This window comes from Agromyces tardus (assembly GCF_003710805.1).
Lineage (GTDB): Bacteria > Actinomycetota > Actinomycetes > Actinomycetales > Microbacteriaceae > Agromyces > Agromyces tardus.
Genome location: NZ_RHHB01000003.1, coordinates 1 through 112,564 on the forward strand (window position 1 = coordinate 1; position 112,564 = coordinate 112,564).

The 112,564-nt window shown below is 73.0% G+C and carries 103 protein-coding genes (1 of these 103 cut by a window edge); 49 read left to right on the forward strand and 54 right to left on the reverse strand.

Going from position 1 to position 112,564, the window contains the following annotated elements:
* Positions 1-139 precede the first annotated feature (139 nt).
* Positions 140-1,309: an FAD-dependent oxidoreductase gene (locus EDM22_RS03085; protein WP_122935601.1), complete on the forward strand. Its 1,170-nt coding sequence runs from the start codon at positions 140-142 to the stop codon at positions 1,307-1,309.
* Between the two features lie 64 nt (positions 1,310-1,373).
* On the opposite strand, the gene EDM22_RS03090 is transcribed toward EDM22_RS03085, so the two are convergent.
* The 6 genes from EDM22_RS03090 to EDM22_RS03115 form a co-directional block, all read right to left on the reverse strand.
* Positions 1,374-3,482: an APC family permease gene (locus tag EDM22_RS03090; RefSeq protein ID WP_245989150.1), complete on the reverse strand. Its 2,109-nt coding sequence runs from the start codon at positions 3,480-3,482 to the stop codon at positions 1,374-1,376.
* Positions 3,483-3,563: 81 nt separating this feature from the next.
* Entirely contained in the window at positions 3,564-3,932 is a 369-nt protein-coding gene (crcB, locus tag EDM22_RS03095) for a fluoride efflux transporter CrcB (RefSeq protein WP_122935602.1), read from the reverse strand.
* Positions 3,929-4,348 carry a fluoride efflux transporter FluC gene (locus EDM22_RS03100; RefSeq protein WP_122935603.1) on the reverse strand — a complete coding sequence of 140 codons (420 nt, stop codon included), beginning with the start codon at positions 4,346-4,348 and terminating at the stop codon, positions 3,929-3,931. The genes crcB and EDM22_RS03100 overlap by 4 nt, the downstream gene beginning before the upstream one ends.
* Positions 4,349-4,370: 22 nt before the next feature.
* Complete coding sequence (locus EDM22_RS03105; protein ID WP_122935604.1) at positions 4,371-4,877, reverse strand: GNAT family N-acetyltransferase; 507 nt, start codon at positions 4,875-4,877, stop codon at positions 4,371-4,373.
* 81 nt (positions 4,878-4,958) lie between these two features.
* A complete protein-coding gene (locus EDM22_RS03110; protein WP_122935605.1) occupies positions 4,959-5,570 on the reverse strand; it encodes a PadR family transcriptional regulator in 612 nt (203 codons plus the stop codon).
* Entirely contained in the window at positions 5,567-6,505 is a 939-nt protein-coding gene (locus EDM22_RS03115) for a DUF4097 family beta strand repeat-containing protein (protein WP_122935606.1), read from the reverse strand. Before EDM22_RS03115 ends, EDM22_RS03110 begins: the two co-directional genes overlap by 4 nt.
* A 321-nt stretch (positions 6,506-6,826) precedes the next feature.
* On the opposite strand from EDM22_RS03115, the gene EDM22_RS03120 reads away from it, so the two are divergent.
* Positions 6,827-7,585 (forward strand): MerR family transcriptional regulator, encoded by a 759-nt coding sequence (locus tag EDM22_RS03120; protein WP_122935607.1) that lies wholly within the window; start codon positions 6,827-6,829, stop codon positions 7,583-7,585.
* Between the two features lie 51 nt (positions 7,586-7,636).
* Here EDM22_RS03120 and EDM22_RS03125 read toward each other — a convergent pair whose 3' ends face one another.
* Together EDM22_RS03125 and yczE are read right to left on the reverse strand one after the other, a co-directional pair.
* Positions 7,637-7,894: a hypothetical protein gene (locus EDM22_RS03125; protein WP_122935608.1), complete on the reverse strand. Its 258-nt coding sequence runs from the start codon at positions 7,892-7,894 to the stop codon at positions 7,637-7,639.
* 150 nt (positions 7,895-8,044) lie between these two features.
* Entirely contained in the window at positions 8,045-8,749 is a 705-nt protein-coding gene (gene yczE / locus EDM22_RS03130; protein ID WP_122935609.1) for a membrane protein YczE, read from the reverse strand.
* A gap of 65 nt (positions 8,750-8,814) precedes the next feature.
* Here yczE and yczR point away from each other — a divergent pair, with 65 nt between their 5' ends.
* Positions 8,815-10,260, forward strand: coding sequence for a MocR-like transcription factor YczR (gene yczR / locus EDM22_RS03135; RefSeq protein ID WP_122935610.1), 1,446 nt, complete (start codon positions 8,815-8,817; stop codon positions 10,258-10,260).
* Between the two features lie 109 nt (positions 10,261-10,369).
* On the opposite strand, the gene EDM22_RS03140 is transcribed toward yczR, so the two are convergent.
* Positions 10,370-11,893, reverse strand: coding sequence for an MFS transporter (locus EDM22_RS03140; RefSeq protein WP_122935611.1), 1,524 nt, complete (start codon positions 11,891-11,893; stop codon positions 10,370-10,372).
* A 101-nt stretch (positions 11,894-11,994) separates the two neighbouring features.
* On the opposite strand from EDM22_RS03140, the gene EDM22_RS03145 reads away from it, so the two are divergent.
* Positions 11,995-12,681 carry a TetR/AcrR family transcriptional regulator gene (locus tag EDM22_RS03145; protein WP_122935612.1) on the forward strand — a complete coding sequence of 229 codons (687 nt, stop codon included), beginning with the start codon at positions 11,995-11,997 and terminating at the stop codon, positions 12,679-12,681.
* A gap of 61 nt (positions 12,682-12,742) precedes the next feature.
* On the opposite strand, the gene EDM22_RS03150 is transcribed toward EDM22_RS03145, so the two are convergent.
* Complete coding sequence (locus tag EDM22_RS03150) at positions 12,743-13,768, reverse strand: hypothetical protein (RefSeq protein ID WP_122935613.1); 1,026 nt, start codon at positions 13,766-13,768, stop codon at positions 12,743-12,745.
* A 90-nt stretch (positions 13,769-13,858) separates the two neighbouring features.
* Positions 13,859-14,893, reverse strand: a complete 1,035-nt coding sequence (locus EDM22_RS03155) for a hypothetical protein (protein ID WP_170963990.1) — start codon at positions 14,891-14,893, stop codon at positions 13,859-13,861.
* Between the two features lie 126 nt (positions 14,894-15,019).
* Between EDM22_RS03155 and EDM22_RS03160 the strand changes: the two genes are divergently transcribed.
* Positions 15,020-18,322 (forward strand): efflux RND transporter permease subunit, encoded by a 3,303-nt coding sequence (locus tag EDM22_RS03160; protein ID WP_122935615.1) that lies wholly within the window; start codon positions 15,020-15,022, stop codon positions 18,320-18,322.
* Between the two features lie 27 nt (positions 18,323-18,349).
* Here the strand turns inward: EDM22_RS03160 and EDM22_RS03165 are convergent, their stop codons facing one another.
* Positions 18,350-19,303, reverse strand: a complete 954-nt coding sequence (locus tag EDM22_RS03165; protein WP_122935616.1) for a TolB family protein — start codon at positions 19,301-19,303, stop codon at positions 18,350-18,352.
* Between the two features lie 228 nt (positions 19,304-19,531).
* Here EDM22_RS03165 and EDM22_RS03170 point away from each other — a divergent pair, with 228 nt between their 5' ends.
* Together EDM22_RS03170 and EDM22_RS03175 are read left to right on the forward strand one after the other, a co-directional pair.
* Entirely contained in the window at positions 19,532-20,305 is a 774-nt protein-coding gene (locus EDM22_RS03170; protein WP_122935617.1) for a GntR family transcriptional regulator, read from the forward strand.
* Positions 20,302-20,823, forward strand: coding sequence for an HAD family hydrolase (locus EDM22_RS03175; protein ID WP_122935618.1), 522 nt, complete (start codon positions 20,302-20,304; stop codon positions 20,821-20,823). Before EDM22_RS03170 ends, EDM22_RS03175 begins: the two co-directional genes overlap by 4 nt.
* Before the next feature lie 84 nt (positions 20,824-20,907).
* Here the strand turns inward: EDM22_RS03175 and EDM22_RS03180 are convergent, their stop codons facing one another.
* Complete coding sequence (locus EDM22_RS03180) at positions 20,908-23,211, reverse strand: copper-translocating P-type ATPase (RefSeq protein WP_122935770.1); 2,304 nt, start codon at positions 23,209-23,211, stop codon at positions 20,908-20,910.
* 168 nt (positions 23,212-23,379) lie between these two features.
* Between EDM22_RS03180 and EDM22_RS03185 the strand changes: the two genes are divergently transcribed.
* Entirely contained in the window at positions 23,380-26,232 is a 2,853-nt protein-coding gene (locus EDM22_RS03185; protein WP_122935619.1) for a cation-translocating P-type ATPase, read from the forward strand.
* Positions 26,233-26,250: 18 nt separating this feature from the next.
* Here the strand turns inward: EDM22_RS03185 and EDM22_RS03190 are convergent, their stop codons facing one another.
* Positions 26,251-26,982, reverse strand: coding sequence for a dienelactone hydrolase family protein (locus EDM22_RS03190; RefSeq protein ID WP_122935620.1), 732 nt, complete (start codon positions 26,980-26,982; stop codon positions 26,251-26,253).
* A gap of 73 nt (positions 26,983-27,055) precedes the next feature.
* On the opposite strand from EDM22_RS03190, the gene EDM22_RS03195 reads away from it, so the two are divergent.
* From EDM22_RS03195 to EDM22_RS03210, 4 genes are all read left to right on the forward strand, one after another.
* Positions 27,056-28,042 (forward strand): NAD-dependent epimerase/dehydratase family protein, encoded by a 987-nt coding sequence (locus tag EDM22_RS03195; protein WP_122935621.1) that lies wholly within the window; start codon positions 27,056-27,058, stop codon positions 28,040-28,042.
* Positions 28,043-28,144: 102 nt separating this feature from the next.
* Positions 28,145-28,429: an SHOCT domain-containing protein gene (locus EDM22_RS03200; RefSeq protein WP_122935622.1), complete on the forward strand. Its 285-nt coding sequence runs from the start codon at positions 28,145-28,147 to the stop codon at positions 28,427-28,429.
* 122 nt (positions 28,430-28,551) lie between these two features.
* Positions 28,552-29,547 (forward strand): arginase family protein, encoded by a 996-nt coding sequence (locus tag EDM22_RS03205; protein ID WP_122935623.1) that lies wholly within the window; start codon positions 28,552-28,554, stop codon positions 29,545-29,547.
* Between the two features lie 33 nt (positions 29,548-29,580).
* Positions 29,581-30,066 (forward strand): SixA phosphatase family protein, encoded by a 486-nt coding sequence (locus tag EDM22_RS03210; protein ID WP_122935624.1) that lies wholly within the window; start codon positions 29,581-29,583, stop codon positions 30,064-30,066.
* A gap of 156 nt (positions 30,067-30,222) precedes the next feature.
* Here EDM22_RS03210 and EDM22_RS03215 read toward each other — a convergent pair whose 3' ends face one another.
* The 4 genes from EDM22_RS03215 to EDM22_RS03230 all read right to left on the reverse strand — a co-directional run bounded on the left by EDM22_RS03215 (position 30,223) and on the right by EDM22_RS03230 (position 33,061).
* Positions 30,223-30,960, reverse strand: coding sequence for an ABC transporter ATP-binding protein (locus tag EDM22_RS03215; protein WP_122935625.1), 738 nt, complete (start codon positions 30,958-30,960; stop codon positions 30,223-30,225).
* Positions 30,957-31,730, reverse strand: a complete 774-nt coding sequence (locus EDM22_RS03220) for an ABC transporter permease (protein ID WP_245989152.1) — start codon at positions 31,728-31,730, stop codon at positions 30,957-30,959. The genes EDM22_RS03215 and EDM22_RS03220 overlap by 4 nt, the downstream gene beginning before the upstream one ends.
* A gap of 114 nt (positions 31,731-31,844) precedes the next feature.
* Positions 31,845-32,642, reverse strand: coding sequence for a molybdate ABC transporter substrate-binding protein (gene modA / locus EDM22_RS03225; RefSeq protein ID WP_342768489.1), 798 nt, complete (start codon positions 32,640-32,642; stop codon positions 31,845-31,847).
* 5 nt (positions 32,643-32,647) lie between these two features.
* Complete coding sequence (locus EDM22_RS03230) at positions 32,648-33,061, reverse strand: TOBE domain-containing protein (RefSeq protein ID WP_122935628.1); 414 nt, start codon at positions 33,059-33,061, stop codon at positions 32,648-32,650.
* A gap of 92 nt (positions 33,062-33,153) precedes the next feature.
* On the opposite strand from EDM22_RS03230, the gene EDM22_RS03235 reads away from it, so the two are divergent.
* Positions 33,154-33,519 (forward strand): ArsR/SmtB family transcription factor, encoded by a 366-nt coding sequence (locus tag EDM22_RS03235; protein ID WP_122935629.1) that lies wholly within the window; start codon positions 33,154-33,156, stop codon positions 33,517-33,519.
* Complete coding sequence (locus EDM22_RS03240) at positions 33,516-34,553, forward strand: cation diffusion facilitator family transporter (RefSeq protein WP_122935630.1); 1,038 nt, start codon at positions 33,516-33,518, stop codon at positions 34,551-34,553. The genes EDM22_RS03235 and EDM22_RS03240 overlap by 4 nt, the downstream gene beginning before the upstream one ends.
* Before the next feature lie 33 nt (positions 34,554-34,586).
* On the opposite strand, the gene EDM22_RS03245 is transcribed toward EDM22_RS03240, so the two are convergent.
* The gene (locus tag EDM22_RS03245; RefSeq protein ID WP_138708011.1) at positions 34,587-35,186 is read right to left on the reverse strand and encodes a DUF4232 domain-containing protein; all 600 of its coding nucleotides are present in this window, start codon (positions 35,184-35,186) and stop codon (positions 34,587-34,589) included.
* A 118-nt stretch (positions 35,187-35,304) separates the two neighbouring features.
* On the opposite strand from EDM22_RS03245, the gene EDM22_RS03250 reads away from it, so the two are divergent.
* From EDM22_RS03250 to EDM22_RS03270, 5 genes are read left to right on the forward strand one after another with little or no spacing between them, the layout of a single operon-like run.
* Positions 35,305-35,970, forward strand: coding sequence for an SRPBCC family protein (locus tag EDM22_RS03250; protein WP_122935771.1), 666 nt, complete (start codon positions 35,305-35,307; stop codon positions 35,968-35,970).
* Between the two features lie 51 nt (positions 35,971-36,021).
* Positions 36,022-37,116, forward strand: a complete 1,095-nt coding sequence (locus EDM22_RS03255; RefSeq protein ID WP_122935632.1) for a ThiF family adenylyltransferase — start codon at positions 36,022-36,024, stop codon at positions 37,114-37,116.
* Positions 37,116-38,312, forward strand: coding sequence for a molybdopterin molybdotransferase MoeA (locus EDM22_RS03260; protein WP_122935633.1), 1,197 nt, complete (start codon positions 37,116-37,118; stop codon positions 38,310-38,312). Before EDM22_RS03255 ends, EDM22_RS03260 begins: the two co-directional genes overlap by 1 nt.
* Positions 38,309-39,430, forward strand: coding sequence for a bifunctional molybdenum cofactor biosynthesis protein MoaC/MoaB (moaCB, locus tag EDM22_RS03265; protein WP_122935634.1), 1,122 nt, complete (start codon positions 38,309-38,311; stop codon positions 39,428-39,430). The genes EDM22_RS03260 and moaCB overlap by 4 nt, the downstream gene beginning before the upstream one ends.
* Positions 39,423-39,887, forward strand: a complete 465-nt coding sequence (locus EDM22_RS03270; RefSeq protein WP_122935635.1) for a molybdenum cofactor biosynthesis protein MoaE — start codon at positions 39,423-39,425, stop codon at positions 39,885-39,887. Before moaCB ends, EDM22_RS03270 begins: the two co-directional genes overlap by 8 nt.
* Positions 39,888-39,923: 36 nt before the next feature.
* Here the strand turns inward: EDM22_RS03270 and EDM22_RS03275 are convergent, their stop codons facing one another.
* Genes EDM22_RS03275 through EDM22_RS03290 form a run of 4 tightly spaced genes read right to left on the reverse strand, consistent with a single transcriptional unit; the run spans position 39,924 to position 43,439 of the window.
* Positions 39,924-40,217: a MoaD/ThiS family protein gene (locus tag EDM22_RS03275; protein ID WP_245989154.1), complete on the reverse strand. Its 294-nt coding sequence runs from the start codon at positions 40,215-40,217 to the stop codon at positions 39,924-39,926.
* Positions 40,210-41,277, reverse strand: coding sequence for a GTP 3',8-cyclase MoaA (gene moaA / locus EDM22_RS03280; RefSeq protein WP_122935637.1), 1,068 nt, complete (start codon positions 41,275-41,277; stop codon positions 40,210-40,212). Before moaA ends, EDM22_RS03275 begins: the two co-directional genes overlap by 8 nt.
* A gap of 9 nt (positions 41,278-41,286) precedes the next feature.
* On the reverse strand, positions 41,287-42,189 hold the full coding sequence (locus EDM22_RS19955; RefSeq protein ID WP_245989156.1) for an NTP transferase domain-containing protein: 903 nt from the start codon (positions 42,187-42,189) through the stop codon (positions 41,287-41,289).
* Entirely contained in the window at positions 42,186-43,439 is a 1,254-nt protein-coding gene (locus EDM22_RS03290; RefSeq protein WP_122935639.1) for a molybdopterin molybdotransferase MoeA, read from the reverse strand. The genes EDM22_RS19955 and EDM22_RS03290 overlap by 4 nt, the downstream gene beginning before the upstream one ends.
* A gap of 76 nt (positions 43,440-43,515) precedes the next feature.
* On the opposite strand from EDM22_RS03290, the gene EDM22_RS03295 reads away from it, so the two are divergent.
* From EDM22_RS03295 to EDM22_RS03310, 4 genes are read left to right on the forward strand one after another with little or no spacing between them, the layout of a single operon-like run.
* On the forward strand, positions 43,516-44,106 hold the full coding sequence (locus EDM22_RS03295) for a sulfite oxidase-like oxidoreductase (protein ID WP_122935640.1): 591 nt from the start codon (positions 43,516-43,518) through the stop codon (positions 44,104-44,106).
* Positions 44,103-44,915, forward strand: coding sequence for a ferredoxin reductase (locus EDM22_RS03300; protein ID WP_342768491.1), 813 nt, complete (start codon positions 44,103-44,105; stop codon positions 44,913-44,915). Before EDM22_RS03295 ends, EDM22_RS03300 begins: the two co-directional genes overlap by 4 nt.
* Positions 44,915-45,178, forward strand: coding sequence for a DUF6510 family protein (locus tag EDM22_RS03305; RefSeq protein ID WP_122935641.1), 264 nt, complete (start codon positions 44,915-44,917; stop codon positions 45,176-45,178). The genes EDM22_RS03300 and EDM22_RS03305 overlap by 1 nt, the downstream gene beginning before the upstream one ends.
* Positions 45,179-45,228: 50 nt before the next feature.
* Positions 45,229-45,525 (forward strand): DUF503 domain-containing protein, encoded by a 297-nt coding sequence (locus EDM22_RS03310; RefSeq protein WP_122935642.1) that lies wholly within the window; start codon positions 45,229-45,231, stop codon positions 45,523-45,525.
* Between the two features lie 57 nt (positions 45,526-45,582).
* On the opposite strand, the gene hutI is transcribed toward EDM22_RS03310, so the two are convergent.
* From hutI to hutH, 4 genes are all read right to left on the reverse strand, one after another.
* Complete coding sequence (hutI, locus tag EDM22_RS03315; protein ID WP_122935643.1) at positions 45,583-46,887, reverse strand: imidazolonepropionase; 1,305 nt, start codon at positions 46,885-46,887, stop codon at positions 45,583-45,585.
* A gap of 3 nt (positions 46,888-46,890) precedes the next feature.
* Positions 46,891-48,591, reverse strand: coding sequence for a urocanate hydratase (gene hutU, locus EDM22_RS03320; RefSeq protein WP_122935644.1), 1,701 nt, complete (start codon positions 48,589-48,591; stop codon positions 46,891-46,893).
* A gap of 135 nt (positions 48,592-48,726) precedes the next feature.
* Entirely contained in the window at positions 48,727-50,163 is a 1,437-nt protein-coding gene (locus EDM22_RS03325; RefSeq protein WP_138708012.1) for a M23 family metallopeptidase, read from the reverse strand.
* A gap of 229 nt (positions 50,164-50,392) precedes the next feature.
* Positions 50,393-51,976: a histidine ammonia-lyase gene (gene hutH / locus EDM22_RS03330; protein ID WP_122935646.1), complete on the reverse strand. Its 1,584-nt coding sequence runs from the start codon at positions 51,974-51,976 to the stop codon at positions 50,393-50,395.
* 119 nt (positions 51,977-52,095) lie between these two features.
* Between hutH and EDM22_RS03335 the strand changes: the two genes are divergently transcribed.
* Positions 52,096-52,872: an IclR family transcriptional regulator gene (locus tag EDM22_RS03335; RefSeq protein ID WP_122935647.1), complete on the forward strand. Its 777-nt coding sequence runs from the start codon at positions 52,096-52,098 to the stop codon at positions 52,870-52,872.
* Positions 52,873-52,897: 25 nt separating this feature from the next.
* On the opposite strand, the gene EDM22_RS03340 is transcribed toward EDM22_RS03335, so the two are convergent.
* The 4 genes from EDM22_RS03340 to EDM22_RS03355 form a co-directional block, all read right to left on the reverse strand.
* Positions 52,898-53,482, reverse strand: a complete 585-nt coding sequence (locus EDM22_RS03340; protein WP_122935648.1) for an antibiotic biosynthesis monooxygenase — start codon at positions 53,480-53,482, stop codon at positions 52,898-52,900.
* Positions 53,483-53,544: 62 nt separating this feature from the next.
* Positions 53,545-54,555 (reverse strand): alpha/beta hydrolase, encoded by a 1,011-nt coding sequence (locus tag EDM22_RS03345; protein ID WP_122935649.1) that lies wholly within the window; start codon positions 54,553-54,555, stop codon positions 53,545-53,547.
* 82 nt (positions 54,556-54,637) lie between these two features.
* Positions 54,638-55,777 carry a hypothetical protein gene (locus tag EDM22_RS03350; RefSeq protein WP_122935650.1) on the reverse strand — a complete coding sequence of 380 codons (1,140 nt, stop codon included), beginning with the start codon at positions 55,775-55,777 and terminating at the stop codon, positions 54,638-54,640.
* A gap of 135 nt (positions 55,778-55,912) precedes the next feature.
* On the reverse strand, positions 55,913-56,452 hold the full coding sequence (locus EDM22_RS03355; RefSeq protein WP_170963991.1) for a GNAT family N-acetyltransferase: 540 nt from the start codon (positions 56,450-56,452) through the stop codon (positions 55,913-55,915).
* A gap of 291 nt (positions 56,453-56,743) precedes the next feature.
* Here EDM22_RS03355 and EDM22_RS03360 point away from each other — a divergent pair, with 291 nt between their 5' ends.
* The 6 genes from EDM22_RS03360 (at position 56,744) to paaZ (ending at position 65,191) form a co-directional block, all read left to right on the forward strand.
* Positions 56,744-59,059 carry a DEAD/DEAH box helicase gene (locus tag EDM22_RS03360; protein ID WP_122935652.1) on the forward strand — a complete coding sequence of 772 codons (2,316 nt, stop codon included), beginning with the start codon at positions 56,744-56,746 and terminating at the stop codon, positions 59,057-59,059.
* Positions 59,060-59,248: 189 nt separating this feature from the next.
* Positions 59,249-59,995 carry a hypothetical protein gene (locus EDM22_RS03365; protein WP_138708013.1) on the forward strand — a complete coding sequence of 249 codons (747 nt, stop codon included), beginning with the start codon at positions 59,249-59,251 and terminating at the stop codon, positions 59,993-59,995.
* 180 nt (positions 59,996-60,175) lie between these two features.
* On the forward strand, positions 60,176-61,378 hold the full coding sequence (locus EDM22_RS03370) for an acetyl-CoA C-acyltransferase (protein WP_122935654.1): 1,203 nt from the start codon (positions 60,176-60,178) through the stop codon (positions 61,376-61,378).
* Positions 61,375-62,154 (forward strand): enoyl-CoA hydratase/isomerase family protein, encoded by a 780-nt coding sequence (locus EDM22_RS03375; protein ID WP_122935655.1) that lies wholly within the window; start codon positions 61,375-61,377, stop codon positions 62,152-62,154. The genes EDM22_RS03370 and EDM22_RS03375 overlap by 4 nt, the downstream gene beginning before the upstream one ends.
* Before the next feature lie 68 nt (positions 62,155-62,222).
* On the forward strand, positions 62,223-63,059 hold the full coding sequence (locus EDM22_RS03380) for a 3-hydroxyacyl-CoA dehydrogenase family protein (RefSeq protein ID WP_281274052.1): 837 nt from the start codon (positions 62,223-62,225) through the stop codon (positions 63,057-63,059).
* 20 nt (positions 63,060-63,079) lie between these two features.
* Positions 63,080-65,191: a phenylacetic acid degradation bifunctional protein PaaZ gene (paaZ, locus tag EDM22_RS03385; protein WP_170964008.1), complete on the forward strand. Its 2,112-nt coding sequence runs from the start codon at positions 63,080-63,082 to the stop codon at positions 65,189-65,191.
* Between the two features lie 161 nt (positions 65,192-65,352).
* Here the strand turns inward: paaZ and EDM22_RS03390 are convergent, their stop codons facing one another.
* Positions 65,353-67,512, reverse strand: a complete 2,160-nt coding sequence (locus EDM22_RS03390; RefSeq protein ID WP_122935657.1) for a RecQ family ATP-dependent DNA helicase — start codon at positions 67,510-67,512, stop codon at positions 65,353-65,355.
* 89 nt (positions 67,513-67,601) lie between these two features.
* Positions 67,602-68,375: an SGNH/GDSL hydrolase family protein gene (locus EDM22_RS03395; RefSeq protein WP_122935658.1), complete on the reverse strand. Its 774-nt coding sequence runs from the start codon at positions 68,373-68,375 to the stop codon at positions 67,602-67,604.
* Between the two features lie 373 nt (positions 68,376-68,748).
* Here EDM22_RS03395 and EDM22_RS03400 point away from each other — a divergent pair, with 373 nt between their 5' ends.
* Positions 68,749-68,997: a hypothetical protein gene (locus EDM22_RS03400; RefSeq protein WP_122935659.1), complete on the forward strand. Its 249-nt coding sequence runs from the start codon at positions 68,749-68,751 to the stop codon at positions 68,995-68,997.
* A 97-nt stretch (positions 68,998-69,094) separates the two neighbouring features.
* Positions 69,095-69,475 (forward strand): hypothetical protein, encoded by a 381-nt coding sequence (locus EDM22_RS03405; RefSeq protein ID WP_122935660.1) that lies wholly within the window; start codon positions 69,095-69,097, stop codon positions 69,473-69,475.
* 119 nt (positions 69,476-69,594) lie between these two features.
* Here EDM22_RS03405 and EDM22_RS03410 read toward each other — a convergent pair whose 3' ends face one another.
* The 3 genes from EDM22_RS03410 to paaI all read right to left on the reverse strand — a co-directional run bounded on the left by EDM22_RS03410 (position 69,595) and on the right by paaI (position 72,164).
* Positions 69,595-70,224, reverse strand: a complete 630-nt coding sequence (locus EDM22_RS03410; protein WP_122935661.1) for a TetR/AcrR family transcriptional regulator — start codon at positions 70,222-70,224, stop codon at positions 69,595-69,597.
* Positions 70,225-70,367: 143 nt separating this feature from the next.
* Positions 70,368-71,627: a phenylacetate--CoA ligase PaaK gene (gene paaK / locus EDM22_RS03415; RefSeq protein WP_122935774.1), complete on the reverse strand. Its 1,260-nt coding sequence runs from the start codon at positions 71,625-71,627 to the stop codon at positions 70,368-70,370.
* Positions 71,628-71,756: 129 nt separating this feature from the next.
* Entirely contained in the window at positions 71,757-72,164 is a 408-nt protein-coding gene (gene paaI, locus EDM22_RS03420; protein ID WP_122935662.1) for a hydroxyphenylacetyl-CoA thioesterase PaaI, read from the reverse strand.
* 160 nt (positions 72,165-72,324) lie between these two features.
* Here paaI and paaA point away from each other — a divergent pair, with 160 nt between their 5' ends.
* The 6 genes from paaA (at position 72,325) to EDM22_RS03450 (ending at position 77,400) form a co-directional block, all read left to right on the forward strand.
* Complete coding sequence (gene paaA, locus EDM22_RS03425) at positions 72,325-73,308, forward strand: 1,2-phenylacetyl-CoA epoxidase subunit PaaA (protein WP_122935663.1); 984 nt, start codon at positions 72,325-72,327, stop codon at positions 73,306-73,308.
* Between the two features lie 46 nt (positions 73,309-73,354).
* A complete protein-coding gene (paaB, locus tag EDM22_RS03430; RefSeq protein WP_122935664.1) occupies positions 73,355-73,660 on the forward strand; it encodes a 1,2-phenylacetyl-CoA epoxidase subunit PaaB in 306 nt (101 codons plus the stop codon).
* On the forward strand, positions 73,657-74,616 hold the full coding sequence (paaC, locus tag EDM22_RS03435; protein ID WP_376917727.1) for a 1,2-phenylacetyl-CoA epoxidase subunit PaaC: 960 nt from the start codon (positions 73,657-73,659) through the stop codon (positions 74,614-74,616). Before paaB ends, paaC begins: the two co-directional genes overlap by 4 nt.
* Positions 74,613-75,143 carry a 1,2-phenylacetyl-CoA epoxidase subunit PaaD gene (gene paaD, locus EDM22_RS03440; protein WP_122935775.1) on the forward strand — a complete coding sequence of 177 codons (531 nt, stop codon included), beginning with the start codon at positions 74,613-74,615 and terminating at the stop codon, positions 75,141-75,143. The genes paaC and paaD overlap by 4 nt, the downstream gene beginning before the upstream one ends.
* A gap of 260 nt (positions 75,144-75,403) precedes the next feature.
* The gene (paaE, locus tag EDM22_RS03445; protein WP_245989169.1) at positions 75,404-76,513 is read left to right on the forward strand and encodes a 1,2-phenylacetyl-CoA epoxidase subunit PaaE; all 1,110 of its coding nucleotides are present in this window, start codon (positions 75,404-75,406) and stop codon (positions 76,511-76,513) included.
* A gap of 95 nt (positions 76,514-76,608) precedes the next feature.
* Positions 76,609-77,400, forward strand: a complete 792-nt coding sequence (locus tag EDM22_RS03450; protein ID WP_122935667.1) for an enoyl-CoA hydratase/isomerase family protein — start codon at positions 76,609-76,611, stop codon at positions 77,398-77,400.
* Between the two features lie 25 nt (positions 77,401-77,425).
* On the opposite strand, the gene EDM22_RS03455 is transcribed toward EDM22_RS03450, so the two are convergent.
* From EDM22_RS03455 to EDM22_RS03495, 10 genes are all read right to left on the reverse strand, one after another.
* On the reverse strand, positions 77,426-78,988 hold the full coding sequence (locus tag EDM22_RS03455; RefSeq protein WP_122935668.1) for a peptide ligase PGM1-related protein: 1,563 nt from the start codon (positions 78,986-78,988) through the stop codon (positions 77,426-77,428).
* Positions 78,985-80,127 (reverse strand): adenylate/guanylate cyclase domain-containing protein, encoded by a 1,143-nt coding sequence (locus EDM22_RS03460; RefSeq protein WP_245989158.1) that lies wholly within the window; start codon positions 80,125-80,127, stop codon positions 78,985-78,987. Before EDM22_RS03460 ends, EDM22_RS03455 begins: the two co-directional genes overlap by 4 nt.
* A gap of 4 nt (positions 80,128-80,131) precedes the next feature.
* Positions 80,132-80,521 (reverse strand): response regulator, encoded by a 390-nt coding sequence (locus EDM22_RS03465; protein ID WP_122935670.1) that lies wholly within the window; start codon positions 80,519-80,521, stop codon positions 80,132-80,134.
* Entirely contained in the window at positions 80,521-82,773 is a 2,253-nt protein-coding gene (locus EDM22_RS03470; protein ID WP_170963992.1) for a hybrid sensor histidine kinase/response regulator, read from the reverse strand. Before EDM22_RS03470 ends, EDM22_RS03465 begins: the two co-directional genes overlap by 1 nt.
* Positions 82,774-82,938: 165 nt before the next feature.
* Positions 82,939-83,301 (reverse strand): monovalent cation/H(+) antiporter subunit G, encoded by a 363-nt coding sequence (gene mnhG, locus EDM22_RS03475; RefSeq protein ID WP_245989159.1) that lies wholly within the window; start codon positions 83,299-83,301, stop codon positions 82,939-82,941.
* A complete protein-coding gene (locus tag EDM22_RS03480; RefSeq protein WP_122935672.1) occupies positions 83,298-83,570 on the reverse strand; it encodes an MrpF/PhaF family protein in 273 nt (90 codons plus the stop codon). The genes mnhG and EDM22_RS03480 overlap by 4 nt, the downstream gene beginning before the upstream one ends.
* Positions 83,567-84,436 carry a Na+/H+ antiporter subunit E gene (locus EDM22_RS03485; protein WP_122935673.1) on the reverse strand — a complete coding sequence of 290 codons (870 nt, stop codon included), beginning with the start codon at positions 84,434-84,436 and terminating at the stop codon, positions 83,567-83,569. Before EDM22_RS03485 ends, EDM22_RS03480 begins: the two co-directional genes overlap by 4 nt.
* The gene (locus EDM22_RS03490) at positions 84,433-86,049 is read right to left on the reverse strand and encodes a Na+/H+ antiporter subunit D (RefSeq protein ID WP_170963988.1); all 1,617 of its coding nucleotides are present in this window, start codon (positions 86,047-86,049) and stop codon (positions 84,433-84,435) included. The genes EDM22_RS03485 and EDM22_RS03490 overlap by 4 nt, the downstream gene beginning before the upstream one ends.
* Entirely contained in the window at positions 86,046-86,510 is a 465-nt protein-coding gene (locus EDM22_RS19420) for an NADH-quinone oxidoreductase subunit K (RefSeq protein WP_170963989.1), read from the reverse strand. The genes EDM22_RS03490 and EDM22_RS19420 overlap by 4 nt, the downstream gene beginning before the upstream one ends.
* Positions 86,507-89,596, reverse strand: a complete 3,090-nt coding sequence (locus EDM22_RS03495; protein WP_122935675.1) for a Na+/H+ antiporter subunit A — start codon at positions 89,594-89,596, stop codon at positions 86,507-86,509. The genes EDM22_RS19420 and EDM22_RS03495 overlap by 4 nt, the downstream gene beginning before the upstream one ends.
* Positions 89,597-89,753: 157 nt before the next feature.
* On the opposite strand from EDM22_RS03495, the gene EDM22_RS03500 reads away from it, so the two are divergent.
* Positions 89,754-90,647 (forward strand): sulfurtransferase, encoded by an 894-nt coding sequence (locus EDM22_RS03500; protein ID WP_122935676.1) that lies wholly within the window; start codon positions 89,754-89,756, stop codon positions 90,645-90,647.
* Between the two features lie 51 nt (positions 90,648-90,698).
* Here EDM22_RS03500 and EDM22_RS03505 read toward each other — a convergent pair whose 3' ends face one another.
* Positions 90,699-91,559: a class I SAM-dependent methyltransferase gene (locus tag EDM22_RS03505; RefSeq protein WP_170963993.1), complete on the reverse strand. Its 861-nt coding sequence runs from the start codon at positions 91,557-91,559 to the stop codon at positions 90,699-90,701.
* 112 nt (positions 91,560-91,671) lie between these two features.
* Between EDM22_RS03505 and EDM22_RS03510 the strand changes: the two genes are divergently transcribed.
* Positions 91,672-92,631, forward strand: a complete 960-nt coding sequence (locus EDM22_RS03510; RefSeq protein ID WP_122935677.1) for an FKBP-type peptidyl-prolyl cis-trans isomerase — start codon at positions 91,672-91,674, stop codon at positions 92,629-92,631.
* Positions 92,632-92,727: 96 nt separating this feature from the next.
* Here EDM22_RS03510 and EDM22_RS03515 read toward each other — a convergent pair whose 3' ends face one another.
* Entirely contained in the window at positions 92,728-94,041 is a 1,314-nt protein-coding gene (locus EDM22_RS03515; protein WP_122935678.1) for a glycosyltransferase, read from the reverse strand.
* 243 nt (positions 94,042-94,284) lie between these two features.
* Here EDM22_RS03515 and EDM22_RS03520 point away from each other — a divergent pair, with 243 nt between their 5' ends.
* Positions 94,285-94,701, forward strand: coding sequence for a transferase (locus tag EDM22_RS03520; protein WP_122935679.1), 417 nt, complete (start codon positions 94,285-94,287; stop codon positions 94,699-94,701).
* 82 nt (positions 94,702-94,783) lie between these two features.
* Entirely contained in the window at positions 94,784-96,514 is a 1,731-nt protein-coding gene (locus EDM22_RS03525; protein ID WP_212591879.1) for an alpha-glucosidase, read from the forward strand.
* A 171-nt stretch (positions 96,515-96,685) separates the two neighbouring features.
* Here EDM22_RS03525 and EDM22_RS03530 read toward each other — a convergent pair whose 3' ends face one another.
* Positions 96,686-97,735 carry an LLM class flavin-dependent oxidoreductase gene (locus tag EDM22_RS03530; RefSeq protein ID WP_122935681.1) on the reverse strand — a complete coding sequence of 350 codons (1,050 nt, stop codon included), beginning with the start codon at positions 97,733-97,735 and terminating at the stop codon, positions 96,686-96,688.
* Between the two features lie 261 nt (positions 97,736-97,996).
* Between EDM22_RS03530 and EDM22_RS03535 the strand changes: the two genes are divergently transcribed.
* Together EDM22_RS03535 and EDM22_RS03540 are read left to right on the forward strand one after the other, a co-directional pair.
* A complete protein-coding gene (locus tag EDM22_RS03535; RefSeq protein WP_245989160.1) occupies positions 97,997-99,433 on the forward strand; it encodes an FAD-binding oxidoreductase in 1,437 nt (478 codons plus the stop codon).
* Between the two features lie 186 nt (positions 99,434-99,619).
* On the forward strand, positions 99,620-100,804 hold the full coding sequence (locus EDM22_RS03540) for a baeRF3 domain-containing protein (RefSeq protein ID WP_122935682.1): 1,185 nt from the start codon (positions 99,620-99,622) through the stop codon (positions 100,802-100,804).
* A gap of 64 nt (positions 100,805-100,868) precedes the next feature.
* Here the strand turns inward: EDM22_RS03540 and EDM22_RS03545 are convergent, their stop codons facing one another.
* The gene (locus tag EDM22_RS03545) at positions 100,869-101,303 is read right to left on the reverse strand and encodes a hypothetical protein (protein ID WP_122935683.1); all 435 of its coding nucleotides are present in this window, start codon (positions 101,301-101,303) and stop codon (positions 100,869-100,871) included.
* A 75-nt stretch (positions 101,304-101,378) separates the two neighbouring features.
* Here EDM22_RS03545 and EDM22_RS03550 point away from each other — a divergent pair, with 75 nt between their 5' ends.
* On the forward strand, positions 101,379-102,377 hold the full coding sequence (locus EDM22_RS03550; protein ID WP_122935684.1) for an LLM class F420-dependent oxidoreductase: 999 nt from the start codon (positions 101,379-101,381) through the stop codon (positions 102,375-102,377).
* Between the two features lie 112 nt (positions 102,378-102,489).
* Here EDM22_RS03550 and EDM22_RS03555 read toward each other — a convergent pair whose 3' ends face one another.
* A complete protein-coding gene (locus EDM22_RS03555; RefSeq protein WP_122935685.1) occupies positions 102,490-102,813 on the reverse strand; it encodes a glutaredoxin family protein in 324 nt (107 codons plus the stop codon).
* Between the two features lie 89 nt (positions 102,814-102,902).
* Between EDM22_RS03555 and EDM22_RS03560 the strand changes: the two genes are divergently transcribed.
* Positions 102,903-103,340 carry a YdeI/OmpD-associated family protein gene (locus EDM22_RS03560; RefSeq protein WP_122935686.1) on the forward strand — a complete coding sequence of 146 codons (438 nt, stop codon included), beginning with the start codon at positions 102,903-102,905 and terminating at the stop codon, positions 103,338-103,340.
* Here EDM22_RS03560 and EDM22_RS03565 read toward each other — a convergent pair.
* Both EDM22_RS03565 and EDM22_RS03570 read right to left on the reverse strand, forming a co-directional pair.
* A complete protein-coding gene (locus tag EDM22_RS03565) occupies positions 103,327-106,863 on the reverse strand; it encodes a TM0106 family RecB-like putative nuclease (protein WP_122935687.1) in 3,537 nt (1,178 codons plus the stop codon). The genes EDM22_RS03560 and EDM22_RS03565 overlap by 14 nt on opposite strands.
* A gap of 106 nt (positions 106,864-106,969) precedes the next feature.
* Complete coding sequence (locus EDM22_RS03570) at positions 106,970-107,599, reverse strand: TetR/AcrR family transcriptional regulator (protein WP_122935688.1); 630 nt, start codon at positions 107,597-107,599, stop codon at positions 106,970-106,972.
* 84 nt (positions 107,600-107,683) lie between these two features.
* Between EDM22_RS03570 and EDM22_RS03575 the strand changes: the two genes are divergently transcribed.
* The 3 genes from EDM22_RS03575 to EDM22_RS03585 are packed head-to-tail and all read left to right on the forward strand — an operon-like array spanning position 107,684 to position 112,280.
* On the forward strand, positions 107,684-109,417 hold the full coding sequence (locus tag EDM22_RS03575) for a purine-cytosine permease family protein (RefSeq protein WP_122935689.1): 1,734 nt from the start codon (positions 107,684-107,686) through the stop codon (positions 109,415-109,417).
* Complete coding sequence (locus EDM22_RS03580; protein ID WP_122935690.1) at positions 109,414-110,454, forward strand: agmatine deiminase family protein; 1,041 nt, start codon at positions 109,414-109,416, stop codon at positions 110,452-110,454. Before EDM22_RS03575 ends, EDM22_RS03580 begins: the two co-directional genes overlap by 4 nt.
* Positions 110,451-112,280, forward strand: a complete 1,830-nt coding sequence (locus EDM22_RS03585; protein ID WP_122935691.1) for an amidase — start codon at positions 110,451-110,453, stop codon at positions 112,278-112,280. The genes EDM22_RS03580 and EDM22_RS03585 overlap by 4 nt, the downstream gene beginning before the upstream one ends.
* Positions 112,281-112,290: 10 nt before the next feature.
* On the opposite strand, the gene EDM22_RS03590 is transcribed toward EDM22_RS03585, so the two are convergent.
* Positions 112,291-112,564, reverse strand: partial view of a TM2 domain-containing protein gene (locus tag EDM22_RS03590; protein ID WP_122935692.1) — the 3' portion only. It continues 134 nt past the right edge of the window; only the last 274 of its 408 coding nucleotides appear in the window; its start codon lies beyond the right edge, outside the window; the stop codon is at positions 112,291-112,293.

Genomic DNA, 112,564 nt, shown 5'->3' on the forward strand with positions numbered 1-112,564 from the left:
CGGCGCGACGGCCCGGATCGGCCGCCCGGCGGGGCCGTCCGACGCGCCTGCCGGAGCGCTCCCGGGCGGCGCGCGGTCGCGGCGTGCGGCCCCCGTTCGCCCGGTGCGGGCGCTCAGCAAAAGGTGCTGAGATGGAGGGGTGGAAGCCCGTCCCGAGCGCGTCAAGGTCGTGGTGATCGGCGCCGGCCAGGCCGGGCTCTCGGTCGCCTACTACCTGCGACGGTTCGAGCTCGTCGCCGACGACGACTTCGTCATGCTCGACCGGGCTCCCGGCCCCGGCGGCGCCTGGCAGCAGCGCTGGTCCTCGTTGCGACTCGGCACCGCGCATCGCGTCAACGACCTCCCCGGAATGGCCGAGCTCGGCCTCAGCTTCGAAACGGCCGACCGGTCGCTGCCCGCCAAGGAGGTCGTGGCGGACTACTACGGCCGATTCGAGGAGCACTTCGAGCTGCGCGTGCGCCGCCCGATGGACGTGCGGCGCGTGTCCAACCAGGGGGTCGACCTGCTCGTCGAGGTCGAGGACCGCACGCCGCAGCCGCTCGAGGAGGAGAAGGCCCGCGGCCTCTTCGGGCGGCGGCGCAAGACGTTCGAGCCCGCCGGCCCGCCGCCCGCTCCGCGCTACGAGATCGTCACGCAGTTCCTCGTGAACGCCACCGGAACATGGGGCTCGCCGTTCGTGCCGTACTACCCGGGCATGGCCGAGTTCCGCGGCCGGCACCTGCACACCTCCGATTTCACCGACGCCGAGGAGTTCCGCGGCCGGCACGTCGTCGTGGTCGGCGGCGGCACCTCCGCGATCGGCTTCATGCTCGAGCTCGAGGGCGTCGCCGCCGGCCTCACCTGGGTGTCGCGACGTCCGATCGACTGGATCGACCGCCAGGAGCTCGACCTCGAGGGCGCGTCGGCCGCCGTCGCGCTGCAGGACGAGGCGGCCCGCTCGGGTCGTGCCCTCCCGTCGGTGGTGAGCGGCACCGGCGTGCCGAAGAGCCGCCGCATCGCCGCGGGCATCGAGCGCGGGCTCCTCGTCGCGCGACCCATGTTCGACCGCATCGAGGCCGACCGCGTGGTGTGGAACGACGGCTCCGAGGTGCAGGCCGACGTGATCATCTGGGCCACGGGCTTCCGCCCGGAGCTGCGCCATCTCGCCCCGCTCAAGCTCCGCGAGAAGGCGGGCGGCATCACCGTGGGCCAAGGCGCCGCGTGGAGCGATCCGCGCGTCTTCCTCGCCGGCTACGGCCCGCAGGCGTCCACGATCGGGGCGAACCGCGCCGGGCGCATGATCGCACGCCAGATCATGGCGATGCTGTGAGCCGTGTCGATGCCCGGCGCGGCGGATGCCGCGGCATCCGCCCGCGACCGAGCCGGCGCCGGCCCTAGCGACGCCGTCCGGTGCCCTCGAGCTGGTGCGGGCGGCGCGGCACGGGCCGCACGGGCTCGCCACGGCGGTCCTGGCCGGGCAGCGGACGCGACCGGCGCCCGTAGAGCAGGTCCGACGAGTCGAGCAGCCACGGCACGAGCGACACCGTCACGCCGTGCACGAGCAGCAGCTTCTGGCGGATGCGTCGAGCCTTGTGGTTGTGCAGCAGGTTCTCCCACCAGTGCCCCACGATGAACTGGGGCATGTAGACGGTGACGACCTCGGGGCCGAACTCCTCGCGGCGGTGCTTGATGTACTGGATCAGCGGGTAGCTGAGGTCGCGATACGGCGACGACAGGATGCGCAGCTTCACGTGGATGTTCTGCTTCATCCACTCCTTCTTCAGGCGCTTCGTCGCCTCCTCGTCGAGCGAGACGTGCACCGCCTCGAGCGAGTCGTGGCGTGCGGCGATGGCGTAGTCGAGCGCCTTCAGCGTGGGCTTCTGCATGCGCCCGACGAGCACGATCGCGTGGTCGCCCGTGGCGCCGAAGGTGGTCGTCGCGTCGACCGCGATCTCCTTCTCGACGTCGCGGTAGTAGCGGTTCACGCCGAGCATCAGCAGGAACAGGATCGGCATGAGCAGGAAGACGATCCAGGCGCCGTGGGTGAACTTCGTGATCGTCACGACGATGAGCACGACCGCGGTCATGACCGCGCCGACGGCGTTGATGACCAGGGCCCGGGTGATCGCCGCGCGCGTGAGGGGCTTCGCGCCCTCCTCCTCCGGGCGCGGCGGCCGCTTGGGCAGCTTCGAGCCCGACGGATGCCGCGACTTGCCGAGCTCGCGCAACCAGTGCCGCACCATGCCCGTCTGGCCGAGGGTGAACGACACGAACACGCCGATGATGTACAGCTGGATGAGCACGGTGAGGTTCGCCTGGAAGACCACGAGGATGAACGTCGCCGCGAGCGCGAGGATGATCACGCCGTTCGAGTAGATGAGCCGGTCACCGCGGGTCGAGAGCGACTTCGGCGCATACCCGTCGTGGGCGAGCACCGATCCGAGCAGCGGGAAGCCGTTGAACGCCGTGTTCGCCGCGAGCAGCAGCACCAGTGCGGTCGTGGCCTGGATCACGTAGAAGAGGACCGACGACTCGCCGAACGTGGCGGCGGCGACCTGTGCCATGAGGCTCTGCTGCGGCTCGGTGGCGCATCCCTCCCAGCCGATGAGGTTGCAGGGGTTCTCGGCGTAGTGCACGTTCGCGACGAGCGCGAGGGTGGTGAGTCCTGCGAAGAGCACGATCGCGATGCCGCCCATGAGTGCGAGCGTGGACTGCGCGTTGCGGATCTTCGGCCGGCGGAAGGCGGGCACGCCGTTCGAGATCGCCTCGACGCCGGTGAGTGCGGAGCATCCGCTCGCGAAGGAACGCAGCAGCAGCAGCACGATCGCCGCCTGCGTCAGCGATTCGCCCTCGACCGCGTACTGCGCCGACTCGGCGACCGGCGGATCGCCGAGCACCGTGCGCACGAGGCCCACGACTATCATCACGAGCACGCTGCCGATGAAGAGGTACGTCGGCACGGCGAACGCCTTGCTCGACTCGCTCACGCCGCGGAGGTTCACGGCCGCGAGGATGATGACGAAGAGGACCGCGAGCTCGACCCGGAACGGGTTGAGCTCGGGGATCGCGGAGATGATGTTGTCGACGCCGGATGCGACCGACACGACGACCGTCATGACGTAGTCGACGAGCAGGGCGGATGCCACGACGAGGCCCGCCTTCTCGCCGAGGTTCTTGTGCGCGACCTCGTAGTCGCCGCCGCCCGAGGGGTAGGCGCGGATGAGCTGCCGGTAGCTGAGGACGACGGTGACGAGGAGGATCACGACCGCCGTCGCGACCCAGGGCGCGAAGCTCAGGAACGCCAGCCCGCCGATGAGGAGGATCATCACGAGCTCCTGCGGGGCGTACGCCACCGACGAGAGCGGGTCGCTCGCGAAGATGGGGAGCGCGAGCTTCTTGGGGAGGAGCTGGCCTTCGAGATGCTCGCTGGGAAGCGGATCCCCGATGATCCAGTGCTTCGGGGACTTCAGTTCGGCCGGCGGCGTAGGCGCCTGTTCAGTCACGGCGGGCCACACTACTCCGGCGGCACCCGAAGTCAAGTCGAGCCGGGTGGCGCGGCGCGGCGGCCGGGGTCGCCGCCTGCCTCAGCGCAGCAGCAGGTAGGCGGTGGTCGCCGCACCGAGGCCGACCACGACGGTGACGAGGATGTTGAGCACCGCGGCGCGCCAGCGGCCCCCGTCGAACAGCTCGATCGTCTCGACGCACCACGTGCTGAACGTGGTGAGGCCGCCGCAGAAGCCCGTGAGGAGGATGAGCCGCACGTCGGCGCCGAGGGCGGCCCGCTCCGCGAGCGCGATGACCGCGCCCGCGACGCCCGACCCGACCACGTTCACGATGAGGATGCCGCCCGGCAGGTGCCCGGGTCGAACCGGGTAGCGGCGAGAGAGGGCGTAGCGGATGACGGCGCCGACGGCGCCCGCGACGAGCACGGCGGCGATCACGCCGGTGCTCACAGCGTGGCTCCGTCGTCGGTGATCTCGGTGGGCATCGGGCGGTGCGCGAGCGCGGAGCCGAGCTTGAGGCCGGCCGCGGCGAGCGCGAGCCCGCCGACGAGCGACACCGCGAGGTAGAGGAACGCGAGGGGCGTCTCGCCGCCCCGGTCGAGGATCGCGATCGAGCCCATGACCGCCGACAACGTCGTGAAGGAGCCGATGACGCCCGATCCCACGCCCGCCTTGAGCCAGGTCGGGGTCGACGGACGCGTCCAGAGCCCGCCCGCGAGCCAGCCGAGGACGAAGGTGCCGACGAGGTTCACGATGAGGGTCGAGCCGGGGAAGCCGTCGTCGGCATGCGGGAGGGCGCTGTCGACCGCGAGGCGGAGTCCCGTGCCGAGCAGGCCGCCGGCGAACACGGCGAGATAGGGGAGCACCCGTCGAGACTACGCGGCGAGCTCAGCGCGGCACGAGCTCGACGACCCAGTCGTTCGTGTGCAGCACGCGCCCGGGCGCGACCTCGAAGTCGGCCTGGCCGAGCAGCGTGAAGCCGGCCTTGCGGCACACGGCGTTCGACGCCGGGTTGTCGACGCGGGGGAACGCGTGCACGGGCAGCGTCTCGCCGTCGCCGCGCGCGTAGTCGAGCAGGGCGTGCACGGCGGCGGGGGCGATGCCCTGGCCACGGTAGTCGGCCTCGACCGACCAGCCCGCCTCGAGCACGGGCTCGCCGCGCCACTCGCGCTGCCAGTAACCGACGATGCCGACGCCCTCGGGGTGCTCGGGTGTGACGATGCGGAACTGCCGGGCGCTGCCCTCGTGCCAGAGGTGGAGGTACCGTTCGTGCCGGGCGCGCACCTGGGCGTCGGTCTCGGGGCCGCCGAGCTGGTCCATGAGCTCGGGCGTGTTGGCACGGTGGAGGAGGTCGAGGTCGTCGGGCGACCACGGGCGCAGGCTCACATCCACCATGCCTCCATGGAACTCCATGCCGGCGACATCCGCATCCCCCGTGCCGCGCGCTGGTGCGGGGCGGCGCGGGGGAGCGGTGGCTCACCGCCCGGCGAGCTCCCGCAGCACCTCGGCGCGCACGTCGGCGAGCCGGGCCTTGAGCAGCGAGACCGTGCCGTCGGTGAGCTTGCCGCGCTGCGCCTGGGTGCGCAGCTCGGTGCGCAGCTGCTGGCGGAACTCGTTGAGCACGAGATCGGCCTCGTGCACCGCGCGGTTGCCCTCGGCGTTGACGTGCACCGTGGCGCTCGTCGTCGACGCGGCCTTCCTCGCCTCGCGCGCCGCGTTGGCGAGCTCGGCGCGCAGGCTGCGCATCGCCGAGTCGACCTCGGCGCGAACACCCTCGGCGAGGCGGCGCACCGAGTCGGTCACGTCGTCCTCGATCGCGTCGAGCTCGTGCCGGCGCGACTCGAGCTCGGCCCGACCGGCGTCGGTGATCTCGTAGACGGTCTTGCGGCCGTCGGTGCGCTTGGTGACGAGCCCCTCCTCCTCGAGCTTCGCGAGTCGGGGGTAGATCGTTCCGGCGCTCGGCGAATAGGTGCCGCCGAAGCGCTCGGACAGGGCCTGGATGAGTTCGTACCCGTGGCGTGGGCGCTCCTCGAGCAGGGCGAGCAGGTAGAGGCGCAGGTTGCCGTGGGCGAAGACCGCGGGGGTCATGCCGCGCCGTCCTGGTCCGGTCGGGCGGATGCCCCGTCGTCGGTGCCTTGGGCAGGCGCGTCGCTCGCGGCATCCGCTTCGCCCGAGCCCGTCGCAGCCGTGCCCTCGCCCTGGGCCGCAGCCGTCGGCACCGGCTCGCGGCGGATGACCGCGATGTTGCCCGAGACGCTGTTGGCGCCGAGGTCGAGCCACGTGCCCTCGAGCTGGCCGGTGACCCGCTCGAATCCCTTGCCGAGCGTTCCCTTGATCTGGGTGTCGTCGAGCAGGAGCGACCCGGTCACGGTGTTCACGCGGTAGCGGGCGCCGCTGCCGGCGTCGAAGCGCACGGTGAGGTTGCCCGACACGGTGTTGGTGTCGACGCGGCCGGGGGTGCCGCGCACGTCGAGGATCATGTCGCCCGAGACCGTGTCGGCGCTGAACGAGCTCACCTCGCCCATCGCGGTGACGTCGCCCGAGACCGTGTGCGCCGTGATGCGGCCCATGTGGTCGCCCACCGACAGCTCGCCCGAGACGCTCGAGAGCTCGATGTCGCCGGAGTGGTTGTCGACGACGATGTCGCCCGAGACGGTGCTGAAGCGAGCGTCGCCGTCGAAGCCCGAGACGAGGGCGGCGGCGTTGACGACGCCGAGCTTGATGAGCACGTGCCTCGGGGCGAGGATCGAGACTTCGGCCTTCGCGCTGCCACGGAAGCCCTTGAAGACCTCGAGGAAGTTGTCCCACCGCAGCTGCGGGTGGTCGACCTCGAGCGAGTCGCCGTCGATCTGGATCATGAGGTCCTTGCCGCTGACGCTCGACACCTCGACGCGTGCGCCGGGCTCGTCGTGGGCGATCAGGTCGACCTTGCCTCCGATGAGGCTGACCTTGAGCTTGCGTACGAGCTCGAGGTCGATGACCCGGGACTCGCCGGGGTTCACGACCCACTTCTCGATTGCCATGCGGTTCTCCTTCCGTTCGGCGAGCGGATGCCGCTGCGCCACGCCGCCGATGCGGCGCTGTATCGCGATATATCGCGTTGTGTAGATTCACGATATATCGCGTCTGCGGATGCCGCAAGCCCCCGCCGGGATTCCACGAGCCGCGTGCCCCGTGCGCAACTCCGGACCCTGCTCTCGACCCGCCGGCGCAGCAGCGCGACGCGCCGACGACGGCCGGGCCGGCTCCGGAGTTCGGCGCGCGGCATCCGCTTGACCTTGACGTTGCGTCAACTTCTACAGTAGAACCCGACCGAGCCGTGAGCAGGAGGGAAGGAGCGCGAGATGGACTGGTCGATCCAGGAGATCGCCAAGCTCGCCGGCACGACGAGCCGCGCGCTGCGTCACTACGACGACATCGGGCTGCTCGAGCCGAGCCGCATCGGATCGAACGGCTACCGCTACTACGACGGCGCCGCGCTCGTGCGACTGCAGCGCATCCTGCTGCTGCGCGAGCTCGGGCTCGGGTTGCCGGCGATCGCCGACGTGCTCGCCGGCGAGACCGCGGAGACGCGGGCGCTCGCCGGGCACCTCGGCTGGCTCCGGCAGGAACAGGACCGGCTGGCGCGGCAGATCGCGTCGGTCGAACGCACCATCGAGGCATTGGAGGGAGGTGAGGAGATCATGGCGAAGGACATGTTCGACGGGTTCGACCACACGCAGTACCGCGAGGAGGTCGAGCAGCGCTGGGGCCCGGAGGCCTACGCCGCCGGCGACCGCTGGTGGCGCGGCATGCGCGACGACGAGCGGCAGGCGTGGAAGGAGCGCACGGCCGCGCTCGGCCGCGACTGGATCGCGGCCGCCGAGTCGGGCGTCGCGCCCGGCGGCGCAGAGGCGCAGGAGCTCGCCCGGCGCCACGTCGAGTGGCTGGCGGGCGTGCCCGGCACGCCGGCTTCCCAGGCCGGCGGCGACGTCAAGGGCTACGTCATCGGCCTCGGCGAGATGTACGTGGCCGACGAGCGCTTCGCGGCCAACTACGGCGGCGAGGCGGGGGCCGCGTTCGTGCGTGACGCGCTGCGCGTCTACGCCGAGGCGAACCTGTAGCCGGATGCCGCGGGAGCGCGCCCCGCGGCATCCGCTCGCCTCACCTCGGCCTCAGTCGCCCGAGCAGTCCTCCCAACGGGCGAAGTCGCCGATGATCCAGCCGAACTTCGCGATGTCCCAGCTCTTGATCTCGGCGATCCGCCTGGCGATGGCGCCGGGATCGCCCACCGCCTGCGGGACGAACACCTGCCCCACGCACGAGGCGGTCGGGTTCACCGTCGACTCGGCCGCCGAGGCGGGCGCGGCGAGGCCGATGGAGCCGATGACCGCGAGTGCGGCGGCGCCGAGGATGATCGTTCGTGCGTGCATGTCGTTCCCCCTCCGAGTCCGTCGCGGGGCCGACGAGTGCCGGCGATCCGGTTCCGCGACGTCGTTGGGCGCGAGGCTATCCCGGTGGAGGGACGGCGCGCAGGTGGCGGATGCGCCACCACGGGCGGGGCGCGGGCGACTGCGGCTCCCTCAGGCCTGCGCGGGGGTGACGCCCGTGATGGGGCGCGGGACGTCCCGGTTCGGCGCCCCGCGACGGGCCGCGGCATCCGCTCGCCGTACCGCGAACAGCGGGATCGCGTAGCCGCAGAGCGGCCCGATGAGCACCGCGAATGCCACCGTGCCGATGCCGACGTTGCCGCCGAGCAGCCAGCCGGCCGCGAGCACGGTCAGCTCGATGCCGGTGCGCACGATCCAGATGCGCACGCCCGTGCGGCGGTGCAGGCCCGTCATGAGGCCGTCGCGCGGACCGGGGCCGAAGTGGGCTCCGATGTAGAGGCCGGTCGCGGCGGCGAGCACGAGGATGCCGGAGGCGAGCAGCACGATGCGCAGCCACAGGTCGAGGCCCGTGGGGATGAGCCACAGGCCCACGTCGGCAGCGGGCCCGACGATGAGCGCGTTCATGATCGTGCCGAAGCCCGGCTTCTGGCGGATCGGGATCCACAGCAGCAGCACGACCGCGCTCGTGAGGATCGTGATGAGCCCGAACCCGAGGCCGGTCTGCTTCGCGATTCCCTGGGTGAGCACGTCCCACGGGGCCACGCCGAGCTCGCCGCGCACGATGAGCGCGATGCCGATGCCGTAGAGGAAGAGGCCCGCGAAGAGCTGGACGATGCGGCGGGCGAAGACCGGTGCGGGGTCGGCGGTGCGGAACGAGCTGAGAGTGCGGTGCGGCATGATGCAATCCAATTCCATGATTGGCCTTTTCGCATAGATCCAATTCGTCTAAAGTGGCTCGCATCATGGATGCCACCCTCAGTGCCCGCTCCCTCGAGAACCTGCTCGGCGACTGGCGCGGCGACGGCGGCAGCGCCTACCGTGCGCTCGCCGACCGCATCCGCCTGCTCGTGCTCGACGGGCGGATCCCCGTCGACACCCGGCTCCCCGCCGAGCGCGACCTCGCCGAACGGCTCGCGCTGAGCCGCACCACCGTCACGGCGGCCTACCGTGAGCTCCGCGACCAGCGGCTCCTGCACAGCGTGCGCGGTTCGGGCAGCGTGGCCCGCCTCCCCGGCGCCCCCGCCATCCTGCCCGCGCCGCCGACCGCCGACTACATCGACTTCTCCAAGGCGGCGCCGCCCGGGCTGCCCTGGCTCGCGGATGTCGCGCGCGCCGCCGCCGACGACCTGCCCGGCGAGCTCGGCGGCGCCGGCTTCGACCTCGTCGGCACGCCCGCGCTGCGCGCCGCGATCGCCGACCGCTACACCGCGCGGGGACTCCCCACGCACCCCGAGCAGATCATGGTCACGATCGGCGCCCAGCACGCCATCGCCCTGCTCTCACGTGCGCTCATCGGACGCGGCGACCGCGCGCTCATCGAGGCGCCCACGTACCCGCACGCCTACGAAGCGCTGCGCGCGGCGGGCGCGCGGCTCGTGACCGTGCCCGTCGAACCGCGCGACGGCGGCGCCGACGGCTTCGGCGCGGTCGACGAGGTCGAGGCGCTGACCCGCGCCATCCGGCATTCGAACCCCGTCGCCGCCTACCTCATGCCGGACTTCCAGAACCCGACGGGTCGGTCCCTCAGCGCCGACGCCCGCGAGCGGGTGCTCGACGCGGCCGCCCGCCAGGGCACGGTCGTGATCGCCGACGAGACGACGGCCGAGCTCGACATCGACCGCGGCCTCGACCTCGCCCCGCTCGCCGCCTACGGGCCGGCGGTCATGATCGGATCGGTGGGCAAGACGGTGTGGGGCGGCATCCGCGTGGGCTGGATCCGCGCCGAGCGGCCGCTCCTGCGCCGCCTGCTCGCCGTGCGTTCTCCCAACGACCTCGGCACGCCCATCATGGAGCAGCTCATGGTCACCCGGCTCCTGGACCGCATGGACGACATCCTCGAGCTGCGCCGCGAGCAGCTGCGCGCCGGCCGCGACCGGCTCGAGTCGCTGCTCGCGGGCGCCTTCCCCGACTGGCACGTGCCGCACGTCGACGGCGGCATCGTCACGTGGGTGGGCCTCGGCGCCCCGGTGAGCTCGCAGCTCGCGCTCGCCGCGCGCTCGCAGGGGCTCATCATCGCGGCGGGCCCGCGCTTCGGCATCGACGGGGCGTTCGAGCGGTTCCTGCGCCTGCCCATCTGCTACTCCGCCGAGACGACGGATGCCGCGGTGCAGGCGCTCTCCCGGGCGTGGGGCGCGCTCGCGCGCACCCCCGTTCCCGCCGACCAGGGCGTGCTCGGCGCGGTCGTCTGATCCGCCCGCCGGTCGAGTCGGCCGCAGGCCGTATCGAGACCCTGCCGCCCGCCGGTCGAGTAGGCCGCAGGCCGTATCGAGACCCAGCCGATGGCTCGGCGCCCGAACCTCAGTGCGCGACCACCGGCTCGGCCGCGGCATCCGCCGACGCCTGACCGTGCGTCGCGACCGACAGACCGTCGCCCTTGCGCCGGAACAGCAGTGCGGCGATCACGGCGCCCGCTGCGAAGAACGCGGCGCCCCACATGTACGCCACCGCGTAGCTGTGGATCGCGGCATCCGCGAGCACCTGCTCGGTCGGCGGCGTGTGGCTCGCGACGTAGTCGGTCGCGGCGGTCGCGGCGAGCGTGTTGAGCAGCGCCGTGCCGATCGATCCGCCGACCTGCTGGCTCGTGTTGACCGTCGCGGAGGCGACGCCCGCGAACGAGCGGTCGACCCCGAGCGTGGCGGTCTGCATCGACGCGGGCATGATCGAGCCCATGCCGAAGCCGATGATCATGAGCGGCGGCAGGATGTTCGCCGCGTAGCTGCTGTCGGCATCGAGGAGGGTGAGCAGCGCCATGCCGCTCGCCGCGAGCACCATGCCGATGGGCACCATGACCTTCGGGCCGAAGCGCGGCACGAAGAGGTTCGTCGACAGCTGCGCGGCGAGCACGAGCATCGCGATCATCGGCAGGAACGCGAGGCCGGTCTGGATCGGCGAGTAGCCGAGCGAGGTCTGCAGGTAGTACGTGACGAACAGGAAGATGCCGAACATGCCCGCACCCGCGATGAGCACCGAGAGGTAGGCGGCGCCGCGGTTGCGGTCGAGCACGATCGAGAGCGGCAGCAGCGGGTGGGCGGCGACGCGCTGCCACACCACGAAGAGCACGAGCAGCACACCGGATGCCACGAGCATGCCCCAGGTGTACGGGGAGTCCCAGCCCTCGGTCTCGGCGTTCGAGAAGCCGTAGACGAGCAGGAACAGCGCGCCGGAGACGAGCGCGGTGCCCGGGATGTCGAGCTTCGGGCGCGGGCCCGTGCGGGCCACGTGGCGCACGAAGAGGATCGCACCGACGACGGCGACCGCGGCGATGGCCACGTTGATGTACAGGTTCCAGCGCCAGTCGAGCTTCTCGGTGAGGAGGCCGCCGAGCAGCAGGCCGATGGCGCCGCCGGCTCCCGCGATGGCGCCGAACACGCCGAACGCGCGGGCGCGCTCCTTGGGGATCGTGAACGTCGTCGTGAGCACTGCGAGCGCGGTCGGGGCGAGCAGGGCGCCGAACGCACCCTGCAGGGCGCGAGCACCGACGAGCACCTCGAAGGTGGGCGCGGCGCCGCCGATCGCCGAGGCGATCGCGAAGCCGATGAGCCCGAGGATGAACGTGCGCTTGCGGCCCCAGAGGTCGGAGAGCCGCCCGCCGAGCAGGAGCAGGCTGCCGAAGGCGAGGGAGTAGGCGGTGATGATCCACTGGCGCTGGCCGTCGGAGAACCCGAGGTCGGCCTGTGCCGCCGGGAGGGCGATGTTCACGACCGTGGCGTCGAGCACCACCATGAGCTGGGCGAGGGCGACGGTCGCGAGGGTCCACCACCTGCGGGAGGGGGCCGCGGGCGCGACGGCCTGCGTGGTCGGATCGGCGGAAACGGAAGTCATGGGCGCCACTCTATACGAGACTTGCCAGTTTCGGATATGAACAGTTCTTGAAGTAACATGGCAGCAACACCCGCGACCCGCGAGACACGGAGAGGACCGCGATGACGCAGCTCGACTCCACGGCCGAGGCCGCCGACGTCACTCCTGCCGCGCCCGCCGTGAAGCTCGGTCGCCGTCGCGACCACAGCCGCGACCCCGAGATCCTCGACGCGGCCATCGACGTGCTCGCCGAGACCGGTTTCGACGGCATGACCATCGACATGGTCGCGGCGCGCGCCAAGGCCGGCAAGGCCACGATCTACCGGCGATGGCCGTCCAAGGCCGACCTTGTGCTCGACGCCGTCGCCTGCATGAAGGCCGGCGAGCTCGACCCCGAGCGCCTGCCCGACACCGGCACGCTGCGCGGCGACCTCGTCGCCATGATCCGGCCGCGCTCCATCGAGGAGGGCGAGCGCAAGCTGCGCATCATGGGCGGCCTGTTCGGCATGATCTCGAGCTCGCCCGAGTTGGCGGATGCCGCGCACGCGGCCCTCATCGAGCCGCGCGCCGCCGTGAACCGACTCTTCCTGCAACGGGCGATCGACCGCGGCGAGGTCTCCCCGGACTGCGACGTCGAGACGATCGCCAAGCTCACGCCCGCGATGGCGGCGTTCCGCCTGCTCATCGAGAAGCGCCCGGTCGACGCCGAGTTCCTGCTGTCGCTCATCGACGGGGTGATCCTGCCGGCGGCGGGCATCGGCCATGGGGCACCGCCCGCGACGCAGGCGGGGCAGGCGCGCTCGCGATGAGCGGCGCGCCGTCGCCGCGGGAGACCCGGCGCCGGTAGGGCGACGCCGGGCCTCCACCCGATCAGCGGCGCAACGCGAACCGCATCACTCCGACGAGCACGGCGCCCGTCAGGAGCAGGAACACTGCGAGCCGCTGCCAGAACCCGGCATCGAGCCCGGTCGAGGCGAGCCCACTCGTCGCGGCTGCGAGGGGCACCACGGCCGCCGATGCGGTCGTGGAGCCCGGGCCCGCCGAGCCGGAGCCGCCGCCGCCCGGGGTGGCGGGCGTCGCCGGGTCGGCCGGGTCCGTCGGGTCCGTCGGGTCCGTCGGGTCGACCGGGTCCACCGGCGTCACGATCGTGGTCGAGCCATCGGTGGACGAGTCCCCGATCACGGAGACGGCGTTTCCGCCGATCGTCACGGGCAGTGACAGGTCCGGGAGGATCTGCGTTCCTCCGAGGATGGAGTCGTCACCGGAGGTGGCGGCATCCGAACCCGAGCCCGACCCGTCGGTGACGACGCCCGTGAGCGCGCCCTCCGAGGACGAGTCCCCGATGACGGAGACGGCGTTGCCGCCGATCGTCACGGGCAGTGACAGGTCCGGGAGGATCTGCGTTCCTCCGAGGAGCGAGTCCTCGCCGGAGGTGGTCGCCTCCGAGCCCGACCCCGACCCCGACCCCGACCCCGACCCCGACCCCGTCATGACGACGGTCTCGGCGTCCTCGCTCGACGAGTCCCCGATGACCGACACGGCGTTGCCGCCGATCGTCACGGGCGCCGACACGTCGACGATCGCCTGGCTTCCGGAAGCCACGCCGTCGTCACCCGAGGTGACGGCGACGGGCTCCACCGGCTCGGCCGTGTCGCCCGCTTCGTCGTCGTCCGTCGACACCTCGGTCGAGGCATCCGACGACGACGAATCGCCGATGATGGAGAGGGCGTTGCCGCCGATCGTGATCGGTGCCTCGATCGAGATCCCGAGCTGGGTGCCCGAGAGGATGCCGTCGTCGCCGCCCGTCTCCGAGGCGTTGGCGACGCCGGCTCCGAGGAGCATGAGTCCCCCGGTGAACAGGGTCGCGTACAGCGCCCTCGCTACGAATCGCTTCATGGTTCAGTTCTCCTGACTGGTTGGGAAATGTCGCTCCCGGTGGGAGCGATGACCGTGTCCGCCTGCGCGCAGGCAGGCGGGCGGTTCCCGTCAGTCAGGGGTGGTGTCGGTGTCGTACACCGGCGACGACGGCAGTTCGTCGTCGACCGAACCGAGCACGAGCGACGCGAGGGCGTCGAGATCGATGGCGCCGGATGCCGCGTCCGCGGTGTTGCCGGCCCCGGCGCCCGCCGTGCCGGCTCCCGTCGATCCGGTGACGGGCGCGTCGAGCGGCTCGCCGGGCGCAGGCGCGCCGGGCGGCCACGTGGGCGTGCCCGACCCGCCGAGCGTCGCGGAGCCCGCAGGCGCGGCGGCATCCGACACCGTGCCGGGAACGCCAGGCGGGGCGAGGTCGCGAGCGTCGGGCGCGACGACCGCGACACCGGCCGACGCCGGCACCGCGCCGGAGGCGGGTGCTTCTGGGCGGACATCGATGCCCGGTGGCGACGGCAGCACGCCGTCGCCCGGCAGCGGGCCGAGGTCGCCGACCACCCCATCGAGGGTCTCGTCGACGAGGCCGGTGATCGGCCCGAGGACGCCGCCGAGGGTGTCGTCGCCGAGCAGGGTGCCGACGATCGGAAGCCCGCCCACGACGTCGTCGAGTGTGCCGGCCAGTGGATCCACGAGCGTTCCGGCCGGGCTGCTCGAGGCGATCGCGGAGACCGCCTCGCCCGCGCCGGCGATCGCGCCGACGACCGCTGCGTCGACGGCGTCGACCGTCGTGCTCGCGTCATCCGCCACTCCGCCGACGGGCACCGCCGCGAGGGCGGGCTCCACGAGTGACGGCGCCGCGTCGGTCACGGTCGGCGTGACCGCAACGATCGGCTCGAGCACGGGCTCGACGGCGTCGACTGCCGTGTCGACCGTGTCGATCGCGCCGTCGAGCGTGTCGCCGACGTCGCCCACCACCGTGCCGACCGTGCCGAGCAGGCCGTCGGGCTGCTCCTCGGCCGACGCGCTCGACGGGCTCATGACGAGGCTCAACGCGATCCAGGCGGCGGCGACGCAGGCCCCGATGAGTCCGGAGCGAACGAGTGCAGCGCGAAGCAGCGGCGTGTGTCGCTGCGACTCCACTGCCCCCACCACGACCCCCCGGAAAGATGCGATCCCTCGCACCCTACCCCCGGTCGGGGGCCAGGGTGAAGACCCTGCACGGCACGTTCACAGGTTCCCGTGACATCCGCGGGCTGCAGTCACTGCAACAATCGAGGCATGTACGTGCTCGCGAAGCTCAGCATGAAGAACCGCGCCCTCATCGCCCTCGTCACGGTGGTGGTCGCGATCTTCGGCGTCATCTCGCTCTCGAGCCTGAAGCAGGAGCTCGCGCCCTCGATCGAGTTCCCGCAGCTGTCGATCGTCACGAGCTATCCGGGCGCGTCGCCCGACATCGTCAACACGGATGTCTCGACGCCCATCGAGACCGCGATCCAGGGCATCACGGGGCTCGAGTCGACCTCCACGACGAGCTCGACGGGCCTGTCGCGGGTCACCGCGAGCTTCACGTACGGCACCGACCTGGCGTTCGCCGAGCAGAAGCTGCTCTCCGCGGTGAACCGCATCTCGGGCGACCTGCCCGAGGACGTGGATCCGCGCGTCATCGCGCTGAGCTTCGACGACTTCCCGGTCATCCAGGTCGCCGTCACGGGCGCCGACGACGCGGCGACGCTCTCCGACGAGCTCACGCGCACGACCCTTCCCGAGCTCCGCGACCTCGACGGCGTGCGCGATGCGGCGCTCGTCGGCGACGTCGGCCAGCGCGTGACGATCACGCCCGACCCCGAGAAGCTCGCGGCGCTCGGCCTCACCCAGCAGGCCATCCGCGACGCGCTCGCGCAGAACGGCCTGCTCATCCCGGCGGGTTCGATCACCGAGGGCGACCGGACGTTCGCCGTGCAGACCGGCGTGCGCATCCAGAGCGTCGACGAGGTGGCGGCGCTGCCCGTGCTCGGTGCGACCGAGCAGCAGGCGGCGCCGGCTGTGCCCGGCGCGGGCGCAGGAGCGTTCCCCGGAGGGGACGCCGCTGCAGCCGCCGCGGCCACGGTGAGCGTGCCCGTCGCGGCGACGATCGCCGACGTGGCATCCGTCGAGCTCACCGAGAACCCCGTGACGAGCATCTCGCGCGTGAACGGGGAGCCCGCGCTCACGATCTCGGTCACGAAGCTGCCGGCGGCCAACACCGTCGAGGTGTCGAACGCGGTGCGCGACCTGTTGCCCGACCTCGAGTCGGCGCTCGACACGACCAACCCCGGCGCCACCTTCACGGTCGTGTTCGACCAGGCGCCCTACATCGAGCGCTCGATCGAGTCGCTCGCCACCGAGGGCCTGCTCGGCCTGCTGTTCGCGGTCATCGTCATCCTGATCTTCCTGATGTCGGTGCGGGCCACGCTCGTCACGGCCATCTCGATCCCGACGTCGGTGCTCATCACGTTCATCGGGCTGCAGGTCGCCGACTACACCCTCAACGTGCTCACGCTCGGCGCGCTCACGATCGCCATCGGCCGCGTGGTCGACGACTCGATCGTCGTCATCGAGAACATCAAGCGGCACCTCGTCGCGGGCTCCGACAAGGCGTCGACGATCGTGCGCGCCGTGCGCGAGGTCGCCGGGGCGGTCACCGCATCGACGATCACGACCGTGGCGGTGTTCCTGCCCATCGCGCTCGTCGAGGGCGTCACGGGCGAGCTGTTCCGCCCGTTCTCGCTCACGGTCACGATCGCGCTGCTCGCGTCGCTGCTCGTGTCGCTCACGATCGTGCCGGTGCTCGCGTACTGGTTCCTGAAGCCCGCGAAGCCGCACCAGCACGCCGACGCGGGCGAAGCCGCGGCCGCGGCATTCGTCGACGAGGAGAGCCCCGCGCAGGCCGTCGACGAGCTCGAGCACCCCTCTCGCCTGCAGCGCGGCTACCTGCCGATCCTGCGCTGGACGCTCAAGCACGCCGGCGTCACGATGATCATCGCCGTGCTCGTGCTCGCCGGCACAGTGGCGATCATCCCGCTCATGAAGACGAACTTCCTCGGATCGTCGGGCCAGAACACGTTCCGCGTCACGCAGGAGCTGCCGGTGGGCACGAGCCTCGACGCGCTCGACGCGGCCTCGCAGCCGGTGGAGCAGGTCATCCGCGACACCGAGGGCGTCGAGACCGTGCAGACCTCGATCGGCTCGGGCGGCAGCAGCCTCGCGGCCGCGTTCGGCGGCGGCAGCTCCGCCACGATCACCTACTCGGTCACGACCGACGAATCCGCCGACCAGGAGGCGCTGCAGGCCGACGTGCGCGAGGAGCTCGACGCGCTCGACGATGCGGGCGAGATCACGCTCGCCGCCCAGAGCGGCTTCGGCGCGTCGAACGACATCGCCGTCGACATCACGGCGTCGAACGCGGCGGACCTGCAGGCCGCCACCGATGCCGTCGTCACCGAGCTCGACGGGCTCGACTCGCTGAGCCAGGTCACGTCCAACCTCTCGGCGTCGCAGCCGTACGTCGCCGTCGAGGTGAACCGGGCGGATGCGGCGGCCGCGGGCTACTCCGAGGTCGCCCTCGGCAGCGTGGTGTCGGCCGCGATGTCGCCGCAGCCGGCCGGCTCGGTCGTGATCGACGAACAGACCCTCACGATCTACCTCGCCTCCGACGAGCCGCCGGCGTCGATCGACGAGCTCTCGGCGCTCGAGATCCCGACGCCCACGGGTCCTGTGCGGCTCGACGAGCTCGCGACCGTCGAGCAGACCGACGGCCCGGCATCCGTCACGACCGTGCAGGGTCTGCGCAGCGCGACCGTCTCGGCCACGCCGAACAGCGACGACCTCGGCACCGCGAGCGCCGACGTGGCGGCCGCACTCGACGCGGTCGACCTGCCCGAGGGCACCTCGGCGTCGGTCGGCGGCGTCACCGCCGACCAGCAGGAGTCGTTCTCGCAGCTCGGCCTCGCGCTGCTCGCGGCGATCCTCATCGTCTACATCGTGATGGTCGCGACGTTCCGCTCGCTGCGCCAGCCCCTGCTGCTGCTCGTGTCGGTGCCCTTCGCGGCGACGGGCGCGATCCTGCTGCAGGTCGTCACGGGCATCCCGCTCGGCGTCGCGTCGCTCGTCGGCGTGCTCATGCTCGTGGGCATCGTCGTGACGAACGCGATCGTGCTCATCGACCTCGTGAACCAGTACCGCGATCGCGGCATGACGGTGCGCGACGCGCTGCTGCACGGTGCCTCGCGCCGACTGCGGCCCATCCTCATGACGGCGCTCGCGACGATCTTCGCGCTCCTGCCCCTCGCGATCGGGCTCACGGGCAGCGGCGGGTTCATCTCGCAGCCGCTCGCGCTCGTCGTGATCGGCGGTCTGCTCTCGTCGACCGTGCTCACGCTGCTCGTGCTGCCGGCGCTGTACGACCTCGTCGAGGGGCGCCGCGAGCGTCGGGATGCGAAGCGCGCGGCGAAGGCCGAGGCGGCAGGGGCGGCGGGCTCGGCGGATGACACGACGCCACCCGCCGGGCCGGATGCCGCGGCATCCGCCGACGCCGTGATCTAGCCCCACCAGCGGGCAGCGGGGACCGGCTCACTCGGCCCAGTCGAGCGTGCTCCGCTCGGGGAGCTCGTCCCACAGCTGCTCGAGTCCGGTGCCGTCGGCCGTCATCACCCAGATGGGCGAACCGCCCCCGCCCTCGAACTTGGCGGTCCAGGCGATCCGGTCGCCGTCCGGCGACCATGCCGACGCGACCGTGTCCGCAGACAGGGTGTCCTCGAGGATCCGCTGCGGGTCCGAGCCATCGGGCGCCATGAGGTAGATGCCGGGGCCCTGCGGGTTGCCGTCGCTCCAGAAGACGATGCGTTGGCCGTCGGGCGCCCACCGCCCGCCGGCGTCGTCGCCGCCCGTGGCGGTGAGCTGCGCGAGGCCGGTGCCGTCGACGCCGATCGAGTAGAGATCGAGTTCGCCGCCGCCGCCGCGGTCGACGCCGATCAGGAGGCTGCGGCCGTCGGGGGCCCAATCCTGCAGCCCGACGAAGGCGTCCTGCTCGGCGTAGATCGCCCGTGGTTCGGTGCCGTCGGCATTCATCAGCCAGATGGTGCCGCCGTCGGCTTCGGTGAACGTCGAGAACGCGATGGCGGAATCGTCGGGCGACCACGCCGCGACCTCCTCGCTCACCTGGGTCGTCGTCAGCCGCACCTCGCCGCTGCCGTCCGCGTTCATCGTGTAGACGTCGCCGTTGCCCGCGTCGTCGCTGCGGATGAAGATGATGCGGGAACCGTCGGAGGACCATCGGGGGACCGACTCGGCCTCCGGCGTCGTGGTGAGGTTCGCGGCCTCGTCGCCGCGGTAGGCGACGATGTCGCCGGCATCGACGAACAGGATGGATCCCGTCAACGTCGGAGGGACGAAGGTGGCGGTGGGTTCCTCCGTCGTGGAGGGGTCCTCCCTCGCGGAGCGTTCCTCCGCGGCGGCGCAGCCCGACAGCGCCGCTCCGAGGGCGAGGGCCGACAGGACCACGGGCGTGGCTGGGACTCGATGCATCGTGGTGCCTCCGTCGCTTCCCGTCGCGAACCCGAGCGTGTCGTGCCCTGCCCCGGCGCTCCGCCGGGTGCGGTGCTCGCTCGGCCGCAGCCTAGACCGCCTCGGGCGGTGCCGGTAGCCCGGGCCACCACGGTTGCCGGGCGACGTCGCCACGGGTTCACCGAAGGTTCACCCAGCTGTCGTGTCGATCGGCCCCTGTATGCGCGCCGGGTTCGTAGCGTCGAGGACATGTCGATCGTCGAGGCGCCGCTGCACCGCAGGGTGACGGAAGAGCTTCGCGCGCGCATCGGCAGCGGCGAGTGGCCGGTGGGAATGCAACTGCCGAGCGAGGCGGCGCTCTGCCGCGAGTTCGGCACCTCGCGCGGGCCGGTGCGCCAGGCGCTCGCCACGCTGCGCGCGGAGGGCGTGGTGGTCGGCGGTCGCGGCCGCGCCCCGGTCGTCGGCCGGTTCGTGCCGTCGCAGTCGTTCTCGACGTTCACCTCGTTCACCGAGTGGGCCCGCAGCATCGGCAAGGCGCCGGGCCAGCGCACGCTCGAGCTCGCGAAACGCCCCGCGACCTCGGTGGTGGCGGGGCTGCTGCGGCTCGGCGAAGGCGGCGCCGTGATCGACGTGCTGCGGGTGCGCTCCCTCGACGGCGTGCCGACGATGGTGGAGCGGGCGTCGTTCATCCTCGAGGTCGGCCTGCACCTCGCGGACTTCGACTGCGACTCCGGCTCGCTGCACGCGCACCTCACGAGCCGCGGCATCGACCTGCGACGCGCGCGCCACACGATCGACGCCGTCGCGGCGAACCGGCTCGACGCCGAGGTGCTCGGGATCGCCACGGGGTCCCCGCTGCTGCGCGAGCGCCGCCTCACGTGCGACGGCGCCGGGCGACCGCTCTGCGTCGCCGAGGACCGCTACCGCCCCGAGCTCGCGAACTTCGCCATCGAGAACGAGGTGGACCGGCGCACGCCGCTCACCCGTGCCGACCCCACCCATGACAGGAGCGCCCATCCATGATCACCCTCGCCGTGCTCGGCTTCGCCGGGACCACCATCGCACGGCGATCCGACGGCGAGCTGCACCCGCCGGTGCCGGTGCGCGGTGCCGCCGAGACATTCGCCGAGCTGCGGCGACGCGGCGTGAAGGTCGCCCTGATCACGGACCTGCCGCACGAGACGGCCGAGGAGCTGCTCGGCGAGCTCGGCTGGACGGTCGGCGACGACTCCGGCCGGCGCGTCGGCGCGGTGGACGCGCTCGTCTGCGCCGACGAGGTCGCGGCCGGGCGGCCAGCCCCGTACCTCGTGCATCGCGCGATGGAGCGCACGGGCATCCGTGACGTGCGCCAGGTGCTCGTCGCGGGCGACACGCTCGCCGCCCTCGAGACCGGTCGTGCCTCGGGCGCGCGCTTCGTGATCGGCGTGCTCACGGGCGCCGCCCGTCGCGAGGAGCTCGCAGCGGGGCCGCACGACGCGATCCTCGCGAACGTCACGGAGCTCATCGCGCTCGCCGTTCCGGCGGCACCGCTGCGCACCTGAGGCCTCCCGGCACGACGCCGCGGCGGCGCCGTCCCGTGGAGGGGAGCGGCGCCGTCGGTCGTGAGCGCGCGGCGAGCGGATGCCTCAGCGCGCCCGTTCGAGCACGGCCCGGGCCGAGGCATCCGGTCGCAGGTCGAGGCGCCGCAGGAGCTGCGCGTTCGCCGCGACGATGACCGTCGAGAGCGACATGAGGATCGCGCCGACCGACATCGGCAGCACGAACCCGATCGGGGCGAGGATGCCCGCGGCGAGGGGCACCGACACCATGTTGTAGCCGGCGGCCCACCACAGGTTCTGCTGCATCTTGCGGTAGCTCGCCCGCGACAGCTCGATCACCGAGAGCACCGAGCGCGGGTCGCTCGACGCGAGGATGACCCCGGCCGAGGCGATCGCGACATCCGTGCCCGCGCCGATCGCGATGCCCACGTCGGCCTGCGCGAGGGCCGGGGCATCGTTCACGCCGTCGCCGACCATCGCGACCGAGAGGCCCTCCGCCTGCAGCTCCTGCACCTTGGCGGACTTGTCCTCGGGGCGCACCCCGGCGAAGACGCGGTCGATGCCGAGTTGCCCGGCGACGGTGTTCGCCACCGGCTCCGCGTCGCCCGTGATCATCACGACCTGGATGCCGAGCGCGTGCAGGGCCTCGACGGCCTCGCGGGACTCCGGGCGGATCTCGTCGGCCAGCGCGATCGCACCGGCGACGTCGCCGTCGACGAGCACGTGGAGCACGGTCTGGCCCGCCTCGCTCCAGCCGGCGGATGCCGCGAGCGGCTGCTTCCCGGCCCGTGCGAGCAGTCCGGGGCCGCCCACCTGGACGCTGCGCCCGTCGACCTGCGCGTGCACGCCGACCGCGGCGGATGCCTCGAATCCCGAGGCCGTCGGCACGGCGAGACCGCGCCGAGCAGCGTCCGCGACGATCGCCTTGGCGAGCGGGTGCTCGGAATCGCGTTCCGCGGCCGCCGCGATCGACATGAGCCGGTCGGGGTCGAATCCCGGCACGGCCACGGCATCCGTGACCGCCGGCTCGCCCTTCGTGAGGGTGCCCGTCTTGTCGAAGAGCACGGCCTGCACGGTCCGCATCGTCTCGAGGGCGAGGCGGTCGGTGACCAGCACCCCGCCGCGGGCGGCACGCTCGGTCGCGATGGAGACGACGAGCGGGATCGCGAGCCCGAGGGCGTGGGGGCACGCGATCACGAGCACGGTGATGGTGTGGATCACGGCGTCCTCGTCGTCGCCGAGGAGCACCCAGGCGATCGCCGTGATCACCGCCGCGCCGAGCGCGAACCAGAACAGCCAGCCCGCTGCGCGGTCGGCGAGGCGCTGGGCGCGCGAGCTCGAGGCCTGCGCCTGCGCGACGAGCCGCTGGATGCCGGCGAGCGCGGTGTCGTCGCCGACCGCATCGACGCGCACGCGGATCGCGGTGTCGGTCGCGACCGTACCGGCGACCACGTGGTCGCCCGGGCCGCGGCTCACCGTGGCGGACTCGCCCGTGATCATGGACTCGTCGACCGCCGCGGTGCCGTCGACGACCTCGCCGTCGGCGGGCACGCGTCCGCCGGGGCGCACGATCACGACGTCGCCCACCGCGAGGTCGGACGGCGACACGATCTCGATCGTGTCGGCGCCGGCGGTCGAGGCGCCGGTCGGGCCCGTCGAGACCCGCTCCGCCTCGTCGGGCAGCAGCGCCGCGAGCGCGTCGAGCGCCGACGAAGCCTGCATGATCGAGCGCATCTCGATCCAGTGGCCGAGCAGCATGATCACGATGAGGAGCGCGAGCTCCCACCAGAAGTCGAGGTGGTGCGGCAGCAGGCCGATGGTCGCGCCGAGCGACGCGAAGTATGCGACCGTGATCGCGAGGCCGATCAGCAGCATCATGCCGGGCTTGCGGGCCTTCAGCTCCGACCAGGCCCCCGTGAGGAACGGCTTGCCGCCCCAGAAGTACATGACCGTGCCGAGCGCGGGGGAGATCCAGGGCACGATGGCCCAGTCGGGCAGCTCGTAGCCGAGCAGGTCGGCGAACATGCCCGAGAAGGCGATCGTGGGGATCGCGATGACGAGCATGATCCAGAAGAGGCGGCGGAACTGGCCGACGTGGTCGCCGTGGCCGCCGCCGTGTCCGGCATGCATGTCGTGTCCGGCGTGCATGTCGTGTCCGGCGTGCGTGTCGTGGCCGGCGTGCGTGTCATGCCCCGCGGATGCCTCGTGGCCGGTGCCCGCGTGCAGGTCGTGCCCAGCGTGCATGTCGTGTCCCGCGTGCATGTCGTGGCCGGCGTGCATGTCGTGCCCCGCGTGCATGTCGTGCGCCGCGGCATCCGCATCGTCGCCCTGCGTCGCAGGTTGCACCGCGGACGAGCCGCCGTGGTGCTCGTGCATGTCGTCACGTGTCATGCTCATCGATCTTCCTCCTTCGGGAGTGCTGCGATCATACCCCCTGGGGGTACTGCTTCACCACCCTCAACCACGGTCGGAGCGCAGATGTTCCCGATTCCGCAGCCGGGAATGCGCAGTGCCTTCCGGCCCTTGCGGCGCGTCGACCGGCCCCCGCAGGATGAGCCCATGGCGACCCCGCGCGACCTGTCGACGGCCTCGCTCGACCCGGCGCGAACGGATGCCGCCGACGTCGCCCGGGCCCTGCTCGTCGATCCCGAACGCGGCCTCACAGCCGAGGAGGCCGCGCGCCGCCTCGCCCACCACGGACCGAACGAGCTGCGCGCCGCCGCGAGCACCCCGCTGTGGCGCCGGCTGCTCGCCCAGTTCTCCGATCCGCTGATCCTGCTGCTGCTCGCGGCGGTCGTGATCTCCGTGATCGCCTGGCTGATCGAGGGAGCCGTCGGTGCGCCGATCGACGCGATCGTCATCGTCGCGATCCTCGTGCTCAACGCGGTGCTCGGCCTCGTGCAGGAGTCCCGCGCCGAGCACGCGGTCGCCGCGCTCGCGGTGATGACCCAGGCCCGCTCGACCGTGCTGCGCGACGGCGAGCTGCGCACCGTGCCCAGCACCGAGCTCGTGCCCGGCGACATCCTCGTGCTCGCCGAGGGCGACCAGGTCGGCGCCGACGCGCGCCTGTTCCGTGCCGCCGCGCTGTTCGTCGCCGAGGCCTCGCTCACCGGCGAGAGCGAGGCGGTCGAGAAGCATCCCGACCGCATCGACGAGGTCGTGCCGATCGGCGACCGGCGCGACATGGTCTTCAAGGGCACCGCGGTGAGCCGCGGCACGGGCGGCGCGATCGTCACCGCCACCGGCATGGCGACCGAGATGGGCGCGATCGCCACGATGCTCGACGCGACCGTCGAGCAGCCGACGCCCCTGCAGCAGGAGGTGTCGCACCTGGGCCGGCTGCTCGGCCGCATCGTGATCGGCATCGCGATCGTCGTGATGGTCACGATCGCGCTCATCGAGGGGATCCGCACCCCCGCCGATGTCGTGACGGTCCTGCTGCTCGGCGTCTCCCTCGCCGTGGCCGCGGTGCCGGAAGGGCTCCCGGCGATCCTCTCGGTCGTGCTCGCGCTCGGCGTGCAGCGCATGGCGAAGCGCAACGCCGTCGTCAAGCGGCTCTCGAGCGTCGAGACGCTCGGGTCGGCCTCCGTCATCTGCACCGACAAGACGGGCACGCTCACGACGAACCAGATGACGATCGAGCGGATCGTCACGGCGTCGGGCACCGTCGACCTGAGCGGCGTGGGCTACGCGCCCGTGGGTCGCGCCACCGACCACGGCCACGACCTCGCCGCGGGCCCGCTGCGGCTCGAGGCGCAGATCGTGCTCGGCGCCGGCTCCCTTGTGAACGACGCGCAGCTGGCCCAGCACGACGGGGTCTGGGAGATCGAGGGCGACCCGACGGAGGCCGCATTCCTCGTGGCGGCGCGCAAGCTCGGCGGCACTCGTGAAGAGACGGCACGGTACGGGCGCGTTGCCGAGGTGCCGTTCAGCTCCGAGCGCAAGATGATGTCGACGGCGCATCGCCACGAGAACGGCGACCTCGTGGTGCTGAGCAAGGGCGCGCCCGACGTGCTGCTGCGGCACTGCACACGCCTGCAGCTCGGCGCGCGGATCGTTCCGCTCGACCCGGTGCGCCGGGCGCGCGCGCTCGCCGACATGGAACTGCTCTCGGAGGAGGCGTTCCGCACGCTCGGCGTCGCCTACCGACCGGCGCCCGAGCTCGAGGGCACCGGCGGGGGTGCGGATGCCGCCGACTTCGACGAGTCCGCCGAGCAGGACCTCGTGTACGCCGGCGTCGTGGGCATCCTCGATCCGCCCCGCCCCGAAGTGCGACCCGCGATCGCCGAGGCGCGCGCCGCCGGTATCCGCGTGGTCATGATCACGGGCGACCACCCGGCGACCGCCGCGCGCATCGCCCGCGACCTCGGCATCATCGACGACGAGGGCATCGCCCTGCCGGGCGCGCGCATCGACGGCATGGACGAGCACCAGCTGCGCGACGCCGTGCGCACCGTCTCGGTGTTCGCTCGCGTCTCGCCCGCGCACAAGCTGCGCATCGTCGACGCGCTGCAGGCGGAGGGACTCGTCGTGGCCATGACGGGCGACGGCGTGAACGACGCGCCCGCCCTGAAGTCGGCCGACATCGGCATCGCCATGGGGGTCACGGGCACCGAGGTCGCCAAGGAGGCGGCGAACATGGTGCTCGCCGACGACGACTTCGCGACGATCGTGCATGCGGTGCGCGAAGGCCGGGTGATCTTCGACAACATCCGCAAGTTCCTGCGCTACCTGCTCTACGGGAACATGGGCGAGGTGCTCACCGTGTTCCTCGGCGTCGTGTTCGCCGGGCTGCTCGGGTTCACCCACGCGTCCGCCGACGGCATCGTGCTGCCGCTGCTCGCGACGCAGATCCTCTGGATCAACCTCGTGACCGATTCGGGTCCCGCGCTCGCGATGGGCGTCGACCCCGAGATCGACGACGTCATGACCCGGCCACCGCGAGGCCTGCACGACCGGGCGATCGACCGGGGCATGTGGATCGGCATCGCGATCACCGGTCTCGTGATCTCCGTCGTCACGCTGCTCACGATGGACGTGTTCCTTCCCGGCGGCCTCATCCCCGGCGGCACCGACACCTTCGACGTCGCTCGCACGGCGGGCTTCACGACGCTCGTGTTCGCGGGCCTCATCATGGCGTTCAACGCGCGCTCGGCGACCTCGAGCGCGTTCCGCGGCTTCTTCGCGAACCGATGGCTGTGGGGCGCGGTCGTGCTCGGGGTGCTGCTGCAGGTGGCCGTGGTCTCGCTGCCGCCGCTGCAGGTGGCGTTCAGCACCGCGAGCCTCGACGGCGTGCACTGGGCGGTGTGCGCGGCGATGGCGTCGGTCGTGCTCTGGGTCGAGGAGCTCCGCAAGCTCGGCCTCCGGCTGCTGCGGCGCAGGCGGGCGGATGCCGCGGCGCACGCCCGCTGAACGGCGCTCGCTGCGGGCTCAGGCCCCCGGCGACCCGGTCAGCTCGCGCCGCAGGAACGCGTCGACGCGCGTCCAGGCCTGCGCCGCGGCATCCGGATCGGGCCCCATGCCGCGGATGCGCAGGAACGGCCGGGCCCACCACCAGCCCGCAGGCCGGTCGTTGAGGAACGCGTGGTTCGCGCCGGGGTACTCCGTCACGTCGTGGCGGATGCCGCGGGCCTCGAGCGCCGTCTCGAGCTTCGCCGCCGCGCCGGGAAGCGCGCGGTCCGCGCCGCCGTAGCTCGCCACGACCGGGCAGGCGCCCTCGAGGGCGGCGTCGAGGTCGTCGGGCAGCATCCCGTAGTTCACGGATGCCGCTTCGAACCCGCGTGACGCGGCGAGCAACGCGAACCCGCCGCCGAGGCAGAACCCGATCACGCCCACCGCGCGCGTGCAGTCGGGCCGGTCGAGCAGCGCCGTCCGCGCCGCCTCGATGTCGGAGAATGCGGCGCCCCGGCCCGACCGGAGCGCCCGGACGGTCGCGACGAGGCAGCGCCGGGCACCGCCCCGCCAGTAGAGGTCGGGCATGAGGGCGAGGTACCCCATGCCCGCGAGCCGCCGCAGGTGCGCGCGCATCGCGTCGTCCACTCCGAAGATCTCGTGCACCACGACGAGCGCGGGCCAGGGGCCCGCGCCCTCGGGCACGGCGAGCACCGCGCCGAACGCGCCCTCGGTCGAGGTCAGCTGCACGTCCGCGAGTTCGATGGCCATGCTCGATTCAAGCGCGCTCCGCCCTGCGTGAACAGCAGCGCGCGGTGCGGCATCCGTCTGGTTCGATGGCGGAATGGACCTGCTCATCCTCGGTGGCACCCAATGGCTCGGACGCGAACTCGCCCGGGAGGCGATCGCGCGCGGCGATCGCGTGACGTGCCTCGCGCGCGGCGAGGCGGGTGCCGTCGCGCCGAGGGCGGAGCTCGTGGCGGCCGATCGCGACCGGCCCGACGCGTACGACGCCGTCGGCGACCTCGACTGGGACGTGGTGATCGACCTCACGCGGCAGCCGGGGCACGCCCGTCGCGCCGCCGCCGCGCTCGCCGGACGTGCCCGGCACGTCGTGTTCGTCTCGTCGTGCAGCGTCTACGCCCGGCACGACGAGCCGGGAGCCGACGAGTCCGCCGCGCTGTTGCCGGCGCTCGCGGACGATGCGTCGACGCCCGAGACGTACGGCGAGGCGAAGGTCGCCTGCGAGGCGGCGTGGCGCGGTGCGGTATCCGACCGCCTGCTCGTGGTGCGGCCGGGGCTCATCGCGGGTCCGGGCGATCCGTCGGATCGCGCGGGCTACTGGGTGGCACGGGCGGCACGCGACCGTGAGCCCATGCTCGTTCCCGAGATCCCGGATGCCGCGGTGCAGGCCATCGACGTACGCGATCTCGTGCGGTTCCTGCTCGATGGGGCGGCGCGGGGACTCACGGGCACGTTCAACGCCGTCGGCGACCGCACGACCTTCGCGGAGTGGCTCGCGGTGTCGCGCGAACTGGGCGCACACGACGGCGAGGTCGTCGTGGCATCCGCCGATCGCCTCGCCGAACTCGGGGTGAACGAGTGGGCGGGGCCCGACTCGTTGCCGCTGTGGATCGCCGACCCCACGTGGAACGCGTTCCTCGACCGGTCGAACGCGGCGGCCGAGCGGGAGGGGCTCGTGCTGCGGCCGGTGCGCGAGTCGCTCGCGGACGTGCTCGCGTGGGAACGCTCGGCGGGGCTCGGGCGCGAACGCCGGGCGGGGCTCGGGGCCGAGCGCGAGCGCGAGCTCATCGCGGAGCTGCGCGGCTGAGCCGGGGCCGACCTTGGTCCCGGTCGCGCGCGGAATCGCGGGCGTACGATGAGGCGAGCGGGGACGGATGCCGCCTCCCCACGGCGTCGGAGGTGATGCTGCATGTACGGACCCGGTTACGGCATGGGGTTCGGGTGGATCTGGGGCGTACTTGGATTCCTCCTCCTCATCGGGGCGCTCGTGGCGCTCATCCTCCTCGTGGTGCGGCAGTCGAACCGGTCGGCGCCCGTGAGTCATCAGCCGGCGGCCGACGTGCCACCGACACCCCCGCGCAGCACCGCCCGCGCGATCGCGGAGGAGCGGCTCGCGCGCGGTGAGATCACGCCCGAGGAGTATCGCGAGATCGTGCGTGCGCTCGACGAGACGTCGAGTCCGCCGGGCGCCTGAGCGGCGTGCATCCCTCGGCCTGCGGAGCGCGTTCGGAGCCCCTTCGGAGTGCGTCTGGGATGGCAGACGGTGCCGGGCGCGGGGGCTCGGCCCGCGGCATCCGTCGTTGCTAGCTTCGGACCATGACCGAGCCCGCGCTGTCGCACGATCCGCTCTGGCCGAGGGCCGGCGACTGGCCGGGGTTCGACTCGCTCGCGGGCGACGCGCGGGTCGGGCTCGCGCTGCTCGGGGTCCCCGCGTGGCGCACGTCGCTCTCAGCGTCGAACGCCCACGCGACGCCGGCGGCCGTTCGTGCGGCGCTGCGCCGCTACAGCCCCGCGCTCATGCCCGATCGCTCGCAGCCCGACGGTGCAGCGGGGCGCGACCCGCGCGACCTGGCCGACGTCGGGTTCGCGGATGCGGGCGACATCGACGAGCCCGACGGGCCCGACGGCGAGGCGCGCACCCGGACCCGTGTCGCCGAGGTGCTCGCGCGCGCCGACGCGCTCATGGCGCTCGGCGGCGACAACTCGGTGACGGTCGCGACGGCCCTCGGGGCGTGGGGCGACGAACTCGCGACCGCGGGCCTCGTGACCATCGACGCCCACTACGACCTGCGCGACGGCGTCTCGAACGGCTCGCCCGTGCGCCGTCTCGTGGAGGCGGGACTCGACCCCGCCCGCATCGTGCAGGTCGGCATCGCCGACTTCGCGAATTCCGCCGCGTATGCGCGGCGAGCGGCCGATCTCGGCATCACGGTCATCCACCGCGACGAACTGCACGGGCGGCGTCCCGCCGAGGTCATGGGCGAGGCGCTCGCGATCGCGGGGGCGGCGGGGGGTCCGGTGCACCTCGACGTCGACGTCGACGCGTGCGACCGCTCCGTGGCGCCCGCGTGCCCCGCGTCGGTGCCCGGCGGCCTCGCGGCGTGGGAGCTGCGCGCGCTCGTGCGGGCCGCGGCATCCGATCGACGGGTGCGCAGCGCCGACCTCGTCGAGATCGATGCGACGACGGATGCCGCGGATGGCCGCACCGTGCGTCTCGCCGCACTGTGCGTGCTCGAGTTCGCGGCGGGGCTCGCGGGGCGGACGCGCGTGGGCGGCGTGGGCGGCGCCGCCGGCGGGTGGTCGCATCGCTGAGCGGCCGGGCGGCATCGGTGGCAGACTCGGCGCATGAAGACCCTCGTGCTCGTGCGCCACGCCAAGTCGAGCTGGGAGCACGCCGGAACCCCGGATCATGAGCGCCCGCTGAACCATCGCGGTCGGCGCGATGCCCCCGACATGGGGCGACGCCTGCGCGAGCGGGGGCTCCTTCCCGACGTGATCCGGTCGAGCACCGCGGTGCGGGCGCGTGCCACGGCGGTGGCGATCGCCGCGCAGTTCGGGATCGAGCCCGAGGCCGTCGTGCTCGACGAGCGGCTGTACGGCTCGTCGCCAGACACGATCCTCGGCGTGGTCGGCGAACTCGACGACTCGGTCGAGACGGCGATGATCGTCGCCCACGATCCGGGCCTCTCCGATCTCGCGTTCGACCTCTCGGGCACGATCGAGCACATGCCCACGTGCGCCGCCGCCGAGTTCTCGTTCGACGTCGCGCGCTGGTCGGATGTCGCGGACGCGGAGCCCGTGGAGTTCCGGCTGGAGACGCCGCGGTCGTAGGGGAGGGGTTGGGGTTGTGCCCGGCCTGCATTCTGCTCGCCCGGCCGGGTTGCGCGCCCGCCCCGTGTTGATCCTCCCTCGGCGGCTCGCGTTCCTTTCCCTGTCCTTCCCCTCCGCCTCCCAGCCGACGACGCGGCGCCCTTCGGCGACCCTCCGTCATTCCACTGACGCCGCCAGCATCCGCTCGACATAGGCGGTCGCCGGCGCGGCGCGAAGCTCCGCGAGGGTACCGCGTTGGGTGACCAGGCCCCGCTCGAGCACGAGCACCGAATCCGCGAGCGCTGCGGCATCCGCCGGGCTGTGGGTGACGAGCACCGTCGCGCCGCCGAACTCGCGCACGTGCGTCGCGAGCTCGGCGCGCATGTCGGCGCGCACCTCGACGTCGAGGGCCGACATGGGCTCGTCGAGCAACAGCACGTCGGGGTCGGCCGCGAGCGCTCGGGCGAGGGCCACGCGCTGCGCCTGCCCGCCCGAGAGCTCGGCAGGCAGGCGGTCGGCGAGCGCCGTCAGGTCGTAGCGCGCGAGCCAGGGCTCGGCCACCGCCCGCGCAGCCGACCGCGAACCGCCGCGCATCCGCGCCGCGAACGCCACGTTGTCCCGCACCGAGAGGTGCGGGAAGAGCACGTAGTCCTGGAACACCACGCCGATGCGCCGCCGCTCGGGCGGCAGCCCGTCGACGCGCCGCGACCCGATCCGGACCTCCCCCGCGTCGAGCGGCACGAGCCCCGCGATCGCCGCGAGCACACTCGACTTGCCGGCGCCATTGGGCCCGATGACGGCGAGCGGATGCCCCGGCACCACGTCGAACGCGGCCGCGATCCTGCGCTCGCCGCGCGTGACCGTCACGTCGGCGTGCAACGAGGGGCGGGCGCTCGAGGGCTCGGCGGGCATCATCCGCGCACCCCCGGAAGCCACCGGTCGCGCAAGCCGAGCAGCACCGCGACCGACACCGCGAGGAGCAGCAGTGCGAGCGCGACCGCTTCGTCGGGATCGGACTGCATCGCGAGGTAGCTCGCGATCGGGAGCGTGCGGGTGACGCCGGGCAGGGAACCCGCGAACGTGATCGTCGCACCGAACTCGCCGAGCGCACGACTGAAGCACAGGACCGCGCCGGCGGCGACACCGGGCGCGACGAGCGGCAGCGTGACGTGCCGGAACACCTGCCACCGCGACGCGCCGAGCGTGGCCGCGGCACCCTCGGTGCGCCGATCGGCGGAGCGCAACGCCCCCTCGACCGCGAACACGAGGAACGGCAGCGACACGAACACCTGCGCGAGCACGACCGCGCCGCTGGTGAACGGCACGGTCACGCCGAACCAGTCCTCGAGCACGGATCCGACGAGTCCGCGCCGTCCGAGCAGCATGAGCAGCGCGATACCCCCGACCACGGGCGGCAGCACGAGCGGCACGGTCACCGCCGCGCGCAGCAGCCGCCGGGGCACCGTGGGCCAGTCGGCGGCGCGCGCGAGCAACGTCGCGAGGGGTACGCCGAGCACGAGGCACAGCCCCGTGGCGGCCGTCGCGGTGACGAACGAGAGCACGAGCGCCTGCAGCACCGACTCCCGCGCGAGCAGCTCGGGCAGCTCGGCCCACGGCGCCCGGGCGACGAGGGCGACGAGCGGCAGCACGAGCACCGCGAGCGCGAGCACGGCCACCGCGGTCACGGGCCACGCGAGCCGGCCGGTGGCCCGGCCCGTGATACGACCAGCGGCACGGCCACCGGCACGGCCGGGGACACGGCCCGTGACCCGGCCCGCAGACGCTGCTCGGCCCGCCACCTACGGCGCCCCGAACCCGGCCTCAGCGAGCACCGCACGCCCGGCCGGCCCCGTGACGAACGCGACGAACCCCGCCGCCGCGTCGGGGGCGCCGTCGAGCGCCGCGATCGGGTAGCGGTTCACGACGGATGCCGCACCCGGCACGTCGATCCCCTCGACCGCGTCGCCCGCCGCGAGCACGTCGGTGCGGTAGACGAGCGCCGCATCGACCTCGCCGAGCGAGACCTTCGTGAGCACGGCGCGCACGTCGGACTCGAGGGTGTCGGGCGACGCCGTCACGCGCGCCTGCGCGAGCAGCTTCGCGGATGCCGCGCCGCACGGCACCGACTCGTCGCACAGCGCGATGCGCAGCTCGGCACGTGCGAGGTCGGCGAGTCCCGTCACCCCGGCGCGGTTGCCGGCGGGCACCGCGAGCTGCAGGGTGTTCGTCGCGAACACCGCGGGGTCGGTTGCGAGGCCCGCGTCGACGAGCGTCTGCATCGGCCCCTCGGCGGCCGACGCGAACACGTCGGCGGGCGCGCCCTCCACCACCTGCTGGGCGAGCGCGGCACTGCCTCCGGAGTTGAGCACGACGTCGACGTTCGGGTGCGCGTGCTCGTACTGCCGGGCGAGCTCGTCGAACGCGTCGGTGAGGGATGCGGCGGCGAAGACCGTGATCGTCGCGGGCGCGGCGTCCGTCGGAGCGCTCACCGCGGGGGAGGAGTTCGTGCCCGTGCCCGCTCCGGCGGCGGCGCAGCCGGCGAGGCCGGCCGCCACAGCCAGGGCGAGGGCTCCGGCGCCGAGCGCGAGCCGCGGCATCCGCCTCATGCGTCGGCGCCCGGAGGCAGCTCGATCGACACGGTCGTGGCCTTCGCGCTCGCCGCCGCGAGCATGCCCGGCTCGAGGCCGAGCTCGTCGGCGGCCTCGCGGCTCATGAGCGACACGATGCGGAACGGGCCCGCCTGCAGGTCGACCTGGGCCATGACGCCGTCGCGCTGCACGCGCGTCACGAGGCCGACGAAGCGGTTGCGTGCCGAGGCCCGCGCAAGCGGGAACGCGTCGGCGAGCGCACCGCCGCCCGCCTCGGCCATGAGGGGCACGAGGTCGGCGCCCTCCACGACCTGCATGCCGTTGGCGCCCCGACCGAGGGGGAGGCGCCCGTGCTCCGCCCACCGGCGCACGGTGTCGTCGCTCACGCCGAGCAACGCCGCGGCTTCGCTGATGCGGAACTGCGTCATGATCGCTCCCGCAGATGCGTCTCCATGAAGCGATTCTAGCCGTGGATACCGAGGCAGTGCCGATCGCGTGCTCGACGTGAAAGAATCTGCGTATGGATGCAGATATGCATGCGCGCCTCGGCGCATCCGATGAGTACGTCGAGGTCGCGGTCGAGATCTTCGCAATGCTCGCCGATGCGACGCGGGTGCGCGTCATCCTCGCCCTGCAGGATGCCGGGGAGCTGTCGGTGAACCACCTGGCCGGGCTCGTCGACAAGTCGCCCGCCGCCGTCTCGCAGCACCTCGCGAAGCTGCGGCTCGCCCGGATCGTCGCGACCCGGCACGAGGGGCAGCGCGTGTACTACCGGCTCGAGAACGAGCACGCGAGCGAACTCGTCGCCGACGCGATCCACCAGGCGGAGCACTCCCTCGGCGGGATCCCGCGCCACCACCAGGTCCTCGCGGGGGACGCGGAATGAGCACTGCCAAGCAGCACGCGCACGACCACGGCGGCCATGCGCACGAGCACGAGCACGAGCACGGGCACGCGCACGACGACCGCCACCCGCATGGCTCGGGCTTCGTGGGTGCGCTGCGCGAGTTCTTCGTCCCGCACACCCATGACCCGGCGGACGCGGTCGACGACGCCCTCGAGGCCAGCGCGCAGGGCGTACGAGCGGTCAAGGTGAGCCTCTTCCTGCTGCTGGGCACGACCGTGCTCCAGCTCCTCGTCGTGGTCGTGAGCGGATCCGTCGCCCTGCTCGCCGACACCGTGCACAACTTCTCGGACGCGCTCACCGCGGTTCCCCTCTGGGTCGCGTTCGTGCTCGGTCGTCGCGCGGCGTCGCGCCGTTGCACCTACGGCCTCGGCCGCGCGGAGGATGTCGCGGGGCTGTTCATCATCGCCGTGGTCGCGCTGTCGGCAGTGGTCGCGGCCTGGCAGTCGATCGACCGGATCGTGCATCCGCAGCCGATCACCAATGTCGGCTGGGTGATCGTCGCCGGCCTCGTGGGCTTCGCCGGCAACGAGGCGGTCGCGGTCTACCGCATCCGCGTGGGTCGCCGCATCGGCTCGGCCGCGCTCGTCGCCGACGGCGTGCACGCGCGCACCGACGGCTTCACGTCGCTCGCGGTCGTGCTCGGGGCACTCGGTGTGCTGGCCGGCTTCCCGCTCGCCGACCCGATCGCGGGACTCGCCATCTCGGCGGCCATCATGGTGCTGCTCTGGGGCGCCGCGCGGAGCATCGGCATCCGCCTGCTCGACGGGATCGAGCCGGAGCTCGTCGGTCGCGCCGAGCACGCCCTCGAGCACGTCGACGGCATCCGCGCCGTCGCGCAGCTCCGGCTGCGCTGGGTCGGACACCGCCTGCAGGGCGACGCACTCGTCGTGACCGACGACCTTCCGCTCAGCCAGGTCGAGGCGGTCACCCGCGAGGCGGAGCGGCAAGTCGCGGCGCACGTGCGCAGCCTCGACGGGTTCCACGTTCGGGCGACGGCAGCCGACCCGGCCTGAGCGTCGCCGCGCCGCCGGGAGGACGCGCGGCTCCTAGCCCTGCGCCACCGCCGTCACCGTCATCCACGGCGTCGAGCTCTCGCACGCCGGAACATCGGCCGAGACCTCGAACGGCGTGAAGCTGTGCGGCGGGTACACGACGTAGCCCGCGCCGGCCACGGTCGGGCACTTGTCGCCGAGCGGGCCGCCGTCCGTGCCGATGTTCACGGACGAGAGTGCGGCGACCGCCGTGCCGCCCGGTGCGAGCGTGATCGTCGGCGGCGCGTCATCCTCTACCTGCTCGGCCGCCTCGCCGAGCTGCGTGCCGTTCGCGTCGACGACCGAGACGCCCGGGGCGCCCCGCAGTTCGCACGACGCGCTGCCGGTGTTCGTGAAGACGACGATGGAGTTCACGTGGCCCGCGCTGCCCCCGTCGGGGCTGGGCTGCACGGTGACCTCGAGCGCGTCGTCGGCGCACTGGCCGGCCGGCGCGTTCGGGTCGGTCGGCGCCGGGGAGGCGCTCGGCGTGGGCGAGCTCGAGGCCGATGCGGTCGGCGCGGGGGACGACGTCGGCGACCCGCCACCCGACGCACAGGCCGTCAGGAGCAGCGCGACGGCGACGATGGACGAGGCAGCGAGTACTCGAGTGCGCACGCGCCGCACGATACCGCCGTCGGGCGGACGCCGCCACGCTCACACCCGCGTGGCGGACGCAGCGCCATCACCCGTTGTCCCCTGCGGGCGCCGTTGGGATACTGGCCCCGTGGGCTGGATGCGAGGGATCGTCACGAGCGCGGTGGTCGCCGCGGGTGCCGTGGCGGCCGTCGTGCTCGTTCGCCGGGCCTCGTTGCGCTGGGGCGCGAGCGACGACGAAGTGCGCAGGGCACTGCCCGGAGACGACCTGCTGCCCCGGCCCGACCTCCAGGCCACCCGCGCGATCTCGATCCAGGCGACGCCGGCCGACGTGTGGCCGTGGATCGCGCAGCTCGGCCAGAACCGCGGCGGGTTCTACAGCTACGACTGGCTCGAGAACCTCGTGGGGGTCGAGATCCGCACCCTCGACCGCATCCGGCCCGATCTTCGCGTGCGTGCGGTCGGCGATGCCGTGAACCTCGCCCCGGAGGTCGCGCTCGCAGTCGCAGCGCTCGACGAGGAGCGGCATCTCGTCCTGCGCGGCGCCGTCGGGGTCGACGGCACGGGGGCGGCCGCGCCGTACGACTTCACGTGGGCGTTCGTGCTCCAGCCGCAGCCCGACGGTTCCACGCGACTCATCGTGCGCGAGCGGTACGGGTACCTCACGGCCTGGGCCCCGGCGCTCGTCGAGACGGTCGAGATGGTGAGCTTCCTCATGACCGAGCGGATGCTGCGCGGCATCCGCGACCGCGCCGAGCGCACCGCGGCTCCTGGGTCGCGACCGGCCGACGCCGCGACGGCGTGATCGCGCGCGATGGCCTGCCGCGGCGCCGTCGCCGCCTGCGAGAATCGGAGCATGGCCGCTGACCTCGACCCCGCCTCTCCCCGGTACGCGCGCCAGCGCGTGCTGCCCGGTTTCGGCGTGGCGGGCCAGCAGCGACTCGCCGACGCGCACGTCGTCGTGCTCGGCGCAGGCGGGCTCGGCAGCGCAGTCGTCCCCGCGCTCGTCGCCGCGGGCGTCGGGCGCATCACGATCGTCGACGACGACCGCGTCGAGGTCACGAACCTGCACCGGCAGGTCCTGCACAGCCCCGACGACGTCGGGCGCACCAAGGTCGAGTCGGCGACGGATGCCGCGGCTCGCCTCTCGCCCGAGACCCTCGTCACGCCCGTACCGCACCGCTTCGACGCCGGCAACGCCGACGAACTCCTCGCCGGCGCCGACCTCGTGATCGACGGCACCGACGACATCCTCACGCGCTACGTCGCCGACGACGCCACGGCGCGCGCCGGCATCCCGCTCGTGTGGGGCTCCGCCGCGAAGTTCAGCGGCCAAGTGGGCGTCTCGTGGGAGGCACGCGGCGTCTCGTACCGCGACCTGTTCCCCGAGCCCCCCGCCGACGCGGGCCTCAGCTGCGAGGTCGACGGCATCCTGCCCACGGTGTGCACCGTCACCGGCGGCATGATGGCGGGCGAGGCGCTCAAGCTCCTCACGGGCATCGGCGAGCCGCTGCTCGGCAGGGTCGTGGTCTACGACGCGTTGCGGGGCAGCACGCGCGAGATCCGGTATCGACGGGCGGAGGATCTCGAGACGCCTCCTCCGTCGGCTCCTCGCGCCGCACAGCAGGCACCGCCCGGCGAGGTGGACGCGGCCGCGCTCGCCGCGGAACTCGCCTCCGGGGCATCGCCGCTGCTCCTCGACGTGCGGGAATCGTGGGAGGCCGACATCGCCACCATCCCGGGCGCCACCCTGATCCCGCTCGGCGAGCTCGGCGACCGTGCGGGCGAGCTCGACCCTGCGGCGTCCGTCGTCGTCTACTGCCACCTGGGGGTGCGATCGCAGTACGCCGCGCGGGCGCTCGCGGGCGCAGGCTTCGCGCACGTGCGCAACCTCGCCGGTGGCATCGACGCGTGGTCGCGCGAGGTCGACCCGACGGTGGTGCGGTACTGATGGGCGCCCGCATCCCGGTCGACGAGCACGCGCGCTTCGTGCGGACCTTGCTCTCGGGGCTCGGCGCGCGGCCGACCGAACGGGTCGCGCTCGCCGAGGCGCTCGGCCGCATCACCGCCTCGCCCGTGGAGTCGCCGATCGCCCTGCCGCCGTTCCGCAACTCGCAGATGGACGGGTTCGCGGTGCGCGCCGCCGACGTCGCGAGCGCGCCCGTGCCGCTGCCGATCGCCGGCGAGGTCGCCGCGACCGCCGGCACGCCCGCGCCGCTCGCGCCCGGCACCGCGGTGCGGATCATGACCGGCGCGATGGTGCCCGAGGGCGCCGACGCGATCGTGCCCGTCGAGGACACCGAACCGGAGACCGGCGACCGCGTGCGGATCCTGCGCGCGCGCACCGCAGGGGAGTACGTGCGCGAAGCCGGATCGGACCTCGCCGCGGGTGCCGACGTGCTGCCCGCGGGCGTGCGGCTCGGCTCGCGCCACCTGGCAGCGGCCGCGGCATCCGGACTCACCGCACTGCTCGTGCGCGAACGCGTGCGCGTCGCCGTCGTGAGCACCGGCAGCGAGCTCGTGCCGCCGGGCACGGCGCTCGGGCCGGGCGAGATCCCCGACGCGAACGGCGTCGCGCTCGCCGCCGCGGCGACCGCGACCGGCGCCGTCGTCGTGCACGTCGCGCGCGTGCGCGACCGCGTCGAGCAGTTGCGCGCCGAGCTCGACGCGGCCGTCGACGCGGGCGCCGAGCTCATCGTGACGAGCGGCGGCATCTCGCAGGGCGCCTACGAGGTCGTGCGCGAGTTGCTCGAGCCGCTCGGCGCTTGGGTCGGCTCGGTCGCCATGCAGCCGGGCGGCCCGCAGGCGACCGCGGTCTACCGGGGCGTGCCCGTGCTCGCGTTCCCCGGCAACCCCGTGAGCGCGCAGCTCTCGTTCGAGCTCTTCGCAGCGCCGACGCTGCGTGCGATCCACGGGCTTCCGCCGGCGCGAAGCGAGCGGATGCCGCTCGCCGAGCCGGTGCGATCGGTCCCCGGCCGGCGGCAGTTCCTGCGCGGGCGCCGCACCGACGACGACCGGGCGCTTCCGGTCGGCGGGCCGGGCTCCCACCTGGTGGCCGCGCTCGCGGCATCCGACCTGCTCATCGTCGTGCCGGACGACGTCGAGGCCCTCGACGCGGGCGCGATGGTCGATACCGTGGACCTATGAGCGAGCTCACGCACCTCGACGGCGACGGCCGGGCCCGCATGGTCGACGTCGGCGACAAGCCGGTGACGCGCCGGATCGCGATCGCGGAGGGCCGCCTCGCGACCACGGCCGAGGTCATCGACCTCGTCCGCTCCGACGGGCTGAAGAAGGCCGACGTGCTGCCGACCGCGCGCATCGCCGGCATCGCCGGGGCGAAGCGCACGAGCGAGCTCATCCCGCTCGCGCACATCGTGCCGCTCGACTCCGTGTCGATCGACTTCGACTTCGCGCCCGAGGCGATCTGGATCCGTGCGACCGTCTCGACCACCGCCCGCACCGGCATCGAGATGGAGGCGCTCACCGCCGTCGCGATCGCGGGCCTCACGCTGCACGACATGGTGAAGGCCGTCGACCCGGCCGCCCAGCTCGGCGGCATCCGCCTGATCGAGAAGCGCGGCGGCAAGCGCGGCATCTGGCGAGCGGATGATGCGGCGGTGCCCGAGATCGCCGTGCAGGCGCCCACGCCCGCGGTGGTCACGCCGGATGCCGCGACGACGGGCGACGCGCCGCGCGCGAATCGCGCGGTGGTGCTCGTCGTCTCGACCCGTGCCGCCGCCGGCACCGCCGAGGACACCACCGGACCCGTGATCGCCGACTGGTTGCACGCGCGCGGCTTCGAGGTCGGCGAGCCCGTCGTCGTGGCCGACGCGGAGGTGGCCGACGCGATGCGCGGTGCCGTCGCGGCATCCCCCGCCGTGCTCATCACGACCGGCGGCACGGGCGTGAACCCGGGCGACCGCACCCCCGAGGCGACCCTCGCGGTGCTCGACCAGGAGCTGCCCGGCGTGGCCGAGGCGATCCGGGCGGCGGGTCGCGCCGTCACGCCGACGGCGGTGCTGAGTCGCGCGCTCGCCGGGGTCGCGGGGCGCACGGTCGTCGTGAACCTCCCCGGGTCCCGCGGCGGCGTCGCCGACGGACTCCGCGTGCTCGACGGACTGCTCGCGCACCTCGTCGACCAGGTCGCGGGCGGCGACCACGCGCCGCGAACCCCGCGCGGACATCCGCGCCCCAACCCGCGTCCCGCTTCGCGGCCGCATCCCCCCGTCGTGGGTCATCACCATGGAGGCACCGATGCCTGAGATCGCCGACCGACCCGAGCTGCCCGACCTGCCCGAGCTCCCCGATCCCGACGTCTTCGCCCGAGTCACCCGCGACCCGATCGACCGCGCCGCGATCGAGGCGTTCGTGCTGTCGACGCACGACGGCGCGCTCGTGACCTTCGAGGGCGTGATCCGCGACCACGACCACGGCACCGCGGTGACCGCGCTCGACTACCAGGCGCACCCGGATGCGGAGCGGTTCCTGCGCGCGACCTGCGCCGAGGTCGCCCACGAGACGGGGCTGCGCATCGCGGCCGCCCACCGGATCGGCACGCTCGCCGTGGGCGACATCGCGCTCGTGGCATCCGTCGCCGCGGCCCACCGCGCGGAGGCCTTCGCCGCCTGCGCCCTGCTCGTCGACCGCATCAAGGAGCGCACGCCCATCTGGAAGCGCCAGCACCTCGACGGCGGCAGCACGGAGTGGGTCAACCTCTAGCGGGAATCCGGCCCTTCGACGGGCGTGGGGCCGGCCTCAGCCGCCGGCGAAAGGCGGCAGCACGTCGACCTGGGCGCCGAGCGGCGCCGCCGCGTCGCGCTGCACGACGCCGTCGATGAGGAACGAGCCGTTCGCGACGACCCGCGCCATGACCGGGCCGTAGCGGGCGACGAGCAGCTCGCGGAGCTCGCCGGCGGTGGCGACCCCGTCGAGGCGCTCCTCCTCGACGCCGGCGGCCTCGGCGGCCGCCGCGAAGTAGCGCACGAGCACGGCATCGGCGCCGAGCGACCGGGTCGCAGCGCCCGACCCGGTCTCGGATGCCTCAGCCACCGATCCCTCCCATCGACCGCAGCGGTCGCACGAAATCGTCGTCGTCGATGCCGTGGCCGGCCTTCTTGCCCCACATCGCACCGCGCCAGTAGTCGGCGATGGTCGCATCATCCGCCCCGCCGCGCAGCAGGCCGCGCAGGTCGGTCTCGTCGTCGCCGAAGAGGCACGAGCGCACCGAACCCTCGGCGGTGAGCCGGGTGCGGTCGCACGCGCCGCAGAACGAGCGCGTGACCGACGCGATGATGCCGACGGTGGCCGGGCCCTCGTCGACGAGCCACTCCTCGGCGGGCGCCGACGGGTCGTCGCGGCCCACGGGCTCGAGCGCGAACCGGCTGCGCAGCACCGCGAGCAGTTCCTCGGCGTCGACCATGTTCGCGCGCTGCCACTCCTCGTCGGCGTCGAGCGGCATCTGCTCGATGAACCGCAGGCGGCAGCCGTGCTCGATCGCCCACGCGAGCAGAGCCGGGGCGTCGTGCAGCGTCTCGCGCATGAGCACGGCGTTCACCTTGATCGGTCCGAGGCCGGCCCGATGGGCGCCCGCGATGCCCGCGAGCACGGCCGGGAGCCGGTCGCGACGGGTGAGGCGCGTGAAGTGCTCACGATCGAGCGTGTCGAGCGAGACGTTCACGCGCGAGAGCCCCGCAGCCCGCAGGGGCTCGGCCTTGCGGTCGAGGCCGATGCCGTTCGTCGTCATCGACAGCGGCGTGCCGGGAGCCGCCTCGGCGCTCAGCCGCACGATGTCGACCAGGTCGGGACGGGTGAGCGGCTCGCCGCCCGTGAACCGCACCTCGTGCACGCCGAGGTCGCGCACCGCGAGTCCGACGAGCCGGGCGATCTCCGCCGCGGAGAGGAGTTCGTCGCGCGGGATCACGGGGAGTCCTTCGGCCGGCATGCAGTACGTGCACCGCAGCGAGCACGCCGACGTGATGGAGATGCGCAGGTCGCGGGCCACGCGGCCGAAGCGATCGACGAGCCCCGTGGCATCCGGCCGGCCCTCGAGCGACGGCGCAGCCGACGGCGACCGGCGGACTGCCGGGATGCCGAGTTGGATGGCCGTCATGCGACCAGCCTACGTGCCGCGCCGGTCGGCGAGGTCGCCGAGGCGGCCGGCCAGCGTCGCGAGATCCTCGGGTCGGCCGGCGCCGACGGCGAGCCCGAGCATGAACGTGGTCACGGGGGCCGCGGGCCGGGCGACGCCGTGCGCGGCGCGGCGCGCCAGGTCGAGCACGGTGCCGATCGGCACGTCGGCGGGGTCGAGGCCGAGCAGCCCGGCTGCTTCTGCGACCCAGCCGTCGAGGTCGTCGGGGCCGGGGCCGGGGCCCTGGGGTTCGGTCATGGTGCCGTCTCCTCTCCGGTGGAGCGCTCGGTCGAGATCGCTCCACGTGTCGATGTCCTGCGTGCTCCCGCCGTCGGGCACGGCGGTGAGGTCGAGGGATGCCGCGAGCCGGCGCATCGCGGCGCCGTCGACGTCGCCGAGCGCGACGAGCGCATGCTCGAGCGCGCGCCGCGAATAGAGGGCGGCCAGCCACTGGGTGCGGCCGGATGCGTCGAGGAGGCAGATGCCGTCGGCGTCGGCGCCGTTGCTGCTGTCGCGTGCCTCGAGCAGGCGGGCGACCGCGTCGGCGACGTCGGGCATGTCGCAGGCGAGCACGAGCACGTCGGCGTCGGCGTCCGGGTCACCGGGGCTGCCCGCGGCACCCAGCGGCAGGGCCGCGAGGCCCGCGGCGAGGGCGGCGACCGGGCCGCCGAACGGCGGGTCCTCGCGCACGACGAGGCAGCCGGGCGCGTCCAGCGACGGCGGGCCCACGACCGCGACGCGCCGCGCTCCAGCCGACCACGTGGCCTCGATCGCCGTCTCGAGGAGGCGTCGGCCGCCGACCACGAGGTCGGGCTTGCTCGCCCCGCCGAGCCGTCCGGCCCGGCCCCCGGCGAGGATGACGGCGTCGAGCCTGCGCTCGTCGGGCGCGCTCACCACAGGATCGCCACCTCGACGAGGTCGCCCGCCGCCACGACCTCGACGTGCTCGGGCACGATCGCGAAGCCGTCGGCCGCCGCGAGGCCTCCCGCGAGATGCGAGCCGGCGCCGCCGGCCGTCGCGGGACGCGCGGTGGTGCGTCCGTCGCGCGAGCCCAGTGCGATCGGCATGTACTGGCGGCGGCCCGCGGGCGAGCACCACCCGACCTCCGCCACGACGTGCCAGCTCGGGCGCCGCACCTGCGCGCGCCCGAGCATCGTGAGCAGTGCGGGGCGCACGAACGCCTCGAACGAGACGGCGACGCTCACGGGGTTGCCCGGCAGGCCGAAGACCGGGGTGCCGCCGGGCAGCGTGCCGAACGCCTGCGGCTTGCCCGGCTGCATCGCGACGCGCGCGAAGGCGACCGTGCCGAACTCGGCGAGCACGTGACGCACGACGTCGTGCGCACCGACGCTCACTCCGCCCGCGAACACGATCGCATCGCACGGCGCCCGCCCGCCGATCCACTCGCGGAGGCGTCGCGGGTCGTCGGGCAGCCGCAGCACCTCGCTCACGGCGCAGCCCGCCTCCGCGACGAGCGACGCGAGCAGCAGCGAGTTCGAGTCGTGGATGAGGCCGCGGCCGAGCGGTGCACCCGGCTCGACGAGCTCGCTTCCCGTCGCGACCACGGCGACCTGCGGCACCGCGGTCACCGGAAGCTCGGCGAGGCCCGCGGCCGCGGCGGCGGCGATGCGCCCGGCGCCCAGCTCCATGCCCGCGGTGAGCACGCGATCGCCGGCGTGCAGGTCCTCGCCGCGGCGGCGGAGGTGCTGGGAGGGTCGCGGAGCCTGGCGGATCGCCACCCGGGTCGTCCCGGCATCCGTGCGTTCGACGGGCACGACGGCGTCGGCGCCCGACGGGATGGGCGCGCCGGTCATGATGCGGGCGGCCTCACCGGGTCCGATCGCGACCTCGGCGGCGGGTCCGGCGGCGAGGTCGGCGACCACGGTGAGCACCACCGGGTGGTCGGTCGAGGCGGCGGCGACGTCCGCCTGTCGCACGGCGTAGCCGTCCATCGCGGAGTTGTCGAACGAGGGCAGGTCCACGAGGGCGTCGACGGATGTCGCGAGCGTCCGGCCTGCGGCATCCGCCAGCCGCACGTGCTCCACCCGGCCCAGCGGGGCGATCCCCGAGAGGATCCCCTCGAGGTGCTCCTGGACCGGGACGAGCGGCTCGACGCCGTCCGGCGCCGCCGGGATCGTCGACATGGCTCCACGGTAGTCCCGCAACCGGTGACATGACGCCCGTGCCTCAGTAGTCTCGAACCCAGCGGAGGGAGACGACATGTCGTTCATCAGCAGGGGCTTCAGCGGGCGCAGTCGCGAGCGGGACGACCGCCTCCCACCGGGGCAGACGCTCGTGCACGACTTCCCCGTGCTGTCGGCAGGGCCGACGCCCGACATCGACACGGCGGACTGGGAGTTCACGATCCGCACCGAGTCGGGCGTGCATCGCTGGAACTGGGACGAGTTCACGTCGCTGAAGATCGACGACGTCGACACCGACATCCACTGCGTGACCCACTGGTCGAAGCTCGGAACCAAGTGGCGCGGGGTCTCGCTCGACACCCTCTTCGAGGACATCGAGACCGAGCAGGACTACGTCATGGCGCACAGCTACGGCGGCTACACGACGAACGTGCCCCTCGACGAACTGCTCGACGGCAAGGCGTGGGTCGCGTTCGAGTACGACGGTGAGCCGCTCGACCCCGAACACGGCGGTCCCGCCCGCCTGCTCGTGCCGCACCTCTACTTCTGGAAGAGCGCGAAGTGGGTGCGCGGGCTCGAGATGATGGACCAGGACGAGCCCGGGTTCTGGGAGCAGAACGGCTACCACATCCACGGCGACCCGTGGAAGGAAGAGCGCTACTGGTGAGCGATCCGTCGACGGCGCAGGCGCCGGCCGCCGGGCTGCCCGGCGGGGCCGACGCCGCCCTGCGTGCGGTGCCCCGCTCGGGCTGGCATGTCGCCACGGTCGCGGCCACGCACCGCGAGACGCCGAACGCGACGCGGCTCGAGCTCGAGGTCGACGGCTGGCCCGGCAACGCGGCCGGCCAGCATCTCGACGTGCGGCTCACTGCGCCCGACGGATACACCGCGACGCGCTCCTACTCGATCGCCTCGTCGGGGCCGGGCACGCGGGTGACGCTCGCCGTCGACAAGCTGCCCGACGGCGAGGTGTCGCCCTACCTCGTCGACGAGGTGCGCGCGGGCGACATGCTCGAGGTGCACGGCCCGCTCGGCGCCTTCTTCGTGTGGTCCCCGGCCGCCGAGAGCGGTGACGCGCGTCCGGTGCAGCTCATCGCGGGCGGATCGGGCGTGGTGCCGCTCTTCGCGATGGCGCACGCGCACGGCCAGGTCGACGATCCCACGCCGTTCCGCCTGCTGTACTCGGTGCGCACGCCCGACGACGTGTACTTCGCCGACGAACTGCGGGCGCTCGCCGAGGCATCCGCACCGCTTCGGCTCGACCTCGTCTACACGAGGCGCACGCCCGACGGATGGCCGACGCCCGCCGGGCGCATCACCCGCGAGCTGCTCGAGCACGCGGTGATCCCCGCGACGGATCGGCCGCGCGTCTACGTGTGCGGCTCGACGGGATTCGTCGAGCTCGTCGCGGACTGGCTCGTCGGCCTCGGGCACGACCCTCGATCGATCCGCACCGAGCGCTACGGAGGCACGTGATGCAGCACGTCGACGGCAACTCACTCGCCGGGCCGCTCGCCGAGTTCCTCGCGTTCGACGTCACGATGGCGACGGCGCGCTGCAACGGATGCGGCGACACCGCCGAGCTCGCGCGAGCGATGGTCTACACGAGCGGGGCGGGAACGGTCGTGCGCTGCCGCTCGTGCGGCCAGGTGCTCGCCACGCTCGTCGAGTCCGGCGACCGCGCATGGATCGGCTTCAGCGGGGTCAGCGCGATCGAGGTGCGGCGGCCGGGTTCGTAGGTTCCGCTGCCGCGGGTGCGACGGCGAGGGGCATCTGCGAGGCTGAGGCCATGTGGATCGGCTGGATCGAGTTCGACCTGCTGCTCGGCGACGTGCACTCGCTCAAGGAGAAGCGTGCGGTGCTGCGACCGGTGATCGCCGAACTGCGACGCGCCACCGAGGCATCCGTCGCCGAGGTCGGCGATCAGGAGCTGCACCGGCGCGCGGCCATCGGCGTCGGCGTCGTCGCGGCGGGCGCAGATCGGGTGACCGAGGTGCTCGATCTCGCCGAGCGGCTCGTCGCCGCGCGGCCGGAGATCACACTGCTCTCCGCCGGGCGACGCCTCCGGCGCAGCGACGACGAGTAGGGGCGCGCCCAGGGCCCAGCGCCCAGCGCCCAGCACCCAGCGTCCTGTCTCCGGCGCTCAGTGTCCGGAGACGAGCGCCCCGCCCTTCCACACGCCCGCGACGAGCGGAACGCCCGGCCGGTAGGCGAGGTGCACGTGGCTCGGCGCGTCGAGCAGCACGAGGTCGGCCGCGGCGCCCGAGCGGATCGCCCCGACATCCGCTCGCCGCAGTGCCGCGGCGCCGCCCGCGGTCGACGCCCACACGGCCTCGGCCGGGGTCATGCCCATGTCGCGCACGGCGACGGCGATGCAGAACGGCATCGAGCTCGTGAAGCTCGACCCGGGATTGCAGTCGCTCGCGAGCGCCACCGTGACGCCCGCGTCGATGAGCCGGCGCGCGTCGGGGTAGGGCTGCCGCGTCGAGAACTCGACGCCCGGCAGCAGGGTCGCGACGGTGTCGGACGCCGCGAGCGCGGCGACATCCGCATCGCTCAGGTACGTGCAATGGTCGACGGATGCCGCGCCGAGCTCCACCGCGAGGCGCACCCCGTCGCCCTCGCCGAGCTGGTTTCCGTGCACGCGCACCCCGAGGCCCGCGGCGCGGCCGGCCTCGAGCACGCGGCGGGACTGCTCGGCCGTGAAGGCGCCCCGCTCGCAGAACGCGTCCACCCAGCGGGCGTGCGGTGCGCACGCGGCCAGCATCTCCCCGATCACGAGGTCGACGTACGCGTCGGCGCCCGTGCCGGGCTCGCGGGAGGCGTCGGCGTACTCGGCCGGCACGACGTGCGCCCCGAGGAACGTGACCTCCTCGGTCACCTCGCGGGCGAGACGCGCGAGGCGCTCCTCGTCGGCGACGCTGAGGCCGTAGCCGGTCTTGACCTCGAAGGTCGTCGTACCCTGCGCGTGCAGCTCGGCCACGAAGCCGGCGAGGCGGGCGCGCAGCTCGTCGTGGGTCGCGGCGCGTGTGGCCGCGACGGTCGAGCGGATGCCGCCCGCCTCGTAGCGGCGGCCCGCCATGCGTGCCGCGAACTCGGCGGCGCGGTCGCCGCCGAACACGAGGTGCGTGTGCGAGTCGACGAAGCCTGGGATGACGGCGCGGCCGCCGGCGTCGACGACGGAGATGTCCGCCGATCGAGTAGCGCCGGGCGAAGCCGGCCGCGTATCGAGATCCCAGGCGTCGGGTCTCGATACGGCGGCTTCGCCGCCTACTCGACCGGCTGCGGAGGCGGCCGGGCCCACCCAGGTGATCCGTCCGTCCTCGAACAGCACCGCGGCGTCGCGCACGATCCCGAGCGGTCCGCCCTCGCGGTCGGGCGCGGGGTCGTTCGTGACGAGCTCGCCGATGTTCGTGACGAGCGTGGCGCCGGCGTTGAGCCGCGGCATCCGTCAGCCCTCGAGCATGGGCACGCGCAGGCCGCGCTCGCGGGCGACCTCAAGCGCCCGGTCGTAGCCCGCGTCGACGTGGCGCATGACGCCGGTGCCGGGGTCGTTCACGAGCACGCGCGCGATCTTCTCGGCGGCGAGGTCGGTGCCGTCGGCGACGGTGACCTGGCCGGCGTGGATCGAGCGGCCGATGCCGACGCCGCCGCCGTGATGGATCGACACCCAGGTCGCGCCCGACGCCGTGTTGAGCAGCGCGTTGAGCAGCGGCCAGTCGGCGATCGCGTCGGAGCCGTCGGCCATGGACTCGGTCTCGCGGTACGGGCTCGCGACCGAACCCGAGTCGAGGTGGTCGCGGCCGATCACGATCGGGGCGCTGAGCTCGCCCGAGGCCACCATCTCGTTGAACTTCAGGCCCGCGAGGTGGCGTTCCTGGTAGCCGAGCCAGCAGATGCGGGCGGGCAGGCCCTCGAAGTGCACCTTCTCGCCCGCCTGCTCGATCCAGCGGCGCAGGTGCGCGTCCTCAGGGAAGAGCTCGAGGATCGCCCGGTCGGTCGCCGCGATGTCGGCCGGGTCGCCCGAGAGCGCAGCCCACCGGAACGGCCCCTTGCCCTCGGCGAAGAGCGGGCGGATGTAGGCCGGCACGAAGCCCGGGAAGTCGAACGCGTGCGCGTAGCCGCCGAGCTCCGCCTCGCGGCGGATCGAGTTGCCGTAGTCGAAGACCTCGGCGCCGACGGCCTGGAAGCCGACCATCGCCTCGACGTGCTTCGCCATCGAGGCGCGCGCGAGCCGGGTGAACTCCTCGGGGTCGGATGCCGCGAGCTCGTGCCACTCGGCGAGCTCGACGCCCTCGGGCAGGTACGAGAGCGGGTCGTGCGCGCTCGTCTGGTCGGTGACGATGTCGATCGGCACCCGGCGCTCGAGGAGCTCGGCGAACACCGTCGCGGCGTTGCCCACGACGCCGACGCTGAGCGCCCGGCGCTCGGCCTTCGCGGCCAGCACGCGCTCGATCGCGGCGTCGAGCGACGGCGCGACCTCGTCGAGGTAGCCGTGCTCGACCCGGCGGTCGAGGCGCGTGGGGTCGACGTCGATGATGAGCACGGCGCCGCCGTTCATCGTGACGGCGAGGGGCTGGGCACCGCCCATGCCGCCGCAGCCCGCGGTGAGGGTGATCGTTCCGGCGAGCGTCGCGTGCGCGGCATCCGCCTCGCTCGCACCGCGCTTCGCGGCGAGCGAGCGCGCCACCGCACCGAAGGTCTCGTACGTGCCCTGCAGGATGCCCTGGGTGCCGATGTAGATCCACGAGCCGGCCGTCATCTGGCCGTACATCGTGAGTCCGAGGTGCTCGAGGCGGCGGAACTCGGGCCACGTCGCCCAGTCGCCCACGAGGTTCGAGTTGGCGATGAGCACGCGCGGCGCCCACTCGTGGGTGCGGAACACGCCGACGGGCTTGCCCGACTGCACGAGCAGCGTCTCGTCGGACTCGAGGCCCTCGAGCGTGCGAACGATGGCGTCGTACGCCTCCCAGTTGCGGGCGGCCTTGCCGGTGCCGCCGTAGACGATGAGGTCCTCGGGGCGTTCGGCGACCTCGGGGTCGAGGTTGTTCATGAGCATGCGGAGCGGCGCCTCGGTCTGCCAGCTCTTCGCAGTGAGTTCGGTGCCGCGCGCGGCGCGAACGGTGCGCTGGGCGGTGGGTGCATCGGTCATGTTCCGATCACACACCCGCGAGCGCTGCCGGACAACGGATGTCGCGTGGCGCGCGTCTGGGATCCCGGACGAGGGGGCGGGGCGCATCGGCGCGGCCGATCCGGTGCGACGCAGTGGCGGCGGACGGACCGCTGCTCAGCCGAGCCGGACGCCGCGGGCGGCCATGAACGGCACGGCGTCGATCGCGGAGCCGTTGATGCGCACTTCGAAGTGCAGGTGGCATCCGGTGGATGCGCCGGTGCTGCCGACAGCGCCGATGAGCTCGCCCGCCGCGACCTGCTGGCCCGGCGTCACGAACGTGCCGCCCTCGCGCAGGTGGGCGTAGCCCGTGGAGACACCGGAGCCGTGGTCGACGAGGATCCAGTTGCCGTAGGTGCCGTTGGGTCGGGCTTCGACGACGGTGCCGCCGGTCGCGGCGAAGACGGCGGTGCCGCATGCTGCGGAGAGGTCGGTGCCGCGGTGGAACTCGTTCACGCCGGGCAGGGGCTTGTCGGGCCGAGGCCCGAAGCCGTCGGTGATGGTGCCGCTGACCGGTGCGGCCCAGCCCTGCTCGCTGAGCTGGCCGGAGTCCTGGGGCAGCGAGTCGACGAGCGCGACGCTCTGCGTGGCCACCCGTGTCTCGAGGCCGCGCAGCTCGGCCCGTGCGGCGTCGACGGCGGCCTCCGCCGCTTGGACGTCGGCCTCGCGCTCGGCGACGGGCACGGCGTCGACGGCGGCCCAGGCGGCGTCGGCGCGCTCCTTCGCGGCGTCGGCCTCGTTCGCACGCTCGTCGGCGATCACGCGCAGCTGGTCGGCCTCGCCGGCGAGCTGCGACATGCGGCTGACCCCGCCGAGGCCGGCGAGCAGGTCGTGTCCGGCGCCGAATGCCGCGGTCATCGAGTTGATGGCGGCCCCGTCGCCGCGGGACGCCGCGATGTAGACCGCTGCCGCGGTCGCTGCCGCGTCGCTCGCATCGGCCGCTTCGGCGTCGAGTCGCTCGGCGAGGGCACGCGCGACCTCGCGGGTCGACTTCGCGTCGGCGAGCGCCGACTCGGCGGTACGCAGGTCGGCGGTGGCGCGATCGAGCTTCGCCCGCAGTCCGACGAGCCGGCTCACGTCGGGGTTGACGGAGTTGGAGATCCGGGCGACCGGTCCGTCGCCGACGAGCACGTACGGTGCGCTGACCAGGCCGGAGGGCGTCGGGCTCGGCGAGGAGGTCGGCGACTGCGTGGGAGTGGGGGTCGGGGTGGCCGTGGGGTCGGGTGTCGGGGTCGGCGTCGGGTCGGGGGTGGGAGTCGGGTCGGGCGTCGGTGTCGGGTCGGGCGTCGGTGTCGGGTCCGGGGTGGGCGTGGGATCCGGGGTGGGCGTGGGATCGGGGGTGGGCGTCGGGTCCGGAGTGGGGGTCGGATCGGTCGTCGGAACCGGATCCGTCGTCGGAGTCGGCTCAGGGGTGGCCGTCGGATCGGCGGTCGTCGTCGTGTCGGTCGTCGTCGTGTCGGTCGTGACCGTCGAGGTGTCGCCGATGATGTCCTCGGCGTACGCGGGAGTGACCGAGCCGATGGAGAAGAGCAGGCTGCCCGTGACCGCCGCCACGGCGAACCCGAGCCGCCGGGCGGTTCGCGCTCGGCGCTCATCGGGTTGGTCGGGTAGGGCTCGGTTCAGGAACATAGGGCTTCCGCGTGGTGCCATCGTCAGCACCGACTCCCCAGTCTTGCACCGCCCGCGGACCCGCCACAACCCGCACGGGGTCACCGGCCCGCCCCTGTTCGGGGGTGCGAACCCGGCGAGCGGCGAGCGGCCGCCGTCGGTTCGATGCGACCCGTCAGTCGAGCTCGGCGACGGATCCCGCGTTCCGCACGACCTCGCCCGACGTGACGAGCCCCACGACGGCCTCGATCTCGGGGGAGAGGAAACGGTCGGGGCCGGGCACGGCGCCCGTCGACGCGACGAGTCGTGCCACCGCGCCGGTGGCCGCGCCCGGCTCGAGCGGGGCCCGCAGCGCCAGCCCGCGCGAGGCCGTCATGACCTCGATCGCGAGCACGCGGGCGAGCCCGTCGATGGCGCGCCGGAGCTTGCGCGCCGCATGCCAGCCCATCGAGACGTGGTCCTCCTGCATCGCCGATGACGGGATCGAGTCGACCGAGGCGGGCACCGCGAGGCGCTTGAGCTCCGACACGATGCCCGCGGCGGTGTACTGGGCGATCATGAGGCCCGAGTCCACCCCCACCTCGTGGGCGAGGAAGGGCGGGAGCCCCTGGTTGCGCGCGCGGTCGAGGAAGCGATCGGTGCGCCGCTCGCTCATCGACGCGACATCCGCCACCGCGATCGCGAGGAAGTCGAGCACGTACGCCACCGGGGCGCCGTGGAAGTTGCCGTTCGACTCGACCCGGCCGTCGAGCGTGAGCACGGGGTTGTCGACGGCGCTCGCGAGCTCGGCATCGGCGACGGATGCCGCGTGGGCGAGCGTGTCGCGTGCGGCGCCGTGCACCTGGGGCGCGCAGCGCAGCGAGTACGCGTCCTGCACGCGCGTGCACTCGGGACCCTTGTGGCTCGCGACGATCGGGGAGCCGGCGAGCAGGCGCCGGAGGTTGCCCGCCGAGACGGCCTGTCCGCGCTGGGGGCGCAGGGCGTGCAGGTCGGCGGCGAACACGGCGTCGGTGCCCATGAGGCCCTCGACGCTCATGGCGGCCGCGACGTCGGCGGTGGTGAGCAGCATCCGCAGGTCGTCGATCGCGAGTGCGAGCATGCCGAGCATGCCGTCGGTGCCGTTGATGAGGGCGAGCCCCTCCTTCTCGCCGAGGCGGAGCGGCGCGATGCCGGCTGCGGCGAGCGCGTCGGCGGCCGACATGAGCTCGCCCGAGGAGCCTCGACCGGTGACGCGCGCCTCGCCCTCGCCGATGGCGACGAGCGCGCAGTGCGACAGCGGGGCGAGGTCGCCCGAGCAGCCGAGCGAACCGTACTCGCGCACGACCGGGGTGATGCCCGCGTTGAGGATGGCCGCGTAGGTCTCGGCGGTCACGCGGCGCACGCCCGTGCGGCCGGTCATCAGGGTCGAGAGGCGCAGCAGCATCAGGGCGCGCACGACCTCGCGCTCGACCTCGGCGCCCGAGCCGGCGGCGTGGGAGCGCACGAGGCTGGCCTGCAGCTGTGCGCGGCGGTCCTCGGCGATGAAGGTGGTGGCGAGCGCGCCGAAGCCCGTCGAGATGCCGTAGTGCGGCTCGGGGTCGGCGGCGAGGCCCTCGATGATCGCGCGGCTCGCGGCGACGCCCTCGAGCGCCGCCTCGTCGAGCACGACGGGCGCGTCGTGGCGGGCGACGGCCACGACCTCGTCGATCGTGAGCGGGCCGGTGCCGACGGTGACGGAGGACGCGACGGTGGCGACGGGGGCGGGCGCGATGGTGCTCATGCCTCCGATTCCACACCCGGCCCACGCGCGCGGGAACGCCCGGGAGTACGCTTGCGTCCGGGATTCCAGACAGCGGGGACGCTCCCGGATGCACCCCGCCGCCCGACGAGGAGGTCGCGATGCCGGAACCGAAGGTGCCCGCGGCCGATCACACGCTGCGCATCCTCACCCATCTCGCGTCGCAGCGCGGTCCGGTGCCCGCCGCCACCATCGCCCACGCGCTCGGGCTCCCGCGCTCGAGCGTCTACCACCTGCTCGCGGTGATGCAGGAGCGCGGCTTCGTCGTGCACCTCCCCGAGGAGCGCCGGTACGGCCTCGGCATCGCGGCGTTCGAGCTCTCGAGCGGATTCAGCCGGCAGCAGCCGCTCACCAGGCTCGGGCGACCGCTCGTCGCGGCCCTCGTCGACCGGCTCGGCGAGTCGGGCCACCTCGCCGTGCTGCACGGCCGCGACGTGCTGTACCTCGTCGAGGAGCGCGCCCCCCGCCGGCCCTCGCTCGTCTCCGACGTCGGGGTGCGCCTGCCCGCGCACCTCACCGCGTCGGGACGGGCGATGCTCGCGGCGCTGCCCCCCGCGCAGCTGCGCGCGCTCTATCCCGACCGCGCGGCGTTCGCCGAGCGGCATCCGGGCGCGACGGATGCCGCGCCCTGGACGTACTCGCGGCTGAAGGCCGACCTCGCGACGGTGCGTGCCGCCGGCGTCGCCGGGGAGCACGGCGAGGTGACCACGGGACTCGCCTCCGTGGGCGCGGCCGTGCTCGACCACCTCGGCTGGCCCGCCGCGGCGATCGCGGTGACGTTCGCCGAGGATGCCGCCGCCGAGCTCGTCGCGGCGGCGACCGCCGCGGTGACGGAGGCCGCGGCCACCCTGTCGAGGCGCATCCGCGGCATCCGCTGACCGCGACGGCGACCGCACAGACCGGTTACACCCGCCGCTCGAGCCAGGGCCGCAGCATCCGCGTCACCCACGGCAGCACCCAGTACGTCATGATCGGCGTGAGCACGAGCGTCGAGGCGAGCACGCGCAGGGCGAGCGGCACGCCGTCCCACGGCGGCACGAGCGACATGAGCAGCGCGAACGCGAGGTTGACCGGGAAGAAGCCGAGCCAGATGGTCACCGCCTGCTTCCAGCGGGGCGGGGCGGCGGGAAGCGGCTCGGCCGCGGCATCCGCCACCGCGGGGATCGACCCCGTGGGCGGCTCGTCGAACCAGCCCTCGATGCCGGTGCGCCGCCGCGATCGCTCGTCGCGCACGAAGCCCCTGCCCATCTCGAGCCACCAGGCCCGCTCGGGCGACTGCTCCCACTCGGCGAGGGTCTGCTCGTTCGAGAAGCGGTACAGCATGTGCCACACGGTCGACCGCTCGCCGGCCCGCACCCACCCCGAGCCGAGGAAGCCCGGGTAGCGGTTCGCGAGATTCACGCCCGTCTGCGCCCACACCGTCGCCTCGGCGACCCGGTCGGGGTCGACCTCGCGGCGGATCGACACGGTGATCGGTTCACTGCCCATGCCTCCATCACAGCGCATGGATGCTGCCGGCGGGTTGCGCCGATGTTGCGGCGACGGCGCGCTCAGCCGAGCTGCGCGTGCAGGAAGGCGGCGATGCGGGCGCGCATGCCCTCGTCGAGGATGCCGATCGAGTGGGCGTCGCCCGGCACGACCGCGAGCTCGACGGGGACCGCCGACGCCCGCAGCGTTGCCGCCAGCCGCTCGGACTGCCCGACGGGCACGACCTCCAGCTCCGCGTGCCCGATGAAGAACGGCGGGTCCGTCGGGTCGACGTGCGCCGTCGCCGAGGCCTCGATCGCCTGCGGGCACGCGAGGTCGTCGCTGCGGGGCTCGCAGCCCAGGTAGTCGCCGACGATGCCGCGCAGCCAGTCGGATGCCGCGTCGGCGTCGAGCTCGCCGAGCCCGAGCCCGACCGGGCCCGACAGCTCGGCCACGGCCGCGACCCGCGACCCCGTGTCGAGCGGACCCTCGCCGAGGGTGCCGAGCAGGGCGGCGAGGTTGCCGCCCGCGGACCCGCCGAACGCGCCGATGCGCGCGGGGTCGATGCCGAAGCGCTCGGCCTGCTCGGGCTCGCGCAGCCACTCGACGGCGCGGGCGACGTCGTCGATCTGCGCGGGGAAGACGGCCTCGGGCACGAGCCGGTAGTTCACGGAGACCCCGACGAAGCCCTCGCTCGCGAGCCACTCGCACACGCCGCGCCAGTCGCTGTTGGCCTTGTCGCCGCGCGCCCAGCTGCCCCCGTGGATCGACACGACCGCGGGGGAGGCGCTCATCCCCGAGGCGGCCGGGCGGCAGACGTCGAGCGTCAGCAGCGTCCCGTCGTCGCTCACGCCGTACTCGAGGTCGGCGTCGACCCGGATGCCCGCGGGCGGTGCGAACGTGCGGATGCCGATGAGCTCCGTGCCCGCGACCTCGCTCACCGCGTCCTCGGCCGTGGGGTCGATCTCGCGCAGCGGCTGGTGGAACGCCGAGACCGCGAACGTCACGCCGAGGGCCGCGGCGATGGCGGCGGCGATCAGCGCGGGCCGACGGCGCCGGCCTCCGTGACCGCCGGAGGGTCGGGTGGGGGTCACGGGGGCTCCGGGTTCAGGGGTGAGGTGATGCTACCCCACGTCACGCCGCCCGCCACCACGGGGGCACGACCACGTCGGGCTGCTAGCCGAGCACCTCGCCGCTCGCGGCGTCGAGGGTGACCGTCGCGTCCTCGTACGGCGAGTCGAGCAGCACCATCACCCGCACCGGACGCGCGCCCGCGTCATCCGCGATGAGGGCCCGCTCGACGATCACGATCACGGAGTCGGGATCGGCGATGCCCGACCGATCGCGCGCCGTCGCGATGTGGTCGGGGATGCGCGAGAAGTCGACCTCGTCCGCGTGGAAGAGCGCGCCGGCCGGATCGTCGGGCTGGATGAGCTCGGGGCCGTGGTGCTCGGTGCGGTCCCATCGGTACTGGTACTCGTCGATCGTGAGCGCACCCGGCGCCGAGGGTGCGGCCGCGAGCGCGTAGCCGTCGTAGAAGCCGATGCGCACGAAGGCGGTGCCGCCGGCCTCCCGCGCGAGAGCGTCGACGATCTGCTGGTGTCGGTCGCCGAGCACCACGCCCGCCGTCTCCGGGTGCCCCGACGCGAACGCCTGCGCCGTGCGGGCGACGCTGTCGTACGCCGGGACGAGCACGAGCGCCGCCGCCGCGAGGAACACCGCGGCACGCAGCACCCACCGCCCGGGCCGCGCAGGCGGCTTCGGCGCGCCACCGAGGGTCTGCGGCTCCGACGCCCACGCCGCCGCCTCGGACGCGAGGGGAACCGTGCGGTCGCTGCCCGTGCGCAGGCGCTCGGCGTCGCGCAGCCGCGCCCAGTCCTCGGGCGGGGCGAGCTCGAGTCGCACGTTCGCCTTCGCGTCGTCGAGTCGCCGCACGACGATGATCGAGCCCGGCTGCACCTGGGCGAGCTCGACGAGGTCGACGATCTGGCGGTGCACGGTCGTGTAGGCCCGCCGATGGCGGGGCGCGACGGTGAGCACGAGCTCGCACTGCGGCTGGTCGTTCACGCTGAAGCCCGTTCGCGTGATCCGCTCGACGCGGGCGAGCGCGAGCTCGCCCGACTGCGGTGCCTCGGCGGATGCCGCGCGCCGCATCCCGCGCGTCATCGAGCCGATGCCGCCGAAGACCGCCACCATCGTCGCGACCGTGAACGCGATGCTCGCGGTGATCGTGTAGAGCGGGTCGCCCGTGACGATCGCCCCGACGAGCGCGCCGGCGGCGACGCCGAATCCGATGGCGGCGATGAGCGCGATCATGCCGTTCCCCTCCCTTGCCTGTGACTCCGAGGATGCCGCGTGCCGGGCTCGGGCGGATGGGTAGGCGTTGCTCAGTCCCGGGTGCAGGGTGCTCAGGTCGCCCGTCGTGTGCTCGGGTCGCGGAGGAAGACGTGCTCAGTCGACGACCGACAGCGGTTCCTCGGCGAGGGAGTCGACCCCGAAGGTCAGGAGCGATTTCGCCATGCACACGCTGGTCGGCGTGCCCACGTAGCGGCCGAACTGCGGGACCCGTCGGTAGCCGTGCTTCGCGTAGAGGGCCTGTGCGGGCAGGTGCAGTGTGCCCGTCTCGAGCACGACCTCGCGGATGCCGCGCGCCGCGGCATCCGTCTCGACCCGTTCGAGCAGCATGCCCGCGATGCCCAGCCCGCGGGCCTCTGCGTCGACGAACATGCGCGCGAGCTCGGCTCGGCCCTCGTCAGGGCCGGCGCCCGTGTCGGTGCCGTCGACGATCGCCGCGATGCCGAGCGCCCGGCCGGTCTCGTCGCGCGCGACGTAGAGCCGCACCCCCGGCTGCTCGAACTGCTGCGCGTCGAGCAGGATCGTCGCCTCGGGCGGGTAGCCCAGCGACTGCGCGTGCCGGGTGCTGTCGGCGAGCAGGCGTTCGACGCCCCGCTCACGGGGCGATTCGACGGCGATCGACAGGGCGGTGCTCACAGCGGGAGCGTACGCGATGTGCGTTACCGACTCGTTACGTTTCAGCCGACCGGATGCCACGTGTCGGAGTATTCACAGCGGGCGTCCGGTATCGTGGTGGGGTCGGTTCTGGACACCGCGTCGTTCGGCGTGGATGGGTTTGTGAGTCCAGGGGCCGGTTCCGAGGCGTCTGGCCTCGGATAGTCACCGTATGTGAACGGCCCCGGTCACCGTAGTTCCGGGTTCTCAGAGTGCTGCGCCAGCGCGCGGCAGCTCTGCCATGTACCCGAGTACAACCCAGGAAAGCCACGAATGCCCAAGAACAAGAAGCCCGCCGGCGGCAACCGCGCCAAGAACTTCGAACCGTCGTACGCGAAGGGCGGCCGCTCCGGTGCCCCGTCGCGCGGCGGCGCCCAGAAGCCCGGCGCCCGCAGCGCGGGCCACCGCGGGTACCGCCCCGAGGAGGCCGAGGCCCCCAAGGCGCGCTGGAGTCGCGAGGAGCGCGTCGCCGCCGGTCGCACGCCCCACCGCGCCGAGCGCGAGGGGCGCGACACGCGTGACCAGGGCGACCGCCCGGCGCGGCCGAGCTACCGCCAGGACCGCCCCACCCGCTCGTACGACCGCGACGACCGCGGCCCCCGTCGCGACCAGGGCGACCGCCCGGCGCGCAGCTTCGACCGTGACGACCGTGCGCCCCGCCGTGACGCTGCCGACCGCCCCGCGCGCTCGTACGACCGCGACGACCGCGGCCCGCGCCGCGACCAGGGCGACCGCCCGGCGCGCAGCTTCGACCGTGACGACCGTGCGCCCCGCCGTGAGGCTGCCGACCGCCCTGCCCGCTCGTACGACCGCGACGACCGCGGCCCGCGCCGCGACGCTGCCGACCGTCCGGCGCGTTCGTACGACCGCGCCGACCGCGCACCCCGTCGCGACGACCGCGCCCCGCGCTCGTTCGACCGCGACGCGCGCCCCGCGCGTTCGTTCGATCGGTCGGACCGCCCCGCGCGATCCTTCGACGACCGCTCGGCGGCCCCCCGTCGCGACCGCGATGAGCGCCCGGCGCGTGCGTTCGATCGCGCCGACCGACCCGCGCGCTCGTTCGACGACCGCGCTCCCCGCCGCGAGTTCGACCGGCCCGGCTTCCAGGAGTCCGGCCGCCGCTCGTCGGACTTCTACCCGGCCAAGGACGCCGGCCACCGCTTCTCGCCCTCCGACGACGTCGTGCTCGAGCGCCTCGAGGCCGACGCCATCCAGGCCGAGGCCGTCGACGGCGTGACCTTCGCCGACCTCGGTCTCGGCGCGAACGTCGTGCGCGTGCTCTCCGAGCTCGGCGCGGAGGCGCCGTTCCCGATCCAGGCCGCCACGATCCCCGTCGTACTCGAGGGCCGCGACGTGCTCGGCCGCGGCAAGACGGGCTCGGGCAAGACCATCGCCTTCGGCGCCCCCACGGTCGAGCGCCTCATGAAGCTCTGGGCCGAGTCCGGCAAGGCCGGCGGCAAGCGCCAGATGGGCCGCAAGCCCCGCGCGCTCATCCTCGCGCCGACCCGCGAGCTCGCCCTGCAGATCGACCGCACCGTGCAGCCCATCGCGCAGAGCGTCGGCCTCTTCACCACGCAGATCTACGGCGGCGTGCCCCAGGGCCGCCAGGTCGGCGCGCTGCAGCGCGGCGTCGACATCGTGATCGGCACCCCCGGCCGCATCGAGGACCTCATCGAACAGGGTCGCCTCGACCTCAGCGAGGTCGCCATCACGGTGCTCGACGAGGCCGACCACATGTGCGACCTCGGCTTCCTCGAGCCCGTGCAGCGCATCCTGCGCCGCACCGCGCGCGGCGGCCAGAAGCTGCTCTTCTCGGCCACCCTCGACAAGGGCGTCGCGACCCTCGTCGACGAGTTCCTCGTCGAGCCCGCCGTGCACGAGGTCGCCGGCGAGGACCAGGCATCGTCGTCGATCGAGCACCGCGTCTTCGTGATCGACAACCGCGACAAGCGCGACATCGTGGCCCAGCTCGCCCAGCGCGACGGCAAGACCCTCGTGTTCTCGCGCACCCGCGCGTTCGCCGAGGACCTCACCGAGCACCTCGAGGACTACGGCATCCGCGCAGTGGCCCTGCACGGCGACCTGAACCAGTCCCGCCGCACGCGCAACCTGCAGCAGCTCACCTCGGGTCGGGTCAGCGTGCTCGTCGCCACGGATGTCGCGGCCCGCGGCATCCACGTCGACGACATCGACCTCGTGATCCAGGCCGACGCGCCCGACGAGTACAAGACCTACCTGCACCGCGCCGGCCGCACCGGCCGCGCCGGCAAGGAGGGTCGCGTCGTCACGCTCATCCCGCGGAACCGCCAGCGTCGCATGATCGACCTGCTCGACCGCGCCGAGATCGAGGTCGACTTCGAGGACGTGCGCCTGGGCGACGAGCTGCTCGTCGACCTGGGCCCGATCGAGACAGGCACCGCGCTCGTCGAGCCGGCGGCCGAGACCGCCGCCGAGGAGACCGAGGCAGCGGCCGGCACCGAGACGATCGAGGTCGTCGAGGTCGAGGTCGACGTCGTGGAGCTCGACGACGCGGAGCTCGAGTTCGTCGAGATCGCGCTCGACGACCAGTCCGAGGAGCGCGCCTCCTAGGGCGGCTCCCCACCCCGCACGCAGCGGCCCGCGTCCAGTGAGGATGCGGGCCGCTGCGGCATCCGGCCCCCGTTCTGGCGGGTGTCGTGGCGGGCCCCGAGCACGCCGGCACCGCTAGCATGAGCGCGACGCGTCTCCTCTCAGCGCGACGGGGGTCGATCGGGAGCGCGGGACGTGGAGGGGCGCGACATGAGCGATGACCTGGACCCGAAGGGCACGCCGCCCGAGTCCCCGACGCCCGCGCCCGGCCCATCGGGCACGGCATCGGGCGTGGCGCCGTCGGGCGCAGCCACGTCGGCTGCCGCTCCCGCTCCCGTCACCCGCGCGACGCTGGTCTGGTTCGGCGTCGCCTTCGTGGTGCTCGCGTTCGTCGCGTCGTTCCTCGGGGCCTGGGTCGCGAGGTCCGCCGGCTCGACCGAGGCCGTCGCCACCCCGGCGCCGACCGTCGAGGTCGACGAGACCGCGTACGAGGAGGCGATCAAGGAGATCCTCCCAGCCGGGTCCGCCGTCCGCGCAGGCACGGGGGTGCCGGAGTCGGGCAAGGGCTACGAGGGCGACGTGTACATCGACATCACCACGTCCGACGTCTACCTCTTCCAGGACGGCGACTGGACGCTCGTCGGCAACATCCGCCAATCGGCCGCCGAGAACCTCACGGGCGAGACGGGCGCCACCGGCGCGACCGGTGCTACCGGTGCGACGGGCGCGACCGGCGCGACCGGCGAGACGGGAGCCTCCGGTGCCCCCGGGGCGCCCGGCACGCAGCTGACCCTCGGCCTGGGCGCACCCGAGAACGCGAAGTGCACGGCCGACGGCGACGTCTACATCGACACCGAGGCGCTCACGTTCTACGAGTGCACGTCGGGGCAGTGGATGCTCTTCGGCCCCGAGCCCACGGCGACGCCGGAGCCCACCGAGGAGCCCTCCGCGGGCTGACCGCCGTCGACGGATGACGCGGCGCCGCTCGGGCTCGATCCGCCCGAGTGGCGTTCGCGGCATCCGTTTGACATAATTACCGACTGAACGGTCGGTTGTGAATTCCGACCGGAATCGGATGTCGCGGTCGCCGATACGCTGGCGGGCGAGCGTTCCCAGACGATGCAGTCAGGAGTGACCATGGCGGAGGCCTTCCTCGTCGGTGGAGTGCGCACCCCGGTGGGTCGCTACGGCGGAGCTCTCGCGAGCGTGCGGCCCGACGACCTCGCGAGCCTCGTCGTCGGCGAGGCCGTGCGCCGCGCCGGCCTCGACCAGGCGGCGATCGAGGCGGGGGCGATCGACGAGATCATCCTCGGCGCCGCGAACCAGGCCGGTGAGGACAACCGCAACGTCGCACGGATGTCGGTGCTGCTCGCCGGGCTCCCCGACTCGGTGCCCGGCATCACCGTGAACCGGCTCTGCGCGTCGGGCCTGTCGGCCATCACGATGGCCGCCCAAGCGGTCCGCGCGGGCGACGCCGACCTCATCATCGCGGGCGGCGTCGAGTCCATGACCCGCGCGCCCTGGGTGCAGGCCAAGCCCGAACGCGCGTGGGCGAAGCCCGGCGAGGCGTACGACACCTCGATCGGCTGGCGGTTCCCCAACCCGAAGCTGCTCGCCCGCGACAAGGCCACGTACTCGATGCCCGAGACGGCCGAGGAGGTCGCCCGGCTCGATGGCATCACGCGCGAGGAGGCCGACGCGTTCGCGCTCCGCTCGCAGCAGCGCGCCGTCGCGGCGATCGCCGCCGGGCGGTTCGAGGCCGAGATCGTGGGCGTGCCCACCGTACGCGGCGAGGTGCTCGTCGACGAGGGTCCTCGTCCCGAGACGACGCTCGAGGCGCTCGCCGGGCTGCGGCCCGTCGTGGCCGGCGGGTCGGTCGTGACCGCCGGCAACTCGAGCTCGCTCAACGACGGCGCATCCGCGATCGTCGTCGCGAGCGCCGCCGCGGTCGAGCGCTACGGACTGACGCCGCGGGCACGGGTCGTGACCGGGGCATCCGCCGGCCTCGCACCCGAGATCATGGGCCTCGGGCCCGTGCCCGCGACGCAGAAGGTGCTCGCCCGGTCGGGCCTCGCGATCGGCGACCTCGGCTCAGTCGAGCTCAACGAGGCGTTCGCGACGCAGTCGCTCGCGTCGATGCGGCGGCTCGGCCTCGACCCCGAGCTCGTGAACGCCGACGGCGGGGCGATCGCCCTCGGGCATCCGCTCGGCTCGTCGGGCGCGCGACTCGTCGTGACGTTGCTCGGGCGCATGGAGCGCGAGGGCTCGCGCTACGGCCTCGCGACCATGTGCGTGGGCGTCGGCCAGGGCTCGGCGCTCATCGTGGAGGGCCTGCGATGAACCCGCCGGATGTCGCAGTGTCGCCGGACCTCTCGCGGCCGCTGCTCGTCGAGCGTCTCGACGACCGGGTCGTCGCGACCCTGAATCGGCCCGACAAGCGCAACGCGATCGACCAGGACACGATCGACGCCCTGCACGAGCTGTGCGCCGAGCTCGAGGTGAACCCGCGGATCCTCATCCTCACGGGCGCGGGCGGCGTGTTCGCGTCGGGCGCCGACATCGCCCAGCTGCGCGACCGCCGTGCCGCCGACGCCCTCGCCGGCATCAACGCGAACGCGTTCGTGCGCGTCAACGAGCTGCCGATGCCGGTGATCGCGGCCATCGACGGCTACGCGCTCGGCGGCGGCGCCGAGCTCGCGTACGCGGCCGACATCCGCATCGCCACGCCCGACGTCAAGCTCGGCAACCCCGAGACCGGGCTCGGCATCATCGCCGCGGCCGGCGCGAGCTGGCGCCTCAAGGAGATCGTGGGCGATGCCCGCGCGATCGAGCTGCTGCTCACCGGTCGCACGATCGGCGCCGACGAGGCGCTCGCGATCGGGCTCGTGAGCGCGCTGCATCCGGCCGATGCCCTGCTCGACGCCGCGCACGCGATCGCCGACCGCATCGCGCGAAACGACCCCGACGCGACGATCGCCACGAAGCGCGTGTTCCGGGCGCCGCGCGAGGCGCATCCGCTCGTCGACCTCGAGGCGCAGGCGCCGCTGTTCGAGAGCCCCGAGAAGCACCGCCGCATGACCGAGTTCCTCGAACGACGCAGGAGGACTGCCGAGTGACCGACCGCCCCGCCACTGATCCCTCGGCCACCGACCCGCGACCCGACCTTCCCGATGCGCTCGCCGACGTGGGCGTGCTCGGCGGCGGCCGCATGGGCGCCGGCATCGCGCACGCGTTCCTGCTCGCGGGCTCCCGCGTGACGGTCGTCGAGCGAGACGCGGATGCCGCGGCCGCGGCCCGCGCGCGCGTGCTCGAGTCCGTGGCGGCATCCGTGGCACGCGGCACGACCGACGAGGGCGAGGCGGCGCTCGCTGCGCGCTTCGCCACGGCCACCGACGTCGCGCACTTCGAACGCGCCGGTCTCGTGGTGGAGGCCGTGCCCGAGGAGCTCTCGCTCAAGATCGACGCGCTCACCCGCGTCGAGGCGGTGCTCGGGCCGGATGCCGCGCTGGCGAGCAACACCTCGTCGATCTCGATCGACGCGCTCGCCGCCGTGCTCGCGCGGCCCGCCCGGTTCCTGGGCATGCACTTCTTCAACCCCGTGCCCGCCTCGACGATGGTGGAGATCGTGCGCGGGGCGGCATCCGGCGGGCCGCTCGTCGAGGAGGCCCGCAGCTGGGTGCGGGCCATCGGCAAGACGCCGATCGTGGTGCGGGACGCCCCGGGATTCGCGTCGTCGCGACTCGGCGTCGCCCTCGGGCTCGAGGCGATCCGCATGCTCGAGCAGGGCGTGGCGAGCGCCGAGGACATCGACGCGGCCATGACGCTCGGCTACAAGCATCCGGTCGGGCCGCTGCGGCTGACCGACATCGTCGGGCTCGACGTGCGGCTCGGCATCGCCGAGTACCTCGCGGCGGAGCTCGGCGAACGATTCGAACCGCCCGCCCTGCTGCGCCGCATGGTCGCCGAGGGCAAGCTCGGTCGCAAGACCGGCGAGGGCTTCTACCTGTGGGACGCGCAGTGACGCGCGGAGAGGACGACATGATGACCGAGATCCTGCCGAGCTACGTGAACGGGGCGTGGTGGACTCCGGATGCTGCTGACGCCGGCGTGGCCGCACGCGCCGCCGAGGTGCGCGACGCCTCGACCGGCGAACTCGTGGCCCGCGTGTCGACCGAGGGACTCGACCTCGGCGCGGCGCTCCAGTACGCCCGCACGGTGGGGCAGCGCTCGCTCGGCGAGCTGACCTTCCACCAGCGCGCGGTGCTGCTCAAGCAGCTGGCGCTCGTGCTCACCGAGCGCAAGTCCGAGCTGTACGAGCTCTCGAGCCGCACGGGCGCGACGAAGCAGGATTCCTGGGTCGACATCGACGGCGGTATCGGCGTGCTCTTCACGTACTCGTCGAAGGGCCGCCGCGAGATGCCGAACGCCAAGGTGTACGTCGACGGCGCCGTCGAGAACCTCTCGAAGGACGGCTCATTCCTCGGACGGCATATCTACACCCGGCTGCCCGGCGTGGCCGTGCAGATCAACGCGTTCAACTTCCCCGTGTGGGGTTCGCTCGAGAAGTTCGCGCCCGCGTTCCTCGCCGGCATGCCGACGGTCGTGAAGCCCGCGACGCCCACCGGATACCTCGCCGAGGCGTTCGTGCGCATCCTCGTCGAGTCGGGCCTGCTGCCCGAGGGATCGCTGCAGCTCGTCTCGGGCAGCGTGCCCGACCTGTTCGACCACCTGCGGCTCGGCGACCTCGTCGCGTTCACGGGCTCGGCGTCCACCGCCGAGAAGCTGCGCGCGCACGATTCCGTGCAGACGGGCGGCGTGCGCTTCACGAGCGAGACGGACTCGATCAATGCGTCGGTGCTCGGCACGGATGCCACGCCGGGCACGCCCGAGTTCGACGCCTACGTGAAGCAGCTCGTCGCCGAGATGACGACCAAGGCGGGACAGAAGTGCACGGCGATCCGGCGGGCGATCGTTCCCGCGGCATCCGTCGACGCCGTGATCGACGCGGTGCGGTCGCGCATCGCGGAGCGCGTGGTCGTCGGCGACCCGCGCGCCGAGGGCGTCACGATGGGTCCGCTCGCGTCGCTCGCGCAACGCGACGAGGTGCTGCGGCAGGTCGGCCGGCTCGAGGCCGCGGGAGGCGAGCTCGTGATCGGATCGATGGATGCCCCGAGCGTCATACAAGCCGAAGACGCAACCGGCACGGCATCCGACGGCGCGTTCGTGGGCCCGATGCTGCTGCGATTCGCGGATGCCGCGAGCCCCGCCCTCCACGAGGTGGAGGCGTTCGGCCCCGTCGCCTCGATCGTCGGATACGACACGGTCGCCGACGCGGTTGCGCTCGTGGCGCGCGGCGGCGGATCGCTCGTGACGAGCGTCGCGACGCACGACCCCGAGGTCGCCGTGGCGCTCGCATCCGGCATCGCGGCCTACAACGGCCGCGTGCTGTTCCTCGACCGTGACGACGCGCGCTCGTCGACAGGGCACGGCTCGCCGCTGCCGAACCTCGTGCACGGCGGACCCGGGCGCGCGGGCGGCGGCGAGGAGCTCGGCGGCATCCGCGCGGTGCTGCACCACATGCAGCGCACGGCGGTGCAGGGCTCGCCCGAGATGCTCACCGCCCTCACCGGCGTGTGGCACACGGGCGCGATCTCGCAACCGGGCGGCGTGCACCCGTTCCGCAAGTCGCTCGCCGAGCTGCGGATCGGCGACCAGGTCGTGAGCGCATCGCGCACGGTGACCCTCGAGGACATCGAGACGTTCGCCGCGTTCACAGGCGACACGTTCTACGCGCACATGGACGAGGACGCCGCCGCCGCGAACCCGTTCTTCCCGGGTCGCGTCGCACACGGCTACCTGCTCGTGTCGTGGGCGGCCGGCCTGTTCGTGGATGCCGCGCCCGGCCCGGTGCTCGCGAACTCCGGACTCGAGAACCTGCGGTTCATCACGCCCGTGTCGCCCGGCGACACGATCCGCGTCGAGCTCACGGCGAAGCAGATCACGCCGCGCGAGACCGACGAGTACGGCGAGGTGCGCTGGGACGCGGTGCTCAAGAACCAGAACGACGAGCTCGTGGCGACGTACGACGTGCTCACGCTCGTGGCGAAGGAGCTCGCGCCGGCGTCGGCGTCGGCGTCGGCGTCGGTCGAGTAGCGGCCGACGGAGGAGGTCGCGTATCGAGGCCAGCGCGACGGGTCTCGATACGCTCGCTGCGCTCGCTACTCGACCGGCGGGTGCTGCCCTCGGACGGGTCTCGATACGCTCGCTACTCGACCGGCGGGGCAGCGCTTGCGGCGCGACCGGTGGGGCCGGCGTCAGCCGCGCAGGGCGAGCACGAAGGGCAGCACCTCGACGGCGCCCGCTTGGCGGAGGGTGCGGGCCGCGACGGTGAGGGTCCAGCGGCTGTCGGCCTGGTCGTCGACGAGCAGGACGCCGCCGGACGGCACGTCGAGGCCGTCGGCCGTGAAGCGGTCCCAGACGCCCGCGAGACGGAACGCGCTGTTGCCGCCGGGCTGCCCGGTCGGCCCGCCGCCGACAGGCGTGAGCGAGCCGAGGTAGGGAAGGCGGCCGACCTCCGCGAGCCCACGAGCGAGCGAGTCGACGAGCAACGGACGTGAACGCGAGGGCACCGAGACGACCGCGACCGGACGCTCGGCCCAGCCCCAGTCGGCGAGCACGCGCACGCATGCAGCGAGCACCTGCGGCGGCACCGGCGCATCGGGCGAGCCCGCTGCGAACAGCTCGCGCAGTGTGCCGCCCCAGCCGAGGTCGGTGAGCCGCGCGAGCGCGCGGCCCTCGCCGGCCTGCTCCGCCGCTGCGATGCGGCCCTTGGCGGGAACGCCGAGCCGGTCGGCGCCGGTCGGCCAGGCGCGGCGCGGCTCGATCGGCACGCCCACGCGGTCGAGGGCGCCGGCCGCGGAATCGGCGGCTCCGGCGACGATCTCGCGCGGGAACCAGGCCCCGGCGCAGTTGTCGCAGCGACCGCACGGGGTCGCCGTCTCGTCGTCGAGGGAGCGCTGGAGGAACTCCATGCGGCATCCGTCGGTCTGCTCGTATTCGATCATGTGCTGCTGCTCGGCTTCGCGCTCCGCGGCGATGCGCCCGTAGCGCTCCGCGTCGTAGGACCACGGCGCACCCGTCGCGACCCAGCCGCCCTGCACGCGCCGCACTGCGCCGTCGACGTCGAGCACCTTGAGCAGCAGCTCGAGCGGCGTGCGTCGGATGTCGACGCGTGCCTCGAGCGCGGGGGTCGAGAGCGGCACGTCGGAGAGCTCGTCGATGACTCGACGCGCCCGCTCCTCGTCGGGCATCGACGCCGTCGCGAAGTAGTGCCAGATGGCCCGGTCCTCGGGGCCGGGCAGCAGGAGCACATCGGCGCTCTCGCTCGCGCGCCCGGCACGGCCGACCTGCTGGTAGTAGGCGACAGGCGACGACGGCGCCCCGAGGTGCACCACGAACCCGAGGTCGGGCTTGTCGAATCCCATGCCGAGCGCGCTCGTCGCGACGAGGGCCTTGACCTCGTTGCGCTTGAGCATGCCCTCCGACTCCTCACGCTCGTCGGGGTCGGTCTGGCCCGTGTAGGCGCGCACGTCGTGCCCGCGCTCGCGCAGCAGCCTCGCGGTGTCGTTCGCCGCCGAGACGGTGAGCGTGTAGATGATGCCCGAGCCGGGCAGGTCGTCGAGGTGGCTGAGCAGCCACGCGAGCCGCATCGTCGCGTCGGGCAGGCGCAGCACCCCGAGCCGCAACGAGGCCCGGGCGAGCGGCCCGCGGATGGTGAGCACCTCGCCATCGGCTGCCGGGGTCGAGGTCGGGGGGTCGGATGCCGCGGGCGTGCCGGGCGCCGCGGTGCCGAGTTGCTCGGCGACATCCGCCACCACCCGGCTGTTCGCGGTGGCCGTGGTCGCGAGCACCGGCACCTCGGGCGGGATCTGGGCGATGAGGTCGCGCAGCCGCCGGTAGTCGGGCCGGAAGTCGTGCCCCCAGTCGCTGATGCAGTGCGCCTCGTCGACCACGAGCATGCCGATGCGGCGCACGAGCGCAGGCAGCTGCTGCTCGCGGAACGCGGGATTGTTGAGGCGCTCGGGCGAGACGAGCAGCACGTCGACCTCGTCGGCGTCGAGCCGGCGCAGCACGTCGGTCCACTCGTGCGGGTTGGTCGAGTTGATCGCGACGGCTCGCACGCCCGCCCGCTCTGCGGCCGCGATCTGGTCGCGCATGAGCGCGAGCAGCGGCGAGACGAGCACCGTGGGCCCGGCGCCCTCGCGGCGCAGCAGCAGCGTCGCCACGAAGTAGACCGCCGACTTGCCCCAGCCGGTGCGCTGCACGACGAGCGCGCGGCGCCGCCCGTCGACGAGCGCCGCGATCGCCTCGTACTGTCCGTCGTGGAACTCGGCGTCGTCGCGCCCCACGAGTTCGCGCAGCGCTGCGAGCGCGGCGGCACGGGTGTCGGCGGGCGCGGCGAGGGAGGAGGTCATGGGTCCACTCTGGCGGATGCCGCTGACAGGGGGCACAGCCTCGCGTGCCGGGCCCGCGGCCGCCGGCGCGACCCGCGACTCGAGCGGGCTCACCGGGCGGGCGTGCGGTGGCTCTCGAAGGCGGCCGTGAAGCGAGCCGCGACGTACGCGGCGCCCGCGTCGTTGAGGTGCACCCCGTCGCCCGCGTCGAACGCGTCGGAATTGCGGGCGGTGAGCCAGGGCGCCGGGTCCTCGCTATCGATGAAGGTCGCGCCCGCTGCCTCCGTCGCCGCACGGATGGTGTCGAGGTGCACCATGTGGGCGACGCCCTTGCCGAGCGGCTCGAAGGGCCCGAACACCACGACGATCGCGTCCGGCCACTGCTCTCGGGCGGTGCGGATCGCCAGGGTCGTCGCGGCCTGCACCTGGGCCGGCGTCGCGGCCCAGTCGTTGAGGCCGCCCTGCATGACCACGATGTCGTAGTCCACGTTCATCGCGGCATGGGTGAGCAGCCGCTGACGATACTCGAGTCCCGAGGCGCCGGCACTGGAGAGCCCCTTGACGAACCCGGTTCCGCCGACCCCGTCGATGGTGGCGTCCCACCCGAGGGAGGCCGCCGCCAGGTACGCCCAGCTCTTCTCCACCTTCGTCGAGCCGCGGCCTTCGGTGTAGGAGTCGCCGACGATCAGCGCGAGCGGCTCCGCGGGGAGTTCGTCGAACGGGTTCACGACGGTTCGCTCATACGGCGGGAGTTCGGAGGAGGCGAGCGACCCGGGCATCGTCAGGCTGAGCCCTCCGCCGACCGCGACCCCCGCCATGACGACGAGCGTCGCGCGCGCGATGCCGGCGAGCACGCTGCGCACGGAGCGGGAGCGGTCGGGCATGGATCGATGCTAGAACACGCGCATGGGCGGACTCCGCAAGCGCGCGCACGGCCACGGGCCGTCGTCCGGGCGGTCCCGCAGCGTCAGGCCGCTGCGCCGCCGCCGGCGGGCGCGGACACCCACCCGATCGCCGGCGCGACGTGCTCGGCGATCGCGGCGAGCAGCCGGGTGTCGTACTCGACGCCGAGCCGGTTCGGCACGGTGACCGGCAGCGTGTCGGCGCGGCCACGGCGGCGTCCTGCGCGAGCTCGGCGGCGATGACGTCGGCCTCCCCGCGGCGCGCACGACCGCATGAATAGGGCATGTGCCCGATGCCCGGCGGCCGCCTCAGGGAGCACCGTGGGGGAGTAGGAAAAGACGAACCGGAGTCGAGATGTTGATTTCAGAACTGAACTTCGACCACCTGCGCGCCGAGCACGAGGCATGGCTCGCCCGCGAGCTCGAGCAGCGGCGGGTCGTCGAGGAACGACGCGCCGAGACGACGCCCGCGATCGGGGCGACGGGCCGCCGTGTCCGGTGGTCGGCGGTGCTGCGGATGCTGCGGATGCCGCCCAGGACGCGGACGCCGCGACCCTCGCGGGGCCCGGTGGACCCGTGCCCCACGTGCCCGTCGCCGGCGTAGGCGGAGGCGGGCCCGCCTCCGAGCACTGCCACGCGGTCGGCCGAGCCGCGCCGCCGGGGCGCTTGACCCCGGCGGCGTCCGCCTCCACGCTGAACGCATGAGCGAATCGACGCGTACCGCCGCCCGTGGCGCGGCCTTCTGGATCTGCTACGCCGTCACGGTGATCAGCGCGGGGGTGAGTGTCACGTTCTCGGTGCTCGCCGTCGTCGACGGCGGCCTCGAGGCGACGGACGCGCTGTACGCGGCGTCCCGCAGCACCGCCCTCGTCGTGCTCGCGCTCGTCGCTCCGCTCTTCCGGTCGGATGACGCGCTGCTCGCGATCGCGGCGGCGATGACGATCGTGCAGGGCATCGACACCTTCGTCGGCGCGGTGCAGGGCGACGTCGCGAAGACGGTGGGGCCGGCCGTGCTGTGCCTCGTCACGATCGTGGCGGCGACGTTCCTCGCACGCAGCGATCGGGTGCGCGGGCGCGCGTGATCCGCGAGGGCGGGTCTCGATACGCTCGCTGCGCTCGCCACTCGACCGGCGGGGGCCGGGGCTCGCTGCGCTCGCTACTCGACCAGCGGAGGCCGGGGCTCGCTACTCGACCGGCGGGGTCAGCCCAGCAGTTGTTCGATGCGGTTCGACGTGGGCATGCGGAGGCCGTCGAGGGCGACCGTGACGACGTCGTCGGCGAGCTTCGCGGCGTCCTCGGGACCGCCCGGCCGGTACCATTCGACGATCGAGTTGATCATGCCGAACAGCAGTCGCTCCACGATCCGCACGTCGAGGTCGCTGCGCAGCGATCCCTCGGCCTGCGCCTCCGCGACGAGCGCCGTCACGCGCTTGTCGAACGCACGACGGCGTTCGAGCGCGCGTCGCTCGACGTCGGTGTTGCCGCGCACGCGCAGCAGCAGCGTCACGTACGAGAGTTGGTCGACGAGCACGTGCACCGCACCGCGCAGCACGTGGTCGAGCCGATCGGCGGCCCGGCCGCGCGTGGCCTCCGGTTCGTCGAGCACTCCCTCGAGCGAGCTCAGCGCGTGGTCGAGTGCGTGCTCGAGGATCTCGTCCTTCGACGCGAAGTGGTGGTAGATCGCGGACTTCGAGAGCCCGAGCCGGTCGGCGAGCACGCCCATCGAGGTCGCGTCGTAGCCGTACTCGTTGAACGCGGCCACGGCGACCTCGAGGATTCCCTGCTGGTCGTAGCCGGGGCGTCCTCGCCGGTTGGTTCCGTTCTCGCTCATCGTGCCCAGTTTCGCATCACCGCGAGGGGTTGAGGTCGCCGAACCCACGGGCGATCGGGTTTCGGCGGCCTCGACCCCCACATGTGCCCTCGACGGGCTCGACCCGCGGACACTGTTTCGCCGCGCTCAACCCGCAAGGGTGGCTACTGGTTGCGCAGGTCGTAGACCCGCTGGTACTTGCCCTCGCTGCGGGGGAGGGTGCCCGGCTCCTCGAGCTGCACGCGCACCGACGAGCCGATGAACTCCTTGATGCGTGCCGCGAGCACGGCCGCCGAGCCCTGGCACACCTCGACCGACAGGTCGGGATGCCGCTCGATGCGCACCGTGAGGTCGTCCATGGTGCCCGTGCGGGTGAGCTCGAGGATGAAGTGCGGCGTGAGCTCCTCGAGCCCCAGCACGATCTCCTCGATCTGGGTCGGGAAGAGGTTCACGCCGCGCAGGATGATCATGTCGTCGTTGCGGCCCGTGATCTTCTCGATGCGGCGCATCGCGGGACGCGCGGTGCCCGGCAGCAGGCGCGTGAGGTCGCGCGTGCGGTACCGGATCACCGGGAACGCCTCCTTCGTGAGCGAGGTGAACACGAGCTCGCCCATCGTGCCGTCGGGCACGCGCTCGAGGGTGTCGCCGTCGATGACCTCGGGGAGGAAGTGGTCCTCCCAGATGTGCGGGCCGTCCTTCGTCTCGATGCACTCGTTGCCGACGCCCGGGCCCATGACCTCGCTGAGGCCGTAGATGTCGAGCGCGTCGATGCCGAGGCGCGACTGCAGCTCGCGGCGGAGCTCGTTCGTCCACGGCTCGGCGCCGAGCACGGCGACCTTGAGGCTCGTCGTGTGCGGGTCGATGCCGGCCGCGGCCATGGCGTCGGTGATCGTGAGCAGGTAGCTCGGGGTGCACAGGATCGCGTCGGGCTCGAAGTCGCGGATGAGCTGCACCTGGCGCGCGGTCTGCCCGCCCGACATCGGGATGACGGTCGCGCCGAGCTTCTCGATGCCGGCGTGCGCGCCCAGGCCGCCCGTGAAGAGTCCGTAGCCGTAGGCGTTGTGCACCTTCATGCCCGGTCGGATGCCGCTCGCACGGAGCGATCGCGCGATGAGCGACGCCCAGCGGTCGAGGTCGCCCTTCGTGTAGCCCACGACGGTGGGGCGCCCGGTGGTGCCCGACGAGGCGTGGATGCGCGCGACCTGCTCCATGGGCACGGCGAACATGCCGAAGGGGTAGGTCTGGCGCAGGTCCTCCTTGGTGGTGAAGGGAAGCTTCGCGACGTCGTCGAGCGAGCGGATGTCGTCGGGGTGCACGCCCGCCTCGTCGAACTTGCGCGTGTAGAGCGGCACGTTCGCGTAGGCGTGGCGCACGGTCTGCTGCAGCCGCTCGAGCTGGAGGGCCTCGAGCTCGGCTCGCGACATCCGCTCTTCGGGGTCGAGGTCGTCGAGGCTGGGCGGGCGGACGCCAGAGACGGTTTCGGTGAGGGTCGTCGTCGACACGGTGTGCTCCAGGTGTTGGTGGGTCGGGGTCTCGATACGGCGCCGGGGCGCCTACTCGACCGACGAACGGTTGGTGGTGAGCGAACGGCCGCGGAACTCGGCGACCGGGTCGCCGTGCTCGTCGACGACCGAGACGTCGTAGAGGCCGGTGCGGCCGCTGCGCGTGCGTCGCACCGCGGTCGCCGTGAGGGTCTGCCCCGCGACCGTGGACTTCAGGAAGGTGATGTCGGCGCCCGCCGCGACGGTGACGTTGTCGTCCTCGTTGCAGGCGATCGCGAAGGCCGTGTCGGCCAGGGCGAAGACGAGTCCGCCGTGCGTGATGCGGAACCCGTTCGTCATGTCCTCGCGCACGCGCATCGAGACCACCGCGAGTCCGGGCTCGTCGCGCTCGACGATCATGCCGAGGGCGGCCGAGGCGAGGTCGTTCTGCATCATCGGCCGGGTGGCGGCATCCGTCATTCGCTGCTCCTCATCGAGTGCGGGGTGTGCGGGGTGCGTGCGCGGCGGTCGTTGCCGCGACGCTGAAGATGACTATATACTAACTGAACGATCGGTTGGTAATACGGATGCCGCAGGCGGACGGAAGCCCCGACCGACATCCGATCTACAGGAGTCGACGATGACCGCACCCGCAGAACTCAGCGTGGCCGCACTCGATGAGCACCGCGACGAGGCCGCACAGGCCCGCTTCGACGACCTCATCGCGCAGGACTCGCGCATCGAGCCGCGCGACTGGATGCCCGACGCGTACCGCAAGACGCTCATCCGCCAGATCTCGCAGCACGCGCACTCGGAGATCATCGGCATGCAGCCCGAGTCCAACTGGATCACGCGCGCGCCGAGCCTCAAGCGCAAGGCCATCCTCATGGCCAAGGTGCAGGACGAGGCGGGCCACGGCCTCTACCTCTACTCCGCCGCGCAGACGCTCGGCATCTCGCGCGAGGAGATGATGCAGCAGCTCATCGAGGGCAAGGCCCGCTACTCGTCGATCTTCAACTACACGACCCCCACCTGGGCCGACATGGGCGCGATCGGCTGGCTCGTCGACGGCGCCGCCATCTGCAACCAGGTGCCGCTGTGCCGCGCGTCGTACGGCCCCTACGGCCGCGCGATGGTGCGCATCTGCAAAGAGGAGTCCTTCCACCAGCGGCAGGGCTTCGAGATCCTGCTCGAGCTCATGCAGGGCACCGAGGCGCAACGCGAGATGGCGCAGGATGCCGTGAACCGCTGGTACTGGCCCTCGCTCATGATGTTCGGCCCGCCCGACGACGAGTCGCCCAACTCGGCGCAGTCGATGGCGTGGAACATCAAGCGCTTCTCGAACGACGAGCTGCGCCAGCGCTTCGTCGGCATGCTCGTGCCGCAGGCCGAGGCGCTCGGCGTGACCCTGCCCGACCCGAACCTGCGGTGGAACGAGGAGAAGCAGGCCTACGACATGAGCGAGATCGACTGGCACGAGTTCCACGAGGTGCTCGCCGGCCGCGGCCCCGCCAACGCCGAGCGCCTGCGGCGTCGCCGCGAGGCCCACGAGGAGGGCGCCTGGGTGCGCGAGGCCGCTGCGGCCTACGCCGCGAAGCAGGCTGCCCGGAAGGTCGCCGCATGACCCGCCGGTCGAGTAGCGAAGCGTATCGAGACCTGAAGGAGAACCGATGAGCACCCCCGGCGAGATGGGAACCGAGGCCTGGCCCCTCTGGGAGGTCTTCGTGCGCGCCAACCGCGGCCTGAGCCACGTGCACGTCGGCTCGCTGCACGCGCCCGACGCCGACATGGCCGTGCGCAACGCGCGCGACCTCTACACGCGCCGCAACGAGGGCGTGTCGATCTGGGTCGTCCCTGCCGACGCGATCACCACGAGCGATCCCGACGCGAAGGGCGCGTTCTTCGAGAGCCCCGCCGGCAAGAACTACCGGCACGCGGTCTACTACACGAAGAGCGAAGGGGTGAAGCACCTGTGAGCGCGGAGATCCCCGCCGGTCGAGCAGCGCGCAGCGCGTATCGAGACCCCGCGGCCGAGCCTGATGATCTCGAGACGCCTCCTTCGTCGGCTACTCGATCGGCGGACGACCCGCACGGCGAGGTGCACGGCGAGGTGAGCGTCGACCAGGTCGCGCTCGCCGAGGAACTCGCGGGGTCGTCCGCGGGCGCCGGCCACGTGGCATCCGCCGACGTCGCCGAGTACGCGCTGCGCCTCGGCGACGATGCCCTCGTGCTCGCCCAGCAGCTCGGCATGTGGATCAGCTACGCGCCCGAGCTCGAGGAGGACATCGCGCTCGGCAACATCGGGCTCGACCTGCTCGGCCACGCACGCACCCTGCTGCACTACGCCGGCACCGCCACGGGCCGCAGCGAGGACGACCTCGCGTACTTCCGCGACGAGCCCGAGTTCCGCAACGCCTGGCTGTTCGAGCAGCCGAACGGCGACTTCGCGCACACCATCGCGCGGCAGCTGTTCGCGTCGACGTACCTGTACGAGCTGTACGGCGCACTGAGCTCCTCGACCGACCCGACGCTCGCGGCGATCGCCGTGAAGAGCGACAAGGAAGTCGACTACCACCGCGACCACGCGATCCAGTGGACCCTCCGCCTCGCGGGCGGCACCGAGGAGTCGCGGCGCCGCATGATCCTCGCAGTGGTCGACACGTGGCCGTACGTCGAGGAGCTGTTCGCCGACGACGCGCTCGTCGAGCGGCTCGCCGCCGAGGGCGTGGCCCCGCTGCCCTCGTCGCTGCGTCCGGCGTTCGACGCCGTGATCGCGAGGGTGTTCGCCGAGGCGGAGCTTGAGATCCCCACCGGCCGCACGGCGTTCACCGCGTCGGGCGGCGGCCGTGAGGGGCGTCACACCGAGCACCTGGGGCCGATGCTCGCCGAGATGCAGGTGCTCGCACGCGCGCACCCGGGGGCATCGTGGTGACCGCGGCATCCGTCGCCCGGCCGGTGCCCGCCGACCCGGTGGCCCGGCGCGCCTGGGACGTCGCGGCGACCGTGACCGACCCCGAGATCCCCGTGCTCACGATCGAGGACCTCGGCGTGCTGCGCTCGGTGTCGGTTGACGACGACGGCCGCGCCGTGCACGTCGAGCTCACGCCCACGTACAGCGGATGCCCCGCCATGGACGCCATGCGCGACGACGTCGTGCTCGCGCTCACGCACGCCGGCTACGACGAGGTCGACGTGCACATGGTGCTCGCCCCCGCGTGGACGACCGACTGGATGAGCGACGAGGGCAAGCAGAAGCTCCGCACCTACGGCATCCAGGCGCCGAGCGGACACGCCCCCGCGCGCGATGCCGGCCCCGTGCGACTGCAGCTCGCGGTGAAGTGCCCGCGCTGCGACTCGCTCAACACCCGCGAACTCGCCCGCTTCGGCTCGACGTCGTGCAAGGCGCTCTACGAGTGCCGCGACTGCCTCGAGCCCTTCGACTACTTCAAGGTGCTCTGATGGCCGCACGCAACCTGGGATCCGCCGGTCGAGTCGCGGCGGAGCCGCCCACCGCCGGTCGAGTAGCGGCGGAGCCGCGTATCGAGACCCCGGAGGCAGATCTCGATTCGCCTCCTTCGTCGGCTGCTCGATCGGCGGTGGGCACGCCTCCTTCGTCGGCTGCTCGATCGGCGGTAGGCACGCCTCCATGGGCGGCTGCTCGACCCGCAGGCAGCCTGGAGACGGATGCCGCGGTCGCCGACGCGTTCCTCGCGAGCGCGGTGGGCGGGAACGATGCGCCCAAGCGTCGCCGCGCCCGCTTCCACAGCCTCGAGGTCGCCGAGGTGCGGCCGCTGACCGACGACTCGGTGGAGGTCACCTTCGCGGTGCCCGAGGAGCTCGCCGACGACTACACCTACCTGCCGGGCCAGTACGTGGCATTGCGCAAGGAGTTCGACGGACAGGAGCTGCGCCGCAGCTACTCGATCTGCCGCCCGCCCGTGCGCGGCAGCGTCTCCGTGGCGATCAAGCGCGACCTCGGCGGGCGCTTCTCGACGTGGGCGAACTCCGAGCTCGCGGCCGGCGACGTGATCGACGTCATGAGCCCGCAGGGCACCTTCACGTCCGGCCTCGACGCGCTCGACGGCAAGCACCTCGTCGGCATCGCCGCGGGCTCGGGCATCACGCCCCTCATGGCACTCGCGCACACCGTGCTCGCGCGCTCGGAGACGTCGCGGTTCACGCTCGTCTACACGAACCGCTCGACGCGCGACGTGATGTTCCTCGAGGAGCTCGCCGAGCTGAAGGACCGCTACCCGGCCCGCCTGGCGCTGCACCACGTGCTCTCACGCGAGCAGCGCACCGCGCCGCTCCTCTCGGGGCGCATCGACGCCGAGAAGCTCGATCGCATGCTCGAGGTGCTCATCCCGACGGCGACCGTCGACGAGTGGTTCCTGTGCGGCCCCTTCGAGCTCGTGCAGCTCGCCCGCGACGAGCTCGCCGCGGCCGGGGTGCCCACCGCGAAGGTGCGCTACGAGCTCTTCACGACCGACGCCGATCGGGCCGAGCCCCGTCACGGCCGTCCGGTCGTCGTCGAGCGCGGCGAGGCGACGGTGGCGATCGAGTTCACGCTCGACGGGCTGTCGTCGACCGTCGAGAGCCCGGTGAGCGCGAACGAATCGATCCTCAACGCGGCCCTCCGCGTGCGGGCCGACGTGCCGTTCGCGTGCGCGGGCGGCGTGTGCGGCACCTGCCGGGCTCGCGTCGTCGAGGGCAGCGTGCAGATGACCGAGAACTACGCGCTCGAACCCGACGAGCTCGAGCGCGGCTACGTGCTCACCTGCCAGTCCCACCCGAAGTCCGACCGGGTCGTGGTGGACTACGACGTATGACCCGTTGCGAGCGCGTCGGTTTCGGACAGGATGAGTGCTCCGCGGCGCCCGTCGCGGCGTGAACTGACGCGCTCGCAAGATGAGGAGGATCGACGATGATCGAGCTCACGATCGCCGACGGCGTGGCCGAGGTCGTGCTCGACGCGCCCGAGAAGCTCAACGCGCTCGACGAGCCGGCGCTCGCCGAGATGTCCGAGGCGTACGCCGAGGCGGAGGCGGAGGCGGCGGCCGGCGACGGGCGCGTGCGCGCCCTCGTGCTGCGCGGCGAGGGCCGGGCGTTCTGCGCGGGGCGCGACATCTCGGGCGTCGACCCGCGCGACGACGACGTGCTGCGCTACCTCGGCGGACTCGTCGAGCCGCTGCTGAAGCGCATGGCGCACTTCCCCGCGCCCACGTTCGCGGTCGCGCACGGCGCGTGCCTCGGCGTCGGACTCGGCCTCCTCATCGCGAGCGACATCGTCTACGTCGCCGACACCGCGAAGATCGGCTCGCCGTTCAAGAACCTCGGCGCGACCCTCGACTCGGGCGGCCACGCCCTCTTCGTCGAGCGCCTCGGCGCGCACCGCACGATGGACCTCATCGTCACCGGGCGCCTCATGTCGGGCTCCGAGGCGGTGGCAGCAGGCCTCTTCTCGCAGGTGTTCCCCGCCGTCGAGGTGACGGATGCCGCCCGCGCGGCGGCCCGCGCCGCGGCATCCGGACCCACGCAGGCCTTCGTCGCCTCGAAGCGACTCGTCGCGGAGCTGCGCGACGAGCGCCTCGGCCTCTGGGCCTCGATGGCGCACGAGAACCGCGCGCAGGCGGCGCTGTGCGACACCGACGACTACCGTGAGGGCTTCGCGGCGTTCCAGCAGAAGCGCACCCCCGAGTTCACCGGGCGGAGCTGACAGCGCCGCTGACGGCGCGGCGCCGCTATTCGGGGAGCGGGTTCGGCCGGCCCGCGGCTCGAGCCTCGTCGACGAGCACCCGCCCCGCGCGCTCGTAGAGCTCCATCGCCTGCTCCGGGGTGTCGCCGACCGCGGTCATCCCGACGCGGCCGTGCTCGGTGATCGAACTGATCATGTGGAACACGATGCCCGCCTGCCTGGACTGGTCGAAGTGGAGGCCGTGCCGCGCGACCACGTCGAACAGGTCGCCGACCGACAGCGCCCGCAGCTCGTGCGCCTCGAGGTGATCGGTCGCCACGAGGTGCTTCTCGGCGCCCTCGGGAGTGAGGAAGCGACCCGTCCGTTCGTCGTAGCGGCCGTCGGTCAGGAACTGCAGCGTCAGGAACGGATGCGTCGTGCCGCCCCTGCGCAGGTTGAGCTCGATCGCGTACGCCGACCAGTCGCCCGCCGCGTTGCGGACCACCACGAAGTCGACCGCGAACCGGCCGAGCACGCCCTCGGCGGCGAGCCGTTCGCCGATCGCCATCGCCGGATCGCCGATCAGGCGCGAGTAGGCGGGGTCGGCGGGGAAGGTGCAGCCGAGGAAGCTCTGGCCGCTGGCGCCGCCGAGGAGCTGGTCGTGCGTGGACAGGAGCTCGACCCTGCCGTCGGGCAGGGTCCGGAGCTGCACGCTGGGGCTCAGGAGCTCCTCGCCGAGGATGCGCTCCTCCACGATTCCGCCGTCGGACTCGAGCTTCGCCACGTACGCGTCGAAGGGAACGTCGTCGGCCTCCAGGCGCATCTCGCGCACGCGTTCGGCGATCGCCGCCGGGCGTTCGGAAGCGGGCAGTCCGACGACGCCGTCGAGCTGGACCACCGCATTGCCCGCGCCGGCGACGCCCTCGTTGAGCTTCACGATCACCTGGCGCATGGTCGGCCGCGTCGCGAGCAGCACCTCGATCGCGTCGGCCACCTCGTCGAGGCCGTGCAGGTCCTCGGCTCCGAGCGGATGCGGCACGCCGACCTCGGCGAACAGCCGGCGGCATCCGGTCTTGGTGCCGAGCGGGGCGAGGCGCGGGTCGGGGCCGTACATGGGGATGCCGAGGCTGAGGGCGAGGTCGCGTTCGAGCTCGGTCGTGTTGTACGGGATGAGGTGGCTGTGCGCCCGGTTGGGGATCAGCGATGCGATCCTCGCCAGGAGCCGAGGACGCTCCAGGAGCTTCCGGCTCAGCGGGCGGGGCGATGCATCGCCGACCGACACCAGTGACAGCCGGGCGAGCGCGTGGCTCGGGATGACGCCGGGCAGGAGTGCGAGGTAGTACTCGACGATCCGCTGGTCGATGGGCGACGAGGTCACGTAGATCAGCCGCAGTCGCGGCTGGCGGAGCAGCAGGAGCAGGAAGAGGAATCGCTCCTCGTAGGCCTGTCCCAGGCTGCCGCTGCCCGGGACGGCGCGCGTGACAGGCACGGACGGCACCACGACCACCGACTCGTCGGCGAGGTCGCGGCCCATCGAGTCCCACACGGACCGCATCCGTTCCTGCAGCGATCCGAATCGGAGGGCCCGGGCGTCGTCGTCGAGGTCGGCCAGCGTGACCGGGCCGGTCATGTCGTCACCTGCTCGGTGGGCGTGTCCGGACGCCCGCTCCCGCCGTCGACGCCGGTGACGGCGAACGCCCGGACCGGGCGGCTGAATCCCCGGAGCTCGAGCTCGCCGACCGGCTCACCGGCGGCCAGGCGCTCCGCGGCCGAGAACACCCGTTGCGCGACGAGGATCTGGCCGGGGCCGGCCGCCGCGCACAGGCGTGCGGCCAGGTTCGTCACGCTGCCGATGGCGGCGTAGTCGGACCGTCCCTCGAATCCGATCCTGCCGAGCGTGGCGAAGCCCTGGGCGATGCCGATGCCGAAGCCGAGGTCGTGGCCGCGCCGGCTCCAGCCGTCGGCCAGTTCGGCGACCCGCTCGCGCATCTCGACCGCCATCGCGACGGCGCGCTCGGCCGCGTCGTCGCACGGCAGCGGATCGTTGAAGAACACCATCAGCCCGTCGCCCGTGAAGCGCTCGAGGGTGCCCTCGAAACGATCGATCAGCTCGCCCAGCGCCGAGTGGTACTCGGCCAGCACGCCCATGACCTCCTCGGGCTCGCTGGCTTCGGCGAACGAGGTGAACCCGCGGAGGTCGCAGAAGACCACGACGATCTCGCGGCGATGGGAGCCGAGGAACGCCTCGTCGCCGGAGTCGATCACGAGATCGACCAGCTGGGGCGGGAGGAAGCGGCGCAGCCGGTTGACCCGTTCGAGCTCGTCGACCTGTGCGGTGACCCGGGCCTCCAGCTCGGCATTCCACCCGGCGAGCTCCGCCGCCTGCCGTTCGATCGTGTCCTGGTAGCGCTTGACCCGGGCGAGGGAGGCGACGCGGGCGAGCAGCTCGCCCTGGTTGAACGGCTTGCTCACGAAGTCGTCCGCTCCTGCCTCGATGGCGCGGAGCTTCTCCTGCTCGCCGCTCGCGGTGATCATCACCACCGGGAGGAACTCGAATCCCGGCAGGGTCCGGATGCGGCGGCACACCTCGTATCCGTCGATCCCGGGCATCAGGATGTCGAGGAGCACGAGGTCGACCCCGGAGTCCGGCAGCAGGGCGAGCGCCTCCTCCCCGGACGCGGCCGTGAGGACCCGGTAGCCGCGCGGACTCAGCACTGCGTCGAGCAGCCGGAGGTTCTGCGGCAGGTCGTCCACGGCGAGGACGGTCACGGCGTCATCGGACATCGGCTCGTCCGTTGCTCAGGAAGTCGTCGACCTGGGACGGGAGTTCCCGCACGCTGATCGGCTTGCTGAGGTAGCCGTCGAATCCGGCGCGGGCGGTGCGCTCCCGGTCCTCCCGCATCGCGAAGGCGGTGAGGGCGACCACCGGCACCCCGCCGAGCCGGGGGTCCTGTCGCAGCAGCCGCAGCGCCTCGTAGCCGTCGATGCCCGGCAGCTGCAGGTCCATCAGCACGAGGTCGGGATCGCAGCTTCCCGCGAGCGCCACGCCTTCCTCGCCGGACTGCGCCGCCACCACGTCGTAGCCGACGGCGGTGAGCACGTCGCGCACGAGCTTGAGGTTGAGCGGGTTGTCCTCCACGACGAGGATGCGATCGCCGGACATCAGCCGGCTCCTCGCGACCGCGAGCGCGCCCCGCCGGCCTCGGGAAGCGCCACGTCCGAATGCACCGCGCCGACCCGTCGCAGCGCGCCGATGAGCTCCTCCCGGCCGACGGGCTTGATGAGGTAGTCGGCGGCGCCGAGCATCAGTCCGCGCGACCGCTCGTCGAGCATCGACACGATGATGACCGGCACCGCGCGGGTCGCCTCGTCGTCGCGCACCCGGGTCAGCACCTGCCAGCCGTCGAGTCCCGGCATCCGGATGTCGAGGACGACTGCCGCGGGCGCGAGGGCGCGGATCGACTGCAGGCCCTCCTCGCCGTCCCGGGCGTGGATCACCTGCACGCCGAGCCCGTCGAGGTACGCGGTCATGAGGTCGAGCGACGCGCGGTCGTCGTCGATGACGACCACGATCGGCAGATGGGCCTGTTCGGTCGGCGCGGCCGGCGGTTCCTCGACGGGGGACCGCATCGGCACGCTGAATCCGAACGTGCTGCCCACCCCCACCTCGGTCTCGAGCCACATGCGACCGCCGAGCAGCGAGACGATCCGCCGGCAGAGGGTGAGACCGAGGCCGGTGCCCTCCTCCTGCTGCGCGCCGCGGCGCCCCTGCTGGAACGACTCGAAGATGCGCTCCCGATCCTCGGGGGGGATCCCGGTTCCGTCGTCGGTCACCGTGACGACGAGGTCGTCGCCGTCGCGCCGCGCGGCCACCGCGACGTGGCCGCCGTCGGGCGTGAACTTCACGGCGTTGCTCAGCAGGTTCAGCAGCACCTGCTTGAACCGGAGCTCGTCGGACTCGATGCCGTCGAGGGCCGGGTCGACCTCGAGCCCGACGGCGATGCCGTGGAGCGCCGCCCGCTCGCGCACCATCGAGATGCCGTACTCGAGCGCCGAGCGCACGGAGAACGTCGACGTGGCGAGTTCCATGCGCCCCGCCTCGACCTTGGAGAGGTCGAGGATGTCGTTGAGCAGCTGCAGCAGGTGCCGCCCGGAGGAGAGGATGTCGCGGAGATACTCGTCCTGGCGCTCGTTGAGCTCGCCGAACATCCGCTCGAGCAGCACCTCGGAGAAGCCGATCACGGCGTTCAACGGCGTCCGGAGCTCGTGGGACATGCTCGCGAGGAACTCCGACTTGTGCTGGCTGACGACCTGGAGCTCCGCGGTCTTGGTCTCGAGCTCGCGGAACAACTGGGCGTTCCAGACGGCGAGCGCCGACTGGCTCGCGAACGTCTCGAGGAACTCGACCGTCTCGTCGGAGAAGGCGCCGGGCCGCTTGCGCCGCACGACGAGGGCGCCGATGATCCGCTCGCCGCGGAGCACGGGGACGGCGAGCACCGACCGCCAGCCGTCGTCGTGCAGGAGTTCGAGGTGCGGGTCGAGCTCGACGGTGTCGAGGTCGGCCACCGCGATGGGGTGCCCCTCGAGCGCGGCCCGGCCGACGAGCGTGGTCTCGAGGTCCACGCGGATGCCGCGCAGCTTGCGGAGCAGCTCGGCACTGCTCGCGTAGGCGCTCCGCACCGAGAAGCTGCGCTCCTCCTCGACGTACTCCATGATCGAGCCGCCGTCGCAGCCCGAGAAGCGCACGGCGTTCATGATGATGTTCGAGAGCACCTCGTCGAGCACCAGGCTCGAGCTGACCACGCCGCCGACCTCGCTCAGCGCCTCGAGCTGCTCCACCCGGCGCGCGAGCTCGACGCCGCGCTCCTCGAGTTCGCGCACGAGGTGCACGTTGCGCACGACGATCGCCGCCTGCGCGGCGAACGCCTCCAGGAGCGCGATGGCACGGCCGTCGAACGGGTCGACCTCGGTGCGCACGAGCGAGAGCGCTCCGACCACCTCGTCGTCGAGGAGCATCGGGGCCGCCATGATGGTGCGGAACTTCTCGATCCGCTGCACGTCCTGTCGCCCGTACTCCGGATCGCTGAGGACGTCGGGGATCTGCGTGATCTGCCGGTCGAGCGCAACGCGTCCGAGCAGGGTCGCGCGGTCGATCCGGAACGGATGCTCGCCGATGCGGCTCACGAACTCGGTCGAGAGCCCGACCGAGCTGGCGAGCGTGAAGTGGTCGTCGTCGATGAGGTACACCGCTGCCGCTTCGCAGCGGCACAGCCTCCGGGCGCTCTCGACCACGCTGTCGAGCACCGCGTCCGGATCGGACGACGACCTGCCGAGCGCCGTCAGCACCTCGTTCATCGCCGCGAACTGCTCGGTGGCATCGGTGTAGTCACGCTGGAGGCTCCGGAATTCCTCCACGCTGACCTGACGACCTCGCTCGCTGATTGTGGTCTCCCCCTCTCGAGACCCTGCGCACGCGACTTCCGCCGTCATTCTCCTCGCGGCGTCACGCCCCCGCAACGGCCCAGAACGCGTGCCACGGGCTCGTCGCGACGACCGCCGGCGCGTGGAATGGCGCGGGTGTCAGCGGGCCGCGTCCTGCTCCCGGTCGTGCTCCTCGATGTCGCGGCCGAGGTCGTCCTCGATGAGCAGGTCGCGGCGAACGTGGTCGGATCGGTACGCGGCACGCCCGAGCATGTGCGCCGTCATCGGCTGCGTCAACAGCTGGAACGTCATGATGAGGATCACGGTCGAGAGCACGCCCCAGGTGGGCACGCGCAGCGTGATCGCGAGCAGCACGACGGCGAGGCCGAGCACCTGCGGCTTCGTCGCCGCGTGCAGGCGGGTGAGCACGTCGGGGAAGCGCAGGATGCCGATGCCGGCCGCCATCGAGAGGAAGCCGCTCAGCAGGATGAGGGCGCCGATGCCGAGCTCCGCGAGGTTCACGAGGCGTCCTGCTTCCCGATGAAGCGGGCGATCGCGATGGAGCCGAGGATCGCGAAGAGCGCGAGCACGAGCAGCACGATGAGGGTGTCGGTGTGGCGGTTGATCGCCATCTCGGTGCCGAGCGCGCACATCGCGATGGCGAGCAGCACGTCGGTCGCGAGGGCGCGGTCGAGGATCGACGGGCCGCGGATCACGCGCACGATCGCGGCGATCGCGCCCACGCCGAACATGACGCCGGCGGCCAGGCCGATGAGCTCGAGCGTGGTCATGCGTCGTCCCCCTTCGGGTGCGCCCCGGGCTCCGGGTGCGCGTCGGGCTTCGGGTGCGCCTCGGGCTCGGCGGGCGCGCCCAGTCGCCCGGGCAGGTGCTCCTCGGCGCGCAGCTCGGGGTCGTCGAGCGGATGCCGCTCCGCCGTGTGCGTGGGCGCGACCTCCCGTGCGACGTGCGGGGCGAGGGTCGGGCGCCCGCCCGCGCGACGCTCGCGCCGGGCCTGCCGAACGGATGCCGCCTGCTCGCGCGTGCCGATGGCGAGCACGATGCGCTCCTCGGTGCCGAGCACCGCGTCGCGCACCCGCTCGAGGTCGCCGCGCGTGCGGGTGCCGAGGGCGTGCAGGTAGAGGAGTCCGCGCTCGCGGTCGATGTCGACGACGACGGTGCCGGGCACGACCGAGATGGCCTCGGCGGTCAGCGTCGTCACGAGGTCGGACCGGGTGAGCAGTTGCACGGCGATGATCGAGTTCAGGGGGCGCCAGGTCGGCCACACCGCGCGGAAGGCCACCTGCACCGACGCGACCGCGACGTCGACGATCATGCGGAGGCCCAGGAGCAGCCCGCGCCACGGGTCGAAGCGGCCGCTCAGCAGCACCGGCGGGAGGTAGAGGAAGCGGGTCACGAGCACCGCGAGCAGCACCCCGGTCGTGATCGTGAGCACGTCGACGTGGTCCCAGAGGAACACCCAGAGCAGTACGAGCGCGATGAGGAGCGGCAGCTGGCGCCACACCGACTCCCAGCGCGAGAACCTCGGCTCGGGGGGAGCCTCGGGGACCTCGGGGACCTCGGGGGCCTCGGGGTCCTCGGGAACCGAGCCGACGGGCTCGGGCTCGACCGGTGCGGCCGCGGCATCCGCTGGGCTCATTCGACACCCCCCGGGAAGACGAGCGACACGTACACGGCCGGGTCGCGCAGGTTCTCGGCAGCGCGGCCGGCCAGGTCGAAGAGCGGCCCGGCGAACACGGTGAGCAGCACCGTGAGCACGACGAGGCCCGTCGTGGCGCTCACCATGAGCCACGGCGTCGTGCGGGTCGCCGTGACGACGCCGCCGTCGGGCGCCTCCTGCACGGACGAGAGCAGCACCGACTCGTAGCCCTCGAGTTCGTCGCGGCCGCGCCAGAACGCCATGTTCCAGAAGCGGGTGAGCGCGTAGAGGGTGATGAGCGAGGTGGCGGCGCCGGCCGCGATCACGGCCCAGACGAGCCACGTCGGGGCGGAGGAGCCGGGGCCGATCGCGCCCGCGGCATCCGTGCCCCCGGCGACCTCGGCACCCGCGATGAACAGCCCGACCTTGCCGAGGAAGCCCGAGAACGGCGGGATGCCGCCGAGGTTCAGCGCCGGGATGAAGAACAGGATCGCGAGCAACGGGGACGCCGCGAGCAGCCCCGCGAGCCGGTTGATCGAGGTCGCGCCGCCGAACCGCTCGATGAGACCCGTCGTGAGGAACAGCGTCGTCTGCACCGTGATGTGGTGCACGACGTAGTAGATCGTGGCCGCGAGGCCGAGCACGCTCGAGAGCGCGATGCCGAAGATCATGTAGCCGATGTGGCTCACGAGCGTGAACGAGAGCAGCCGCTTGATGTCGGCCTGGGTGAGGGCGCCCAGGATGCCGATGAGCATCGTGAGCCCGCCGATCACCATGAGCAGCGTGGTCACGTCGTTCTCGGCGAAGAGCACCGTCTCGGTGCGGATGATGGCGTACACGCCCACCTTGGTGAGCAGGCCCGCGAACACGGCCGTCACCGGTGCGGGCGCGGTGGGGTACGAGTCGGGCAGCCAGAACGACAGCGGGAACACGGCCGCCTTGATGCCGAACGCCGTGAGCAGCAGCAGGTGCAGCATGAGCTGCACGTCCTGCGGCAGCTCGGCGAGGCGCACCGAGAGCTGCGCGATGTTCGCGGTGCCCGTGGCGCCGTAGATGAGCGCGATCGCGCTGAGGAAGAAGAGCGACGAGACGAGGCTCACGATGATGTACGTGACGCCCGCCCGGATGCGCTCGCCCGTGCCGCCGAGGGTGAGCAGCACGTAGCTCGCCGAGAGCAGGATCTCGAACCCGACGTAGAGGTTGAACAGGTCGCCCGCGATGAACGCGTTGAAGACGCCCGCCGACAGGATCAGGTAGCTCGGGTGGAAGATCGACACGGGCGTCTCGCGGTGCCGGTCGGCGACCCCCTGGCCCACGGCGTACACGAGCACGCCGAGCAGCATGAGCGCCGAGATGATGATCATGATCGCGCTCAGCCGGTCGACGACGAGCACGATGCCGTACGGCGCGGGCCACGCGCCCACCGTGACCGCGACGCCCGTGCCCGAGCGGTCGACCTCCACGAGCAGCATCGCGGCGATCGCCGCCACCGCGGTGAGCACGCTCGTGCTGACCGCCATCTGCGCGCGGCGGTGACGGCCGAGGATGAGGGTGCTCGCCGCGCCGAGCAGCGGCAGCAGCACCACGAGGGGCACGAGGGCGGCGGGCGTCACGAGCGCCTCCCCTCGCTGTACTCCTCGTCGCTCGCGTCGATGATCTCCTGCACCGCCCGGTCGTCGGCCGCGGAGCTGCGGATGAGGTCGGCGGCCTCCTCGGCGTCTTCGACGAGCTCGGCCTCGTCGTCGACGAGGTCGCCCTTCGCGCCCAGCTGCGCGAGCCACCAGCTGCGGTAGATGAGCGCGAGCATGAAGGCCGTGATGCCGAGGTTGATGACGATGGCGGTGAGGATGAACGCCTGCGGGAGCGGGTCGGAGATCGCGGACTCGTCGACGCCCTCGCCGAGGATGGGCGCGAGCCCGGGGGTGCCGCTCATGAGGTAGATGAGCAGGTTGACCCCGTTGCCCACGAGCAGGAACCCGATGAGCACGCGGGTGAGGCTGCGCTCGAGCATCACGGCGACGCCCGAGCCGAAGAGCACGGCCATGAGCAGCACGAGGGTGAGGGAGGCGGTCACGGGCGCGCCTCCCCTGCGGGTGCGGTGGGCACGGCGGCGGATGCGGCAGGCGCTCCCGATGCCGCAGGTGCCCCCGATGCCGGTGCAGTGGACGCCTGGGCCGCCTCGCGCTCGTGGTGCGGCGTGCCGGGATCGAGGCGGTCGTCATGCGGAGCGATCGCGTCGGGGAGGCCCTCGTCGTCGGCGTCCTCGCGCTGCCGGTCGATCTCGGCCCCGAGCGAGCGGAGGATGTCGAGCACGAGCCCGACCACGACGAGGTAGACGCCGATGTCGAAGAGCGTCGAGGTGCCGATGGAGAGCGTGCCGAGCACGGGCACGTCGGCCTCGAACCACGACGACTCGAACACGGTGAGCCCGAAGAAGAGCGGCAGGGTCGCGGTCGCCGCAGCGAGGAGGAGGCCGGCGCCGAGCAGGCGGCCCGCGTCGACGGGCGCCGCCTCGCCGAGCTCGTAGCGGCCGCCCGCGAGGTAGCGCGCGACGAGTGCGAGGCCAGCCACGAGTCCGCCGGCGAACCCGCCGCCGGGCGCGTTGTGGCCGACGAAGAGCAGGAACACCGAGACGATGATCGCCGGGTGGAACAGCAGCCGCACGAGCACCTCGATGAGGATTGAGCGGTTGCGCGGCGACAGCGTCCGCCCCGCGAGGAGCCACGTCTGCCGGGTGGCGGCGGCCTCGCCGGCGACATCCGTCTCGTGCTCGGTGTCGGCGAGGCTCGCCCGCGCGCCGCGCATGGTGTCGGCCTGCTCGGGCACGGGACGCAGCCGATCGCGGCGGGCCTGGGGCACCTCGAGGCGGGGCGGTCCGCCCGTGCGTCCCGAGATGAAGATGAGGCTCGCCACGCCCGTGGCGACCGCGACGAGCACCGAGATCTCGCCGAGGGTGTCCCACGCCCTGATGTCGACGAGCATGACGTTCACGATGTTCTTGCCGTGCGCCTCGATCGCGAGCGCCGGGAGGCCGTCGGCGATCGTGGGCTGCACGCGGGCGCCGAGGGCCACGAGCCCGATGATCGCCATCACGGCGCCGGCGAGCACGCCGATCGCGATGCGGAAGGGTGCCCGGATCACCTGCGTGCGCGGCGCGACCTGCTTCGGCAGCCGGCGCAGCACGAGCACGAAGACCACGACGGTGAGGGTCTCGACGAGGGCCTGCGTGAGCGCGAGGTCGGGGGCGCCCGACATGCCGAAGAGGAGCACGAGGCCGAACCCGGTCACGCCCACGAGCAGCACCGCGCCGATGCGCTGGCGCGCGATCGCCGCCGCGATCGCCGCGATCGCCATCACGAGTGCGATGACCGGCTGCGCCGGGAAGTCCCAGGGGCGCACCTCGTCGGGCCAGTCGGTGTTCCGCAGCGTGGCGATGCCGAGCCCCACGACGAACACCGTGAGGATCACGGCGACGTAGCCGGGCAGGCCGCGGGACTGGATGAGCGTCGTGACCCGTGCGGCGAGGCGATCGACGGCGTTCACGATCGCGAGGTAGCCGCGGCCGGAGTCGATCGTGTCGGGCAGCGCGGCCTGGAGGCGCGCCACGTGGGCGCGCCGCCAGACGAGCAGCGCGCCGAGGCCGAACACGAGCGCCGAGATGGCGAGGGCCGGCTCGAGACCGTGCCAGAGCGCGAGGTGGTAGTCGTGCGGCCCGGGCAGCTCGTCGGCGTACGCGGCGAGCAGCGGCTCGACCGCGGCGATCGCGAACGCGGTGACCAGGCTCGCGGCGGCGAGGATGCCGGGGGCGAACCCGATGAGCGGGCTCGTGCGGTGCAGCGGCGTGGGCGCGGCATCCGCCTTGGTGAAGAACGCACCCCACACGAAGCGCACGGTGTACGCGACCGTGAGCACCGAGCCGAGGATCACCGCGGTGAGGGCCGTCCACGACCAGGCGTCGCCCGCCGCACCCGCCTCGAGCAACGCGGAGAACACGGCCTCCTTCGCGACGAAGCCGAGCAGCGGCGGCACCCCCGCCATCGACGCGGCGGCGACGATCGCGATCGTCGCGATGACCGGCATCCGTCGCCCGACCGCCGAGAGCCGGCGCCAGTCGCGGGTGCCCGCCGCATGGTCGACGATGCCCACCACGAGGAACAGCGTCGCCTTGAAGAGCGCGTGCGCGAGCAGCAGGGCCACGCCCGCGAGCGCCGCGTCGCGCGTGCCGAAGCCCGTGACGAGCACGAGGAACCCGAGCTGGCTCACCGTTCCGTAGGCCAGCAGGAGCTTGAGGTCGTACTGGCGCAGCGCGCGCCAGCCGCCCACGAGCATCGTGAACCCGCCGAGCACGACGATGAGCGGATGCCACACCGAGAGGTCGGCGTAGCCGGGCGCCAGCCGCGCCACGAGGTACACGCCCGCCTTCACCATCGCCGCGGCGTGCAGGTAGGCGGACACGGGCGTGGGCGCCGCCATCGCGGCGGGGAGCCAGAAGTGGAACGGCACGAGCGCGCTCTTCGACACGGCCCCGAGGAGCACGAGCGCGATCGCGACGCCGCCCGCTGCGCTCGTGACCGGGTCGGCCACGAGCCGCGCGAGCGAGGTGGTGCCGCTCTCGACGGTGAGCATCACGAGGCCGACGAGCATCGCGAGGCCGCCGAACGTCGTGACCGTGAGGGCCTGCAGTGCGGCGCCGCGACTCTCCTTGCGGCCGATGTAGTGGCCGATGAGGAGGTACGAGAGCACGCTCGTGGCCTCCCAGAAGATGAAGAGCACGTACACGTCGTCGGCGGTGACGAGGCCGAGCATCACCCCCGCGAACGCGAGCAGCAGCGCGGCGAAACGCCCGAGGGCGGGCTCGTCGTCGTCGAAGTAGTGCACGCAGTACAACAGCACGAGCGCGCCGACGCCCGTGACGATGAGTGCGAGCAGCAGCGCGAGCGCGTCGACGCGGAACGAGAGCGAGATGTCGAGCGCCGGGATCCACGGCACGGTCTCGACGACCGCGTCGCCGGCCAGCACGCCCGGGACCCAGGTGAGCAGCACGACGAAGACGACCGTCGGCACGATCGCGATGACCGCGAAGACCCTGCGGCCGAGCATGCGCGTGAGCAGCGGAGTCAGCAGGGCGACGGCCGCGAAGGCGCCGAGGCTGGCAAGCATTCACCCTCCCCGCGTTCGCACCGTCCGTTCCGACAGTTTATCGGGAGGGCCGTGATCGCCATCGGCGAGTCGTATGCCGACAGCGGAATCGATCGGCGAACGGATGCCGCGGGGCTCCCGGATCCTCGGTCGTCGCGGTTCGGGGGAGGATTGACGCATGCCCATGCTCATCGAGCCCGCAGAACTGGCCGCCCGCCTCGACGCCGAGCGCAGCGGCGACGGCTCGACCCGCACCGTCGTGCTCGACGTGCGCTGGACGCTCGCGCAGCCCGACGGCAGCGAGGAGTACCGCGAGGGGCACATCCCGGGCGCGGTCTACGTCGACCTCGACACCGAGCTCGCCGACCACGACGTCGAGGGCGAGGGGCGGCATCCGCTGCCCTCGGAGGCCGCGTTCACCCGTGCGATGCGCCGCTGGGGACTGCGCGACGGCGACACTGTCGTGGTGGCCGACGGCGGCGGCAGCTACGCGTCGGCGCGCGCGTGGTGGCTGCTCGAGCACGCGGGCTGGGCCGACGTGCGCATCCTCGACGGCGCGCTCCCGGCGTGGTGCGCGGCCGGACTGCCCGTCGAGCAGGGCGATGTCGTTCCCGAGCCGGGCGACGCGACGGCGCGCTTCGGGTCGTTGCCCGTCGTCGACCTCGACGGCGCCGCCTCGCTCGGCCTCGAGCCGGCCGACGTGCTCCTCGACGCGCGCGCCGGTGCGCGGTACCGCGGCGAGGTCGAACCGATCGACCCGCGCGCGGGGCACATCCCCGGCGCGGTGTCGGCACCCACGACCGACAACGTCGGCCCCGACGGACGGTTCCTGCCCGCCGCGGCGCTGCGCGAGCGCTTCGCGGCGCTCGGCGTCGACGGTGCCCGCACGGTCGGGTCGTACTGCGGCTCGGGCGTCACGGCGGCGCACCAGATCGTCGCGCTGCGCCTCGCCGGCTTCGACGGAGTGCTCTATCCCGGCTCGTTCAGCCAGTGGTCCAACCGGTTCGAGCTCCCGGTCGCCACGGGGGCCGAGCCGGGCGGTGAGCGAGCGGATGCCGCGGCGCACGGGTGATCCGGGCCCGGCGCGCCTGACTCCGGTCGCGAGCCCGAGCCCGGCGCACGTTCACTCGGGTCGGCGGCCCACGGCGACGAGCGTCGTGATGTCGACCGGCGGCAGCGCGCGGTCCGCGAGCGCGGCGAGGTAGCGCTCCCGCACGCCGGCGACGGCCTCGTCGTCGAGGTCGCCGAGCATGGACCGCAGGGGGGTGCCGAGCACGAGTGCCCACGCGAGCCCGGGGTCGAGGTCGAGGTGGCGGTTGATCGCCTCGGCGCGTACGTCGACGAGCCCGAGGCCGGCGAGCCAGTGCGCGAAGGTGCCGGTGGTGTCCGCGTCGTGGAGCACCGGGAGGCCGGAAGCGATCGCCTCGGCCTCTGCCTCCGCCTCGTCCTCCGCCTCGGCGCCGGCATCCGCCCCCGGCCCGGCTGCCTCCGGAAGCGCAGCGGCGAGCAGTCCGGGCAGCGGATCGAGCGCGCCGCGCGCCCACACCGCGAACGCCGCGCGTCCGCCCGGCCGGGCGCACTCCACGAGATGGCGGGCACCCGCCTCCGGATCGGCGAACGACGGGATGCCGAGCACGCACTGCACGAGGTCGTACCCCGTGTAGGGCCACTCGGTCGGGTCGCCGACGTGCAGGCGCAGCTGCGGCATCCGCTCGCCCGCCCGTTCGCGCACGAGCGCGACGACCCCCTCCGAGGACGCGACGGCGTCGACGAGTCCCCCCGGACCCACGAGCTCTGCCGTCGGCAGCGCGGTCGCTCCGTCGCCGGAGCAGGCGTCGAGCACGCGTTCGTCGAAGATCGGATGCGACCGCAGCACGGTCGCGCGCGCGATCGGATCCCACAGCACTTCGTCGAGCGCCGCGGACGCCGTCGCCGGTTCGGCGATCCCCTCGGCGTCCACGGGCTCCATCGTCGGGTCCCCCATGTAACGATTCTCGACCCTGACCGGCCGAATCGCGAGAACACAGCGAACGGGGAGCCGGGAGCGTGCAGACTGGTGGGCGACGTCGTTCCCGATCGAAACGAGAATCCCCACCATGAACCGTGCCCTGCGCCGTGGCGCGCCCATCGCGCTCGCCACCGTCTCCGCCCTGCTGCTCGTCGGCTGCGCCTCCGGCTCCGAGCCCTCGGCGACGACCGACGCGGCCGCGGACTGCCTCGATGTGTCGTCGGGCGACCTCAGCGACGGGGTGAAGGTGACCGGCGACTTCGGCGCCGCGCCCACTGCCGAGTTCGACACCCCGGTCGACGCCACGGAGCTCCAGCGCACCGTCGCGATCGAGGGCGACGGCGACGTCACGAAGACCGACGACAAGGTGAGCGCCGTCGTCACGATGTACTCGGGGAGCACGGGAGAGCAGCTGCTCTCGCAGCCCGCCGAGCTCACCGCGGGCGATGAGACGCTCTACGAGGCCTTCACCGCGGGCATCGACTGCGTGCCCGTCGGATCGCGCACCGTCACGGTCGCCCCCGCGTCGTCCCTCTACGACGGCCAGGGCAACGAGCAGATCGGCCTCGCGGCGGGCGACAGCGCGATCATCATCATGGACGTGCAGGAGATCGTGGTGCCCGAGCCGCTGCCGACCCCGTCGGAGTGGACCGAGAACGTGCCCGACGTGAAGTTCAACGGCGACCAGCCCCCGACCGTCACCATCCCCGACACCGACCCGAGCACCGAGCTCGAACTCAAGGTGCTCGAAGAGGGCGACGGCGCCGAGGTGCAGGACGGCGACAACGTCACCGTGCAGTACCAGGGCACCAACTGGGCCACGAAGGAGATCTTCGACCAGAGCTACGGCAAGCAGCCCGCCACCTTCGGCACGGGCGACGTGATCCCCGGCTTCGGTGCGGCGCTCGTCGGCCAGAAGGTGGGCACGAAGCTCATCGTCACGATCCCGCCGGCACTCGGCTACGGCGAGGAGGCGAGCGACCAGAACCCGCTCGCCGGCCAGACCCTCGTGTTCGTCGTCGAGATCCAGGACACGCAGGCGGGCTAGGCTCCGCCGGGCCGGGTGATCCGGCCGCAGACGCACGCACGCGGCATCCGTCGATCGAACGGATGCCGCGTGCGGCGTCTCGGGCGCGGGAGCCGCTCAGCCGACGGGCGCCTCGAGCCGCAGGTGCGACGCGCGCACCGCCGACTCGAGCTCGGCCTCGATCTCGCCGAAGGTGTCGACCTCGGCGATGCGTGCGGCGAGCGCACTCGCACGCCGGCGGAACGACGGGTCGGCGAGGATCCGGTCGACGGCAGCCCCCACGGCGGACGCGGTCGGCGTGCCGGTCCTGAGGTTCACGCCGACGCCCGTCCACGCGACGCGCATCGAGACCTCGGGCTTGTCCTCGGTGTCGCCCGCGGCCACGATGGGCACGCCGTGGCTCAGTGCGTACTGCGTGCCGCCGAAGCCCGCGTTCGTCACGAACACGTCGGTCTTCGGGAGCAGCGCGTCGTAGGGCAGGAACTCGGCGGCGCGCGCATTGGCGGGCAGCGAGCCGAGCTCCGCGACCGGACGACCGCCCGTGGCGACCACGACGAGGACGTCGCGATCGGCGAGCGCGTCGAGCGTGGGGCGCACGAGGCGGTCGAAGTCCTTGTTGTCGATCGTGCCCTGGCTGACGTGCACCACCGGGCGGTCGCCGTCGAGCTCGTGCCACCACTCCGGCAGCTCGGGAGCGCCGGGCGCGGGCGGCAGCACGGTGCCGACGAAGCGCAGGTTCGGCGAGAGGTCGCTGCGGGGGTACTCGAACTCGGCCGGCGACAGCTGCAGGAACCGGTCGAACTCCCGCGAGAAGTCGAGCACGAACCCGCGCAGCGGCGGACGGCCGAGGCTCGCCATGGTCTCGTTCGCCATGCGTTGCGTGCGGCGGAAGAGCACCCGCTGCACGAGCAGGTTGAGGGCACGGTTGCGGATGCGGCCGACGGCCGACGCGTTCGGGGGCAGGCCGAGCCCGTAGGGCGCGACATCCGTGCTGGACTGGCTGAGCGGCACGACGCCGGCGGCGAGCACCGGCGGACGCGACGACGGGTCGTCGAGCAGGAACGGGAGGATGCCCGCGAACGCGGAGTCGACGAGGATCGCGTCGGGCGCGAGCTCGGCGATGGCCCGCTCGACGGCGCGGGTCTGCTCGGGCACGGGCTTCACGAAGATCGTCTGCACGTCGTACTGGAGCTTGCCGATGCCGCGGTGCCGGTCGCGCTCGGGGAGGTGATCCTGCATGTTGCGGTCGTCGTAGTCGGCGATGCCCGCCAGCGAGCGGTGCACCGCACCGGTGCCTTCGACGGCGTCGCGGAAGCGCGAGCCCGTGAGCATGGTGACCTCGTGGCCGCGCTCGACGAGGTCGCGCGCGATGGCGAGGACGGGGGCGACGTGGCCCTGGATGGGCGACGCGCAGAGGAGGTACTTCGACATTTCGAGGGGTCTTCCGGGTGGGTGCCGGTCGCCGCGGATACCATGCGACCATGCCGCTCGGGACGCGGCACGAGGCCGAAGCTACGTCCGGCGAGGATCCCTCGACAAGGCGCGCAGCCCGGTTTCAGGGATATCCCGGGCGGTATTCAGGGTCAGCACCGAGACTTGGGGAATTCCCCGGTCAGCCGAGAGGTTGTACATGTACTCGGGTGAGGAGACTCCGAACCCGGCGAAGGAGGAAACGTGGGCATCAGCTACGTCGAGTTCGAAGACGAAGCCGGCATCCTGCGTCGCTACCGCAAGCACGTGAACGGCCGCGGACTCGTGGCCACGACCGCCAAGGTCGACCCGACCGCGTTCGTCGATCCGACCGCATACGTCGACCCCGGCGCCGAAGTGCAGCGGGGTGCGACGATCGGACACGGCGCGTGGATCGAGCAGAACGCCATCGTCGCCGAACGCGCGTCGATCGGCGTCAACGCGCGCGTCGGCCGTTCGGCCGTCGTCGGCAAGTTCGCCGTCGTCGGTCCGTACGCGTCGATCGGCGCGGAGGCGCGCGTGCAGAACGGCGCGCGCGTCCCCCGCGAGGCGAACATCCCCGCAGGCGCGGAACACCACGCCTCGGGCGAGGACCTGCGCCGGCTCGGCCTCGCGGCCTGAGCCGAGCGGGGGCCCGCGCGGCCCTCGCGCCCCGCGCGGACGGGCCTCGCGACCCGTGCCGCACCCTGCGATGATCGGGGGCATGCCGAACGAGCATGTCCCCGTTTCCGTGACCGCCTCCGACTGGTGGAAGTCGGCGGTCGTCTACCAGGTGTATCCGCGCAGCTTCCAGGACTCCGACGGCGACGGCGTCGGCGACCTGCGCGGCATCCGGAACCGCCTCGACCACCTCGAACGGCTCGGCGTCGACGTCGTCTGGCTGTCGCCCATCTACCGGTCGCCGCAGGCCGACAACGGCTACGACATCAGCGACTACCGCGACATCGACCCGACGTTCGGCACGCTCGAGGACTTCGACGAGCTCCTCGCGGCGATGCACGCGCGGGGCATCAAGCTCGTCATGGACCTCGTCGTGAACCACACGTCGGACGAGCACGCGTGGTTCGCCGAGTCGCGGTCCAGCCGCGAGAGCCCGAAGCGCGACTGGTACTGGTGGCGTCCGCCGCGGCCGGGCACCGTGGGAGGCGAACCGGGGGCGGAGCCCACCAACTGGGAGTCGTTCTTCTCCGGCTCGGTCTGGGAATGGGACGAGGCCACGGGCGAGTACTACCTGCACCTCTTCGACCGCAAGCAGCCCGACCTCAACTGGGAGCATCCGGAGGTGCGCCGGGCGGTCTACGACATGATGTGCTGGTGGCTCGATCGCGGCGTCGACGGATTCCGCATGGACGTGATCAACCTCATCTCGAAGCACGTCGAGCTGCCCGACGGCCCCGTGCGCCTCGGCCGCCGCTGGGGCGACGGCGGCGCGTTCTACACGAACGGCCCGCGCCTGCACGAGTACCTGCAGGAGATGCACCGCGAGGTCTTCGACGGCCGCGACGGCCTCATCACGGTCGGCGAGACGCCCGGCGCGACCGTCGACGACGCGGTGCTCTTCACCGACCCCGCACGCCGCGAGGTCGACATGGTCTTCCAGTTCGAGCACGTCGGCCTCGACCACGGCGTCAGCAAGTTCCGGCCGCGGCCCCTCGAGCCCGGCGAGCTCGCGGCATCGCTCACGCGCTGGCAGGAGGGCCTGCACGACACCGGGTGGAACAGCCTCTACCTCGAGAACCACGACCAGCCCCGCTCGGTGAGCCGGTTCGGCGATGACGAAGCGCACTGGCGCGCCTCGGCGACGGCGCTCGCGACGATGCTGCACCTGCAGCGCGGCACGCCCTACGTGTACCAGGGGCAGGAGCTCGGCATGACGAACGCGCCGTTCGCGGTCATCGACGAGTTCCGCGACGTCGAGTCCCTCAACGCCTACGCCGAGGAGGTCGCGAGCGGCACGGCGGTCGCCGACGCGATCTCCGGCCTCAGCTACATGAGCCGCGACCACGCCCGCACGCCCATGCAGTGGGACGCGTCGCCGAACGCCGGCTTCACGGACGGCACCCCGTGGATCGCGGTCAACCCGAACCACGACCGCGTCAACGCCGCCGCGCAGGCGGGCGACCCCGACTCGGTCTTCGAGTACTACCGCCGGCTCATCGCGCTGCGCCACGAGCGGCCGGTCGTCGGCCACGGGTCGTTCGAGCGGGCGGATGCCGGGCACCCGGCGATCTTCGCCTTCGAGCGCGTGCTCGGCGACGACCGGCTGCTCGTGGTCGCCAACCTGTCGTCGGCCGGGCATGTCCCCGCGTTCGCTGCGGAGGTGGCTGCGCGGTGGCGCGGCGCGCGGGTGCTGCTCGCGAACGAGTCGGAGGCCGCGGCATCCGTCGACGCGCCTCTTGGGCCCTGGGCGGCCCGCGTCTTCGAGCTCGGCTGACGCGGTTCGCGCAGCCCCCGACCGCGGCCCAGCCCTACCCGTGGCCGTGCCCCGACCCGCAGGAGTGAGGTTTCCGTCCTGGAGTGAGCTTGGGAACCTCACTCCAGGACGGAAACCTCACTCCTGCGCGTGAGAGCGCGGGGGCGGGGCGCGGCGGGCGCGGGCGCCCCGCTACGCGGCCAGGCGCTCCGCGAGGAGCTCGAGCGAACGGACACGGCCGGGCGTGGCATCCGCCGGCTCGCTCGCGTAGGAGCCCGCGATCGGCGCGACCATGACCTCGTCGATGGCGTGCCGCTCGGCGAGGCGACGCACGGCGGAGGCCGCGGCATCCGCGTCGCCGATGACCCACCGCTGGCGCATGCGCACGATCAGCTCGTCGCCTTCGGAGTCGGCGGGCGCCGCGAGGGCCTCGTCGACGGTCTCGAGGGGTCGCATCGGCCGGCCGAGCCGCAGCCGCGCCATCGACCGCAGCTGGGGGAGCGCCCGCTCGGCGGCCTCCTCGGCGGTGTCCGCGACCGACACGTTGAGCGTCAGGATCGTCTCGGGCTGCGGATGCCGCTCGCTCGGCGTGTACCCGGAGCGGTACAGGTCGAGCGCCGGCTCGAGGCCCTCGCCCGAGAAGTGGTTCGCGAACACGTACGGCAGGCCGAGTTCCGCCGCGAGCCGCGCGGAGTAGTCGCTCGAGCCCAGGAGCCACAGGGTGGGCACGGCGCTCGCCGCGGGCGTCGCCTGGATCGCGTACTCGCGCCCGCTCGTGAGGCGAAGCGTCGCGCCGTCGGGCGAGAGCAGGCTCAGGATGTCGGCGACGTGGTCGGGGAACCGGTCGACGTCGGCCGTCGGCCCAGAGATGCGCAGCAGCTGCGTGATCACCGGGTCGCTGCCCGGCGCCCGGCCGATGCCGAGGTCGATGCGGCCCGGCGCGAGCGCCTCGAGCGCGGCGAATTGCTCGGCGACGACGAGCGGCGCGTGGTTCGGCAGCATGACGCCGCCCGAGCCCACGCGGATCCGCTCGGTGCGCGCCGCGATCGACGCGATGAGCACCGGCGGCGTGGTCGACGCCACGGCCGGCATGTTGTGGTGCTCGGCGAACCAGTAGCGCGTGAAGCCGAGCGCGTCGGCGCGCTGCGCGAGGGCGACGGATGCCGCGACCGCCCCCGCCGAGGTCTGCCCGCTGCGCACGGGGACGAGGTCGAGCACGGACAGGCGCGGTGAAGTGGGCATCGCCAGGGGTAACGGATGCCGCGGCCCCCCTATTCCGCCGCGCCGCGGGCCGCCCCCGGGGCGGGTCCCGCGCTGCCCGGATCCCGGGCGAACCCTCGGGATAACCCTGAGACGAACGGAGGGGGATCACTGATCCGCGGCATCCGCTCGCCCGATTGGATCGAGGGGTGTCGTGAGCGCCGCCGGGAATCCGTGCGGCCGTCGGCGGAGGCCCAGGCGGCCCGCCCGGCCCGCGACCCCCATCCGTGAAAGGAACCATCAGTGAACACCCTTGTGTCTGAAACCGAAGCGTTCTCGCTGCGCGAGGCGTTCGCGATGCTCGAAGAGCGCCTCGACGGCCGGCTCCTCATCCCCGGCGACGACGGCTGGGACGACGCGCGTCAGGCGTGGAACCTCGCCGTCGACCAGCGGCCCGCCGCCGTCGTGGTCGCGGCCTCCGTCGCCGACATCGCCCGCACCGTGCGGATGGCCCGCGCCTACGGGCTCGCCGTGGCTCCGCAGGCCACCGGCCACAACGCCGGACCGCTCGCGCAGGACGGAGGCCTCGCCGACGCGATCCTGCTGCGCACGCACGAGCTGCGCGGCGTCGAGGTGCGCCCGAACCAGCGCATCGCGCGCGTCGAGCCCGGCGCGCAGTGGGGCGACGTCGTCGCCGCGACCGCGCCGCACGGCCTCGCCGCGCTCGCCGGGTCGTCGCACGACGTCGGCGTCGTGGGCTACACGCTCGGCGGCGGCGTCTCGTGGCTCGCCCGCTCGCACGGACTCGCGGCCAACCACGTCGTGGCGGTCGAGCTCGTGACCGCTGACGGCGCCTTCCGGCGCGTCGACGCCGAGCACGACGCCGAGCTGTTCTGGGCGGTCCGCGGCGGCGGCGGCGACTTCGGCATCGTGACCGCGATCGAGTTCGAGCTGTTCCCGATCGCGCAGGTCGTCGCCGGCACCCTGTTCTGGCCGATCGAGCGTGCGGGCGAGGTGCTCGAGGCCTGGGCCGACTGGACCGCGACGCTGCCCGACACGGTCACCTCCGTGGGCCGCGTGCTGCGCTTCCCGCCGATGCCCGAACTGCCCCCGTTCCTCTCGGGCCGCTCGCTCGTGGTCGTCGAGGCCGTGTTCCAGGAGTCGCCCGAGCGGGCCGATGAGCTGCTCGCCCCGCTGCGCGCGCTCGGCCCCGCGATCGACACCGTGCACCCGCAGGCACCCGCCGAGCTGCTGCAGCTGCACATGGACCCGCCTGCCCCCGTTCCCGGCCACGGCGACGGCATGCTCCTCGCGTCGCTCCCGGGTGCAGCCGTGCGCGCGTTCGTCGCCGCCGTCGGGTCCGACTCGGGCAGCACCCTGCTCTCGGCCGAGATCCGCCACGTCGGCGGTGCGCTCGAGCCGGATGCCGCGGTCGCCGCCGCCCAGGCGGAGGGACGACCCCTGCCCGGCGCCGTGTCGGGCTTCGACGCCCAGTACCTCGTGTACGGCGTGGGCATCCCGGTGCCCGGCGCGATGGAGGGCCTCGTGGCCTCGCTCGGACGACTGTTCTCGCAGATCGAGCCGTGGCGCGCCCCCGTCGAGTACCTCAACTTCGCCGAACGCGCGGTGCCCGCGTCGCGCATCTTCGGCGATGACGGCCGGCTCGCGCGCCTCCGCGCGGTGAAGCAGGCGGTCGACCCCACGGGCGTCATCCGCTCGAACCACCCGGTCCGCCGCTGAGGCGTCCCGCACCCCGAGTCCCGGCGGCGCTGCGCAACCCGAATGCGCGGCGCCGTCGGCATATGGCGCAGCGCCGTCCCATTTCCCACGGGACGTACGGCCCGGATTCGGGGTGTCGCTCGCGACCCGGCCTTCATAGGCTGGGTGCAGCGACATCGCGGTCGCCTGAACCACGGGGGAGGACGCATGACGGTCCACTACGAATTGCCCACCACGGCCGATTTCACGGCGCTGGCGGGGGCACATCATCCGGCCATCACGATCTACGCCTCGACCTCGCCCGTCGTCAGCGAGCGCGAGCTCGCACAGGTGGCGGTGAAGAGCGCGTTCGACGAGGCGATCGAGCAGGTGCGCGCCTCGGGCGCGGAGTCATCCGACATCGAGGCCCTTCGCGCGGAACGCAACCGCGTGCTCGCCCAGGAGGTCCCGTGGGAGGCGCTCGCCCGCTCGCTCGCGATCTTCGTCGCGCCGGGCTTCAGCGAGGTCTTCGTGCTGCCGAACCGCCTCGACGACGCGGTGCACGTCGGCTCGCACTTCACCCTCGGCCAGCTCCTGCGCGCCCCGAGCCAGGACCAGGAGGCCTTCGCGGTCGCCATCTCGGCCAACGAGTGGTCGCTCTGGCACGCCACGCCCACTGCCCGCGCCGAGCAGATGCCGCTCGATCCGACGCTGCCGAAGAACGCCGACGAGGCGGCCAACCGCGAGCCCGGCGACGTCGGCCCGCGACGCGGCGGCAAGCACGGCGACCGCGGCATGAGCGAGGAGGATCGCCGCCCCACCACCCTCGACATCTACGCGAAGCGCGTCGCCGACGCCGTGAAGCACGTGCTGCAGGAAGGCGACCCCGAGGAGCGGCTCCCGCTCGTCGTGTTCGCCGCCGAGCCGCTGCTCAGCCAGTTCCTCGAGCGCTCGCACAACCATCGGCGCATCGTTCCCGTGCAGGGCGCGGCCGACCGGCTCGGCGCCGCCGAGATCGACGAGTGCGTGCGCCGGGAGCTCGCGCAGCTCAACATCGACGAAGCCAGGAGCGCGCTGCACGGCCTCGCCGAGGGGAGTGCGGGCCGCGTCGAGCGCGACCTCGCGACCATCGGCCGGCTCGCGGCCGACGGCGCCGTCGACACGCTGTGGTTCGACTTCACCACCTCGGTGAACGGCACGCTCGACCGGGAGTCGGGGGCGGTGCAGTTCGCGAGCGACAACGGCAACGGCGAGACGCTGCACGACGGCACGCACGCCGGCGACCTGCTGCCGCAGCTGGCCATGCTCGTCATGGCCAAGGGCGGCAAGGTCGTCACCGTGCGCAGCGACGACCTCGACGAGGCGGTGTGGTCGGGTCCCGCGATGGCCGAGCTGCGGTTCGCGCTCGCGTAGGCGGGCGGCGCCGCTGAGCGGCGCGTTGCGAGGGGCGGATGCCGTGTGGCATCCGCCGCCCTCGTCAGACCATGCGGCCGGCGGTCGCGAATGGCCGCTCCGCGCCGATGCGCGCGCCCGTCGCCCGCGTCGGCTCGCGGGACGACCGCGCGCCGACCCCGTTCTGCGGCGACGTCTCGCGTACCGCCACGCGGATCGGCGGCCGCCAGCCGAAGTGGATGACGATCTCGGTGGCGTGGGCGTCCTCGATCATCGCCTCGATGCTCGCCTGCGCCCGGTAGCGCCCGGCACGGCGCGGCGGCGTCTCGCGGATCGTCAGGCAGACGCGGTCGGGGGCGGGCACGACCCCGCAGTTGACCGGTGCGAAGTCGAGTCGCCATCCGGCGCCGCGGGTCGTCGCCGCCCCCGTCACCTGGATGACGCGAATGCCGCCGGACGTGATGGCCGTGGCGTCGAAGTCGTCGGGGGAGTACTCGCACTGAGTGGGTAGGGCAGTCATATCCGGCACGCTACGGAGGCGCCCCAGCGCGGGCATCAGTGCTGGCGCTGAGATCGCCCGCCTAGGCTTGAGCCCATGCGATTCGGACTCTTCGTTCCCCAGGGCTGGCGCCACGACCTCGTCGGCATCGACCCGGCCGACCAGTGGTCGACCATGCGCGACTTCGCCGCCCACATCGACCGCGAGGGCTCGGCTTGGGAGTCGATCTGGGTGTACGACCACTTCCACACCGTGCCGAAGCCGAGCCCCACCGAGGCCACTCACGAGGCCTGGACGCTCATGGCCGCGTTCGCGGCATCCACCTCGCGGGTGCGTCTCGGCCAGATGTGCACGTGCATGGGCTACCGCAACCCGGCCTACCTCGCCAAGGCCGCCGCGACGGTCGACCTCGTGTCGGGCGGCCGTGTCGAGATGGGCATCGGCGGTGGATGGTACGAGCACGAGTGGCGCGCCTACGGCTACGGGTTCCCGGGTGTGCCCGACCGGCTCGGTGCGCTGCGCGAGGGCGTCGAGATCATGCACCAGGCGTGGACGACCGGCAGCGCCACCCTCGACGGAACGTACTTCCAGGTCGACGGCGCGATCGTGCAGCCGCAGCCGCTGCAGCAGGGCGGCATCCCCATCTGGGTCGCCGGCGGCGGCGAGAAGGTCACGCTGAAGATCGCGGCGGAGTACGCGAGCTACACGAACTTCCACGGCAGCCCCGAGGAGTTCAGCCACAAGAGCGAGGTGCTGCGGGGGCACACAGAGCGGCTCGGGCGCGACTTCGACTCGATCGTGCGCAGCGCGAACTTCAACACGGTGATCGGCGAGTCCGAGGCGGATGTCGCGCGGCGCCTCGACGCGATCGAGGCGCGCGTCGCGCCCTTCCTCGGCCCCGAGGTCACGGCGCGGTTCATGGCGGACTACCACGCCCCGACCGCACTCGTGGGCACGCCCGCGCAGGCGATCGCGCAGCTCGCCGACATGCGCGAGCGCGGCCTGGGCTATGCGATCCACTACTTCCCCGAGGCGGCCTACGACCGCTCGGGCGTCGAGCTCTTCGAGCGCGAGGTCGTGCCGGCGCTGGGCTGAGCTCGGGTTCGCGAGCGGGCGGATGCCGCGGCATCCGCCGGACGTGCGAACGGCCGCCTCCCGGGGAACTCGGGGGCGGCCGTTCGGCGTGTCTGGTTCGGGGTGCCTCGGGTCAGGCGGCGGCCTCGTCGGCACGGTCGGCGCGGTCGGCCTCGGCCGTGGCCGCGGCTGCGAACGCGTCGAGCTTCGCGCCGAGCTCGGCGTCGGTGGGCTCGGTGAAGTGCGTGCCGTCGGGGAAGACGACGACGGGGATGCTCGTGCGGCCGCTGATGGCCTGGGCGCGGGCGGCGGCGTCGAACTCGACTTCGAGGTCGACGTACTCGTAGTCGACGCCGCGGCGGTCGAGCACCGCCTTGGAGCGGCGGCAGTCGCCGCACCAGGCGGCGCCGTACATGGTGATGCGGGCAGGGTTGAGGTCGGTTGCGGGGGAGGACATACGAATAACCTACGTGGGTATCCTGTGCTGTCTTCCCAGCTTCGGCGGACGCTGGCAGGGGGTCGTCGACTGCTGGCAGACTCGCGTGCATGCGGTTCGAGACGACGATGCACCAGACGGGCAACAACACGGGCATCGAGGTGCCGCCCGAGGTCGTGGAGGCGCTCGGCGCAGGGAGGAAGCCGCCCGTGGTCGTCAACGTGAACGGGTACGAGTACCGCAGCACCGTCGCCGTGATGGGCGGCAGGTACCTGATCCCGTTCAGCAGCGACAGGCGCGCGGCGACGGGCATCGCCGGCGGCGACGCGATCACGGTCGACCTCGAGGTCGATTCGACGCCGCGCACGGTGGAGCTTCCGGCTGACTTCGCGGCGGCGCTCGACGCGACGCCGGGTGCCCGCGAGGCCTACGAGCGGCTCGCGCCGAGCCACAAGAAGGCGCACGTGACGGCGATCGAGTCGGCGAAGGCGGCGGACACCCGTCAGCGACGCATCGATGCGGCCGTCGCGAAGATCACCGGGTACTGACCCGCTCGCCGGCAGGTATCTCCGCGCCGACGAGGCGCACGAACGCGCTGAGCTGGGCCACGCCGTCGGGCGTGCGGGGCAGTGCGTCGAGGAGCCCCGGCGAGTGCACGAGGTAGGCGGCGACCTGCGCGCGCGAGATGGCCACGTTCAGCCGGTTCTTCAGCAGCAGGAACTCGATGCCGCGCGGGGCGGCGGCGGCCGAGGACGCGGCGAGCGACACGATCGCGACGGCGGCCTCCTGCCCCTGGAACTTGTCGACGGTGCCCACGGGCACGTCGTGGAAGCCCGCGGCGTCGAGGGCGCCGCGCACCCGCGCCAGCTGCGCGTTGTACGGCGTGACGACGATGATGTCGCGCTGGCCGAGCGGGCGCGGGGCGGCCGCTCGGGTCTCGTCGGCGCGGTCGAGGTCGACGAGGTCGCGGCCGAGCAGCGAGTCGACGATCGACACGACGACGTCGGCCTCTTCGGGGGACTCGGTGGAGTTGCCGTGGTGCTCGACCTGCACGGGCGCGAGTCCGGGGGCGACGCCGTCGATGCGCCGCAGCCCGGCGGTGGGGAACGAGCGCAGCTCGCCCTCGTACGACAGCCGCGAGACGGGGGCGGCCATGGCCGGGTGCATCCGACGGCTCTCGGCGAGGAAGTAGCCGTACTCGGGCGGCAGCACGTCGTGGCCGTCGGCGATCCAGCCGAGGGCCGAGGCGTCGACCGGCTCGGGGTGGATGCCCTGGCTCACCTGCGGCAGCTGCTGCGGATCGCCGAGCAGCAGCAGCCGCTTCGCGGCGACCGATGCGGCGATGGTGGCCGCGAGCGAGAACTGGCCGGCCTCGTCGATGACGAGCAGGTCGAGCGAGCGGCGGTCGAAGCGACCGAGGTTGGTGAAGTCCCACGCGGTGCCGCCGACGACGAAGCCGGATGACGCACGCCCGCGCATGTACTCGCCGACGCCGTTCTTCGCGACGACGGTGAACGCGTACGCGGCGTCGTCGCCGGCCTCCTTCGGCGCCTTGGCGACGAGGTCGGGATCGAGCCCCGCGGCGATGACCCGGTCGAGCAGGTGCTCGACCACGGCGTGCGATTGCGCGACGACCCCGATCTTCCACCGGTGGTCGCGCACGAGCCGCGTGATGACGTGCGATCCGACGTAGGTCTTGCCCGTGCCGGGCGGCCCCTGCACCGCGAGCACCGAGTGCTCGAGGTCGAGCAGCGAGCGCGTGACGGCGCCGACGTAGTCGTGGCCGTCGTCGGGGGCGAGCGGCGCGAGTGCCCCCGATCGCGTTCGCGGCGGGGTGCGGCGCAGCACGTCGACCGCCGGGTCGCTCGGCCAGCCGGGCTGCGCCATGACGAGTGCGCGTGCCCACTCGGCGATGGCGCCGCGTTGCGACCCGGCCTGCGGCGGCGGACTCGGCACGACCGCGGAAGGGAGCACGTGCCAGTGCTCGCCGTCTGGGCTGATCTCCTCGATGAGCACCCCGTCGTCGAACACCTCGAGCACCGAGACCGGGCGCGGCACCCGGGCGTTCGGGCGCGTTCCCGCGATGGCGAAGGGCCCCGGCGGCTCGTACAGCACGAAGGGGTTCGCGCCGGTGGAGAAGCGGCTGCCCGGCGCGATGCGACCGCGCAGCCGCACGTGGCGCCGCTCCTTGCGCTGGCGCGTGTCGCCGTCGAGGAACCAGTCGCGCACCACCTCGGAGGCGGCCGAGTCGACGACGAGGACGTCGCGGGTGTCCTCCCACTCGTCGATCGGCTGCTCGAGTCGGAAGAAGTGCCCCCACCAGAAGCTCTTCTGCTCGCGGTCGTGGTAGTCGATCGCGGCCGCGGCCAGGGCGAGCGCGGTGTGGTCGGCGTCGCGCCGCGGGTCGAGCGGGTCGCCCGAGAGCGACATGAGCTCGAGCGCGAGCGGCGAGGACTCGTAGACGCGTCCGTCCTTCGGGGCGGGCGGTGCGGGCAGCACCCCTTCGGACCGGGCGATGCCGAGCAGGAAGTCCCGCAGCCGCACCGTGGAGACGCAGTCGTAGCGGTTGTAGTCGGCGAGGTCGGCGAGCACGGCGGCCGCGGCCTCCGCCTGGCCCGACGCTTCGAGCTCACGGGCGCGCACGTACTCGAGGATCGAGTCGCCGCCCGACTTCACCTCGGCCTCGCGCAACTCGGACCCCATGTAGAGGGGTTCGAGCTTCTTGATCGAGTACGAGCGGCTGCCCACGCGGATGCCCCGCTTGACGATGGGGTAGAGGTCGACGAACACCTCGTCGGCGAGCAACTGGTCGACGGCGGACTCGCCCACACCGTGCCGCGCGGCCATCGCGAGCAGGTGCGTGCGCTCGTAGGCCGCGTAGTGGTAGATGTGCATGCCCGGGTACCGCCGCCGGCGCTCGGCGACGAGGGCGAGGAAGCGCTCGAGCGCCTCGCGCTCCTCGGCGAAGGTGTGCGCCCAGATCGGCGTGAAGCGCTCGTCGGTGTCGACCATGCCGAAGAGGTAGTCGATGCCCCACCAGTGACCCTCGCCCTCGGTGTAGAGCGGATCGCCCTCGAAGTCGAAGAAGAGGTCGCCCGGGTCGGGCTCGGGGATGGCCGCGAGCGCGCGGGCGTCGCGCACGGCGACAGGCGGGGGCAGCGGCGGTGCGCCGGGCTCGGGCTCGCCCGCGGCCTCGCGCTGCGCCTCGGCGATGAGCTGCAGCCGGGCCTGCTCGCGCAGCCCGTCGAGGGTCGACGCGGTGATGCCCGGCACGGGGCCGGCCGACGCGGCGAGTTCGTCGATCGTGGTGATCCCCACCTCGAGGAGGCGGTCGCGCTGCGTCGTGCGCATGGCCGCGACGAGCAGCACGTCGCGGTGGGCCGTGACCTCGAGGTCGCACGTGGGGCAGCGCCCGTCGATGGCGTAGCGCAAGTCGCCCCACTCGACCGGGGCGACGTCGGCGACGCGCTCGGCGATGATCTGCTCGAGGCGGGCCCGGCGCAGCCGGTAGACGGGCAGGATGTCGTCGAGCCGGTGCGAGCTCACCGATCCGTCGCCCAGCAGCAGCTCGGCGGTGTCGGCGCGCGGCACGCCGATGCGGTCGAGCTGCTCGGCGTAGGCGGCGAGCTGGAGCAACGCCGTGACCTTGGCGCGGCGGGCGAGCTTCGTGTCCTGCACGAGGTAGCGGCCGTCTGGCCGGCGCACGATGAAGTCGGCGAACCCGATGAAGTCGTCGGTGGCGAACGTGGCCTGGAACACCACGTCGGCGCCGCGCGCGAACGCCGCGTTCGTGGCCTCCACCGCGGCCTGCACCGCCGCGGCATCGCGCACGTCGGGCCGCTCGATGAGCGCGACCCCCTCGCCGAACTCGGCGAGGTAGGCCTCGAGCTGCAGCGCCTCGTGCCGGTCGCCGAGGCGCCCCGAGCGCTCGAGCATGGCGTCTTCGGGGTCGGGCACGGGCTCGCAGCGCCCGAGCTTCGCGTCGAGCGCGCGCAGGAACGCGAACTCGCACTCCGACGCCTTCTTGAGGTCGCTCGCGCTCGTGACCACGGTGTCGCCCAACAGGTACATCGGGCTCCTTCCGTCGGCCTCGTTCCCACGGTAGCGGCGCCGTCCGACATCCGTCGTGCGACCGCGGCTTCGGCGTGCGCGGCCGCACCCGAGCGGATGCCGCGACTCAGCGTGCGGTCGAGAGCGCCCCGCGTCCGAGCCCGAGCATGCCCTCCACGGCCCGGTGGATGAGCGATCCGCGATCGCCCGCGTCGCCCCACCGCACGAGCGCCTGCGCGTTGAGGCCGTCGATCATGCCGAGCAACTGCCACGCGACGGCGGCCGCGTCATCCGTCTCGAACTCGCCCGACGCGGCGCCCTGCTCGACGACACCCTGCACGACCTCCTGCCAGGCGTCCATCTGCCCGCGAACGGATGCCGCAAGCGCGTCGTTGCGGCGCCCGAGCGCCCAGGCCTCGACCCACACGACGGTCACGTCGTCGCGGGTGCCGTCGAGCAGCGTGTCGAGCAGCACGCCGAGGCGCTCGCGCGGGCCGGGGAGGGTCGCGAGCAGCGCGACGACCTCGTCGATCTCTGCCGAGACGATCGTGGCGAAGGTGCTCGCGATCAGGGCGTCCATGTTCGGCTGGTAGTGGGCGACGAGCGCCGGAGCGACGTCGGAGCGCGTGGCGACCGAGCGCAGCGTCACGGCCGCGAGCCCCTGCTCGAGGGCCACGTGCCGCGCGGCATCCGCGATCTCCGCAGATCGCTCCGCCGGGCTCTTGCGGGCCGCCTTCTTGCGTTCGGGTCTTGACATCGTGCCGCCAGTCTATGTAGCGTCTCACACTATTGATCAAGTGATCAATAAGAATTCATCGTCGAGACAACGAGGTTTCCGCACATGAACGACCAGCACATCGACCCGGGGCCGGGGCAGCGGGCCCCCGGCGCGGCGCAGTCGGTCGGCCCCGTGCCCGCCGCCGCGCACGCGAACGTCGCGACATCCGCCGCCCCCGCCCACCACCACGAGCACGACGCCGGCGTGCCCGCCGACCGCGCCGGCCACATCGAGACCCACGGCATCGAGTCCATCCCCGAGTCCGACCGGCACGGCCGCCCGTCGGGCCTCTTCTGGGTGTGGATGTCGGCGAACGTCGGCTACCTCTACTTCGTCATCGGCGGCGTGCTCATGCTGCTGGGCCTCTCCATCTGGGAGGCGCTCGCGGTCACCGTGCTCGGCAACCTCTGGTGGGCCGCCGTCGGCTGGCTCGCCGTGAGCGGCCCCGCCGCCGGAGCGCCGAGCGTCACGATCATGCGCGCCATGTTCGGCGTGCGCGGCAACCGGATCTTCGGCGCCGGACTCGGCGTGGCCATCGGCCTCTTCTACGAGATCATCAACGTCGCCTTCGCGACGCTCGCCGCGATCGCCCTGCTCGCGCAGTTCGGCATCGTGCTCCCCGGCGGCGCCGAGTGGGCCGTGCTCGCCGTGATCGGCGTGCTGAGCTTCGTCATCGGCGTCTACGGACACGCCACGATCCTCGCGCTCGCGCCGTGGTTCTCGGCGGCGCTCGCGGTGGTGTTCATCGTGCTCGCCGTCTTCGTGTTCGCCGCCGCCGACTTCTCGTACGCGCCTCAGTCGCTGCCGGTCGCCGACCACTGGGCCGTGCTGCTGCTCGGCTTCGCGATCGTCGCGTCGAGCCCGCTGTCGTGGGGCACCGGCGCCGACTACGCGCGCTACCTGCCGGCGGACGTCTCGAAGCGCGCGGTCGCCTGGTACACCGCGCTCGGCGGGTTCGTGCCCGCCCTGGTCATCGGCGTGCTCGGCATCGTCGCCGGCACCGCGATCGACATGACCGACCCGCAGCTCACGATCGGCGAGATCGTGCCCGCGTGGTTCACGCCCGTGTTCCTCGGCATGATCGTGCTCTCGAGCGTCACGAACAACGTGCTCGTCGCCTACTCGACCGGCTTCTACCTGCAGGCGCTCGGCGTGCGCATCTCCCGGGCGGCCACCGTGGTCGTCACGGGCGTCATCGCCACCGCGGTCGCCGGCTGGGTGCTCTTCCTCACGCCGAGCTTCCTCGACACGCTGAGCTCGTCGCTCGAGCTCAGCGTCACCGTGCTCGGCCCGCTCGTCGCCGTGTACGCCGTCGACATCCTGCTGCGCCGCAACCGCTACGACGGCCGCGCGCTCGACGACACGACGCCCGCGAGCCCCTTCTGGTACCGCGGCGGCGTGTTCCTGCCCGGCGTCGTCACGATGCTCGTCGCCCCCGCGGTCGCGGTCATGATGGCGAACACGACGCTGTACGTGGGGCCCATCGCGGCGGCCCTCGGCGGGGCCGACCTGTCGGCGCTCGTGGGTCCCGTGCTCGCCGGGGGGCTCTACGCGCTGCTCTGGCTGAGGACCGACCCGTATCGCGACGCGTCGCGGCGACCGGGCGCAACGGGTGCTGCCGCGGTCGGCGCCGACGCGACCGCGAACGCCCGCGACGCGGCATCCGAAGACCTGCACACGGCGGACCCGAACACCGCAGACCCGGGCACCGCAGACCCGATCACGACAGACCCGACCACCGAGACCACGGATGCCGCGGCATCCACCCGTACCCTGAACATGGAGGTGCCCGCATGACCTGGCGCATGCCCGCAGAGACCGCGCCGCACGAGCGCACGTGGATGGCGTTCCCGCGAGAGGGGCTGACCCTCGGCGAGACCGACGCGGAGCGCGAGGCCGGCTACGCCGCCTGGGCCGACGTCGCGAACGCGATCGCCCCCTTCGAGCCGCTCAGCATGGTCGTCGACCCCACCGAGACCGCACGGGCACGCCGCATGCTCTCCGCGGAGATCGAGCTCGTCGAGGCGCCGCTCGACGAGTTCTGGATGCGCGACTTCGGCCCGACGTTCGTCGTCGACGACGAACGGCCCGGTGTACTGGGCGCCGTCGACTGGATCTTCAACGGCTGGGGCGCGCCGGAGTGGGCCGAGTGGACGAAGTCCGCAGAGATCGCGCGGTTCATCGCCGAGTGCGTCGGGGCGGAGCTCGTGTCGAGCATGCTCGTCAACGAGGGCGGCGGCATCCACGTCGACGGCGAGGGCACCGTGCTCCTCACCGACACGGTGCAGCTCGACCCGCGCCGCAACCCCTACGCCGACCGGGCCCGGGTCGAGGCGGAGCTCGCACGTACGATCGGCACGTCGAAGGCGATCTGGCTCCCCCGCGGCCTCACCCGCGACTACGACCAGTTCGGCACCAACGGACATGTCGACATCGTCGCGACGATCCCGTCGCCCGGGCGTCTCCTGCTGCACGAGCAGCGCGACCCCGGGCATCCCGACTTCGAGGTGACGCGCGACCTGCGTGCGCGCCTCCTGGGCGAGACGGATGCCGCAGGCCGCCCCTTCGAGATCATCGACCTGCCCGCGCCCGAGACCCTCCGGGACCACGAGGGATTCGTCGACTGGAGCTACGTGAACCACCTCGTCGTGAACGACGGCGTGATCGCATGCGGCTTCGGCGAGGAGCGGGCGGATGCCGCGGCGCGCGAGATCCTCGCCGACGCGTACCCCGGGCGCCGGGTCGTCACGGTCGACTCGCGCGAGATCTTCGCCCGCGGCGGCGGCATCCACTGCATCACGCAGCAGCAGCCGGCGCTGGGCGGCGCCCGATGAGCGGCGACGGGTTCGACGTCGTCGAGGCGTCGATCGCCCAGCTGCGCGCCGCGCTCGAGCGCGGGCGCGTGACGAGCGTGGGCCTGGTCGAGGCGTACCTCGCCCGGATCGAGGCGTATGACGGCCCGGGGACGGAGACGGCGCTCAACGCGGTCGTCGTCATGAACCCCGACGCGATCGCCGACGCGCGCGCCTCCGACGAACGCCGCGCGCGCGGCGAGACGCTCGGTCCGCTCGACGGCATCCCGTACACCGCCAAGGACAGTTACCTCGCACGCGGCCTCACTGCGGCGGCCGGCAGCCCGGCGTTCGAGCACCTCGTCGCCCAGCGCGACGCGTTCACGATCGAGCGACTCCGAGCCGGCGGCGCCGTGCTGATCGGACTCACGAACATGCCCCCGATGGCGAACGGCGGCATGCAGCGCGGCGTCTACGGCCGCGCCGAGAGCCCGTACAACGCGGAGTTCCTCACGGCCGCGTTCGGCTCCGGCTCCTCCAACGGCTCGGGAACCGCGACGGCGGCGAGCTTCGCCGCGTTCGGTCTCGGCGAGGAGACCTGGTCGAGCGGCAGGGCGCCCGCCTCGAACAACGCGCTCTGCGCGTACACCCCCTCGAGGGGTGTCATCTCGGTGCGCGGCAACTGGCCGCTCGTGCCCACGATGGACGTGGTCGTGCCGCACACCCGCACCATGGCCGACCTGCTCGAGGTGCTCGACGTGATCGTGGCCGACGACCCCGAGACCCGGGGCGACTTCTGGCGGGCGCAGCCGTGGGTGTCCATCCCGTCCGCGTCGTCGGTACGCCCCGAGTCGTATGTTGCCCTGCTCCCGACGCCCGCGGAGCGGGCTCCCCACGCCGAGCGCGTCGGTTCCGGACGCGACGCGACCGACTCCGCGGCATCCGCGACGCGAAGTGACGCGCTCGATGCGGGCGCCGCCAGCGTGCTCGCGGGCAGGCGTCTGGGTGTGCCGCGCATGTACGTGAACGCCGACCCCGACGCCGGCACGGCCGAGCCCGGCCGCAGCCCCGGCATCGGCGGATCGACCGGGCAGCGCATCGACACCCGGGCATCCGTCATCGAACTGTGGGAAGCCGCGCGCCGCGACCTCGAGGCCGCCGGCGCCGAAGTGGTGCTCGTCGACTTCCCCGTCGTGTCGAACTACGAGGGCGACCGGCCCGGCGCGCCCACGATCGCCACCCGCGGACTCGTGAGCCCCGAGTACCTGCACCGCGAGATCGTCGACCTGTCGGCGTGGTCGTGGCAGGACTTCCTCGATGCGAACGGCGACCCGGCGCTGCGCTCGCTCGCCGACGTCGACGGTGCCCGCATCTTCCCGCACCCCGAGGGCGCGCTGCCCGACCGCTACACCGGGTTCGACGACGACATCGCCGAGTACCCCGACTGGGCGCGCTCGCACCCGGGCGCGACGCTCGACGACATGCCCGAGCTCGCGGAGGGCCTCCGCGGTCTCGAGGAGACCCGGCGCATCGACCTCGAGCAGTGGATGGACGGCCTCGGCCTCGATGCCGTGGTCTTCCCCGCGGTCGCCGACGTGGGTCCCGCCGACATGGACGTGAACGCGGCATCCGCCGATCTCGGCTGGCGCAACGGCGTGTGGGTCGCCAACGGCAACCTCGTGCCGCGGCACCTCGGCATCCCGACGGTGACGGTGCCCATGGGGCTGATGCGCGACATCCGGATGCCGGTGGGCCTCACGTTCGCCGGACGCGCCTACGACGACTCGGCCCTGCTCGCCCTCGCCGCCGCGTTCGAGGCCACCGGCTCCCGCCGGACCCCGCCGCCGCGGACCCCGCCGCTCGCCTGATCGCGGGCGACTACTGCCCCTGCCACCACGGCATCATCGGCAGCACCGTCTGGGGAATGGCGCCGTACACCTGCGAGATCGTCGCCGTGATCAACCAGAGGCCGAAACCGGCCGCGGTGATGATCCAGGCGACGAGGCGATGCTCCTCGTAGTCGGGCAGCAGTCGCCCCTCCTTGTCGCGCTGCACGCCGGCGAGGGTGAGGATGAGGTCGATGAGCCACCAGATGCCGAAGCCGCCCAACGTGAGCAGCTTGAGGATGCCGGTGCCGACCTTGCCGAGGTAG

What these genes read in the sequence shown, in the direction of transcription:
- EDM22_RS03550 (WP_122935684.1), top strand. Translation starts at nt 101,379, where the DNA reads ATGCGATTCGGACTCTTCGTTCCCCAGGGCTGGCGCCACGACCTCGTC.
- EDM22_RS03110 (WP_122935605.1), bottom strand. Translation starts at nt 5,570, where the DNA reads ATGACCCCCGCGGTCTTCGCCCACGGCAACCTGCGCCTCTACCTGCTC.
- moaCB (WP_122935634.1), top strand. Translation starts at nt 38,309, where the DNA reads ATGAGCGAGCTCACGCACCTCGACGGCGACGGCCGGGCCCGCATGGTC.
- EDM22_RS03200 (WP_122935622.1), top strand. Translation starts at nt 28,145, where the DNA reads ATGTACGGACCCGGTTACGGCATGGGGTTCGGGTGGATCTGGGGCGTA.
- EDM22_RS03150 (WP_122935613.1), bottom strand. Translation starts at nt 13,768, where the DNA reads ATGAAGCGATTCGTAGCGAGGGCGCTGTACGCGACCCTGTTCACCGGG.
- EDM22_RS03390 (WP_122935657.1), bottom strand. Translation starts at nt 67,512, where the DNA reads ATGACCTCCTCCCTCGCCGCGCCCGCCGACACCCGTGCCGCCGCGCTC.
- paaK (WP_122935774.1), bottom strand. Translation starts at nt 71,627, where the DNA reads ATGTCGCGAGCCGAGCTCGAGGCCCTCCAGCTCGAGCGGCTGCAGCAG.
- EDM22_RS03405 (WP_122935660.1), top strand. Translation starts at nt 69,095, where the DNA reads ATGAGCGAATCGACGCGTACCGCCGCCCGTGGCGCGGCCTTCTGGATC.
- EDM22_RS03400 (WP_122935659.1), top strand. Translation starts at nt 68,749, where the DNA reads ATGTTGATTTCAGAACTGAACTTCGACCACCTGCGCGCCGAGCACGAG.
- EDM22_RS03295 (WP_122935640.1), top strand. Translation starts at nt 43,516, where the DNA reads ATGTCGTTCATCAGCAGGGGCTTCAGCGGGCGCAGTCGCGAGCGGGAC.
- EDM22_RS03305 (WP_122935641.1), top strand. Translation starts at nt 44,915, where the DNA reads ATGCAGCACGTCGACGGCAACTCACTCGCCGGGCCGCTCGCCGAGTTC.
- paaI (WP_122935662.1), bottom strand. Translation starts at nt 72,164, where the DNA reads ATGACGGATGCCGCCACCCGGCCGATGATGCAGAACGACCTCGCCTCG.
- EDM22_RS03240 (WP_122935630.1), top strand. Translation starts at nt 33,516, where the DNA reads ATGAGCACTGCCAAGCAGCACGCGCACGACCACGGCGGCCATGCGCAC.
- EDM22_RS03515 (WP_122935678.1), bottom strand. Translation starts at nt 94,041, where the DNA reads ATGTCGAAGTACCTCCTCTGCGCGTCGCCCATCCAGGGCCACGTCGCC.
- EDM22_RS03360 (WP_122935652.1), top strand. Translation starts at nt 56,744, where the DNA reads ATGCCCAAGAACAAGAAGCCCGCCGGCGGCAACCGCGCCAAGAACTTC.
- EDM22_RS03510 (WP_122935677.1), top strand. Translation starts at nt 91,672, where the DNA reads ATGAACCGTGCCCTGCGCCGTGGCGCGCCCATCGCGCTCGCCACCGTC.
- EDM22_RS03210 (WP_122935624.1), top strand. Translation starts at nt 29,581, where the DNA reads ATGAAGACCCTCGTGCTCGTGCGCCACGCCAAGTCGAGCTGGGAGCAC.
- EDM22_RS03255 (WP_122935632.1), top strand. Translation starts at nt 36,022, where the DNA reads ATGGCCGCTGACCTCGACCCCGCCTCTCCCCGGTACGCGCGCCAGCGC.
- EDM22_RS03540 (WP_122935682.1), top strand. Translation starts at nt 99,620, where the DNA reads ATGACGGTCCACTACGAATTGCCCACCACGGCCGATTTCACGGCGCTG.
- EDM22_RS03575 (WP_122935689.1), top strand. Translation starts at nt 107,684, where the DNA reads ATGAACGACCAGCACATCGACCCGGGGCCGGGGCAGCGGGCCCCCGGC.
- EDM22_RS03545 (WP_122935683.1), bottom strand. Translation starts at nt 101,303, where the DNA reads ATGACTGCCCTACCCACTCAGTGCGAGTACTCCCCCGACGACTTCGAC.
- paaB (WP_122935664.1), top strand. Translation starts at nt 73,355, where the DNA reads ATGAGCACCCCCGGCGAGATGGGAACCGAGGCCTGGCCCCTCTGGGAG.
- yczR (WP_122935610.1), top strand. Translation starts at nt 8,815, where the DNA reads ATGGATGCCACCCTCAGTGCCCGCTCCCTCGAGAACCTGCTCGGCGAC.
- EDM22_RS03395 (WP_122935658.1), bottom strand. Translation starts at nt 68,375, where the DNA reads ATGCCCGACCGCTCCCGCTCCGTGCGCAGCGTGCTCGCCGGCATCGCG.
- EDM22_RS03125 (WP_122935608.1), bottom strand. Translation starts at nt 7,894, where the DNA reads ATGCACGCACGAACGATCATCCTCGGCGCCGCCGCACTCGCGGTCATC.
- EDM22_RS03180 (WP_122935770.1), bottom strand. Translation starts at nt 23,211, where the DNA reads ATGACACGTGACGACATGCACGAGCACCACGGCGGCTCGTCCGCGGTG.
- EDM22_RS03555 (WP_122935685.1), bottom strand. Translation starts at nt 102,813, where the DNA reads ATGTCCTCCCCCGCAACCGACCTCAACCCTGCCCGCATCACCATGTAC.
- EDM22_RS03565 (WP_122935687.1), bottom strand. Translation starts at nt 106,863, where the DNA reads ATGTACCTGTTGGGCGACACCGTGGTCACGAGCGCGAGCGACCTCAAG.
- EDM22_RS03115 (WP_122935606.1), bottom strand. Translation starts at nt 6,505, where the DNA reads ATGGCAATCGAGAAGTGGGTCGTGAACCCCGGCGAGTCCCGGGTCATC.
- yczE (WP_122935609.1), bottom strand. Translation starts at nt 8,749, where the DNA reads ATGCCGCACCGCACTCTCAGCTCGTTCCGCACCGCCGACCCCGCACCG.
- EDM22_RS03170 (WP_122935617.1), top strand. Translation starts at nt 19,532, where the DNA reads ATGTCGATCGTCGAGGCGCCGCTGCACCGCAGGGTGACGGAAGAGCTT.
- hutH (WP_122935646.1), bottom strand. Translation starts at nt 51,976, where the DNA reads ATGAGCACCATCGCGCCCGCCCCCGTCGCCACCGTCGCGTCCTCCGTC.
- EDM22_RS03175 (WP_122935618.1), top strand. Translation starts at nt 20,302, where the DNA reads ATGATCACCCTCGCCGTGCTCGGCTTCGCCGGGACCACCATCGCACGG.
- moaA (WP_122935637.1), bottom strand. Translation starts at nt 41,277, where the DNA reads ATGACGGCCATCCAACTCGGCATCCCGGCAGTCCGCCGGTCGCCGTCG.
- EDM22_RS03340 (WP_122935648.1), bottom strand. Translation starts at nt 53,482, where the DNA reads ATGGGCAGTGAACCGATCACCGTGTCGATCCGCCGCGAGGTCGACCCC.
- EDM22_RS03250 (WP_122935771.1), top strand. Translation starts at nt 35,305, where the DNA reads ATGCGAGGGATCGTCACGAGCGCGGTGGTCGCCGCGGGTGCCGTGGCG.
- EDM22_RS03165 (WP_122935616.1), bottom strand. Translation starts at nt 19,303, where the DNA reads ATGCATCGAGTCCCAGCCACGCCCGTGGTCCTGTCGGCCCTCGCCCTC.
- EDM22_RS03335 (WP_122935647.1), top strand. Translation starts at nt 52,096, where the DNA reads ATGCCGGAACCGAAGGTGCCCGCGGCCGATCACACGCTGCGCATCCTC.
- EDM22_RS03560 (WP_122935686.1), top strand. Translation starts at nt 102,903, where the DNA reads ATGCGGTTCGAGACGACGATGCACCAGACGGGCAACAACACGGGCATC.
- EDM22_RS03485 (WP_122935673.1), bottom strand. Translation starts at nt 84,436, where the DNA reads ATGAGCCCAGCGGATGCCGCGGCCGCACCGGTCGAGCCCGAGCCCGTC.
- EDM22_RS03190 (WP_122935620.1), bottom strand. Translation starts at nt 26,982, where the DNA reads ATGGCCATCGAACTCGCGGACGTGCAGCTGACCTCGACCGAGGGCGCG.
- EDM22_RS03350 (WP_122935650.1), bottom strand. Translation starts at nt 55,777, where the DNA reads ATGATCGCGCTCATCGCCGCCATCGGATTCGGCGTCGCCGCCGGCGCG.
- EDM22_RS03140 (WP_122935611.1), bottom strand. Translation starts at nt 11,893, where the DNA reads ATGACTTCCGTTTCCGCCGATCCGACCACGCAGGCCGTCGCGCCCGCG.
- hutI (WP_122935643.1), bottom strand. Translation starts at nt 46,887, where the DNA reads ATGCCGCGGCTCAACGCCGGCGCCACGCTCGTCACGAACATCGGCGAG.
- EDM22_RS03365 (WP_138708013.1), top strand. Translation starts at nt 59,249, where the DNA reads ATGAGCGATGACCTGGACCCGAAGGGCACGCCGCCCGAGTCCCCGACG.
- EDM22_RS03455 (WP_122935668.1), bottom strand. Translation starts at nt 78,988, where the DNA reads ATGACCGGCCCGGTCACGCTGGCCGACCTCGACGACGACGCCCGGGCC.
- EDM22_RS03530 (WP_122935681.1), bottom strand. Translation starts at nt 97,735, where the DNA reads ATGCCCACTTCACCGCGCCTGTCCGTGCTCGACCTCGTCCCCGTGCGC.
- EDM22_RS03410 (WP_122935661.1), bottom strand. Translation starts at nt 70,224, where the DNA reads ATGAGCGAGAACGGAACCAACCGGCGAGGACGCCCCGGCTACGACCAG.
- EDM22_RS03580 (WP_122935690.1), top strand. Translation starts at nt 109,414, where the DNA reads ATGACCTGGCGCATGCCCGCAGAGACCGCGCCGCACGAGCGCACGTGG.
- EDM22_RS03145 (WP_122935612.1), top strand. Translation starts at nt 11,995, where the DNA reads ATGACGCAGCTCGACTCCACGGCCGAGGCCGCCGACGTCACTCCTGCC.
- EDM22_RS03160 (WP_122935615.1), top strand. Translation starts at nt 15,020, where the DNA reads ATGTACGTGCTCGCGAAGCTCAGCATGAAGAACCGCGCCCTCATCGCC.
- EDM22_RS03500 (WP_122935676.1), top strand. Translation starts at nt 89,754, where the DNA reads ATGCCCATGCTCATCGAGCCCGCAGAACTGGCCGCCCGCCTCGACGCC.
- EDM22_RS03465 (WP_122935670.1), bottom strand. Translation starts at nt 80,521, where the DNA reads ATGTCCGGCGATCGCATCCTCGTCGTGGAGGACAACCCGCTCAACCTC.
- EDM22_RS03290 (WP_122935639.1), bottom strand. Translation starts at nt 43,439, where the DNA reads ATGTCGACGATCCCGGCGGCGCCGGACGGCGTCGAGCCGCTCGTCCCG.
- EDM22_RS03215 (WP_122935625.1), bottom strand. Translation starts at nt 30,960, where the DNA reads ATGATGCCCGCCGAGCCCTCGAGCGCCCGCCCCTCGTTGCACGCCGAC.
- EDM22_RS03585 (WP_122935691.1), top strand. Translation starts at nt 110,451, where the DNA reads ATGAGCGGCGACGGGTTCGACGTCGTCGAGGCGTCGATCGCCCAGCTG.
- EDM22_RS03505 (WP_170963993.1), bottom strand. Translation starts at nt 91,559, where the DNA reads ATGGGGGACCCGACGATGGAGCCCGTGGACGCCGAGGGGATCGCCGAA.
- EDM22_RS03310 (WP_122935642.1), top strand. Translation starts at nt 45,229, where the DNA reads ATGTGGATCGGCTGGATCGAGTTCGACCTGCTGCTCGGCGACGTGCAC.
- EDM22_RS03120 (WP_122935607.1), top strand. Translation starts at nt 6,827, where the DNA reads ATGGACTGGTCGATCCAGGAGATCGCCAAGCTCGCCGGCACGACGAGC.
- EDM22_RS03230 (WP_122935628.1), bottom strand. Translation starts at nt 33,061, where the DNA reads ATGACGCAGTTCCGCATCAGCGAAGCCGCGGCGTTGCTCGGCGTGAGC.
- modA (WP_342768489.1), bottom strand. Translation starts at nt 32,642, where the DNA reads ATGCCGCGGCTCGCGCTCGGCGCCGGAGCCCTCGCCCTGGCTGTGGCG.
- EDM22_RS03525 (WP_212591879.1), top strand. Translation starts at nt 94,784, where the DNA reads ATGCCGAACGAGCATGTCCCCGTTTCCGTGACCGCCTCCGACTGGTGG.
- EDM22_RS03195 (WP_122935621.1), top strand. Translation starts at nt 27,056, where the DNA reads ATGGACCTGCTCATCCTCGGTGGCACCCAATGGCTCGGACGCGAACTC.
- hutU (WP_122935644.1), bottom strand. Translation starts at nt 48,591, where the DNA reads ATGACCGATGCACCCACCGCCCAGCGCACCGTTCGCGCCGCGCGCGGC.
- EDM22_RS03370 (WP_122935654.1), top strand. Translation starts at nt 60,176, where the DNA reads ATGGCGGAGGCCTTCCTCGTCGGTGGAGTGCGCACCCCGGTGGGTCGC.
- EDM22_RS03105 (WP_122935604.1), bottom strand. Translation starts at nt 4,877, where the DNA reads ATGGTGGATGTGAGCCTGCGCCCGTGGTCGCCCGACGACCTCGACCTC.
- EDM22_RS03235 (WP_122935629.1), top strand. Translation starts at nt 33,154, where the DNA reads ATGGATGCAGATATGCATGCGCGCCTCGGCGCATCCGATGAGTACGTC.
- EDM22_RS03185 (WP_122935619.1), top strand. Translation starts at nt 23,380, where the DNA reads ATGGCGACCCCGCGCGACCTGTCGACGGCCTCGCTCGACCCGGCGCGA.
- EDM22_RS03270 (WP_122935635.1), top strand. Translation starts at nt 39,423, where the DNA reads ATGCCTGAGATCGCCGACCGACCCGAGCTGCCCGACCTGCCCGAGCTC.
- EDM22_RS03495 (WP_122935675.1), bottom strand. Translation starts at nt 89,596, where the DNA reads ATGCTTGCCAGCCTCGGCGCCTTCGCGGCCGTCGCCCTGCTGACTCCG.
- EDM22_RS03260 (WP_122935633.1), top strand. Translation starts at nt 37,116, where the DNA reads ATGGGCGCCCGCATCCCGGTCGACGAGCACGCGCGCTTCGTGCGGACC.
- EDM22_RS03450 (WP_122935667.1), top strand. Translation starts at nt 76,609, where the DNA reads ATGATCGAGCTCACGATCGCCGACGGCGTGGCCGAGGTCGTGCTCGAC.
- EDM22_RS03480 (WP_122935672.1), bottom strand. Translation starts at nt 83,570, where the DNA reads ATGACCACGCTCGAGCTCATCGGCCTGGCCGCCGGCGTCATGTTCGGC.
- paaA (WP_122935663.1), top strand. Translation starts at nt 72,325, where the DNA reads ATGACCGCACCCGCAGAACTCAGCGTGGCCGCACTCGATGAGCACCGC.
- paaZ (WP_170964008.1), top strand. Translation starts at nt 63,080, where the DNA reads ATGACCGAGATCCTGCCGAGCTACGTGAACGGGGCGTGGTGGACTCCG.
- EDM22_RS03570 (WP_122935688.1), bottom strand. Translation starts at nt 107,599, where the DNA reads ATGTCAAGACCCGAACGCAAGAAGGCGGCCCGCAAGAGCCCGGCGGAG.
- EDM22_RS03205 (WP_122935623.1), top strand. Translation starts at nt 28,552, where the DNA reads ATGACCGAGCCCGCGCTGTCGCACGATCCGCTCTGGCCGAGGGCCGGC.
- EDM22_RS03375 (WP_122935655.1), top strand. Translation starts at nt 61,375, where the DNA reads ATGAACCCGCCGGATGTCGCAGTGTCGCCGGACCTCTCGCGGCCGCTG.